Source organism: Tateyamaria sp. ANG-S1, from assembly GCF_000814025.1.
Lineage (GTDB): Bacteria > Pseudomonadota > Alphaproteobacteria > Rhodobacterales > Rhodobacteraceae > Tateyamaria.
Window position 1 is genome coordinate 55,939 of the sequence record NZ_JWLL01000001.1, and the last position, 108,576, is coordinate 164,514.

Below are 108,576 nucleotides of genomic sequence, written 5' to 3' on the forward strand. Positions count from 1 at the left end.
CGAATACATCTTCGACCACAACTGGGCGCACGCTTACGAACGGGCAGGCGGGCGGTACTACCCCAAACTGCAAATCGCCGTGCCGCACACGCCCGCCACCGGGCGGCGATTCCTGACACACCCCGACTTCCCCGAGCTGGGCATGCGTGGCCTCATCTCGGGTGCGGTGCAACTGGGCGAGAACAATAAACTCAGTTCAATGCACGTCACCTTCTGCACCGAAGCCGAACGCGACTTCGGCGCGGACCTAGGCCTCATGCCGCGCACCACCCAGCAATTTCACTGGCTGAACGACGGCTACAACACATTCGACGATTTCCTCGGCAGCCTCTCCAGCCGCAAGCGCAAGAACATCCGCAAGGAACGCGCGCGGGCGCAGGATTTCGGCGGCACCATCCATGTGCTGACAGGCGATGACCTGCGGCCCGAACACTGGGACGCCTTCTGGCGCTTCTACCAGGACACAGGCGCGCGCAAATGGGGTACGCCCTACCTCACCCGCCGCTTCTTTGACATCGCACACGAGACGCTGGCCGACGACATGGCGCTGGTGCTGGCGGAACGGGATGGGCATTTTGTTGCGGGTGCGCTGAACTTTATCGGCGCTCAGACGTTATACGGCCGCTACTGGGGCTGCACCGAACACCATCCCTGCCTACATTTCGAGTTGTGCTACTACCAAGCCATCGACATCGCGATCCAGCACGGGTTGCAACGGGTCGAGGCAGGCGCACAGGGCGAACACAAGCTGGCGCGGGGATACCTGCCGACACAGACCCACAGCCTGCACTGGGTGGGCGATCCGGGCTTTGCCGACGCTATCGCCCGCTACCTCCAAGCCGAACGTGAGGCGGTGGAAGAGGAGATCGAAATTCTCACGGATTACGGACCTTTCAGACAGGTCCAGATCGAGGAACAGGAATAATGGAAAAACTCAGCGAAGAGACGCGGGCCACCCTGCTGGATCCGCTGCTGGCGACCGGATGGGCCGTGACCGAAGGGCGAGACGCGATTCACAAGACCTTTGAGTTCAACGACTTCGTGGATGCCTTCGCCTGGATGACTCGCGCGGCCATCTGGGCCGAAAAGTGGGACCACCACCCCGAATGGTTCAACGTCTATAAACGGGTCGACGTTACGTTGACGACGCATGACGTGGGTGGACTGAGCACGCTTGATGTGAAATTGGCCCGCAAACTGGACAGCCTCGCAGACTAAAAGACTATGGAAAAATTGAACAGCTTCCTTGCCACCGAGATTTGGCAGGGCAAAACCGTGGGCGACTACCTGTCGCTTGAATTCCTCGCCTCTTTCTTCGGCTCGATCCTTGCCGCGATCACCATCCTGATCGTCGGTTGGATCGTGGCCGCGTGGCTCGGGCGCCGCGTCACCAACATCTCCAAGCGCAGCCGGCATCTGGACGACACGCTTTTCAACTTCCTCGGCTCCATCGTCCGCTACGTCCTGTTGGGGTTCACCTTCCTCATTGTCCTGAACACGTTCGGCGTGCGCACAACTTCCGTTGTCGCGGCGGTCGGTGCCGCCGGTCTTGCCATTGGTCTGGCCTTGCAGGGCACGCTGTCGAACGTGGCCGCAGGGGTCATGCTGATCCTGTTCCGTCCGCTCAAGATCGGAGACTTCGTCCAGATCGCGGACAAGATGGGCACGGTGAAGGACGTGACGCTCAACTTCACAGAGCTTGCAGATGTGAGCAACGCACAGGTGATCATCCCGAACTCGGAAGTGTGGGGCAACGTCATCACCAACTACTCCATTTACCCAACCCGCCGAGCAGAATGGACCTTTGGCGTGGGCTACGGCGTGAACCTCAAACAGGCCGAAGATGTCATCCGCGACACGATCATGGCCGATGAGCGGTCGAAGTCAGACCCGGCCCCCTTCATCCAGGTGAACAACCTGAACGCCAGCTCGGTCGATTTCCTGGTGCGCGTCTGGTGCGACGGCGCCGTCTATTTCCAGTACCAGGCCGACATGAAGCGGAAGGTCAAAGAAGCGCTGGACGACGCTGGGGTCAACATCCCCTTCCCAACCCGCACGATCATCCAGGCGGCGGAGTAAATCCAACCGTAATCCAAATGAAAAAGGCCCCCGATTGGGGGCCTTTTGCGTCATTCCTGATTTGGTGCTCAGATCAGAGCGCTTCCAGCAGCGCCTCACCGCCCGACACGTCGCAGACGCCGGGGTTCTCTTCCTCCTGAAGAACCGTCACCTTGCCGTCCTCGACGACCATCGCGTAGCGGGTGGAGCGGTCATAGAGGCCCACGGGCGGTGCTGTGAACGCCCGGCCCATCGCCTTGGTAAAGGACGCATCCGCATCGCCCAGCATCGTGATGCCCGCGGCCGTGGCCCCCGTCGCGTCGCCCCATGCGCCCATGACGAACGGATCGTTTACCGATACACACATCACCTCGTCCACGCCCTTGGCCTTGAACTGGTCGATGGTGCGGATGAAGCTGGGTACATGGGCCGTGCTGCACGTGCCGGTATAGGCGCCAGGCAGGGCAAAGATCACGACCTTGCGGCCTGCAGTCTTCTCGCTCAGCTTCACCTCGGCAGGCCCATCGGCCCCCAGATGAACAAGCGATGCGTCGGGCAGGGTGTCGCCTACGGAAATTGCCATGATGTGCGCCTTTCTTGGAATTGCGTCTGTGTTCCCCTGCGATATAGGCTCCACCTTGGCAAAGGGCGAGGACAAAGGTGCAGGACATGAACCATGTGATCGTGATCGGGGCAGGGCAGGCGGGGTCGTCCTGCGTGGCCAAGCTGCGCAATGGCGGGTTCGAGGGGGCGATCACGCTCATCGGGTCCGAACCTGCGCTGCCCTACCAGCGCCCGCCGCTGTCCAAGGCCTATCTGCTGGGCGACATGCCGCTCGAACGCATGTTCCTGCGCCCCGACAGCTTCTATGCCGACCACAACATCACCGTGCGTACGGGCGAGACGGTCAGCGCCATCGACACGGACGCCCAAACCGTCACCGTGGGCAACGACACGCTAGACTACACCGATCTGGTCCTGACCACCGGCTCCGCTCCTCGACGCCTTCCAGCGTCCATCGGCGGTGATCTGGAGGGGGGCTTCACCGTCCGCGACCTCGCAGATGTCGACAAGATGGCCCCATGGTGCCAATCCGGCAAAACGGCGTTGATCGTAGGCGGCGGCTACATTGGTCTCGAAGCGGCGGCGGTCTGCTGCAAGCTGGGCCTGAACGTCTTGCTGGTCGAAATGGCCGACCGCATCCTGCAGCGGGTCGCGGCAGCGGAAACAAGCGACTACTTCCGCGCACTTCACACATCCCACGGCGTCGATGTGCGCGAAGGCGCTGGGCTGACCCGCCTCACCGGCGAAGGCACCGTTTCTGGCGCAGAGCTGACGGACGGCACCACACTGGACGTCGACCTCGTGATCGTCGGCGTCGGCATCGCGCCTGAAACTGACCTTGCCGAAGCGGCTGGCATCAGCCTCGACAACGGCATCGCTACCGACGCACAGGGCCGCACTTCCGCCCCCCATGTCTGGGCCGCTGGCGATTGCGCCTCCTTCCCGTACAAAGGCGACCGCATCCGCCTCGAATCCGTGCCCAACGCAATTGATCAGGCCGAATGCGTGGCCGAGAACATCATGGGCGCGGCCAAGGACTATGTCGCCCGCCCATGGTTCTGGTCCGACCAGTTCGACGTCAAACTGCAAATCGCGGGCCTGAACACCGGCTACGACCGGGTCGTCACCCGTGACGGCGGCGGCGCCAAATCCTTCTGGTACTATGCGGGCGACACACTGCTGGCCGTGGACGCCGCCAATGACCCACGCGCCTACATGATCGGCAAACGGCTGATCGAAGCGGGCAAGTCGGCGGACCCAAGCGTGGTTGCCGACCCCGAGGGTGACCTGAAAGCCCTCCTGAAGTGAGGATCATCGCAGGCCAATGGCGTGGTGTGCCGCTTGCCACGGTCGGCAAAGGCGATCCGGGTGCGCACCTGCGTCCCACACCCGACCGGGTGCGGGAAAGCCTATTCTCCATGCTCACCCATCGTGGGGTGATTGACGGTGCGCATGTGCTGGACCTGTTCGCAGGCACCGGCGCGCTGGGGCTTGAGGCGCTGTCGCGTGGGGCGACAAGTGCGGTCTTTGTTGAAAATGGGCGCACCGGCCAAAGGTTGATTTCTGAGAATATCAAGAAGCTGAAGGCGCAGGATCAGGCCAAACTCTTGCGCACCGACGCCACCCGTTCACTTGCATGGGATGGCCCTGCCTTCGACCTCGTCTTCCTCGATCCACCCTACGGCAAAGGCATGGGGGAGAAGGCGCTGACCGTCATCCGCAACCACTGCGTTGAGGGTGCCCTCATCGTCTGGGAAGAAAACGCACCGCAAGTCCCGCCAGAAGGATACGCCCTACAGGACCAGCGCCGCTTCGGCAGCACCCATGTCACGCTGTTGGAAACCGGCTAGGGCGCATCAGGATGCGCCCTACCGTAAGGCGGATGCGTCATCCGCCATAGCCATCATCCATATGTGGGATGGAACGTCCCTGCGGGCGACAGGGTGAAAATCTCCACCCCGTCCTCGGTCACACCCACCGAATGCTCAAACTGCGCCGACAGCGACTTGTCGCGGGTCACAGCGGTCCAGTCATCCGCCAGCGTCTTGGTCTCGGGCCGCCCGAGATTCACCATCGGCTCGATGGTAAAAAACATCCCCGGCTCCAAAATAGCCCCCGTCCCGGGACGGCCATAGTGCAGGACATTCGGCGGCGCGTGGAACACCCGACCCAGCCCGTGACCGCAAAAATCGCGCACAACAGACATCCTGTGCGCTTCGACAAAACTCTGAATCGCATAGCCGATGTCGCCAAAGGTGTTGCCGGGCTTCACCGCCTCGATCCCGCGCATCAGGCTGTCATGGGTGACCTCGATCAGCCGCTCTGCCTTGCGGGGCAGCTTGCCCGCCACGAACATGCGGGATGTGTCGCCGAACCAGCCATCCACGATCACGGTCACGTCGATGTTCAGGATGTCGCCATCCTTCAGCACCTTGTCGCCCGGAATGCCGTGGCAGACCACATGGTTCACGCTGATGCAGCTTGCGTGCTGGTAGCCTTTGTAGCCGATGGTGGCCGAGGTTGCGCCTGCCTCCTCGACCATATCCGTGATGATCTTGTCGATGGCACCTGTCGTCTGACCCGGAAACACATGCGCTGACATCGCGTCCAGAATCTCGGCCGCAAGCCGCCCTGCCGCGTGCATCCCGGCAAAGTCCGAAGGGTCATAGATGCGTATGCCGTCCTTGGTCAGACGGCCACGGGTGTCACGGTCCAAAGCGCGCTCCATCAGCGTTCACCTGTCAAATATACTGCACTGCGGCAAAAAGGGCCAGTGGGTCATAGAGCCACGGCTATAGGCGCGCCGACGAGCACGCCCTTTGGTGTTATATGGGTGCCCAGGCACAGCGTTTCCACCCCTGCCGCGGTCGCAGCCGCATAGGCGGCGGCGTAGGTCGGGTCGATGTCTGCGGCGAGGGTGAAACGATCACAATCCGTGCGCTGTACCAGATACAGCATAACCGCCCGATGCCCGGCCTCTGCCATACGGGCCAATTCGCCGAGATGTTTCGCGCCGCGCGCGGTGACACTATCGGGGAATTCGGCACGTCCCGGCTGCCTCGCCAACGTGACGGACTTCACCTCAACATAAGCGTCCGCCAGCCCATCACCCTGCAAGAGAAAGTCGATCCGGCTCCCTTGGCCATATTTCTGCTCGGGCCGCACGGTGGAATACCCGTCAAACCCCGGCACGTCGCCTGCCTCGAATGCCGCGCGCAGCGCCTTGTTCGGGACTGCCGTATCCACACCGGTGAAATGCCCGCCAGCATGCTCCACCAGCCGCCAGCCAAACTTCAGCTTCTTCTTCGGATCGTCGTTGGGCTCCAACCAGATGCGCATCCCCGGCTCTGCCAAACCCATCATCGACCCGGGGTTCGCACAATGGGCCACCACCTCACGCCCATCCTCCAGCGTGCAATCGGCCAGAAACCGTTTGTAGCGTCGGATCAGCGTTGCGGGGACAAGTTCGGTTTGAAAGCGCATGGGCGCAGCCCTATACCGTCACTGGCCGTGCAACAAGGAGGCCATAATGCCCAACCCCACAGCCGCCATGCTGGTGATCGGAGACGAGATCCTCTCGGGCCGCACCCGCGACGCCAATATGCACTATCTGGCGGGCCAACTGACCGACCACGGTATCGACCTCAAGGAAGTGCGCGTGGTCAGCGACGACCCCGACGCGATCATCGCAGCGACAAAAGCGCTCAGCGCGGCATACGATAGTGTCTTCACCTCCGGCGGCATCGGCCCGACGCACGATGATATCACCGCCGACTGCATCGCGGCGGCGTTCGAAACGCATATCGACATCCGCGACGATGCCCGTGCAATCCTGGCCGAACACTACGCCAAATCCGGCACCGAACTGAACGCTGCACGGCTGCGCATGGCACGCATCCCCGACGGAGCCGCGCTGATCGAAAACCCGGTCTCCGCCGCCCCCGGCTTCACGATCAAGAACGTCCACGTCATGGCAGGCGTGCCCTCGGTCTTCCAAGCCATGGTCGCCTCTATCCTGCCCACGCTCACGGGCGGAGCGCCCCTGATCTCAAAGACGATGCGGATCGAGCGGGGCGAGGGGGACATCGCAGGTCCGCTGGGTGACATCGCCACGGCCCACCCAGACCTCAGCATCGGCTCCTACCCGTTCCAGAAGGATGGGCGCTATGGTGCCAACGTCGTCATCCGCGGCACCGACGGGGCGGAGGTGGATGCCGCCCTCACCAAACTCGCCGAACACTTCCCGGCATGACGACGCCCGCCGCCTTCTACGCGGCCATCGATGGCACCTGGCCTGCTGCGGCTGTCACGCGCGCAGGCCCCTGGACCATTCGGGACGGCCAAGGGGGTGGCAAGCGCGTGTCGGCGGCGACGGCGGATGAGCCAACCACAGACCTCGGCCATGCCGAACAAGCCATGCGTGCCGCAGACCAGACGCCCCTCTTCATGGTCCGGCAAGGCGAAGACGCCCTTGACCACCTGCTCGACCACGCAGGCTACACTGTCGTTGATCCTACAAACGGCTACATCGCTCCCGTCGACGCACTAACGGACATCCCCATCCCGCGCGTCACCGCCTTTACCCTCTGGGAGCCGCTGGCGATCATGGAGGACATCTGGGCCAAGGGCGGCATCGGCCCGGCGCGGGTCGCCATCATGCACCGCGCCAAGACAAAAACGGCGATCCTGGCACGGCACAAGGACAAACCGGCGGGTGCCGCCTTTGCGGCCATCCACGACGGCATCGCCATGGTCCACGCGGTCGAGGTACTGGCCCATCAAAGGCGCCAGGGCGTCGCCCAATGGATCATGCGGCAGGCGGCCTTCTGGGCAGCGGACAACGGCGCAAACCACATCGCGGTCCTGACGACAGCGGCAAACGGCCCTGCCAACGCGCTCTATCAGGGGTTGGGCTTCCAGCACCTCTGCGGCTATCATTACCGCACCGCGCCCAAGACATAGTGACGGACCCATGACAGACCAGCCGACCGCCCTCGACCTGCCCATGCTCGACCCGCTGCCCATGGCCACGCAGAAGTATTTCGACGTGTGCCAGGACAAGCTTGGCATGATCCCCAACGTCCTGAAAGCGCACGCTTTCGATGTCGGCAAACTCAACGCCTTCACCGCGCTCTACAATGACCTGATGCTGGCCGACAGCGGCCTGACCAAGCTTGAACGCGAGATGGTAGCGGTGGTCGTCAGTGCCACAAACCGGTGCTACTACTGCCTCACAGCCCACGGGGCTGCCGTCCGGGACCTGTCGGGCAACCCGATCCTTGGCGAACAACTCGTGATGAACTGGCGGGTGGCCGACGTCACACCACGCCAGCGGGCCATGCTGGTCTTTGCAGAAAAGGTCACGCTCGCTTCGGCTCAGATCGAGGAAGACGACCGGCAGGCTCTGCGCGACCACGACCTGAGCGACCGGGACATCTGGGACCTGATCAACGTGGCGGCGTTCTTCAACATGTCGAACCGGGTGGCGAGCGCGACAGCCATGCAGCCCAACCGCGATTATCACACACAGGCACGCTGATGCGGCGCGGCTGGCTCACAGCATTGGCGTGCCTATTGGCGGGCCCTGCGCTGTCCCTGCAATTGGAACTGCCCTCGAACGCCCGCGAAACAGCGGCGCGCGACAGCGTCTTCGACCGGGTGCAGATCGCGACCACGCCCTACGCCAACGGGACCGTCGGGGCGCAAAGCATCGACGGCCCGGTGCAGCGGCGCAGCTACCGCGTGACGTCACCGGGCCTGACCCCGCTGCAAATCCTCGCTCCCCTGCGGGATCAGTTGATCGACGCGGACTACGAAACGCTATTGGATTGCGACGCCAACGCATGCGGCGGGTTTGACTTCCGCTTTGCCATCGACGTGCTGCCTGCGCCGAACATGTATGTGAACATGCGCGCCTATCACTTCCTCAGCGCGCAGCACCCCGACACCGGGGATGCGGTCTGGCTGCTGGCCAGCACGGCCCCGGACGCGGGCTACCTGCAGGTGGTGCAGGTGGGGGCCCAGCAGGCAGCCGTTCCGACGGCAGAGCCGCCCGTTGCCGCCATCGCGCCGGGGGACCCGGCACAGGATCTGGGCCAGCGGCTTCTGGCCAAGGGGTCAATCGTCTTGCGCAGCCTCGACTTTGCCCTGGGCACAACCCGGCTGGGCGAAGGGCCGGCCCCCGAACTAGAACAGATCGCGCAACTGATGGCGAACCGCCCCGGCCTGCGGATCGCCGTGGTGGGCCACACCGACACAATCGGCGGGCTGGCGACCAACATCGAAGTCTCCCGCGCCCGCGCGGTTGCCGTGCGCGACCGGCTGATCAACCGCTACGACGTGCCCCCGGGCCGGATCGAGGCCGAAGGCATGGGCTATCTGGCACCGCTGGCCAGCAACCTGACGGCAGAGGGACGCGAGATGAACCGACGGGTCGAAGTGATTGTGGTGGGTGAGGACGGGTAAGACTGTTTTGCTGACATTGCAGACATCGCAGACATCGCCATGGTTATGGTACTGACCGTTTCTTCAGTCAGGCAGCAAATCAGCTTTCCAATCCACAGTCGTGGTGGCCTGCGTCCCCCTTTCCAGAAACGTCGACAATACGATGTAGCTTTTGGTCGTTTGGACGCCTGAGTTCTCATAAAGCTTTGCCAAGAATAACTCCAAGGCGTGTGCGTCACGTGTTCTGACTTTGACGATCAGGCCGCTGTCCCCTGCCACTGAGTGGATTTCCTCGACCTCGGGGAACTGGTTGATCTGCATAAGTCTTCTGGACTTCCCCCAACCAGCGAAATCAACAAATACGAAAGCCAGAAATGGTTTGCCAACAGCCACGGGGTCGATCTTGAGTGTTGAACGCTCAATCGTTCCGCTTTCGCGCAGTTTCTTAACCCGAGCATGTGCAGCGGGTGGCGAAAGACCGACTCGGTGTCCCAATGCTTCATAGGACATACCAGCATCTTCGATCAGAGCACTTAATATCTTTCTGTCAAAGATATCCACAGCTGGTCTCCCTCTGCCTTTAAGTGAACGTCATTCGTATTTTTAATCAAATTGCAAAACATAGTTCTCGCCGTTGCCAATCGTTCGTAACACCATATGGAGCAAAGCATAGGAGAAGACCGTGAGAACTCGCAAGATCACCGCCCCGGACAGCCACGACTTAAAGTCAAAATACTCCCAAGCCGTAGAGGTGACAGACGCCAAGCGGACCCTTTACGTCAGCGGTCAAATACCGGTCTCACCGGAGGATAAAGTACCGGAAGACTTCCTTGATCAGGCCCGACAAGCTTGGGCAAACGTGGAGGCGCAGCTTCGCGCTGCCGATATGGGATTGGACAATATCGTCAAGCACACAACCTTCCTTGCCGACCGAGCTTACCGTGCAGAAAATTCACGGGTCAGAAGAGAAATCTTGGGCGAGCGAGAACCCGCTTTGACTGTCATAGTTTGTGACATCTACGACGAAGAATGGCTTTTGGAGATTGAGGCAATCGCGGTCGCCTAGTCTCCTGAACTGACGTTCTGCCATATTGCAGCACTCCGTAAACTGGTGGGCTCATATCTGACATTCGCACAAACCGCTGTATCTGCTGCAAAGCGCGCCGTTGCCACGCCATCGACAAAAAAACCCCGGTGCTTAAGCGCCGGGGTCAGGTGTTTAACCGAGGGGAGGTTGGTTAACTCTTACCAGTCCGAGGGGCCCTTTTCGGCAAAGGCGTGGACCAGAAAATCAATGAAGGCGCGGACCTTGGGCTGTGTGAACCGTCCCGGCGGGTACACGGCATAGATGCCCTGGGTCTCCATCGGCAGATCGGGGATCGCATCCTCGACCAGCCCCTGCTCCATCGCGTCGGCGTACAGAAAGCTGGGCAGATAGGCGATGCCAAGGCCCGAGATGGCCGCATTCAGCAGCGACTGCCCGTCATTCACGCTCAGCCATCCGGCGGTGCGCACCTGACGCTTCTCACCCGACGGCGCGGTCAGTTTCCAGACATTGCCGGACGACTGGTTGGAATAGTGCAGCAGCTTGTGTTCGTTCAGATCGTCGATCTTTTCGGGGCGGCCATACTGTTCGAAATATGTGGGGCTCGCGATCATCCGCTTGGTGCTCTCGGTCAGCTTGCGGGCGCGCAGAGTGCTGTCTTCCAGCTCACCAATCCGGATCGCCATGTCGAACCCTTCCGAGATCAGCTCAACATAGCGGTTGTTCAGCACCATATTCACGGTGATGTCCGGAAAATCAGCCAGAAACTCCGACAGGCGCGGCGACAGATGGTTCACGCCAAAGTCGGTCGCAACCGAAATGCGCAGCAACCCCGACGGTGCCGACTGCATGGACGTCACAAGCGAATCCGCCTCGCCCGCGTCGTTCAACACGCGGCGCGCGCGATCGTAATAGGCCAGACCAATCTCGGTCGGGCTTACGCGACGGGTGGTGCGGTTGAGCAGGCGGGCACCCAGACGGGCCTCAAGCGACGACACGTGCTTCGAGACGGCGGATTTCGAAATCCCCATCTTCTTGGCCGCGTCGGTAAAGCCACCCTGGTCGACGACCGTGGCAAATGCTTCCATCTCGGTAAGGCGATCCATGCCTGCTGCCTCTCACATCACTCGTTGTTGAGGTGCAGGTATGCGGGCCAATAAGGGCAGGATCAGGGCAAGGGTTGGACAGTATCTGGGTCATTGCGCGGATCGTTCATGGCGCGGAAACGACCCGGATCCTGCTCAAATCGCGATATCCGCGCTCCAGGATTGGAAGGTCTCGGCCTCTTCGGCCAGTGGCGCGGCATCCGTTCCGCCAATCAGCAGAAAACCATAGCCGGGCGTGTTCCAACGTGCCAGATCCATACCTTCGGCAGCGCCCATGCTCACCGGGGCCGCATCGGGTCCTGCGGGAATAATGCACAGGGCCACCGGCGTCCCATCAGCACGGGCAAAGGCGATCTGCACCAGCGGCTTGTCATTGAACCCCAGCACCTGCGCCCGCTTGAAGGTGAGGCCCTGCGCCTCCGGCAGCCCTGTCAGATCAATGCCCAAAGCGTCTGACACGGCAGCAAGCTGAACTGCTGCCTCGGCTTGCGTCGGCTGGTCGATGGTGAGCGTCTCGGGCGTGTAAAGCGCCTGATAAGAGGCGACAAAAGACACCCAGCCGCGCGGCGCGGGTTCGGGCGTGCCAAAGCCGGTGAACATCGCAACGGCCAAACCAGCGGCCAGACCGGTGGCAAAGGTGCCCACACCCCATGTCCAGCGCCCGCGCACGGACGAAACAGCATCGGGTGCAACGCTGGGTGCCTCGGGCAAGACGGGCATCGGTGGCGCATCCCGCAACAGCGCCTCATAGGCCTCAGCAATCGGGGCCATCGGGATATCAAGCGTGGCGAGTTGATCAGCGACGGCCGGATCCGCCTCAAGTGCCGCATCAATCTCGGCGTGCAAGGCGTCATCCGCCTCCCCATCCAGGTAGGCGGTCAGCTCCTCATCTGAAAATGCGCGCACTTCTGTCATTGAACCTGTGCCTCGTCCTCCGCCATCTCGGTGTTCAGCCGTTTGCGGGCCGCCGCCAGCCTACTCATCACCGTACCAATGGGGATCTCCATAATCTCCGCCGCTTCCTTGTAAGCGTACCCCTCAACATAGACCAGAACCACGGCCTGTCGCTGGGCCTCGGGAAGTCCGTTCACCCTGTTCAACACGTCACGCGCCAGAATATTCGTTTCCGCACCAGGAGATTTATCGGGAAGGTCAATTTCTTCAACAGGCACCAGCCCACCGCCGGTGCGCACCTTGCGCGACCGCAGCTCGTTCAGCCAGATGCGCTGGGCCATGCGGAACATCCAGCGGTCCAGATGGGTGCCGGGTTCGAACTGGTCGGATTTGTCGAGCGCGCGGAGGCACGTGGTCTGCACCAGATCATCGGCCCAGTCGCGCCGCCCGGTCAGCGACACGGCATAGCGCCACAGGCGCGGATGCACCTCTGCCATGCCGTCGCGCACAGCGCGGTAAGAAATTTCTGCAGCGGTTTGAATAAATTCTGTCCCGACGTGTTACTCTGTTTCTAAGTTCAACATGTCCGGGAGGAAATGAAAAATGAAAAGGATTGTCAAAGCCGTGACTTTTGCAACATTGCTGGCCGCCCCTGCGCTTGCGCAAGACACACCGGCGCCTGACGATGCACGGGTGTACTTCGTGAACATCGCGGACGGGGACACCGTGTCTTCGCCGGTCACGGTCATCTTCGGGCTCGAAGGGATGGGTGTCGCCCCCGCCGGGACCGAGGCCGAGAATACAGGCCACCATCATATCCTGCTGAACCGCCCGCCTCTGGGTGAAGGACCCGAAGGCGCAGAGGAACTGCAATATGGCCTGCCTGCGGATGAAAACCACATCCATTTTGGCGGTGGTCAGACGCAGGTGACACTGGATTTGCCCGCGGGCGATCACACGATGCAGCTTGTCCTCGGTGATCTCAATCACATCCCCCATGCTGACCCGGTGGTCAGCGAGGTGATCACGATCACCGTGGAATAGGGCTTGTGCGCTGGCTCAGATCCATTTGAGCCGGCGCAGCACCCACACCGCCCCCGCGGTCATCACCACCAGCGACGCGCAGAGCGCGGCAAAGGCCCAAGGCGTCTCGATCCCCGGCATACCTGCGACATTCACCCCGAACAGTCCGGTGACAAAGCCCAAGGGCAGAAAGACGGCGGCCACGATCGACAGGACATAGCCATTGTGGCCCTGCATCAGTGCAGCCTGCGCTGTGTGATGGTCCTGCACAGCCGTCATCCGGGCGATCAGCCCCTCCAGTTCCTCAACATTCAGCTTGGCCAGGTTCGCCTGCTCACGCAGCAGGTCGCGCGTGCCTTGGGTCATCAGCGGACTATCGGTACCGACCAGCGCCACCAGCGCATCGCGTTGTGGCGCCAGATACCTACGTAAACGTATGGCCGTGCGCCGCTCCTCCGCCAGTTCCGTGGGCAGCGGGCTGTCATCGTCCTCAACGCTGTCTTCCATCGCGTCGACGCGCCCCGACAGGTCAAAGACCGTGTCCTGCACCTGCCCCATCAGCCGGGTGGCGAGGGCCGAGACAAACTGCATAGGCGTGCCGGGCGCATGACCGCCTTCGGCCTCCGTCCGCATCTCATCCAGGGCAAAGACCTTGCGCACGCGCACCGTCACCACAAGCTGCGCCGTCATCCACATGCGCACGGCCACCATCTGATCGGCGGGTCCGTCCGCGTTCATGTTCACGCCCCGCAAGTTCAGGATCAGCCCATCGTCATAGCGGTCGGCACGGGGCCGCGTCTCGGGCGCGGTCAGGGCAGCGGCAGGGATGGCAGGGACATTGGCGTGCAGAAAGCCGGGCAGGTCCTCGTCGGTCAGGTCGAAATGGACCCAGCGGTAGCCTTCGTCCAGTGGGGTCGCCTCAGTGGCCGCGGTTGCGCCCTGACGCGTGAAATCAAAGGAACAGATCGTCATGGCAGCACGCTATATCCACGTCTTGTGTGCGGCAACCGCCGGGCCGGGCGGACGACACGTCCGCCTTACGGTAAGGCGGATCCCGATCCGCCCTAGAGAGTTGCCGCCAGCCGCGTCCCTTGATCAATGGCGCGCTTGGCGTCCAGTTCCGCCGCCACGTCCGCGCCGCCGATCACGTGGCAAGCGATCCCTTCAGCCTCCAGCGCATCCGCAAGCGACCGCTCGGGGACCTGACCGGCGCAGAGGATGATGTCATCCGCCTCGATCACCGTCGGGTTCTCGCGCGCTTCGCCAAAGGACACATGCAGTCCCTGATCGTCGATGCGCTCGTAGTTCACGCCGCCCACGAACTCCACGTCCTTCATCTTGAGCGCCGCGCGATGGATCCAACCGGTTGTCTTGCCCAGCCGCTTGCCATGCTTCTCCGCCTTGCGCTGCAAGAGCGTCACCGCCCGCGCGGGCGCTTCGGGTTGCGGCCCTTTGGGGTCAAGGCCACCGCGATGCTCTTCGGTGTCGGCCACGCCCCATTCGGTCATCCATTCGGGCAGGTTCTCGGTCGGGCTCTCGCCTTCGTGGACGAGGTATTCCGACACGTCGAAGCCGATACCACCCGCGCCGATCACGGCGACCTTTTTGCCCGTCTCCGCCTTGTGGCGTAGGACGTCGATATAGGAATGCACGTTGTCGCCGTCCTGACCGGGGATGTCCGGATCACGGGGAAGGACGCCGGTGGCGATGATCACCTCGTCAAAGCCTTTGAGCGTGTCGACCGTTGCTTCGGTGTTCAGATGCACCGTGATGCCCGCGTCGGCGACCATGGTGCGATACCAGTCGACAAAGCCCCAGAACTCTTCCTTGCCGGGGATCTGCTTGGCCATATTGAGCTGGCCGCCAATTTCATCTGAACGGTCAAAGATCGTGACCGTGTGGCCCCGTTCTGCCGCCGTCAAAGCCGTCGAGAGACCGGCGGGACCGGCACCCACGATGGCGATGGATTTCTGTGTCTCCGCGGGGACAATTTGCAACTTGGTCTCGTAACACGCGCGCGGGTTGACGAGGCAGGAGCTGATCTTGCCCGAGAATGTATGGTCGAGACACGCCTGATTGCAGGCGATGCAGGGCGCGATGTGGGCGGCTTTGTCCTCCATCGCCTTCTTTACGAAATGCGGATCGGCGAGCATCGGGCGGGCCATCGACACCATGTCGGCGCAGCCTGTGGCCAGCACCTCTTCGGCGACTTCGGGGGTGTTGATGCGGTTGGAGGTGATGACGGGGATGCTCACCTTGCCCATCAGCTTTTTCGTGACCCACGCGAACGCCGCGCGCGGGACAGAGGTCGCGATGGTGGGGATGCGCGCCTCGTGCCAGCCGATGCCGGTGTTGATGATCGTGGCACCTGCCTTCTCGATTTCCTGGGCCAGTTGCACGACCTCGTCATAGGTCGAGCCGTTGGGCACAAGGTCGATCATCGACAGGCGGTAGATGATGATGAAGTCGGTGCCGACAGCCTCGCGCGTGCGGCGCACCACTTCGATGGGCAGGCGCATGCGGTTCTCGTAGGACCCGCCCCAGCGGTCGGTCCGTTTGTTGGTGTGGGTGACGAGGAACTGGTTGAGGAAGTAGCCCTCGGACCCCATGATCTCAACCCCGTCATAGCCTGCGTCCTTGGCGCGAGCCGCGGTGGCGACGATGTCGCTGATCTGCTTTTCGATGCCGTCCTCGTCCAGCTCCGCAGGGGGAAAGGGCGAGATGGGGGATTTCACGGGCGAGGGGGCGACGCACATCGGGCCGTAGGCGTAGCGGCCTGCGTGCAGGATCTGCATCGCGATTTTGCCGCCGTTTTCGTGGACGCGGTCCGTCACGATCTTGTGGTTGGCGACCTCTTCGGCGTTGGACAGCATCGCGGCGCCGGGCAGGACCGAGCCTTCGAGGTTGGGGCCGATGCCGCCGGTGACCATCAGGCCCACCTCACCGCGGGCGCGTTCGGCGTAGAATTCGGCGACGCGGTTCCAGTCCTTCGTCTCTTCCAGCCCGGTGTGCATGGACCCCATGAGCACGCGGTTTTTCAACGTGGTGAAGCCAAGATCTAGCGGCGCAAGCATGTGCGGATAGGCTGTCATGGTGTCCTCCCGAGCCAATGTTTCCTTGGTGTCAGACATAGGCGGCGGGATGTCACGTGCAACGCGGCGTCACCCGGTGGGGACAGGGTGTCCCCGCGGGGACAGATTTGTGTGGTATTTTATGCTTGCCCCATGGGGTAGCGGTGGGGCGCAGATGTGGGAACGGTTTTGGTCCTGTTCCTTGCCATGGGCCTAATGGAGCGGACGGCGGAGCGATGGATGAGGCAACGGAATTTGTGTTGCGCGACATGATTGCGGGCGAGGCCGATGCACTGGGCCGGGTGATGTTTCGGGCGATCCGGGAGGGGCCGAGTGCATATACCGAGGCGCAGCGGGCCGCGTGGTGTGCCGCGCCCTATGCCGGGGATGCTTGGGCGGGCAAACTGGCGGCGCAGATCGTTGCGGTGGCTGAGGCGCAGGGCGCGCCGGTCGGATTTGTCACGCGAGCGGGGGCCTATGTCGACCTCGCCTTTGTCCTGCCGGAGTGGCAGGGGCGGGGGGTGTTTTCCGCGCTTTGCGCGCGGACAGAGGACGATGCACGTGCGGCGGGGCTGCATCGTTTGTGGGTTCATGCTTCGCTGATGGCGCAGCCTGCATTTGCGGCGAAGGGTTTTGTCGTTGTGCAGCATGAACGTGACGAGCGGTTCGGAGAATATCTGGACCGGGCCGAGATGGAGAAAGTCCTGATCGCGTGTGACTAGAGGGATTTGGTCGTGATCCGCCTCGCCGCCGTTGCTTCAACGTTTTGACTGGACCGGCTTGCGCGGCGGGTTTCGGGACGCCGCCGACGTTTGCTGCCGCCCATGCAAATGAGCGCTTGAGGCCGTGCCTGCGGGATGCCGCGAACTGTCCGGATAGCCGCTATTCGGCTATCCCAGTCCGGTCATCCCAATCAATGTCCGGTTGCTGTCCGACAATACCGTGCGGGTTGTGATCGCCATCGTTGACGTAGTAGCCGTAGCGGATTTCCTGGAAATCCACTGTTTGCCGCACACCGGGCAGTTGAAAGATCCGGCGGGTGAAGCGCCATAGGTTCGGGTAGTCGACAAGCCGCCTGCGCGTGCAGCGAAAATGTGTGGCGTAGACCGTGTCAAACCGGACAAGCGTGGCGAAGAGCCTGATATCGGCGAGCGTCAGGTCATCCCCGAACAAGAAGGTCTGGGCGTTGAGCCTTGCCTCCAGCCCGTCCAGCGTCGAAAAAACGAGGTCGACCGCCTCATCATATTCATCCTGCCGTTGGGATTTTCCGGCGCGGTAGACTGCGTTCGACAGCCCGTCAAAGATATGCTGTGTCAGAGCGTCGATCTCATCCGCGAGGCTTTGGGGGCGCAACGCGATCCTTGGGCTGATCGCATCGAAGGCCAGGATGATGTCTGCTGACGAGTTCGACAGGATCTTGTTGTCTGCTGCGTCCCACAAGACAGGAACGGTGGAGCGCCCGGTATAGTCGGACATCGTCGCGGTATAGAACTGGTGGACGTGTTGGAATTCCGACCGCCTTGGCAGCGGACCGCCGGGCAACAGGCCGTAGCCTTCCTTGCGTGGACCACCGGCCCACTGGATGCCGACCATCCCGGCCAAATCTGTGAGCGTAAGCGCGATGACGGCGGCGTGTGACCAGGGACAGCTGGCCGATGCAATCAGAAAAAAACGGTTTTGCTGAGTGCCGATCTGTTCGAGCGTCTCACGGTCGATGGATGTCGGTATCGCGCTTTGTTCCCGACGGTACGTGCCCGAGATCATGGAGCGATCGGCGGTGTCGTCCCATACTCCATCAATCAACATGCCCATGCGTGCGATCACCTCTGAATTCTGTAGGAGGATAGGAACGTGCCGATCATATGGAAAGTGGCCGTTTGCGTATCCTTGGGCAAAGGCCCGCGATACCCGTGGTTTGCGTTCTCATTTGGGCGGTCTCTGACTTGCGCCGATACCGAAGCGGGCCAGTTCCCGATCCGCATCATGCGTGTCTGGTCGAAATGATCGTGCGGCGACGCGATGTTGAGCCCATCACAAAACGCCGGGTTGTGTCCGCCGCAGTTGAGGTGTCACACACCCAACTCTTCTTTGAGCCACGCGACAAGCTGATCTACTTTCGGATGTGGCTGGAGAGATGTGCCCCTGAACACCGATAGCTCTGTGGGGCGCTCGATCTTCTGGGTGCATGGTCTGACAAGCTTGCCTTCTGCAATCATCCCCTCGGTCGTTCTGCGCCATCCCAGTGCGATACCCTGACCTGCGACGGCGGCCTGCAGGGCGAGGGGATAGCTGTCGAACGAGACATAGTGTGGCGGGTGTTCCAACTTGATGCCCAGGGTTTCAAACCAATCATCCCAAACCATCCAGTCCTGACGTGTGACTGCATGGACAAGAAGTGGGAACGAGGCAATCTGGTGCGGTAGGATCGGAAGCGTTTCCTTGCGGACCAGCGACGGGGCACAGACCGGAAAGATGTCGTCGGCTGCGGTGAAGGCCAGACGGGCTGAACCTGATGCACGGCCGGATGTCTGCATCGCAACATCGAATGCTTCTGGTGTCTCCGTAAGCGGATTCAGGCTGCTGACGACGCGCAATCCGACGCCGGGATGTCGTTGGTGAAATCCCGATAGGCGCGGCATGAGCCAGTAGAACGCCTCGCAAAGTTGGCAATGGAGGATCAGTTCATCTGATCGGCGGAGACCTTGCAAAGCGGCCAGTTCGGCTGTGATGTCTGAAATGGCCCCACTGACAACCCGTCCCAACCGGCGCCCGGCATCCGTCAGGAAGACCGCTCGATTGCGCCGTTCAAACAGAGTGAAGCCCAGTTCCCGTTCGAGCGCGGCAATCTGTTTGCTTACGGCTGTCTGTGTCATCCCAAGCTCGGCTGCGGCCCGGGAAAAGCTTTCAAGGCGCGCGGCGGCCTCGAACGGTCTGAGACGATTTAACGGTAGCTGGGCCATCTGTCGGTTATCCATTCCATTGGCTCATGCAAATTGGTCAAGAATTCGTTTTTTATCCCATGAGATACATGATTTTTCTGCATCACCGAAGCCATCATCGGAGATCGCAGTGAGATCGCCAGCCCCAGCATATCAGTCTCAGATCGCCGTTCTCGCCATCATCACTTCGGTTGCGGCACTTTCGTTGGGTGACGCTGTGATCAAGGCAAAGGGATTGTCACTGCCGCTTTGGCAGATGTTCCTGCTTCGCTCGTCCATGGTTGTGCCCGTTCTGTGGTGGCTCGCGCGTCGCTATGGTCGGATTTCGTGGGGCAATATCGGTTGGGCGTTGCTGCGTAGCGCGCTGCTGTTTGTGATGTGGCTCAGCTATTACTCGGCACTGCCGCTCATGCCGTTGTCGTTCGCGGCGGCGGCATACTACACGGGCCCTTTGTTCATTGTGGCGCTCGCCGCTGCAGTTGGCCGGACATGGCCGTCTATCCGCGCGATCATCGCCATCGCGGCGGGTTTCGCAGGCGTGCTGTTTGTCATTCAGCCTGATGCGTCTGGTGTGGCACTTGGGGCGCTGCTTCCTGTCGCGGCTGCGTGTCTTTATGCCTGCGCGATGGTGCTCACCTCTGCCAAGTGTCGGCATGATGATCCGTTCGTACTCGCGCTGGTGTTGAACGCCACTTTCGTTCTTGGCGGGGCCGGGCTTGGTTTGTTTTCCGGGCAGGACGGCTCCTTTGTCTTTGGCCCTTGGCAAACGGTAGACCTTGGGGTGCTGGCGACGGTCGCGGCGCTGGCCATCCTGATCTGTATTGGGAGCGTCGGCGCTGCCATCGCTTATCAGAAGGGGCCACCCAACACGGTTGCCGCTTTCGATTACAGCTACCTGCTCTTTAGCCTGATCTGGGGCGGTTTGTTTTTCGCAGAGTGGCCGGACGTGGTCGGTTTGTTTGGCATTGCGATCATCGCGGCTGCCGGTTTTCTGGCGCTTCCGGCCAAGCGAGACCGGCAGGAATAGTCAGGCAAAGCCCGCTATCTGCGCGCTGTCGCAACGGTTGCAGGGTGCATAGCCAGCCATCCCGCGCCTGCGATCATCACCAGACCCAGCGCGCTTGCCATGCCCGGAACGACCTGAAAGACCAGAATGTCCCACGCCACCGCAAAGACCAGATAGCTGTATTCAAAGGTCGCAACAGTGGTGGGTTGGGCGGCCTTGTATGCGCCCGCGATGCTAAGCCCGATGGCGACCGTCAGAACGGCAAGAATGCACAGGATGCCCCAATCTTGCTGTGACACCGGCTGCCAGCGCCCAAGCAGATAGGGGTAGGCGGCGACAAGCGCCTGATCCGGCTGCCACAAGAGCACGCCCAGACTGGCCAGCAGCCCGCCTGCCATAATGGCCAGCTTGAGGGACAGGGCGAGCGTTACGGTGGACACGTCCCGGCATTTCAAGCGCGTGATCACATGCGCCATGGCATAGAACCCGGCCCCTACAACCGGTGGGAGCGCCCAGATCGAGAACGCCTCCGTCCCCGGTTGCAGAAGAAACAGCACACCGGCAAATCCGATGGCAACGGCGATCCATCCACGAAAGCCAACGGGCTCTGCGCTGAAATAGGCCGCCAGCAAGACAACGAAAATCGGTGCGGTATAGGCCCCGGCCCCCAGCACGGCGAGGCTTGCGAACGGGATCGAGCCGTAAAACGCCAGAAAAAACAGCGTCATGAGGGCGGATCGCAGCAGCACCCAACGCGACAGCGCCTGTGCCCACAGACCCCGCTGCACATGGTGCACCGCCGCGAGCACCATCAAAAGCAGGATGGCCAGCATCGCGCGCAGCACAAAGATCTGGCCAAGCGGCAGCGCGCTGCTGAACAACTTGAAAATCACGTCCTGCACCGATGTGATCAACATCGCGCCCACGATCATGATCAGCCCGCGCGACACGCCGGGTGACAGGGTTGCCGATGCGCTCAAACTCATGGTGGTCCCCCGACGGTTGCTGATGATGCCGGTGACTGAGGTAACGGCGCGGGAATTGATTGATAATTCCTTGGAAATTGACGTTAGAGTTTGGTAAAATTAAACAATGAAGCGCGCACCCATTCACGGAATCGAAGTCTTTCTGGCCATTGTGCGCGAGGGATCGTTGCGGGCTGCCGCCACATCGCTGGGCATCGGGGCCCCTGCGGTCAGCCTTCAACTCAAGGCGTTGGAAGACAGGATGGGCGTTGGCCTTCTGCACCGGTCAACACGGCGCATCGAGCTGACGGATGCGGGCCGCGTTCTGTTCGAAAACGCGGAACCCGCCTACCGCGATCTTCTTGAGGCCGCCGCCCGCACCCAAGAGGCTGGCGCCGCACCCCACGGGACGTTGAAGCTCAGTGTCTCGCGCGGGGCTTACATCGCAGCCCTTGAACCCCACATGGCCGGGTTCCTTGCCGAGCATCCCGGTATCAATCTCGACATCTCTTTTGATGAACGTCTGGTCGATGTCATCGGTGAAGGGGTTCATGCCGGGATCCGCCAGGGCGATATCCTCGCCCCCGACATGATTGCCGTGCGCCTGACGCCCCCGCTGACGCCCGCCTATTTCGCGGCGCCGTCCTACCTCAAGGTCCACGGCAGGCCGGAAACGCTGCGCGACCTGCTGACCCATCAGTGCATTCGCTACCGGTTTCCGACAACCGGGCGGCTGGACTATTGGCACATCATCGAAGAAGGGCGAGAGACGCGCATTGACCCGCCTGCGCGGCTTGTCTTTGATCAGGTCGATGGGGTCATCCGGGCGGCGCAGGGCGGTCACGGGATCGGCTGGGCCCTGCGCAGCAGCATTCAGGACCAGATCGACAGCGGCGCGCTGGAGACCGTGCTGGATGAACACGTCCGCGATCTGCCGCCCTACTATCTGTACTATCCGGAAAACAACAAAAGGATCGCGTGCCTGCGCCAGTTCATCGCGTTCCTGATGTCAGCGCGGTCCGTTTAGGCCCCTGCGCATGGGTCACATGCGATCTGACACGTCATTCTCTGCTGCGAAAATCCAGCAGTGGTTTCAATGCCCCCGGCTGCTCTACCTGTTGCAGCGCGTCCTGCCATTGCGTGACGGGAAAGACCGTCACCTCTGGCCAGTCCATTCCTGCAAGCAGGGGCCAGATGTCCTTGAACGCCTGTGCCATGCCGTCCGGGGCCACAGACCCCAGATGGTCCCGCAGGTGAAACCGTTTGTATGAGGCCCGAGGCGCGCCGGTGAATAACACAGGCTGCCCGGTCAACAGACCATAGCCCACGAATGTCGCACCCGACGGCATCAGGTCAAGAATGCGCGACGCCACCGTGCCACCCAAAGCGTCAAAGGTCAGGTCAGCCGCCTGCGCGATCTTGGCAATACGCGTGTTGTCTGCTTGGGCAACCGGCTCGATCCCAAGCGCCCGCAACCGCGGCACGCGGCAGTCAGAGCGGTAGAGACCAACGACCCGCGTCGCGCCCTGCACACGCGCCAGATGGCCCAGCATGTCGGCACAGCTTGATCCCGCCCCGCTGAGCACCACCGTCTTGCCGCGCACGGGCCACAGGCGCAGCATCGTGATGGCGGCAAGCGGATTGATGTAGGCGCGCGCCGCGATCACGTCGGGTACGTCCGGTGGCACCTCCACCGCGTCACCAGCGGGACAGTCCACATGCGTCTGCCACGTGCCTTCGCCGCGCAGGGGCAGGACACGCTTGCCCAGCATATGCGCATGATCGGGATGGGCGGCGACCACGCGCCCGACGCCCTCATATCCTGCCACCGCTGGCAGTACGATACGCTGTGCATAGGCACCGGTGATCGGGATCAGGTCGGAGGGGTTCACGGGTGCCAGCGTCATCGCGACCCTCACCTGTCCGGTGGGCAAAGGGGGCAGGTCGGTCTTAACCCATGCGAGGGCGGACGCAGGCGCGCCAAATGTGCGGTAGACAAAGGAGCGGCGATGCTGTGCCTGATTGCTTAACGACATCGAAGGTCCCTTTTCATCCGGTGCGCTTGGGGTGTAGCCGCGCCGGGTCAATGTCCCAATACCCCTCGGACACATCTGCATCAGGGGGGGGAGGGGCCGCGATCCCACAGCATGCGCTAAGGATCAGAGATTGAGGAACCGGGCGATCACCTCGATCGACGCCTCGTGGGCTGTGGTGCGATCCCATCCGTCGGGGTCGTCGCACATCGGGTCTTCCCCCTCTTCTATCAACATCTGCGCTGCGTTTTCCTTGCAGATGGCCAGGAACGAGTAGTGACGGGCATTCGGGATCACGTCGTGTTGGACGTTTGGCAACATCTCGACCAATCCGCTGCCCTCTGCGCGGACATCAGTGGTGAATCAGGGGAAACCATCGCCCAAAGTCACGAGTTGCACCGGTGCATCAACTTGAGCCGCACTGTCAGCAACCACGGCATATGTGTATCCGGGATCGACGGTGACGATACGTGTGAACCGTGGGTCTGACATATCCGACGAGAAGGCGGTTGGCAGACTGTCGAAATCGACGCCGCCACGCATCAGGAACAGACAATCCTGCGCGGCTTCGCCGAATTCCTCGCAATAGTCACGATAGGCGGCGGGATCGAGGCGGATACCGGCAATGCCCAGCACCGTGGACCCGCCGAGCGAAAAACCCAGTGCGGCGATCTGGTCCGTGTCAATACGGCTGGCGAAGTAGGGGTCCGCAAGGACATGGTCCAATGCGACGCTCAGATCAGCAGCGCGTTCTGAAAGACGGACGGTTTTGCGCGGAGAACTGTCGCCGGTTGTTGTGCCCGGATGGTTCATCACCAGCACATGGGCCCCCCGCTCTGCCAAATCCGCAGCCAGCCAGGCGGTGCCATCATTGCTGCTGCCGGACCCATGCGAGATGACGATCAGAGGCGGCTTTTCATCCGGCAGAGCGGCCCCGATATAGGCCTGGGTTGCCTCAAACACGAGGCTGGTCCCGATCTCTGCGACATAGGTTTTGCGCCCGATAGGGGACCAAAGACCCGCTGCAATCGGGCCTGATCCGTGAGCTGCATTCGTATCATGTGCTTTGCCGGGCCAGATTGCGATCTCGTTCCGGCCCAGACTGCGCGCCATGACCTGCGCGTGGACCTGTGTGGTCAGGGACACGTTCGGAAACCCGGCGGCGAAAGCGTCCATCCGGGGCATCGTCAATGATCGCGAGGCCCTCTTTCACTGTTGAATGGCAGCGCTTACCGTCCGGCGTGAGAGATACGCCGCGCGGCCCCGCACGAGCAGAACCAGGCCCAGTTCAATTTCGAGTTGCTTGATCCGCTGAGAGACCGCGCCCCGCGAAAGGTTCAGTTCCTCAGCCGGGCGTTGCAGGTTCCCATATGAGGCGACCACAGAGAACACCCGGAGTGCATTCAGGTTCACGTTCTTCATTCGATGCCTGCGAGGCGATCGTTTTTCTAAACGCTGATTGGATCAATCTGCTTTGTCAATTTGGTACAGGCGGTCGATAAAGGAGAGAAAACAGCACCCAGCAACAGCGACGAGAGACCGGAGATGACCCAGACAGTCCGCCGAGCGACACCAGACGACATGCCGCGATTGGTCGAGCTTCTCATGCTGGATGCGTTGGAACGCCATGCAGAGGACGCCATTCTCTGGAAGATTGCTGACGATGCGGCCGTCCAGATCGAAAAGGCGCTAGAGTTTGCGCTGACGGCCGATGCGCAACCCTTCCAACAGTTTTGGCACGTCGCGGAGGATGGGGGTAAGATCACGGGTGTCATTCATGCGATGATGTTGCCAGTGCCGCCTATCTATGCGGGCGCGTTCGGCGAGCCGGGGCTGATTTTGCCGGATTCTTTCGTTGTCGCTGATGCACCAGGTGGAACGGCTGAAGGCCTGTTGGCCGCAGCTGAGCGCGCCCTTGACGAAGCAGGTGCCCGGATCAAGCTGGCATCCTATGTTGCGGGTGACGTCTGGCGAACTGCGTTCGAGGCAAACGGGTATGAACCTCTTACGCTTTATCTGTCGCGCAGCGATCTTGGAGACCAGGGGATCCCCGATGGTATTCGGCAAGCCACGGAAGCCGATGTTCCAGGTATTGTTGCGCGCAGCGCCGAGAACCGTCAGGTTCTTTTTGGCATAGACCCGTTCTGGGAAATCCATCCCGAAGCTGATCCACGGTTTGCTGCCTGGATGATGCGGAGCCTGACACTTCGGGATCGCGACATGATGGTTATGGGTCCACCAGATGATCTTGCAGGTTACGTTATCGCGCAGCCGGCCTCGCGCCTGCACTTTCCAGCTGCCCATGACATTGCGGGGACAGGTGTGATTGACGATTACTATCATCCCGAGCTGGCGAACCCTGTGGCACTTGACCAAGGCAGTGAGGGGGCGAATGCGCTGTTGCGTGCGGCTGAGGCGGCGTTCGCCAACCGTGGAATGGGAGCCACCTTTGTCGTCTGTCCGGCGGGATGGACGTCGAAGGTCGCGTTGCTGGAGGCCGCTGGCTACCAAACCGCAATGGTCTGGTCGCGTAAGCGGTAGCTCCGCAAAGCTGCCATTGCGACCGTGTGCAGCATCTGTCCGTGCCGACCTTTTCATACGCTTTTTAATCTCGCCTCCTGTGCTTTGCGCCCTTCATCCAAGCGTAGTTTTGCGGCGCAGCCAGTGGTACCTTCATCTATATAGCCAACCTCGCGCCCACCACCGAAACCAAACATTCTCTTCACATCGTGGGGAGAATGGTGTTTTCCGACGGCGGAACTGCCGGAGATACCCAAGATGACCCCCGAAGAAATTGAAAAGCTGCCCTATCGCAAGAATGTGGGCGTGATGGTGATGAACGGGGATGGCCTTGTCTGGGTGGGTCAGCGCAAGGACCGGTTCAAGGATGCCTGGCAGATGCCGCAGGGGGGCGTCGACAAGGGCGAGGATGCGCAGGCGGCGGCCTTGCGCGAGTTGGAGGAGGAGACCTCCATTTCCCCGGCTTTGGTCGATGTGGTGGCTGAAACCGCCGATTGGCTGCCCTATGAGTTGCCCCATGACCTGATCCCGCAGCTTTGGAAGGGCAAGTATCGGGGGCAGAAGCAGAAGTGGTTTTTGCTGCGCTTCAACGGGTCGGACGCGCAGATTGATCTGGAGACGGCGCACCCGGAGTTTTCAGCGTGGAAGTGGATGAGCCCGGCGGAGTTGCCGGAGGCCATCGTGCCGTTCAAGCGCGATGTCTACGTGCGCGTGCTTGAGGAATTCGCGCCGCATCTGTGAGTGCTATTGCATAACGTGGGCGGCATTCGCAGGGTGAGGCCAACCGAAAGAGAGGGTCGCCTATGTTGCGCGTTCTGAGTTTTGTGCTGGCCTTTGCGCCGCTGCCTGCCTTTGCCCTGTCCTGCATGCCGTACGGTGTCACGGACGCCTATCAGGAGGCAGCGGCGGCAGAGGAGGGCTATGTGCCCGTGCTGGGGACGCTGGAGTTTGATGCGGATCTGGTGCCGGAGATGGATTTGTCCGGGCAGACGCCGACCGCAGCGGTGACCCTGATCCCGGCCACGTTCAAGGGTGATGCCCTGACCGTGCGTGGTGTGGATCCGGCGTTTGAGACGGAGGTTGTGCTGGAGGTGCAGTGCGCGGGCCCGTGGTGCCCGCAGCCGAAGCCCGGCGAGATGCTCGGGTTCCTGCGCCAGACCAGTCACAGCTATGTGCTGCACACCAATGCCTGCGGCGGGTTTCTGTTTGGCCGTCCAAGCGCCGAGCAGGTTGCGCAACTGCGCGACTGTCTGGCCGGACGGGATTGCGTGCCGCTGGGGCAGCGCTAGGGGTCGATGATCGGCACGTGGGGCGCGCTGTCGCGCGGGTAGCCGTGCGCGATGCGCGGGTCGTCTGCGATTTCGATGCGTTGGCCGATTGGGGTGAAACCGGAGCGTCGGTAGAACCCGAGCGCTTGCGGGCTGTCGATGGTGCAGGTGTGCAGATGGAACCGGGTGATGTCGCGGGCGAATGCGAACTCGATGGCCCGGTCCATCAGGTAGGCACCCGCACCGGTGCCGATGAGCGCGGAGGTCAGGCCGAAATAGTCCAGCTCGCACGCGCCCTTGACGCTGAAATCAAGTTCCAGCAGTGCTTCGGGCTGGCCGTCTTTTTCCAGCGTGTAGAGGCCGGTGTCGGGATCGACGAGGATGTCGTGCAGTTCCTGTTCCGGCATGATCGTGCGTCCGTACCAGAGCCAAGGGCCGCCGACGCGGCGGAACAGCTCTAGGTAGGGTCCGACCGCGCGCATCATGGGTTTGAGCGTGAGGCCGTCAGGGCAGGGCGCGCCGCGGTATTGCGGCGTGGTCATTTCGAGGTCGGTGACGACCATGGCCACCTTGCCCTTGGGCACGTCGTGATGTCCATCGGCGAGCATTGTGCGCTCCTTGGGGGCCAGCCCCCAAACCCCCGTCGTATTTTTAGTCAGAAGAAGCGGGGGCGTGGGGTCAAGGGGAAGCGGAGCTAGAGCAGGCCCGCGCTGGCGAATTGCTGTTTCATGTCGATCTTGGGGCGGGGGCCGATGTGGCTGATCACCTCTGCGGCACAGAGGTTGCCCATGCGGCCGCAGGTGGCGAGGGCTGTGCCAGTGGCCATGCCGTAGATGAACCCGGCGGCGAATTGGTCGCCTGCGCCGGTGGCGTCTACGGGTGTGACCGTTTCGACGGGGATATCGTGGCGTTCGCCGTTTCCGATGATCGTGACCCCGTCGCCGGATTTGGTGCAGACCAGGAGGTCGATCATGTCGGCTGTTTTGTTCAGGGCCATTTCCAGATCGTCGGTTTCAAAGAGTGACGTGATTTCGTGCTGGTTGCCGATCACGAAGTCCAACTCGTTTTCGATCATGTCGAGGAAGTCGGGGCGGTGGCGATCGACGCAGAAGGGATCGGAGATGGCGATGCCTGACTTGCCGCCTGCCGCGCGGGTGAGGCGGGAGGCCTGGCGAAAGGCGTCTTTGCCCTTGTCCTTGTCGAAAAGGTAGCCCTCGAGAAACATGATCTCGGCGTTTGAGGCAACGCTTTCGGGGACGTCGTCGGGGCCGAGTTCGGTGGAGATGCCCAGATAGGTGTTCATCGACCGTTCACCGTCGGGCGAGACGAAGATCATCGACCGCGAGGTGGGGAGTTCTCCGTCCGGGATGGGATCATTCACGAAATCGGTGCCACTGTCTTGCATGGATTTGGCGTAGAACCGCCCCAGTGCGTCGTCGTGGACCCGCCCGATGAAGGCCGTGGGCAAACCGAGAGCGCCGACGCCAGCGATGGTGTTCGCGACCGCGCCGCCGGGGGTTTGCAGCCGTTCGGTCATGGAGGCGTAGAGCACCTCGCCCCGGTCCTGTTCGATCAGCTGCATGATCCCCTTTTCGATCCCCATGAGGTCGAGAAAGCTGTCATCGGCATGGGTGATCACATCGACAACGGCGTTGCCGATGCCAGCGAGCGTGTATTTGGTCATTCGGTTTTGTCCTCAAACGGGCAGAGATCGCGGATGATGCAGGTGGGGCAGAGCGGCTTGCGCGCCTTGCAGTGGTAGCGCCCGTGCAGGATCATCCAGTGGTGGGCGTGTAGCTGGAAATCAGCCGGGATGTTGTCTTCGATGGCGCGTTCGACGGCGTCCACGGTCTTGCCGGGCGCGATGCCGGTGCGGTTGCCGAGCCGGAAGATGTGGGTGTCGACCGCTTGGGCCGGGTGGCTCCACCACATGTTCAGGACCACGTTCGCCGTCTTGCGCCCGACGCCCGGCAGCGATTGCAGCGCTGCGCGGCTGTTCGGAACCTCGCCGCCGTAGTCGTCCACGAGAATCTGCGAGAGCTTCATGACGTTCTTGGCTTTTTGGCGGTAGAGGCCGATGGTTTTGATGTGGTCGGTCAGGCCCTCAAGCCCGAGGTCGAGCATTTTCTGGGGCGTATCGGCGATCTGGAAAAGCGCCCTTGTCGCCTTGTTCACGCCTGCGTCCGTAGCCTGGGCTGAGAGCGCCACGGCCACCACGAGGGTGTAGACATTTACGTGCTCCAACTCGCCCTCGGGCGCGGGGTCAGCCGCGTGGAAACGGGTAAAGATCTGACGGATCGTGTGGTAGTCGAGCTGTTTGGCCATGGCGCGTGCTTATGGGGGAAGTTGTAGCAGCGGGCAAGTGGGGCCGTTGCGCGCAGGTTCAAGCACCTGAACTGCGACAACTTGTCCGATTCGTGTCAAAGTTGAACTGTCAAGATTGATTGACAGGGCTGCAATCACGACCTCGACCCAAAGTGGTGGGTGGCCACTGAGCCGGGAGGGATGATGTGCAGGGCGTGGGACAGCATGATGTGCAATTCGATGTGGATCTTTACGCCAAGTCGCAGGCCAATCTCAGGCGTCTGAAGTCGAGGCTGCCAACCGGGTCGGTCGAGGATCTGGCGCGCGAGGTGCTATCGCGGTTGAACCGGCCTGTTTTGCAGAAACTTGCCGAACATCCCGCCCCCGATCAGATCAATGCGTTTTGTCACGCGCTGCTGGCCGACGATGACCAGGCCGGGGCGAAGTTCATTCAAGAGGTGCGCCGGGCAGGCGCGTCGGTTGAGGTCATTTACCTCAAGTACCTCGCCGACGCGGCCTGCCAACTCGGCCGTTGGTGGGACGAGGACCGGGTGTCTTTCACCGATGTGACGCGCGGCACAAGCCGTCTGTATGCGATCATGCATGCCATGCGGCATCAGGTGCCGATCACTGCCCCGGTCACGACCAAGAGCGCGCATTTCGTGTCCGTGCCGGGCGAGACACATACGTTGGGTGTGCGCATGGCCGCCGATCTGTTTCGGCGCGAGGGGTGGGATGTCACCCTGCTGATCGGCAAGACCCATGACGAGTTGATGACAGAGATCGGTCAATCCCGATCCATCGTTATCGGTATGTCCGCCGCCGGGGGGCATGCGCTGGACGCGCTGTCAAAGCTGGTTGTGGCCCTGCGTCTGGAAAAGCCCGAGGCGGCGCTGTTTGTCAGCGGTCAGATCCTTGAAACCGATGCAGAGACCGTGGCCCTTATGGATATTGACGGGATGGCGCATGATTTCGAGACGGCACAAGCCCTGATCGAGTGCCATTGGGATCGAATTTCGAACCGGCGGAACTGAATGGCGCCGGTTCTGTTCCGCGTATCGGTCGCCATGCGTTCAATGTGCCAACACCGGAGTGACGGATTTCCGCCGACGCTCCGGTGTTTTGCGATGTTCGCTTGGAGAATCACGCACAGGTTGAATTCTGTCTGAAACGACTTTGACTTGGCTTGTGGGGTTGCCTTGGCTTCATTCACCTTCAATCTTCCGATTTATGCCTTTGATCAGTGGTCAGCCGACGCGGACACTAATTCGACGACAAGCTATCCGATTGGTGCCAGTTTTACCCTGAATCCGGGTGCCGAACTGACGGTCATTGAAATCGAGGACGACGACGGCAATCCGCTTGGGTCGGATGACAACCTGTTCAGCGACGGTTTTCTGGACACGCCCGGCGATGGATCGAGCCCATCGACCGCTAGCAATGATCAGGCATTGACCGAAGAGGTCGAGATCAACGATGCGGAATTCGGAGAAGGCTCTCAGGTCGAGCTTGAGTTCGCCTTTACCACCACCACGGGCGAGACGTTCTGGGTGATCCGCATTGACGGTCAGAATGTGGGCATCAGCGGCCCGAGCCTGCCGGTCCCCGGCACCACCTATGAGGTGGCCAGCAACAGCGACGGCCAGGAAACGCCCGTCAACGACATTCCCTGTTTCATCGATGGTGCCATGGTCGAGACGCCGGATGGCCCTGTGCCGATTGAGCATCTGGCCGCAGGCGATCTGGTGATTACGGTGGACAACGGGCCGCAACCGATTGTCTGGGTCGGCGCCCGCCCGGTCAGCGATCTTGAGGTCATGTTCTTTCCCGAACTGCACCCGATCGAGTTTGCCGCCGGGGCGATGGGGCCGGGGCAGCCAGCCCAGTCGCTGGTCCTGTCCCCCAACCACCGGGTTCTGTTTAACGGTGTGGCGGCTGACCTGTTCTTTGGCGAGAGCGAGGTGCTGGTGGCGGCAAAGCACATGCAGAACGGGACCACGATTGCCCCTGTGCGGAATGTGACGCCGATCTGCTACCGCCATATCCTGCTGGAACGGCACGAGATCCTGATCGTGAACGGGCTGCCCTGTGAAAGCCTGTGTCCGCGCATCGGCACCTACGATGTCGAGCAGCGGCTGGACTTTGAGCTGTTTGGACGGGCTGGTGTGGATGCGGACACCTTTGCCCGCCCCGTTCTGCGCAAATTCGAAGCAGCCCTGCTGACCTAAGACTGGGGCCGTTTCCCAGTGCCGTTCTTGATCGAGACCTGCCACCATTTGGGGCGACTGCCGCGGTAGGAATGTGTCGTTGGGATCAAGTCATGCGCGTCTGTTTCGTCGAAACTGCCGACCAAAAGGGCGATGACCGGATCATCGTCTATGGCCCCCAGCGTGCTGCCGCAGATGGGGCAAAAGGCGCGGCTGGAATAGTCTGATGATCTGTATGTTGCGGGCGCGCCTCCCGGGCCTGTCCATGTCACCGCGCTTGCCGGAAACTCGACCCATGCTGTCGTGAGTGCGCCGCTGTGGCGCTGGCACATCTTGCAGGAGCAGGTGTGCGGTTTGAGCGCGGAGCCGGTTGCGGCAAAGCGGATGTTGCCGCAAAGGCAGCCGCCGGTATGGGTGATGGGGTCTGGCATGGTGGTTTGTGGCCTTGGGGCGATGATGCGTCCTTGTGACTATGTGGTTGGTGGCGTTGGGCGTGCCAAGTGCAGTTCGGAAATGCACAGGAAACGGGTCGCGCGTGGGGGGGCGCTCGCCTAGGTTGGCTCACATGGAACAGAATGCACAGACCACTGCCGAGACCGGCTATCACTACGGCGTCATGCGCCGCGCCATCGACCTGATCGATCGGGCGGAGGCACCGTTGAGCCTGGATCGCCTTGCCGCCGAGATGGACATGAGCCCCGCGCATTTCCAGCGCATCTTTTCCCGCTGGGTTGGGGTGTCACCCAAGCGCTATCAGCAATATCTGGCGCTGGGCCATGCCAAGGCGTTGCTGAACGAGCGGTTTACGACCCTTGAGACCGCCCATGCCACGGGCCTGAGCGGGTCGGGGCGGTTGCATGACCTGTTCTTGCGCTGGGAATCCATGAGCCCCGGTGATTATGCCAAGGGCGGCGAGGGCCTAACCATATACTGGGGGTGGTTTGACAGCCCCTTTGGTCTGGCTTTGGTCATGGGGACCGACAAGGGCATTTGTGGTCTGGGTTTTGCTGCCGAGATGGGTGAGGACTGGGCCATGCACGACCTGACCCGGCGCTGGCCCAAGGCAGAGTATGTCGAGGACCCGATGCGGTTGCGTCCGTGGGTGCTGGCCGCCTTTGGCGCCGAGGATGCGGAGTTGAAGGAAGCGCCGTTGTACCTGATTGGCGCGCCCTTCCAGATCAAGGTGTGGGAGGCGCTGTTGCAGATCCCGTCGGGCCACGTCACCACCTATTCCGAGATTGCCGAGAGCATCGGCAACCCCCGCGCCGTCCGTGCTGTGGGCACCGCCGTGGGCCGCAACCCGGTGAGTTGGCTGATCCCCTGTCACCGCGCCTTGCGCAAGTCGGGGGGCCTTGGTGGTTATCACTGGGGGTTGCCCGTCAAACGGGCGCTTTTGGCCTTTGAATCTGCGCGTGCAGAGGCCTGACACGGCCCATCACAAGTGTGCGCGGGATGTTGCTGACCGCATTTTCCCCCTATTTCTGGGAACTTTTGCTGCCTATCTTGCGTCCATGATAAGGGTGCGTGCCCGAACACGCCCCCGCTTTGGAAGGCAGTAGGATACAGAGATATGCTTAAATCCCCAGTCGTTTTCGCCATCGGCACCATTGCCGCGCTGAGCGCGTGTACAGATCCCAATGCGTTGGGCACCACCGGGCCGAGCGGCGAACGCATCAATGACAATCGCAACCGCGGTGCAGCCATCGGGGCCGCGTCTGGCGCGGTTCTGGGTGCCGTGCTGGGTGACCGCGAGGCGGCCGTCGCCGGTGCCGTTGCCGGGGGGCTGATCGGTGGTGCCATCGGTTATGACCTCGACCAGCAGGAAGCCGAGTTGCGCCGCGAGCTGGCCAGCGGCGTGACCATCACCAACACGGGCGACCGGTTGATCGTGTCCTTCCCCGAGGCGATCCTGTTTGCCGTGAACAGCTTTACCGTTCGTCCGGGACTGAGTGCGGACATGGCGGCGCTGGCCCGCAGCCTTGAACGCTACCCGAATTCGACAGTGCAGATCATCGGGCACACGGACAGCGACGGCGATGCAGCGTTCAACCAGCAACTGTCCGAGCGCCGCGCGAATGCCGTCTCGGATGTGTTGATCAATCAGGGTGTGCCGTTCAACCGGATCCAGGCCTTTGGCCGGGGCGAGAGCCAGCCGATTGCCACCAACGCGACGGCGGCGGGCAAGCAGCAGAACCGCCGGGTGGAGATCGTGATCCTGCCGAACCCGGCATAAGGTGGATAACAGATGTCAGAGGCCCCGGTTCATCGCCGGGGCCTCTTGCTTTGTGGGGGGAACGCGCCATTCTGAAGGGCGGTTGAGAATGAAGGACGGATTATGACTGTGCCAATTTTGCTGGGGATTTCTGGGTCTTTGCGCAAGGACGCGACCAACACCAAACTGATGCGCGAGGCGGCCCGGCTGTTTGGCGAGTGTACGTTCAATGAGGCGGATCTGCGGATGCCGCTCTATGACGGTGATCTGGAGGCTGTCGAGGGCGTGCCCGAGCCCACGCAGGTGATGGCTAAGCAGATTGCGGAGGCCGATGCGGTCATTATTTCGACGCCAGAGTATAACAAAGCTCCTCCCGGTGTGCTGAAGAACGCCTTGGATTGGGTGAGCCGGGTTGAGGGTCGCCCTTGGACGGGCAAGCCTGTTGCCGTGATGTCTGCCGCTGCCGGTCGGGCCGGAGGCGAGCGGGCGCAGATGATCCTGCGCGCCTGCATGGTGCCGTTCCGGCCGCGGATTTTGCAGGGGCCGGAGATTCATTTGGCCGGGTCGAGCAAGGAATTTGACGAGAACGGGCGTTTAACCGGTGAGATCTACGTGCGTGAGCTGACCGCGTTGATGGAGGCGCTGCGGGCTGAGATTGGGCGCTAGGCCCGCGTGCTGATCTCGATCAGGTTGCCGTCGGGGTCGCGGATGTAGAGCGACAGGATCGGGAATTGCGCGCCCGAGCGGGGGACGGGGCCGTCTTCGATGTTTGTGTCTGTGCTTGCGAAATGCGCTTGCCAGTCAGTGAGCGGCGTGTCTGTCAGCAAGCAGAGATCTGCGCTGCCCTTGGTCGGGTGCGCTGCTTTGGGGTCGAAGGTGTTGTCGGCCTGGTGCAGGTTGATCTTGTGCTGGCCGAAGGCGAGCGCGTGCCGGGTGGAGCCGTCGGCCACCTGGAAGAGCATATGCGTCATGCCGAGAACGGTTGTGTAGAAGGTAATGGTCGCGTCGATGTCCTGCACCGTCAGGACAAGGTGATCGAGTGACGTGAGCGTCGGCTGTTCCAATTTGCATCCTCCTGCCCCATGGTCCGGCGTATGGACCATGACCCTGAACTTGAGCTTCGTCAAAGCGATGTGATGGACCCTGCGCGTGCGCAAGCGATGCAGGTTACGTTGGGCAGTGAGCCGAAACTGCAGGCGGGTGATGCGCTGCCGCCGTTTTTTCACCAGCTGTATTTCTGGTCGCCTGAACCACCTGAGGGTCTGGGCCGCGATGGGCACCCGAAAGTGGGCGGGGTGATCCCCGACATGGGTCTGCCGCGCCGGATGTGGGCCGGGGGGCGGTTGGCATTTCATGCACCTTTGCGGCTTGGAGCGCAGGCCGAGCGGGTGACTGTGTGTGAGAACGTCGTGCGCAAGGAGGGGCGGACGGGGCCGCTGGCCTTTGTCACCTTGCGCCATGAGATTTGGCAGGGTGGGACGCTGTGCGTGTCGGAGCGGCAGGATCTGGTTTATCGCGAGGATCCTGATCTGGGGGCGCCGCGTCCGGTGCCGCCCTTGGCTGCGGTGGATGAGGAGGATGCGGTGGAGCGGTCTTTTGATGCGACGCTGCTCTTTCGGTATTCGGCGCTGACCTTCAACGGGCACCGGATTCACTATGACCAGCCCTATGCCCGTGCGGTTGAGGGTTATGAAGGGTTGGTTGTGCATGGGCCGCTTTTGGCCCAGCATTTGATGTTGATGGCGGAGGCGGCTTTGGGGTCGCTGGAGCGCTTCCGGTTTCGGGCGACGTCGCCGTTGATGCACCATGAGGTAGGCACGTTTTGCCGGAAAGGGCGGGCGCTGTGGGTGCGTGGGCCGGATGGGCGGCTGTGTATGGAGGCGGAGGCCTAGAGGGAGGCGCCGACCTCGAACCCTTTCGGGATCGTGTCGCGACCGTCGAGGATCAGGTCGGCCATTGTGTGGGCGACTTTCGGGGCCATGCCGAAGCCGATCTTGAACCCGCCGTTGGCGATGAAGTGCCCGGGCCGGTCGGGCCATGGGCCGAGCATGGGTGCGCGGCTGCGGGAGCGGGGGCGGAGGCCTGCCCATCTGGCGATAACCTTGGCATCCTGAAGTGCAGGGACGGCCGCCCGAGCGCGGGCAATGATGTCATCGAGCTGCGCGTCTGTCGTGGTCGGGTCGTCATACTCCCGCTCAGTTGTGGAGCCGATGGCGGTTGTGCCGTCGGCGTGCGGGATGATGTGCAGCGTATCCGCGAAGAGTTGCGGCGCGTTGGGGGCCGCAAAGTCTAGGAGGGCAGCTTGGCCTTTGATCCCCGCACCGACCATGCGGGGGTTTTGGGCGTTGAGCGCGTCGAGGCCCGCGACGCCTGTGGCATGGATGGTGATGTCGGTGTCCGGGCCTTGGGTCTGGATGTCTACGCCGTGCGTCTTGAGGGCTGCGGCGAGCGCCTGACAGGCTTGGCGCGGGTGGGCGCGGGCGCTGAGCGTGTCGAAGATTTCCATGCTGGTGGGGCTGTTTGCGGCCCATTTGGGGTTCGCGATGGGGCGGACCGTCCATGTCGCCGCGTCGCCCCATAGGTCTTTGGCCGTTTCGCTGCGCCTGTTTGCGAGGGCGAGCGCCGCGTCATCCGCGATGGGTTGGCAACGGCCTGTGCGTGTGTAGCCGGGGGACCTCCCGCCTGCGGCCTCGACCTCGGTCCAGAAGGCTTCGGCCATAAGGAGGCTTTCCAGTTGGAACTGCTTTTTCGGGTTCCAGTTTTCCGGGACATGGGGGGCGAGGGCGCCGACGATGCCGCCTGATGCCCCTGAGCCGAGGCCATGCGGGTCGATCACCTGCAACTTGGCGCCACGGCGCGCGAGCACCCATGCGATGGACAGGCCAAAGATACCTGCGCCGCGGACGGTGATGTCTGCCGTTGCCATTCCAGATGCCTTTCGCCAAGGTCGCCGCGACATCCTTTACAGGGGCGGATGATGCAGGACCAGCGGGCAGAGCTTGAGTGGCGCGAGGGGCGCGTGCCGGTGTCGGTGCGCTTTGACGATCCGTATTTTTCGCTTGAGGACGGACTGGCCGAGACGCGGCATGTGTTTTTGGCAGGCAATGACCTGCCTGCGCGGTTTGTGGATGGATTTCATATTGCGGAGCTGGGGTTTGGGACGGGCCTGAACTTTCTGACGGCTTGGGCGGCGTGGCGGGATGCTGGGGTGCCGGGGCGGTTCAGGTTCACCAGTTTCGAGGCGTTTCCGATGGATGTGTCGGAGATGGAGAAGGCTCTGGCGGCGTTTCCTGAGGTGGCGGATTTGGCTGAGCAATTGATCGCTGCTGGCGGCGGGTCGGCGGAGTTTGACGAGGCAGCGTTGACCGTGATTGAGGGCGATGCGCGGGAGACCCTCGCGGCTTGGGACGGCAAGGCGGATGCGTGGTTTCTGGATGGGTTTTCGCCTGCGAAGAACCCGGAGCTTTGGGGCGCGGACCTTATGGCTGAGGTCGCGCGGCATAGCGCGCCGGGCGGTACGGTGGCGACCTACACTGCCGCAGGCTTTGTGCGGCGGGGGCTGGAGGAAGCAGGGTTCGCTGTCACCCGTGTGCCCGGCTTTGGTCGCAAGCGGCATATGACGCGGGGCGTTTTGGGGTGAGCCAGGGCAACAACACCCAACAAGGCATTGCACTCATGGTCACCGTGTCGTTGGTGTTTGCGGCACAGGATGGCATCTCGCGCCATTTGGCTGCCGAATACAACGTCTTCATGGTGGTGATGATCCGGTACTGGTTCTTTGCCGCCTTTGTCATCAGCGTGGCCGCGCGCAAGGCAGGGGGCTTACGTGCGGCGGCGCAGACGCAGCAACCGGTGGTGCAGGGGCTGCGGGGGCTGCTGCTGGCTGCTGAGATTTGCGTGATGGTGACCGCCTTTACCATTTTGGGCTTGGTCGAGAGCCACGCCGTCTTTGCCGCCTATCCGCTGCTTGTTGCGGCGCTCTCCGGACCGATCCTGGGCGAGCGTGTGGGTTGGCGGCGGTGGGCTGCGATTGGTGTGGGCTTTATCGGTGTTCTGATCATTTTGCGGCCCGGTTTGGGCGTGTTTGATCCCGCCGTTGTCATTCCGCTGGCCTCGGCCATCATGTTTGCCATTTACGGCCTTCTGACACGATACGTGGCGCGAGAGGACAGCACGGCGACCAGCTTTTTCTGGACGGGGACCGTGGGTGCCGTTGGGATGACTTGCGTCGGTATCTGGTTTTGGGAGCCGATGACGGGGATCGACTGGGTTTTGATGTGGGCGCTGTGTCTGACGGGGGTGTTGGGGCACTGGCTGCTGATCCGCACCTATGAGGTGGCGGAAGCGAGTGCTGTGCAGCCCTTTGCCTATTTCCAGATGGTCTTTGCTGCGTTGGTTGGCATCAGCGTCTTTGGCGAGGTGTTGGAGTTCAACGTCATCATCGGCGCGAGCATTATCGTGGCGGCGGGGCTATTCACCTTGTGGCGCGAACGACAGAAGGGTTGAGCCGACGAGTTCTTCTGAGAACGGGATCGGCAACGGGTCCTGGCCCAGACGGGCGCGGTAGATGGGCAGGCTTTCGGTGACGCGCATGACGTAGTTGCGCGTCTCGCGGAAGGGGATGTGTTCGATCCAGTCGATGACGTCGAAATCTTCTGTCCCGCGGCGCGGATCGCCGAGGCGTAGCATCCATTGATCGGGGCGGGAGGGGCCAGCGTTGTAGGCTGCGGACATCAGGACCAAGTTGCCGTTGAAGCGGCGCGCGAGCTGGCTGAGATAGGTCGCCCCGAGCCGCGCGTTGTAGGCCGGGTCGGAGATGAGGCGTGCCGTCGTATGATCGGCGGACAGCCCCAGGTCAGAGGCCACGTCCCGGCCCGTCCCCGGCATCACCTGCATCAGCCCAAGCGCGCCTGCGCCGGATTGGACAACGGGGTCGAACTCGCTTTCGCGTCGGGCGATGGCGAGGTTCATTTCCGGCGCCATCGGTAGATCTGCATCTGCCAGCGGGTGCAGCGGATAGTATGGCGCGTGCAGGGTGATGCCGCGCTGTGCCACCCGTTTGCCGATCATCACGGCCAGATGGGGTTGACCCGCGGCGATCGCCACATGGCCGAGGTAGCCCGCCGCATTGCGGTCAAGGCGTTCGGCGAGGTGCGTCCAGAAGCGTTCAGCGAGGCTGACCTCGCCCGAGGCTTGCAGGAGCAGGCCCGCTTCGTAGAGGTCAATTTCCGTGAGCCGGGTGTCTTGGCCGGGGGAGAAGGTTTCTGATCCGTCGAGCAGGGGGTCGATGGGCAGTGCGCCACGTTCCGCAGCCAGAAGCCCATAGAACGAGGTCTGGTATTGCGCGCCCTCTGCATAGGCGGCGCTGGCCTGTTCGCTGTTTCCCATCGCCTCGTGCGCGCGGCCGATCCAGTAGCCTGCGCGCCCGCGCGAGATTGGCGAGCGGGTGGCGTCACGGTGGTTCTGGAAGTGATCGAGGGCAACCTCCGGGTCCTGAAGTTTGCGCAGCGCGATATATCCCGACAGCCATTCGAGATCGGCATAGGCTGACCCTTCGCTCAGGAAGTGCCGGGCGGCGAGTTGATAGGCGCGGGCTGCATCGCCATCGCGCATTTCATCGCGGGCGAGCGCGCGGCGGCGGTTGGCCCAGTCCTCGGGCTGGCCGAGGGCTTCGACGGAGCGAGAGCGGTCCATGAGCAGCGCTTTGGCGTCGTCCCAGCGGCCCTTGCGCACGCGCCATTCAAAGCGGTCGCGGGCGAGCCCCGGATCGTTTTGCAGAGCGTCGGGCACAGCACCGATCAGCGCGTCCACGTTGTCGGCAAGGGCGCGCAGCCCGATACGCGCCTCGGCCAGCGCGACGCGGTCCTCACCCACCAGGCGGAACATGCGCCGGGCGCTGGTCAGGTCACGTGACCACAAGAGCGCGTCGAGGCGGGCATTGTGATGTGGTTTCAGAAGATCGCCATAGGTGGCGATGAATCGGCCTTGGGTGTCGCTGTCCATGGGCATGGTGCGCCATGCGAGGACGATGTTGGCCTCGGCCTCTCCGGTGCGGCCTGCGCGTGTGAGAGCGGCGGCATGGGCCAGAACCCCTTCAGGTGTTTGTGGCCCGACCTTTGCAAAGAATGACAGGCGGGTTGCGTCCGGTGCGCTTGCCACTGCCTTTTCCGAGCGCTGACGCAACAGCGCTTCACCCGGCCAGTCGGGGCGGCGGTCAAGGAAATCGATGACCTCTTGATAGGTGCCGCGCCCGGCGCGCAGGCGGTGCCATTCGATGATGTCGGCGGCCACGTCGCCGTCGCGGGCGGCGATCTTTGCCGCGTTGTCCCAACTGCCGCTTCGCATTGCGTCCAGCGCCCAGCCAAGGGGACGGGGCCGTTCTGCCGTCGCAGCCACAACCGACACAAAAAGCAGGACAAAGGCGAGGGCAATCCGGCTCATCTCTTGCAATTCCTTGCGGCGCGTGGCTAGAGCCTCTGAGCATATGTACGGTGTGCGGGGTTTCAACTCACGTTTCCGGACATATGCAAAATTCATCCCAGGCCCTCTGCCTGCCACACGTAAAAAAGGAGCGTGAGAATGTTCAAAGGTTCTATGCCTGCCCTCGTCACGCCGTTTCGTAACGGCGCTTTGGATCTGGAAACACTCAAGAAACTGGTTGAGTGGCATGTGGGCGAAGGATCGCACGGGCTGGTGCCCGTGGGCACCACCGGCGAAAGCCCGACGTTGACCCATGATGAACACGAGACCGTCATCGAGACGGTGGTGAAGGCCGCCGCTGGCCGCATTCCGGTGATTGCCGGGGCCGGGTCGAACAACACGGTCGAGGCCATTCGGTTCGTCGAGTACGCCGCCAAGATCGGTGCCGACGCGGCGCTGGTCGTGACGCCCTACTACAACAAGCCGACGCAGCGCGGTCTGATCGCCCATTTCACGGCGCTGCATGATTGCGCCGACATTCCGATCATCATCTACAATATTCCCGGCCGGTCTGTCATCGACATGACGCCCGACACGATGGCGGAGCTTGCCAAACTGCCCCGTATCGTCGGGGTAAAGGACGCGACCGGTGATCTGGCCCGTGTGTGTGATCAGCGCATGGCCTGTGGTCCCGATTTCATCCAGCTGTCGGGAGAGGATGCGACGGCACACGGATTCAACGCACAGGGTGGCGTCGGCTGTATCTCGGTCACCGCCAACGCGGCGCCAAGGCTGCTGAGTCAGATGCAGGAGGCCTGTCTGGCCGGTGACTATGCCAAGGCGCTAGAGATCCAGGACAAGGTGATGCCGCTGCACAAGGCGATCTTTACCGAGCCGGGGCTGGTGGGCGCGAAGTATGCTATGTCCCGTCTGGGCCTATGTTCGGATGAGGTGCGTTTGCCTTTGACCTGCCTTGCGGACGACACCAAGGCGAAGGTGGATGCCGCCCTTGAGCACGCCGGTTTGATCTAAGGACCGCTGCGCGTAGTGCGCGCTCTCCGCAAATTCACTCTGGGGTAGAAAGTGACGGGTCTGTGCGTGTTACGTACGGACCCGTCGTCATTTTTCCGCAACATGGAAACGATCTGTTTCCATGAATTATGTCAAAAATGTGGTCGTGCGCGTTGTTTCGTTTGGCGCACGTGGTACCGTCCCGACCGGTACAAACCTGGGGGTTACAATGCTGTTTTTACTATCACTCGTCGGCCTTGCCGGCGTGGCAACCTTTGTTGCGACTGACGACGACGACACCATCATCGGAACTGCTGACGACGACACAATCGACGGAGGCGCCGGCAACGACACAATCACCGGCCAACGCGGCGACGATCTTTTGTTCGGTGGCGAAGGCGATGATGACATTCAAGGCTCGCAAGACAACGACACGATCTTTGGCGGAACCGGTGACGATGACCTGCGCGGCGCGCAAAACGACGACGACATCTTTGGCGAGGCCGGCAATGATCTTGTGTTCGGTGATCTGGGGCAGGATTCTCTGGACGGCGGCCTTGGGTTCGACACGCTGAACGGCGGACCCGGCGCCGATACTTTAAGCGGTGGCCCGGATGCGGACACGGTCAGGGGCGGGTCCGGCAATGACCTGATCATGGAATCGGACGATGGTGCGCCAGGTGTGAACACCGATTTGCTGTTCGGTCAGAACGGGCACGATACGATCAGCGGTTCATCGCTTGACATCATCAGTGGCGGCCAAGGCAACGACGTGCTGACCGTGGACAACGTGTCGGATGAAACACCTGCGCTTGAGATTTCCGGCGACGGGGGCGACGACGTGATCGTCGGGCCAGCGCTGAGTGTCGAGGGCGGGTCTGGCGACGATCTGATTGCTGGTGGCGTCAACCAGGCATCTGGCGATGACGGCAACGATACCATCGTCGGCGGGCCGAACGCGGACGTTCTTGGTGGTGAAGGCGAAGACGAGTTCATCGTGGATGAACGCGAGCGCGGTGGACCGGTCAACATTCTGGACTACGACGCCAGCGAAGACACGATCGTGATTGCAGCCAGCGAGTTGGGTCCGAATGCGCCGGAAGACATCGTTCAGCGCTTTAGCCCGGACACCAACAGCATCGAATTGATCGTTGAAGATGAACTGGGTCCGCGCAACATCGCGTCCGTGTTTGGCATCGAAGATGAGACCACTGTGCTGGAACTCACCGTGATTGATGCGACCACACTGGACGAGATGTTGGCGCAGGCGGTCGCCTAGACCGCGCTACCTTTTGCCATAGTAGAGGCCGACCACGTGCTCGGCCTCTGCAAAGAACAGCCAGCGCGAGGCGAGTGTGCCTGCGACGTAGCTGACCACGGCCACAAGCGCGATCCAGTGCGAGAAGGGCAGCGCCAGTAGCAGGACCGGCAGCACCACCATCAGCACGAACGAGATCGCACGCAGCTTGACGCTGTGCTTGCGCCCCACGACATAGGCGAATTCCTTGAGCAGATAGTTAGTGCCGGTGTGCGGTGGCTCGAACGCGCGGACGCTACCGTTCGTGCCAAGGCCCGTGGCGGTTGCCAGCGTGGTGCCTGAGCCCTTGAGCGCGCCGTCGCCCTGCATCCACAGCACCACCTGAATGACGCCAGATATGGCGATGAGGGCCATGGCCCATGTGACCTGACCCGCAAGCAGCGCGCCACCTGCAAGCGAAAAGCTGAGGAACATGGCAGGCGTTAGGGGTGAGTTCCAGCGCGGGATGGTTTTGAGCTGGGCGTAGATCATGGAGGTCGTGAAGACCGTCATGAGTGAGAAGAACGACCCGATGACGCCCAACAGCCCCCAGCGCTGGCCGAAGAATACCAGCCCCGCGCCATAGAGCGCCATGAGGATCAGGGCGACGACCGCACAGATGCCCTCGCGGCTGAGCCAGGACGATTGCCATTGAGTGAAGGCTTTGAGTGCGCGTTCCGGGTGGCCCAAGTGGAAGGTGGACGAGATCAGCCCGCCGACCGCGCAAAGATAGGCGATCACGAAGAAGGCGAAGGCAGACCAACCGGTGACCGCCGGGTAGCCGAGGCCGAGGAAGGTCAGGAGACCAAAGCCGATGCCGGAAAAGACCGTGAAGAAAATAACGGAGGGTGCGGGATGCATCAGAGTTTCTCCAACGTCTTGTCGAGCCAGCCAAGGAAGCCTGCGGCTTCCTGTGCGACGGGTTCGAGGTAGGGGGCAAGGATGTCGATGTCGCCCGCGCCCTCGGACAGCGTGTCCTTGGGCCGGGGCGGCAGGTACTTGTTGACGGGCTTGGTGCCCTGTTCGGGCATCAGGTCCATGCCGCCGCGTTCGGCGGTGAGCTTCGATACGTTGCTTTCGGGGTCCGCGAAGTCACCGAAGTGGCGTGCGCCTGCGGGGCAGGTCCGCACGCAGGCCGGTTCGCGGTCTTCCTCGGGCAGGTTTTCGTTGTAGATGCGGTCCACGCAGAGGGTGCATTTTTTCATCACCTTTTCCACTGCGTCCATCTCGCGCGCACCATAGGGGCAGGCCCAGGCGCAGAGGCCGCAGCCGATGCAGTCCGACTCATTCACCAGCACGATGCCGTCTTCTGTGCGCTTGTAGCTGGCGCCTGTCGGGCAGACCGTGACGCAGGGTGCGTCCTCGCAATGCAGGCAGGATTTGGGAAAGTGGATGAGTTGCGCTTCGCCTTGGGCCGGTTGCACCTCGAAACTGTGCACGCGGTTTAGGAAGGTGCCGGAGGGGTCACTCCCATATGCATCCGTGTCAGCGAGCGGCGCACCGTAGTTTTCGGTGTTCCAGCCTTTGCACGAGATCACGCAGGCATGGCAGCCCACGCAAGTATCGAGGTCAATGACGAGGCCGAGTTTACGTTCGGTGGATTGGGGGAGCTGGGTCATGCGGGATGTCCTGGCTGAGCGGTTGGACTGGGGCTCTTCCCCAGACCCCGGGATTTTTTTGAAACAGGGAAGGGGGATGTGCTGTCCATTGATCCGATCGGTTCGGCTTTGGAAGCGTCCCAGTTTGCGATGAAATAGATGAATGTGCCCACTGCGATGGCGACCAAAGCCGCGATGGCGAGCAGGGTGCGCTGGATGGGGGTCATTTGCCGACCTTCCATGCCAGTTGCATTGGACCTTTGCCCACCGGGGATTTGATCGGCTCCATCGCGGGTTGGCTTTCGCTGGGCGCGTCGGCCTTTTCGATGCGCACCTTGAGGTCGAACCACGCCGCCTGTCCTGTGATCGGGTCGGAGTTGGCCCAGCGGAGGCCGTCACCCTTGGGTGGCAGCAACTCGTGGATCAGGTGGTTCAGCAGGAAACCTTTGGTCGCTTCGGGTGCGTTTTCGTCGAGCGCCCAGGCGCCTTTGCGCTTGCCGATTGCGTTCCAGGTCCAGACCGTGTTTTCGTTGAGGGCTGCCATTTCGAGGACCGGTACGGTGATCTCACCATGGGGAGACGTGACCTTGGCCCAGTCGCCGTCGCTCAGGTTGTTGTCGCGCATCAGCTTGGTCGGCAAGTAGAGTGGGTTGTGGCCGTGGAGTTGGCGCAGCCAGGCGTTCTGGCTGCCCCAGGAGTGGTACATGGCCATGGGGCGCTGGGTCAGCGCGGTGATCGGGTAGTCATCACCGTGGTTGTCGGGCGACGGGTCGTACCAGATCGGCAGCGGGTCCATTGTCGCCTTGATCCGCTCGCGCAGGTGATCCGGGGGCTGGCGGTCGCCATGCCCTTCGGCTGCGAGTTGGAAGCGGCGCATTGGCTCGACGTAGAGCGTGAAGAGATAGGGTTGCGGGCTGTCGAAAAGGCCCATGCCTACGGCCCAGTCCTGGTACGCGCTGTTCCAAGGTTTGTAGTAGAGTGCTTCGTCCGGGATGTGGCCAACCCAGAAGCCGCCATTGTCGATATAGTTGTCGAGCTGGCTTTCGTTGATGCCGCCGCGACCGTTGGTCAGCCCGTCTTCACCCATGCGCCAGCCGGCGAGGGGGCCGATGCCCGGCTTGCGTTCGTGGTTGACGATATAGTCGCCGTAGTCGGCGTATTTCTGGCTGCCGTCGTCATTGGTGAAGCCGGGCAGGCCGAGTTTGGCGCCGAGTTCACACAGCACCGACTGGAAGCCGCGCACGTCGCGGTCGGGCTCGATCACCGGCCAGCGGATGGCGTCTGCTGCAGCGTCTGCCTCGCAAATCGGGCGGTCGAGGAGTGAGATGCAGTCGTGTCGTTCAAGGTATGTGGTGTCGGGCAGGATCAGGTCTGCATAGGCGACCATTTCCGAGCTATACGCATCCGAGTAGATGATGCGGGGGATAACGTAATCGCCGTTCTCGTCCTTGTCCGTCAGCATGTCGATCACGCCGCGGGTGTTCATGGACGAGTTCCACGACATGTTCGCCATGTACATGAACAGCGTGTCGATCTTGTAGGGATCGCCTGCGTAGGCGTTCGAGATCACCATGTGCATCAGCCCGTGTGCAGACATGGGGTTTTCCCATGAAAATGCCTTGTCGATGCGGGCAGGGGTGCCGTCCTCTTTCAAGGCCAGATCGTCGGGGCCGTGAACGAAGCCCAGATGCGGGCCGTCGAGAGGCTTGTCTGGGGACACGCCGCAGTGGGGTTTGGGGTGAGCGGTTGCTGGTTTGGGGTAGGGCGGTTTGAAGCGGAAGCCGCCGGGAACCTCGACCGTGCCCAGCAGGATTTGCAGCACGTGCAGGGCGCGGCAGGTCTGGAAGCCATTGGCGTGGGCAGAGATGCCGCGCATCGAGTGGAAGGAGACGGGGCGACCTTGCATTGTCTTGTGCGTTTCGCCGCGGAAGTCCGTCCATTCCTGTTGCAGCTCAAACGCTTCATCAAAGGCGACGCGGGCGATTTCCGCCGCCAGCGTGCGGATGCGCTTGGCGGAGATGCCGACGCGGTCTGCGACGGCCTCGGGTGCGTATTCGTCCGACAGGTAGCGTTCGGCCATGTGCTGCATGACCGTGCGGTGGCTGATGCCTGCATGGCGGTGGGTCGCGGTCAGGTCGGGTTTGACGCCTTTCTGGTCGAAGGGGGTCAGCTTGCCTGTGGCGCGGTCGATCACAAGTTCCTTGCCGTTGTCGTCGCGTAGCAGCAGGCCAAATTCGGGGGACTTCTCATCGCCGTTGATCAGGCAGGGCGCGTTGGTGAACTGCGCCAGATAGTTTACGTCGATCTTGCCTGCTTTCATCAGGCAGTGGACGAGGGACAGGATGAATAGGCCGTCGGTGCCGGGCGTGATGCCCACCCAATCGTCGGCCACGGCGTTGTAGCCGGTGCGGATCGGGTTCACGCCGATAACGCGCGCGCCGCGTGCCTTGATCTTGCCGATGCCCATCTTGATCGGGTTGCTGTCGTGGTCTTCCGCCACGCCGAACAGCATGAAGAGCTTGGTGTGGTCCCAGTCGGGTTGGCCAAACTCCCAGAACGCGCCACCCATCGTGTAGATGCCAGCGGCGGCCATGTTGACGGAGCAGAAGCCGCCATGGGCTGCGTAGTTGGGGGTGCCGAAGTTTTGCGCCCAGAAGGACGTGAAGGATTGGGATTGGTCGCGGCCTGTGAAGAAGGCGAGTTTGGAGGGGTCATCCTTGCGGATGGGGGCCAGCCAGTCGGTGGCGATTTGCAGCGCCTCGTCCCATTCGATCTCCTGGAACTCGCCGGAGCCTCGCTCGCCGACGCGCTTCAATGGCTTGCGCAGGCGGGACGGCGCGTTGACCTGCATGATGCCAGCCGAGCCCTTGGCGCAGAGCACACCCTGGTTCACCGGGTGGTCGCGGTTGCCCTCGATATAGGCGACCTTGCCGTCCTTCATATGCACGTTGATCCCGCAGCGGCAGGCGCACATGTAGCAGGTGGTTTTGCGCACTTCGTCCGAAACATGGGGTGAAGTGTTGATCTTAGGTTGCTGGAATGTCATCTGGCCTCCCGTCTGCCTGTTTGTCAGGCTAAATAGTAAATCCCTGCAAGTATAAGTGCTGCGATGAACAGGGTTTCGGTGACAAGCAGCGCAATGGCGGCCCCTCCGACCGCGAGCACTCGCTTGAGGTTTGTTTTCATGCCGACAGCCGCGATCGCGATCAGGAGCATCCAGCGCGAGGCCTGGCTCATCAGATCGGCGACCTGGGTCGGGATCAGGTTGAAGGAATTGAGCGTGGCAAGCGCCAGGAAACCGATCACGAAGAACGGCAGAAGCGGGGGGCGCGTGCCGTCCTCGGGCGCTTCGGCGAAGGAGCGGATGAGAACGGCGGCGATCAGGACCACGGGGGCCAGCATCGACACCCGGATCAGTTTGACAAGGGTCGCGGTGTCGCCCGCCTCTTCCGAGATGGAGAAGCCCGCGCCGACCACTTGGGCGACGTCGTGGATGGTGGCCCCGAGGAAAATACCCCCGGACACGTCGTCCATGCCAAGCTGTGTCACGAGGATCGGATAGGCGATCATGGCGATGGTCGACAGGACGGTGACGCCCAAAACCGTGAAGATCAGCCTCTGTTCAGAGCGGTCGTCTTTGGGCAGGATGGCACTAATTGCGAGTGCAGCCGAGGCGCCGCAGATGGCGACAGAACCCGCCGTCAGAAAAGCAAACCGCCAGCCGTGACTGAAGAAGCGCGCGATCAGAAGGCCGAAGGCGATGGTGGCGGCGACGCCGCCGATGACCAGCAGGACAAGCTCAACTCCAAGCCCGGCCATGAGTTCGAACGAGATACGAACGCCGAGAAAAGCGATGCCGAGGCGTAGGATGGTGCGGGCAGAAAAGGCGATGCCTTCCACCGTTTTGCCCTCGTCCCCGAGGAAGGCGACTGCGATGCCCAAAAGCAGCGCCATCAGCATGGCGGGGGTGTCGTAGTGGTCGGCGAGGAACTGCGCCGTGATGGCGACGATGATGGCGACCAGCACGCCGGGGAAAAGCACGCGCACGCGATCAGGGAGCTCTTTGAAAAACGAGTTGGGGCTGCCGGTCGCGGTCATTCTGTAAGGCATTCCTGTTTATAGCCCTGGCAGCAGACTGGAGCGGTGTTGGCGTTTGCGGATTTCATGGCGCGGCCTCTGTCATCAGGGCGCGCGCATCCGTAGCGATCTGGCGTTCTTCGTCGGCTTTGACGACGTGGATTGGAACATCGCCAAAAAGGGACAGGTGTTCCATGATACGGGCGCGGATGGGTTCTGCGTTCTCGCCAACGCCACCGGTGAAGGCGACAGCATCGAGCCCGCCCATGGCGACAATGGCAGACCCGGCATGGCGCGCGGCCCAATAACAGAAATGCTCGACGGCCAGCTTGGCGCGGTCGGTGTCTGCGGCCAGCAGCAGGCGCATATCGTTGCTGCCGCCCAGACCCTTCAGGCCGCTTTCGTGGTTGAGCATGTGGGCGGCTTCGTCCGCGCCATAGATCTCGGCCAGCCGCAGGACGGCCATGCCGTCGATAGCGCCGGAGCGGGTGCCCATGGTCAGCCCGTCGAGGGGGGAGTATCCCATAGAGGTGGTAACTGAGATGCCTTTGTGGATCGCACAAAGCGATGCGCCGGATCCGAGGTGGAAGGCCAACAGGCGTTCCGGCAACGCATCACCGAACTGCGTGACAATCCAGGCGTAGCTGAGGCCGTGGAAGCCGTAGCGGCGGATGCCCATGCTGCGCGGTTCGCGTGGCAGAGCGTAAGTCGTCGCAACCTCTGGCTGGTTCGCATGGAACGCTGTGCCGAAGCTGGCAAATTGCGGCAGTCCGGGGGCGAGAGTTTGCAGCGCGCGAATGCCTGCAAGGTTGTTGGGGTTGTGCAGCGGGGCGAGGGGTGTGGCGGCCTCGATCCCGGCTATGACAGTGTCGTCCACAGCCACTGGGTCTACCAGCGATGTGCCGCCATGGACCACGCGGTGGGCGGCGGCGGTCAGCTTGTCGGGTGTAATCCCCTGCCGTGCGAGGCTGTCGAGGATGGTGGTCAGCGCCGCGTCATGGTCGGGCGCTGTGACGTTTTGATCTTCTGCACCCAGCTTAAGATGGGCCAATGCGCCGCCAATGCCGCTCACTTGTCCTGCCATCACTTCTGTCAGGTCGGGCTGGAACAGCGCGACCTTGATGGAGGAGGAGCCTGCGTTGACGACGAGGATCATGCGGCAGCCATGATGGCCCCAAGAGCCACGGAAGACAGGCGCGCCGCAGGTGGATCGGCGCGCGAGGTCAGAAGGATCGGGACCTTGGCCCCCATGACAATGCCGCCTGCGCAGCCACCGGCGAGGTAAACAAAAGATTTGAAGAGCGCGTTGCCCGCTACGATGTCGGGCACGATGATCGCGTCGGCTTTGCCCGCGACCGGATCGTCAGTTATCTTCTTCGTCGCCACGGATTTGGGCGAGATGATGAGGTCAAGGGCGAGGGGCCCGGAGAAATCGGCATCCACGATGTTCTCGACGGCCCAATCGCGCAGCGCCCGCCCGTCCATGGAGGAGGGGACACTTTCAATGGCGGATTCGGTTGCGGACAGGAAGGCAACCTTGGGCCGGGCGTTGCCCAGCTTGTGCAACAGTTTGACCACCTCGGCCGTTGCGTCCTGGCGCGTTGCCATGTCGGGGGTCACGTTCACGGCAGCGTCCGAGATCGTGATCGACCCGGTGCCGTCCGGTGTGGTGATGTGGAAGATGTGGACAAAGCGGCGGCCCGTGCGAAGACCCGCATCACGGGACACGGCGGCGCGCATGAACGCATCCGTATGGAGCTGCCCTTTCATCAGGACATCGGCGCGGCCTTCACCGCAGGCCAGTGCGGCGGCGGCACCCGAGGCTGCTTCGCCTTCGGCCTCGATCAACTCGAAGCCTGAGATGTCCCAATTTAGCTTTTCGGCTTCTGCCTCGATCATGTGACGCTCACCGGTGAAGACCGGGATCATCATGTTCGCTTCGGTCGCTTCCTTGGCCGCCAGCATGGGCAGGGGCGCACCGGCGCGGGCGATGGCCACGCGGGGGCTTGCCGCCTTTTGCGCCATTTCGATGATGTGCGCAGGCGCGATGGCATTGGCGTCAGAGAGGAAGGACTGGGGCACGAAACCGCCTTTCATAAATGAAAAAGAGGGGACGGGCGCGTGCCCATCCCCTCGGGTCTTAGCAGGTTACGCAGAAACTTGCGGAACCATATCGTCTTTGGAGATGCCGGCCACTTCGACAGGCTTCTTCATCGCGTCGCGGCGGAACGGGTCGCCCAGTTCCTGGTTGATCATCGCTTCGATCAGGGTCGTGATACCGTTTTCCATCTGATCCTTGATCGCCTGGTTCAGGGCGGCAGTCAGCTCTTCCTGCGTGCGGGCAACGACGCCCTTCAGGCCACAGGCATTTGCGATACCGGCATAGGACACTTGTTCGTCCAGCTCGGTGCCGACGAAGTTGTCGTCGAACCACAGGGTCGAGTTCCGCTTTTCCGCGCCCCACTGGTAGTTGCGGAAGACGATCTGCGTGATGGCAGGCCATTCGCCGCGACCAATGGCGGTCAATTCGTTCACCGCGATGCCGAAGGCACCGTCACCAGCAAAGCCGACAACTGGGACCTCGGGCTGGCCGATTTTCGCGCCCACGATGGCGGGCAGGCCGTAGCCGCAGGGACCGAACAGGCCAGGTGCGAGATACTTCCGGCCTTCCTCGAAGGAGGGATAGGCGTTGCCGATGGCGCAGTTGTTGCCAATGTCGGAGGAGATGATGGCCTCGACCGGCAGTGCGGCTTGGATCGCGCGCCATGCCATGCGGGGGGACATCCAGTCTGGTTTCGCGGCGCGTGCACGCTCGTTCCAGTTGGTTCCGGGATCGTCCTGTTCTTCGTTCATGGATGTCAGTTCCTGAGCCCATGCCGATTTTGTCTGTGCGATCTTGTCTTTGCGTGCCTCGCGGCCTGCGTCACCCGCGTCGTCGGCCAGTTGGCTGATGATGCCGTTCGCCACTTTGGCCGCGTCACCCACGATGCCCACGGTGACCTTCTTGGTCAGGCCGATGCGGTCGGGGTTGATGTCGACCTGAATGATCTTGGCGTCTGTCGGCCAGTAGTCGATGCCGTAGCCGGGCAGGGTCGAGAACGGGTTAAGGCGTGTGCCGAGGCACAGAACAACGTCCGCTTCCGAGATCAACTGCATACCAGCCTTGGAGCCGTTGTAGCCCAGCGGACCTGCGAACAGCGGGTGGTTACCGGGGAAGGCGTCGTTGTGCTGGTAGCCCACGCAGACCGGGGCGGTCAGACGCTCGGCCAGTTCTTGCGAAGCTGCCAGGCCACCTTGGGACAGGACCACGCCCGCGCCGTTGAGGATGACGGGGTTTTTCGCTTCCGACAGGATCTTCGCTGCTTCGGCCACCGAGTTCTGGCCACCGGGGGAGGCTTCGAATTCGATCGGCTCGGGGATTTCGATGTCGATGACTTGCGTCCAGAAGTCACGCGGAATGTTCAGCTGGGCAGGGCCCGACAGACGCTTGGCTTGGCTGATCACGCGCGTTAGAACCTCGGCCACGCGGGACGGGTCACGGACCTCTTCTTGGTAGGCGACCATATCTTCGAACAATTTCATCTGTTCGACTTCCTGGAAGCCACCTTGACCAATCGTTTTGTTGGCGGCCTGTGGGGTAACCAAAAGCAAAGGAGTGTGGTTCCAGTATGCCGTCTTGACCGCAGTCACGAAATTGGTGATGCCCGGGCCGTTCTGCGCAATCATCATCGACATCTTGCCGGTGGCGCGCGTGAAGCCGTCGGCCATCATGCCGGCGGAACCTTCGTGGGCGCAGTCCCAGAACTGGATACCGGCATCTGGGAAGATGTCGGAAATCGGCATCATGGCCGAGCCGATAATGCCAAATGCGTGCTCAATGCCATGCCGCTGCAGGCATTTCACAAAGGCTTCTTCGGTGGTCATTTTCATGGGGCAGTCTCCAATAGAGGCGGGGGCGTCGAATCGCCCAGGAAATGTTGGATTTGACGTTACTGGGGCTGGCGGGTCTCCGTTAGGGCCAGTTGAGATGTCCATTTAAGTCCAGGCTATGCCTGAAGGTGGTTCGCGATCAGTCCAATTCCGTCCCGGATGCGGTCGGGCTGGATGGATGAATAGCCGAGCCGGTAGAACCCGCGCGGCTGGTCATCGCCGGAAAAGAAGGCGTGGCCCGGTTCGATCAGCACGCCAACCTCTTGCAATTGCTGCGCAAGCGCGCGGGTGTCGACGCCCTGGGGCGCGCGCATCCAGTAGGACGAGCCGCCAAATGCGCCCTGGCCCGCGATGTCGAGGCCATATGTTTCGATGGCATCCTGCATCACGTCGCGGCGAGTGTGCAAAGCGGCGCTCATCTTTCGGATTTGCGCATCATAATGCCCCATCGACAGGAAATAGGCTGCGGTGCGCTGGATATGCCCCGGCGGATGCCGCAGGACGGAGGTGCGCAGGGCGCGGGCCTCACGCACGAAGGGTTCGGAGCCGACGAGGTAGCCGAGTCGCAACCCCGGAAAGAGTGACTTGGAGAAGCTGCCCACATAGATCACGCGCCCGTCCGTATCCATCGACTTGAGCGCGGGCGAGGGCGGGTTGAGGAAGGACATCTCGAACTCGTAGTCATCCTCGACAATCAGCGCATCAAGCTCGCGCGCGCGGTCGAGCAGGGCCTGCCGTCGCGCCATGGGCATGGTCGAGGTGGTGGGGCACTGGTGGCTGGGGGTCGAGAAAATAACGTCCGTGTCGGGCGGAATGCCGTCGGGCGGCAGGCCGTCCCGGTCCACGCGCACAGGGGCCAGATGGCAGCGGGACTGGTTCAGCACCTCGCGCAGGGCGGGGTAACATGGGTCCTCGAACGCGGCGGTGCGGCGCTGGGTCAGCAGGATCTGCGCGGCAAGCCAGAGGGCGTTTTGCGCGCCCAGGGTGATCAGAATTTGATCCGCATTCGCCGAAATACCGCGCCGGGGCAGGGTGTTGCGCTGTATGAACTCGATCAGTTGCGGGTCGTCCTGATCAAAGTAATCTGAGGTAAGCGCGGCAAAATCCCTTTGACCAAGGGCTTGTAGGGCGCATTGACGCCAGTTGGTATGATCAAAGAGCTGCGGGTCGGTCTGGCCGTAGATGAAGGGGTACTTGAACCGCGCCCAGTCCTGCGGCTTGCTGAGCATGTGGCCGCCGGAAAAGCGCTGGCCGATGGCGCGGGTCCAGTCCACCGCATCACCCGAGACGGGTTGCGGCTGGTAGCTGGGCGGAACGGGCGCGTTGTCGGACACATAATAGCCCGAACGGCCCCGCGCAGTCAGGTAATCGGAGGCCACTAGCTCGGTATAGGCGAGCGTCACTGTGATGCGGCTGATGCCGAGGTGCGAGGCGAGTTTGCGGGTTGAGGGCAGCTTTTCCCCGGAGCCGAAACGCCCGGACAGGATGCCGTGGGCGATCATCTGCTGCACCTGGCTTTGCAGGGTGCCCTGATGACCGGGCTGCAGAAAGAATGTTTCGACAGGGAGCGCCATGGCCGCAGGATAAACTGGACTTATATGGAAATCAATCTGGCATTATTTCGAAGTGAAACCCACGCCATCTACCCTTCATATCGCACAGTGCTGCGCAAAAATCAATATAAAGCGAGACAAAAAATCTCAATTGATGAGACGTTTTGCGCCGTGCGCTGCGTTAACCGGGTGATTTGAGGTTTGTTTGATGCGCGGAATCGCGTCTGTAGGGGCGAAACTGCACAGTTTGATCCCGAAACTGCGCGTTTTGGACAGAGCATTCCGGCCCAGAAACGGGCCCGATTCTCAAAACTGCACAATTTTGCCGGGAAACTGCGCGTTTTGAAAATTCGGGCGCGGGGCACGCGAAAAAATGGTTAATCCGCGCGGATGGGTCGCATCCCACGTCCTGTATCCGCGCAGGAACGCGCGCCGATGCGACGCGACAGTCGTCGGCTTGCCTGTGAACCACACCTTGGTCGGAGGGCCGTGTTGGGGGCATTGCTGCCCGCGGCTGGGCCGACGTCAGGCGTTTGTCACGGAATGTTCGTGCGACAGGCCGCGAAGATGTGATGCCAGTCCTCGATGTTCAAATGACCGGCCCCCTTGGCCCAGTGGAAATCAACGTTCGGAATCGTTGCCTCCATGTGCTGCCCCATTGCCCGGGTCACGAAAATGTCTTCGTCCCCCAGCCAGATGTGGACGGGCACGCGGACCGATGCGATGTCGAAGCCCCAGTCGGAATAGGCGAGATGCGCCTCGTGCCCCGCACCCCGGCTGCCGTGTCGGAACGCTTCGTGCTGCATCGCCCGGAACCTGCGCGACAGGTTTTCATCCTCAAGTGCGCGTCGGTCGGCTTCGGAGACGGATCGTTTCAGGATGTTCAGGAAAAGGCGGGGCGCATGGCGGGCGGCCCATCCCATCGGTGCAAACCCTGCGCGCATGAGCCATGGCAGGTGGTGGGCGAGCCGGGCAAAGGCCCTGTCCAACCAATTGAGGTTTGATCGGATGTCGGCGGTGGCTATCGGTCCCCATGGTCCAAGCGCGCCAATGAATTTCAGGCGGGCCGGGTCCACCTTGGCACCGCATGCGAAAAGATGCGGTCCTGCACCGGAATGTCCGGCAAGTCCAAATGCATTGATGTTCAGGTGATCGGCCAACGCGGCGATGTCGTGTGGCCAGTCGAGGAACCGCCGTCCCGGTTGAAAGTCTGAGCGGCCAAACCCCGGCCTGTCTGTGGCAATCAGGCGGAAGCCCATCTTGCGGGCGGCGTCGTCGGCGAAGCCGGCTTCCAACCGGCAACTTGGTGTGCCGTGACAGTAAAAGACCGGGAAGCCGTCCGGGCATCCATAGTCTTGATATGCCAAGCGACGCCCGCTTGGGAGGTACATGAGGGTATAGTCAGCCTCGGACGAGGGAGTTTTAGGTGCCTCTGCCGTCATGGACTGCGACCTAAGAGGCGGTTGATGCCGTTCAAGTCGGGTGGGTGGATGTAAAAAAGGCGGGGGACACCCCCGCCTTACGATTATTCATGTGCGCCAAGTAAGGCGCATCCTGATGCGCCTTAGCCGAACACTCGGGTCAGCGCGCCGTCGACGGCGGCGCAGATCTGGTCGATGTCGTCCTTGGTCGCGATCAGCGCGGGCGAGAAGCAGAGCGTGTTGTTCTTGCCCGGCAGGGACCGGTTGGTCGCGCCGATGACCACGGCCTGCCGCATGCAGTCGCCGACCACAGCCTGCACCATCTTTTCGTCGGCAGGATCGCGGCTGTCGCGGTCCTTGACCAGCTCCGCCCCGACAAACAGGCCCTTGCCCCGGACGTCGCCGATGACCTCGTGCTTGTCCTTCAGCTCGGCTAGTTTATCGAGCATGTAGTCGCCCATGGCCGTCGTGTTTTCGAGCAGGTTCTCATCCTCGATGATCCGCATGTTTTCGAGCGCTGCCGCCGGGCCTGCCGTGCAGCCGCCGAAGGTCGAGATGTCGCGGAAGTAGTTGAGGTGGTCCGACGTGTCGTCCTTGAACATGTCGAAGACTTCGTTGGTCGTCGCGAGGCACGAGATGGCGGCATAGCCGGAGGCGACCCCTTTGGCCATTGTCACCATGTCGGGCTGGATGCCGTAGTGCTGGTAGCCGAACCATGTGCCGGTGCGGCCCACGCCGCAGACGACCTCGTCAATGTGCAGGAGGATGTCGTATTTCTTGCAGATCTCCTGCACCCGTTCCCAGTAGCCTTCCGGGGGCACGATCACGCCGCCGCCTGCGGTGACGGGTTCGAGGCAGAGGGCGCCGACAGTGTCGGGGCCTTCGCGCAGGATGACCTCTTCGATCTGGTTGGCGGCCCATTCGCCATAGTTTGCGTCAGGTGCGCCGTCCTGTTCGTGCTTGCGGTATTCGAGGCAGTGGGGCACGCGGACAAAGCCCGGTGTGAAGGGGCCGTATTGCGCGTTGCGCTCGTCCTGGCCGCCCGCTGACAGGCACGCGATGGTGGTGCCGTGGTAGTCGCGGTCGCGGTAGAGGATCTTGTGCTTTTTGCCGCCGTAGCGCTTGTGCGCGATCTGGCGGACGATCTTGAACGCTTTCTCGTTCGCCTCAGACCCGGAGTTGGCGTAGTAGACGCGGTCGAGGCCTGGCATCTTGGTCAGCAGCTTTTCGGCAAAGAGCGCGCCGGGGATGGAACCCACCGTGCCGCCGAAGAAGTTCATTTTCACGATGGCGTCGCGCACGGCGTCGCCCATGGATTCGCGGCCGTAGCCCACGTTGACCGTCCAGACACCGCCAGAGACGGCATCGATATGTTCGATCCCTTTCTGGTCCCAGACGCGCAGGCCCTTGCCCTCGATGATGATCTTGGGGTCGGCGCCGGTGAAAAACGGCTGGTGCTGCATCAAGTGGTGCCAAACATTTGCGCGGTCGGCTTCGATCACGCGGCTCATATCGTTTTCGTTGAACGTTCCGTCCATGGGATCAACCTTTCTGAAAGTGGGGGCGGCCCATGAAACAAAGGGCCGAACAGGCATGCTGACGCGGACAATCGCTGAGAATCTGGTCACAACAGTAGGGCCAGTTTATACCTACAAGTAAAGCCAGTTGCGGGCCTGCATGTGCCGCGCGCCCTTGTATGCTTGGTGAAATCCCCTTGTTTTCATGGCTCTGCGGGAAATTTGGGAATCTCAAAGGGTGAATTCACCTGCACAAATTTGCGCCATGTGCCCCGATTTTACGTTGATCCGGGCCGGATTATCGTTTCGGATCACGCCAGCGCCGCGACATGTCGCGTGCGGCCAGAGGCGAACCACCGCCCGAAACGATCCAAACGCGGGTACCACTGCCTGCGTAAAACACGGGAGTAATGACATGACATTCAAGACCAAGCTGATGGGTGCTGTTGCGGCCACCGCCATGCTGGCGGGCGCGCAGGGTGCCGTTGCCGCGGGCCATGGCGGTGAGATCACCGTTGCGTACTTCCTGGAATGGCCGATGCCCTTCCAGTTCGCCAAAGCGACCGGCATGTATGAAGAGGCCATGGGCGGCACCAAGATCAATTGGGTGAGCTTTGACACCGGCACCGCGATGTCCGCGGCCATGGCGTCGGGCGACGTGCAGATTTCCGTGTCCCAAGGCGTGCCGCCCTTCGTGGTCGCAGCATCCGCCGGGCAGGATATCCAGATCGTGGACGTGGCCGTGAGCTATTCCGAGAATGACAACTGTGTTGTCGCCTCGGGTCTGGAGATCGACAAAGACTCCGCCGCTGAACTGGCAGGCAAGAAGGTTGCTGTGCCGCTTGGGACAGCCGCTCACTATGGTTTCCTGAGCCAGATGGAGCACTTTGGTGTGGAGCTGGCGTCGCTGTCCGTTGTTGACATGGCCCCTGCCGAGGGCGCTGCTGCGCTGGCACAGGGCTCGGTCGATATGGCCTGCGGCTGGGGTGGTGCCCTGCGTCGCATGAAGGAAAGCGGCAACGTGCTGCTGACCGGTGCAGAAAAGGAAGAGCTGGGCATTCTGGTGTTTGACGCCACAACAGCCCCCGCCAGCTTCATCGCCGAGGAAGGCGAGCTGCTGAGCCAGTTCCTGGCCGTCACAGCCGAAGCCAACGCCATGTGGGCGGACGAGGCGAACCACGCCAAAATGCTGCCCGTCATCGCGCAGGATGCCGGTATGGACGAAGCGGATGCTGCGGCAACGCTGGCCACCTTTGCCTTCCCGACCGTCGAAGAGCAGTTGAGCGAAGCCTGGCTGGGCGGCACGGCCCCGAGCTTTATGAAAGGTGTGGCGGACGTGTTTGTCGGCGCGGGTTCGATCGACGCGGCCCTCGACAGCTACGAGGGCTCGGTCAACACCGGCCCACTGGCTGCCACCCAATAAGCCAACCGGCCCGCGCGACCCTCGCGCGGGCCTTTTTCAAACCGGAGGTGGGGTGCGCCCTGCCCGACAGGTTGCCTTAAGCATCCAATCCACAGGTGGGAACCTTATGTCCGGATTATCCATCCAGAATCTCTCTATGCGTTTTGACCTGCCCAATGGTGGGCATGTTCAGGCGCTTCAGGACGTGTCGCTTGACCTCAAGGCGGGCGAGTTGTTGTCCGTGCTGGGCCCGTCGGGCTGCGGCAAGACCACGTTGCTTAACATCGTTGCGGGGTTTCTTGCCCCGACCTCTGGCGTGCTTGAGCTGAACGGCCACCGGGTCGAAGGCCCTGATGCCGAACGCGGCATGGTGTTCCAGCAGGGCGCGCTGTTCGAGTGGATGAGCGTGCGCGAAAACGTGGGCTTTGGCCCGTCGATGAAGGGCATGCCCAAGGCTGAGAAGGACGAGACCGTCAATCACCTGCTCGACGTGGTCGGTTTGCAGGACTTCAAGGAAAAGGCCGTGTACGAACTGTCGGGCGGGATGCAGCAGCGTGTGGCCCTGGCCCGTTGCCTTGCCAACGACCCGGACGTCATCCTGATGGACGAACCGTTGGGCGCGCTGGATGCGCTGACCCGCGAGAAGATGCAGTCGCTGGTTCTGAAGCTTTGGAAAGAGACGGGCAAGACCATCATCCTGATCACCCACTCGGTGGAAGAGGCGCTGCTGTTGGGTGAGCGCCTGTTGGTCATGGCGCCCCGTCCTGGTCGCATTCACACCGAATACCGCCTGCCCTTTGCCGAGTTGGGCGTGGGTCAGGACCTGCGGGAAGTGAAGAAACACCCCGAATTCGCCGTCAAGCGCGAGGAGATCCTGGGCATGATCTGGGACATGGAAGAAGAGATTATGGGTCGGACCGAAGGAGCAGACGCATGATCCCGTTTTTGATTTATCTGGCGATCTTTGTGGTCGCGTTCTTTGTCGTCAAGGCAATCGCCCAGCGGACCGCAATTGCGGACTACGGCTCGCTCAAGACCGTGACGTTTGGTGACGAAAGTGCTGTCACGCCCAACCGGGCGGCCAGCATCATTTCGGTTCTGACCATCTTCCTGCTGTGGGGCATGTTTACCGGTTCGGCCCTGTTGCCGAAGTTCCTGCACGCGCCCGGCCCGTTCATGGGTACAGGCACGTTTGAATACACCGTGTCCGATGGCACCCAGAGCGATACGGCCACGGTCACTGTTCTGGTGCATCCCATTGGTGAGGATCCGGGCGCGCCCGAGGTTGCGCCGGGTGACGGGTTTGCAAAGGATGACAGCATTGCCATCGGTGTCTGGCGCTCTGGCCTGTTGCGCGTGGACAGCAATGATGAGCTGGGCCGTGACGAAGGCATGGCCGTGACGGAGATCAATGGCACGGCTGTGCAGCCGGGCGACAGCGTGGATGTCGGGTTTGGTGCCGTGACCATTTCCGACAGGGGCACGCCCAACATCATCCCGGCCAAGGGTTGGCAGATGGAGCCCATCTGGCTGCCTGCGCCCGAGGCCGTCGTGCAGCGTATCGGCGAGATTGCGAGTGCCGGTTTCCGCGGCTCCACCCTGTGGGAGCATTTGGGCTATTCGCTGTTCCGCGTGATCGTTGGCTTCTTCTTTGGTGCGCTTGTGGGCATTCCGCTGGGCTATGCCATGGGTCTGTCGAACTGGTTCCGCGGCTGGTTTGATCCCATCGTGGAATTCATGCGCCCGGTGCCGCCCTTGGCCCTGATCCCGCTGGTCATCATCTGGGCGGGCATTGGAGAGGCCGGGAAGATCATTCTGCTGTTCCTTGCGGCCCTATGGATCATGGCCATTGCCGCTAGGTCCGGTGTGAGTGGTGTGAAGATTTCCAAGGTGCATGCGGCGTATAGTTTGGGTGCGTCGAAGGCGCAGATCATGCGCTATGTCATCGTGCCGAACTCGTTACCGGAGATATTTACCGGTGCGCGTGTGGCCATGGGGGTCTGCTGGGGGACTGTTGTGGCGGCTGAACTGGTCGCCGCCGAGCAGGGTGCTGGCATGATGATCATGGTGGCGTCGAAGTTCCAGAACACCGACATCGTGATCATGGGCATCATCCTGATCGGTATCATCGGGTTCGGGATTGATATGTTGATGCGCTATGCCGAGAAGTTGCTGGTGCCCTGGAAAGGCAAGGGCTGATCCGGGCCACCCAGCGTCTGGGCAAAGACCTGTGAAACGTATCAAGCGGCGCCCTGCGGGGCGCCGTTTTTACGTCATGTGCTGGGACAGGTAGCTTTCCATCGCAGCTAGCAGGTTTGCCCGAATGTCCGGGCGGTGGTGGTTGGCGGTGAAGAGCCGGTAGAGGTGATAGCCGACAAAGAAGGGAAGCGTCGTGTTGTGCTCATTGTCTGGCAGCACGTTCGAGCTGAGAAATGCGCTCAGGTCTTCGCTGCGTATTCCGTGCCTGCGTTCTGCTGGTCGGGTGGGGTCGTGCATTTGCAACCAGACCAAAAAGAGTGCTGCCTCGCGTGCAATGGCCAGCCAACATTCGCCCTGGATGTCGACGCCGTAGATGGTGCCCCGATGGTAGAGCGCGTTCATGCCGACGAAGTCACCGTGCGTTGCGGCCTGGACCACTGGGCAGCCTTTGAGCCGGTCAGTTTGGCTCTGGAGTGCTGCGATCATCCGGTCGAGCGTGGCGCGGTCGGATGTTGAAATGCCGCTGTGATCGCGGGCGCGTAGCTGTTTGATCCAGTACCCTGGCCCGAAGGTGGCGTCCCGCCGTCGTGTGGCGGTGTATGTGGCCAACCAGCGCCCGCTATGTGCCAGAAGCTTGGCGCGGCTCTGCCCTTTGCTGCGTGCGATTTTGAGGTCCAGCCGTGTGCCGGGGGCGAAGGACAGAACGGCGATGCCATCCTCGGGCCATGTGGCGAGGCACTTGTTGGCCTGGCAGTCGCTGTCGCCAAAGAGGTGTTCCAGCCTGTCCAACTCACCCTTTAGATTGCGGACGGTGCGTGCGTGATCTTCGGTAAAGAACCGTTTGATCACCACCTTTTCTCCGTTGAGTTTGGCGGAGAAGATCCAGCTGTGGGGCGCAAATTTCAGCGCCTCCAGCACACGTACTTTGCGGGTGTTCAATCGGTGCCGCAGAAAGCGCGTCAGATCCTGGCTGGCTTCGCGTGCTGTTGGCGCGGGGGCAAACACCCAAGGCCCATCTGTGTCTTCGGGCACTGCGTTCTGCGCGTCACTGTCAGAAGGGGCGGGCTGCGTCATGTGGCGACTGTATCTGAGAATGGGACGGGTGCGAAGCGATTGGCGGTTTGGTGCGATACGTAGCGCCATACATGCCGAGCTTTGCGGTGGTGTCGTGTGGCGGGACGCTACTGCTGAAGTCGGTGCTCGCAGATACATCAATCTGGATGGTCGATATGTGACTTGCGAGAGTGGGATGGTGGAGCATAGCGGGACCCTACCGCTGTACTCAGAGTGGCTGCGTAGCAGACGCGCGTAAGTCAGTGCCTACAGATATCAACCGGCGCGCCAGTATGAGTGTGGAATGATAGAAGGGATGGTGGAGCATAGCGGGATCGAACCGCTGACCTCCTGCATGCCATGCAGGCGCTCTCCCAGCTGAGCTAATGCCCCATCCTTTGTGGCCATCTCTGGACGTGCGCCGCTGATTAGGCGCTTTGCCGGGCGGGATCAAGCGAAAAAGATCCCGCCAGACAGGCGTTTTACGACTCGTCTTCTTCGGCGGCCACGTCGGCCAATTCGTCGAGCGAGACGTTGTCATCATCGTCGTCGTCATCGTCCAGCAGATCGTCGTCCAGCTCGACGTCGACATCGTCGTCGTCCAGCACTTGATCCTCGTCATCCGCCACTGTTTTGGCCTTGTTCTTGGCCGATGCGGCATCCTCGGCATCTGCGGCAATCATGCGGGTCTTGGAGCTGTCGACCTCGACCACGTCACCCGTGTACGGGCTGACAATTGGCGTGCGGTTCATGTCGTAGAACCGTTTGCCGGTCGTCGGACAAAGCCGTTTGGTGCCCCATTCTTCCTTTGGCATGTGTCATCCTCTTGTCTGCGCGTGGCCCGGATCAGGCGCGGTGAGCGCGTGTGCGGGCGTGCCTCGTGTTGCGGCGATTCTGGGCAAGTGCCATAAGGTCGGGACGGAGTCAAAGCCTTATGGTTTGGCGAGAGCCCGAGATGGGGAGATGGGATGGCCGAACGTGTCCTTCAAGGGCAGCCCGATATTGTTCTGACGCTGCGCCGGTCGGCGCGGGCGCGGCGGATTACCTTGCGCATCTCGTCGCTGGATGGGCGTGTGACTCTGACCCTGCCCAGGCATGTGGCCGAACGCGAGGCGCTGGAGTTTGCACGCCAGAAGGAGCCGTGGATTCGCAAGCATCTGGACGCGCGGGTCGAGGATGTGTGCGTGGCGCGCGGCACTGTTTTGCCGGTGGAAGGGCAAGGTCGCACCGTTGTCGAAGGGGCGGGGCGGTCTGTTCGTCTGGGGGATGAGACCCTTGCCGTTCCGGGGGCGCCGGATGTCGTCGCACGCCGTGTGCAGGGGTTTTTGAAGGCCCGCGCCCGGGATGTGCTGGCGGCCGCCTGTGATGACTATGCCGCCCGTTTGGGCCGGACCTATTCCGGGTTGAGCCTGCGCGATACGCGCTCGCGCTGGGGGTCGTGTTCGTCGGCGGGGCGGCTGATGTTTTCGTGGCGCCTGATCCTCGCGCCGCCTGAGGTGCTGCGCTATGTCGCCGCGCACGAGGTGGCGCATCTGGCGCAGATGAACCACTCGCCCGCCTTCTGGGCCGAGGTGACACGCATCCACGGCCCCTATGATGCACAGCGCCGGTGGCTGCGGACCGACGGCAACGCCCTGCACCGCTTTCGCTTTGGCGATTGACCGCAGCACCAGCTTGTGATCACAAAAGGGCATGAGCCAGGCCCCCCGCATCCGTGACACCGCCTCTGCCGCCCATGACCGGGTCTATCGCCGGTTGCGGACGCGGATCATGCATGGCGACATTTCGCCCGGCCAAGCGCTGACCCTGCGGGGGATTGGCAAGCAGTATGACGTGTCGATGACCCCCGCGCGCGAGGCAGTGCGGCGGCTGGTGGCGGAGGGCGCGCTGACCTTGTCGCAATCGGGCCGTGTGTCCACGCCGGAACTGTCCAACGAACGGATCGAAGAGTTGGCGGCCTTGCGCGCGCTGATCGAGGTGGAGCTGGCGACGCGCGCCTTGCCGCGCGCGCACCTTGCCCTGATCGAACGGCTGCAATCCATCAACAGTGCCGTGGCCGAGGCCGTCGCGCACCGCGATGCGGTTAGTTACATCCGGACGAATCTGGAGTTTCACCGCACGCTCTACCTGCGGGCACAGGCCCCGGCGATGCTGGCGATGGCAGAAACGGTCTGGTTGCAGATGGGACCGACCATGCGCGCGCTGTATGGCAGGCTGCGCCGGACGGAACCGCCGCGCTACCACCGGCTGATCATCGCGGCCCTGCGCGCGGGGGACGAGCCGAGCTTGCGTTTGGCGGTCAGGTCGGATGTCACCCAAGGCCTGCGGATGTTGGCGAGCTGACCTTAAGCGTTTGGTAGCGCCCGCCTGTTAGATAGTCGTGACTGTCAACGACCCTGTGGTGCGAGACCTTTGGACTACTCGATTTACGATTTTGTGGACGCGCCCGTGTTCGTTTTGGTCGCTGACCGGGATGATCGCCCGGTTTTCGACTTCATGAATATGGCTGGCTGTCGTCTGCTGGGCGTTGAGCTGTCAGATGTTGTTGGCAAGGCCGTGCATGAGATGCTGGACGGCCGCGCGGCCTTTGCCGTGTATCGCCAGCAGTTGAAGGCGTGGAAAAGCGGCCAGAATGCCGAGTTTGAGACGGCTCTGCCGATGGGTGACGCGATGATGTGGTTTCGCACAAGCCTGGTCGCGTCACATGCGGAAGACGGATCGCTTTTGCGGATGGTGGGGACGTCGCATGACATTTCGTCCGAACGTGCGCTTGAGCAGCAGGAGGCGATGACGGCGGCGGCCACCCGTGAAATCGAAGATCTGGTGTGCCTTGCGGCACATGATCTGCGCAGTCCGATCAGCAATCTGAAGTCGCTGGCCTATCTGATGCGGACCGATTTCGTGGACCATGGCGATGGCAAGCTGGAGTTGATCAACATGATCGATGATTTGGCCGACAAATCGCTCTCTATCATTGCCGAGACGATGTCGCATGTCATGGCAAAGTCTGCGCCGCCATCCTTTGACACTGTTGATCTGGGACCGGTGTGCGATGACATCGTTGTGCTGCTTGATCCCTTGCGTCAGCATTCAGTGACCTATCCACGCATCACTGTCGAGGCGGATTTGACTGCGGTTCAGATCATATTGCGCAACCTGCTAGACAACGCTTTCAAGCATGCGGGCGACGGGGCGATACGTGTCGATGTCGCGGTATCGCAGGTCAATGCGCGGCGGCTGTGCCTGTCGGTGCGTGATCATGGCCGGGGGTTCGAGGCGGTCCCGTCAGATGATGCTGAGGCGCACAGTTCTGATCATGGGTATGGGTTGGTTGGCGTGACGCGGCTGGTCAAGGCGCGGGGGGGCACCATTCGCTTGGGCAACCCTGCAGATGGCACCGGGACCGACATTCGCGTCGAGTTGCCGGGCCGCATTCTGCATGCGGACCAGGCGCTGGTGCATGTCGGCTGATCAGGCGGCGAGGCCGGAGCTGCCCAGGTCCAGGAATTTGCGGCGGCGGTCTGCTACGAGATCCGCGCGCGTTTTGTTGTCCAGTTCCGACAGCATCGCGTCGATGGCCTTGCCTACGGATGTGAGGGTTGCGTCGCGGTGGCGGTGGGCCCCGCCCACGGTTTCGGGAATGATCCGGTCGGTGACGCCCAGTTGCTTGAGGTCCTGTGCGGTCAGGCGCAGCGCCTCTGCCGCTTCGCGCATCTTTTCGGCGTCTTTCCAGAGGATGGAGGCGCAGCCTTCGGGGCTGATGACCGAATAGACCGAGTGTTCGAGCATCGCGACCCGGTTCGCCGTGGCAAAGGCGACCGCGCCGCCCGAGCCGCCCTCGCCGATCACGACGGAGATCAGGGGCACGCCGATTTGCAGGCATTTTTCGGTGGACCGCGCGATCGCCTCGGACTGGCCGCGTTCTTCGGCGCCTTTGCCGGGGTAGGCCCCGGGGGTGTCGACCAGTGTGATGACAGGCAGGTTGAAGCGGTCGGCCATGTCCATCAGGCGGATGGCCTTGCGGTACCCTTCGGGTCGGGCCATGCCGAAATTGCGTTCGATCCGCGACTTGGTGTCGTTGCCCTTTTCGTGGCCGATGACGATGACGGGGCGGTCGTTGAACCGCGCAAGCCCGCCCATGACCGCGTGGTCATCGGCAAAGTTCCTGTCGCCGGCGAGTGGGGTGTATTCGGTAAAGAGCGCGTTGATGTAGTCGGTGCAATGGGGCCGGTCGGGGTGCCGGGCCACCTGGCATTTCCGCCAGGGCGTGAGGTCGGCGTAGAGGTCTTGGAGAAGTTGCGTGGCCTTGGCATCAAGCGCTGCGGCCTCGTCCGTGACGTCCATATCCTCGTTCTGGCGCGCGAGGGCGCGCAGTTCTTCTGCCTTGCCTTCGATCTCGGCCAGGGGTTTTTCGAATTCCAGATATTGCGTCACGCCTGCGTTCCCGATGCGGTTTTGCCGCTATATGGCCGCAGGATGCAGCATTTGCAACGTTAGGGAAAGAGGACAGGATAGAGCGATGCCACCAGCAGGGCGGCCATGGTCCAGTTGAACGCGGTCAGCCGCGCCGGATTGGTCAGGATGCGCGCCATTTGCTGGCCCAGCAATGTCCATGAGCTGACGGAGGGCAGGTTGATCGCGCCAAAGACGAGCGCGACGATTGCGATTGCCCAGAGCGTTGTGTCGGGGGCGTAGACCGTGACCGCCGTCAGGGCCATCGTCCATGCCTTGGGGTTGACCCATTGGAAGGCGGCGGCGTGCAGGAAGGTCATTGGCGTGCCTGTATCTGCGTTGTCGCGCGCGGGCGCGGCGGTTGCGATCTTGTAGGCGAGAAACAGCAGGTAGCCGACGGACGCGACTTTGAGGATCGTGTGGCTGATGGGATAGGCGTCGAAGACCTGCACCAGCCCGGCGCCGACCAGCAGCACCATGAAGACAAAGCCGAGCCCTACCCCCAGCATATGCGGGATCGTGCGCCGAAAGCCGAAATTCGCGCCCGAGGCCATGAGCATCAGGTTGTTCGGCCCCGGTGTGATGGAGCTGACGAAGGCGAAGGCGGCAAGCGCTGGGATCAGGTCGAGTGTCATGCGCAATAGATGTGATAGTTTGCGCCGCATTGAATTGCGGAAACGTGTCCATTTGGTTAGATTTCGCAATAAATGACGAAACTGGATCGTATAAACGAGCAAATATTGCATGAGCTTGGCCGGAACGGTCGGATCAGCAATCTGGAGCTTGCCGACCGGGTGGGCCTGTCCCCGTCGGCGTGTTTGCGGCGGGTGCAGGAGCTTGAACGCTCTGGCGTGATCGCGGGGTATCGCGCGGTTGTGGACCGGACCCGGTTGGGTGTGGGCTTTGTCGCCTATATCGCCGTGGGGCTGAACGATCATTCCAAGGCCAGCCAGGAAGCGTTTGAGCGTGCCATTTCGCGTGCGCCCGAGGTGCGGGAGTGCCACAACACTGCCGGTAGCATCGAGTATCTGCTGCGCATCGAATGCGTTGATCTGATCGCCTACAAGGCGTTTCATACGGACATGCTGGGGGCCTTGCCGCAAGTGAATGCCATCACGACCTATGTCGTGCTGGGCTCCCCCAAGGACGAGCGCGCCTAGGCCCGCTTGAGCGCGCGGCGCATCTGCGCGTCGGTTTCATCAAACAGACGGTGATATGTCGCCTTGCTCACCCCGTTTGGCACCGGGCCGTCCGATCTATGCGACCGGTTTGAACCTTTGGCCGCAACACGTGCGGTGGACGGCGCGCGGGAGGTTGTTGCGCGATGGACCTCGCGGGCGGTTTCTGCCGGTTGGGCGGGATGCTGCAGCGCGTAGGTTTCCATCACCACGGCGAGCGGAACGTTGACCCGGTCGTCGAGCGTCATGGGGGTGTCGGATGCGCAGCGGCGCAGAGCGGTGCGCAGCGGGCGCAGGTCGTTCATCTCGGACGCGGTGACGGGGATCAGGATGCGTTCCTTGCGGTCGATCCCGAGCGGCCGTTGATCGCGCAGTACGTCGCCAATCCGCAGCCGCAAGACGCCGAGCGCCTGTTCAACCGTGCGGTCGCCCCATGTCCGCGTCAGCCAGCGGGTGGATTTCAGCGTCACTGCGATCACGCCCGTGACGCTTCTGTCGCTGTCGGAGCCGTGAAAATGCGCAACCTCTTGCGAGAAGGCGCTGACCGAAAGGAGCCGCGTCACCGGATCGACGCCGGATGCCTCAGATCCCCGCGCGACCAGCTTCTGTTCGCGCAGCAGCAGCCATCCGGTGGCAGGCACGCAGAGCAGGTTGAGCAGGAAGACCGTCGGGGCGGCTTCGGCAAAGTACCAGCGCATAATGTCCGGCGGGGCGGCGAAGGCGGAGGTCATATGCAGGTTCATTGCAAGCCCGAGCATGAATAGTTTGCCGCCGTCGCCAAGTGGTAGCCTGTCCTGCACTGCAGCCCATGTGTACCCGACGACCCCGGCCAGCAACATGCCCAGAACACCCGCGGGCATACCGACCCCGCCGATCCCCACCCGCATGGCAATGGCGAGACACAGGCAGACGACAAGGCCCCGAAGCCCGAGAAACGCGCCCGCGAGCGCAATCGGTACGTTGCGCATGTCCACAATCACGCCGCCCGTCGGGCTGAGTGGCATCGACATTTGCAGACCCACGACAAGTGCAAAGAACACTCCAAGGCAGGGTGCCACGTACCATCCATGACGCAGGGCGGGTGCCAGCGCGCTGAAACACAACACGAGAAGCCCAAGGACCGCGAGCGAGCTTACGAAATCCAGAAGGACCGTTGCATCGACGAATGCCATACCATTTCCCTTCACACACCGGGCTATCTATCGCCCAAGTGTTGAAGAAAGCCCGAAGGCCTGGATCTGGATTCGTCCTAAATCATTACAATTTATAGATTATTGTGTCGCCTCGTCTGCGATGGCGGCAAAGATGGTGTCGAGTTCCCCCGCCAGAGTGGCGAGGTTCGCACCGGCCTCTGGCACGTAGGGGGCGAAGACGGTGGACGGCAGCTTGTAGCTGAGCGTCGCGGTTCCGTCCGTGTTTTCCGTCACATAGACCCGCACGGGTGCCTCGATCATCGCGGCGGTCGAGAGGTTCAGGATGTCCACCGCGTAGGCGTTGTTGAACAGGCCGATGACCCGGTTGCCGGGGATGGTGATGCCACGCGCCTTGGCGGCACCTGTGGGACCGGCTTGGGTCACGACGCCCATTTTGTTGGCCTTGGCCGCTGTTTTGACGTCGGCGATCAGTTGATCATAGCTTTTGTCGGTTGGTGTCACGGACCAGCCGTCGCGGGGGGCCATTTCGGCCTGTGCCGCTGCTGTGGTCACGATCAGGGCAAGCGTGGCGAGGGGCAGGCGCATGGGTGGTCTCCGGTATTGAATACCGGCGCAGGGAAGCATGTGGGCGGAGCCTTGCCCAATCACGTCTGTGTGCGTGGATTTTGCCCGGACGGACGGGTAGGGAAAAGGCCATGAAACGCTTGCTTGTGATTGTGATGCTGGTCGCAGTGGCGGCCTGTTCATCGCCCGAACCCGAGGCGCCGCCTGTGTCGGCCGTGCCGCTTTATCCCAACGAGACGCCCGAGCTGCGTGCCCAGATCGAGGCGGCGGCGGCCGAGAACGACATACCCGTCGCCTTGGTGCAGCGGGTGGTCATTCGCGAAAGCACCCACCGCCCATGGGCGCGGAACGGGCCCTATTATGGCTTGATGCAGATCTTGCCCGCAACCGCCCGCAGCATGGGGTTTCGGGGGCAACCCAATGATCTGCTCGATGCGGAGACCAACCTGAAATACGCGACGCGCTATTTGCGGGGCGCGTGGCTTGTGTCAGGTGGCGATATAGATGAGGCGGTCATGTGGTATGCGCGTGGCTATTACTTTGAGGCCAAGCGGTTGGGGTTGATCGCGGAAACTGGCGTGGACGGTCGTAAGGTCTGGCCGGATTAGGGATGTTTGGGTGACGTGCTTTGGCTGGAGCCAAAGACACCCCACCTCAGCCGCCGCACCGCGGCGCGTCACCCGACAGAGACAGCTTGCTGTCGGAGTCGGGAGCCATCCCCTTGGGCTTTGCGCTATGGGTTGGACTTTCCGTCATAGCAGGCGAAGGCGAGTTTGTTGCCGTCCAAGTCCCGAACGTAGGCCACGTAGAACGTGTCGCCATAGGCTTCGGGCCGGAAGCCCGGTTTGCCTTCGTCCGTCCCACCGCCATCAATTGCGAGCGTGTAGAGCGTGTCGACGTCGGATGCTGTTTTGACCCGGAACGCTGTCATTGAGCCGTTGCCCACCGTGGCGGGCTGATCGTCGAACGGATAGCAGACGAAGAAGCGGGCGACTGTCTCGTCGGTCTTGTCCCCCCATGAGGCGACCTGCGCGTCCTCGAAACACAGGGGCAGGTTCATGTGGGTGAAGAGGGGATCGTAGAAGGCCTTGGCCTTGGCCAGATCCTGTGTGCCGACAATCGTGTAGCCGATCATTTTGTGCGCCTCCGGATGCCATATGTGTTAGCAATACGGCTTTTGGGTGTGGGGCGCTACGGTATGTCAGGGATTGAAGATGCGCGCGCCAATTTCGGCGCGCGCGTGGTAAATCAGGTGCTTGCGATCATCTCGGACTGCCGCACGATCACTTCGGCCTGCTTGATCGAGGCGATGTCGACGAGGCGCCCTTTGTAGACTGTTGCCCCTTCGCCCTTTGCCTTGGCCTCTTCCATGGCGGCGAGGATTTCGCGGGCTTCGGTGACGGCTTCCTCGGACGGGGTGAAGACGTCGTTGGCGAGTGCCACCTGCTTGGGGTGGATCGCCCATTTGCCGACCATACCGAGTGTGGCCGAGCGCAGGGCCTGGGCGCGGAAGCCTTCGTCATCGGAGAAGTCGCCGAAGGGGCCGTCGACCGGCAGGACGCCGTGGGTGCGGCAGGCGGCAACGATGGCTGCTTGCGCCCAGTGCCAGGGATCGGACCAGTGTTTTTGCCCCTCGTGCAGCATGTAGTAGTTGGCTTGCGTGCCGCCGATGCCGGTGGTTGCCATGCCCATGGAGGCAGCGAAGTCCGCAGCGCCCAGCGACATGGCGGCAAGGCGGGGGGAGGCGGCGGCGATCTCTTCGACATGGGCAATGCCAGCAGCGGATTCGATGATCACCTCGAAGGTGATTTTCTTGCTGCGCCCCTTGGCGGCCTCAATGGCGGTGACGAGTGCGTCAACGGCGTAGATGTCTGCGGCGCAGCCGACCTTGGGGATCATGATCTGGTCGAGACGGTCGCTGGCTTGCTCCAGCAGGTCCACCACGTCGCGGTACCAGTAGGGCGTGTCGAGACCGTTGATCCGGACACTGAGTGTCTTGGTGCCCCAGTCGATGTTGCCGATGGCCTCGATCACGTTGGCGCGGGCGCTGTCCTTGTCGGAGGGGGCGACGCTGTCTTCGAGGTCGAGGTTGATGACGTCCGCGGCTGAGCCCGCCATTTTTTCGAAGATCGCGGGGCGCGAGCCCGGACCGAAGAGCTGGCAGCGGTTGGGGCGGGCAGGGGGCGTCGGTTGTAGGCGGAATGACATGGCGCGACCTTTGGTAAGATAATTTCGTTTTGGCTGTCTTGGCTGGTATTAAATTGCGCTAGCGGCTGCAAGGGTCATTTTGCAGGTGCAGCATGGGGTGAAGATTCTGTGGTGGTGTCATCCTCGTGTGCGAAAAATTCGACAAATACTGAATTGGCGCACAAATCTTCGAAGATTGGGTGAATTCGGAAGTGTTTCGCGATGTGCTTGCGCCGCACTTGCGTAGACTGCCCTGCAAGGACCAAGGGGATGTCAGATGATTCAAACACCGTATCTTTTGTTTTTGGGTGACGCGCCGGACCAACTGGCGGCCAAGGTGGCGCAGGGGATCAAGGATTGGCGTCCCGAGAATGCTGTCGGCCAGATTCGGCTGGAGGGTTGCGGTGCCGATATGGGCCTGACCGACATGACCCTTGAGGAAGGGCTTGCTGCTGGGGCCAAGACGCTGGTGATCGGTGTTGCAAACCGGGGCGGTGTGATCTCGGACGCCTGGAAGGTGGTTTTAGTTGAGGCGCTGAAGCTGGGCTACGATCTTGCCGCCGGGCTGCACAACCTGCTGCGCGACGAGGACGAGTTGCAGGCGGCGGCCAAGGTGAATGGGCGGACGCTGCATGATGTGCGGGTGCCGACCATCGCCTATCCCATCGCCAACGGGAAGAAGCGCAGCGGCAAGCGGGTGCTGGCCATTGGCACCGATTGTTCCTGTGGCAAGATGTATACGGCCATGTCGATGGATGCGGAGATGCGCGCGCGGGGCATGAATTCGGATTTCCGGGCGACCGGGCAGACGGGCATTCTGATCACGGGCAAGGGCGTGCCGCTGGATGCGGTGATTGCGGACTTCATGGCGGGGGCTGTCGAGTATCTGACGCCCGACAATGATGACGATCACTGGGATCATATCGAGGGGCAGGGGAGCCTGTACCACGTGTCCTATTCCGGTGTGACCATGGCGCTGATCCACGGCGGCCAGCCGGATGCGCTGGTTCTGTGTCACGAGCCGACCCGGACACACATGCGCGGGTTGCCGCATTACGGGTTGCCGACGCTGGAGCAGTTGCGCGACACGGCCCTGCCGATTGCGCAGGTCGCGAACCCGGGCTGCTTTGTGGCAGGTGTGTCGGTCAACACCAAGGCGTTGGATGAAGATGCCGCGCGGGCGTGTTTGGCGGAGATCGAGGACCGTATGGGTCTGCCCACCACCGACCCGTTCCGTTTTGGGGCTGGCAAGCTGGTGGATGCGCTGACATCCTGACCTTCGGCCCCGTGGCTGGTCGGCCCTTCGGGGAGGATTTTTTGAAACAGGGAAGGGTGGACCGATGCGCATTGAAGTGACGCAGGACGTGTTTCGGCTGGAGCAGGCCTTTACCATTTCGCGCGGGTCGCGGACCGAGGCGCATGTGTTGACTGTGCGCGTGTCCGATGGCGTGCATAGCGGGTGGGGGGAATGTGTACCCTATGCCCGGTATGACGAAACCTTGGATAGCGTGACGGCAGAGATCGAAGCGCTGTCTGGGGAGCTGACGCGCGAGGGGCTGTACGACCTGCTGCCTGCTGGTGCGGCCCGCAATGCTGTCGATTGTGCGTTGTGGGATCTGGAAGCGAAGCAAGCGGGTAAGCGGGCCTGGGAGTTGGCCGGTTTGGCGGCACCCGGGCCGGAGATCACGGCCTATACCCTGTCGTTGGACACGCCCGAGGCCATGCAGGCGCAGGCGGCGGAGCATGCGCATCGGCCACTGCTCAAGATCAAGCTGGGCACGCCGGATGATATGCCACGGCTGGAGGCGGTGCGCGCCGGGGCGCCCAAGTCCCGCATCATTGTTGATGCCAACGAGGGTTGGTCTGCCGAAGTTTATGCCGATCTGGCGCCGCATCTGGTGCGTCTGGGGGTGCAGATGGTGGAGCAGCCGCTTCCTGCGGGTGATGATGAGGCCCTGATTGGGATCGAGCGGCCTGTGCCTGTGTGTGCCGACGAGTCTTGCCATGACCGTTCGGACCTGCCTGCGCTGAAGGGCAAGTATGACATGGTGAATATTAAAGTCGACAAGACCGGTGGGCTGACCGAAGCGCTTGCCCTGCGTGATGCGGCGCGGGCCGAGGGATATGACATCATGGTAGGTTGCATGGTTGGGTCGTCCCTTGCCATGGCGCCTGCGACGCTGGTGGCGCAAGGCGTGGCTGTGACGGATCTGGATGGACCTTTGCTGTTGGCCGAGGATCGGCAGGCGCCGCTCATCTTTGATGAGGCCGGGGTGCATCCGCCCACGGCGGCCTTGTGGGGATGATCCCGCTTGGGTGCGACAGTGCGCCTGCGCCCCTTGCACCCGTTGAAATCGTAACATAACGCCACGCGCACGAGACCTGCCTGAAGGAGCCAAGCCCATGACCCGGACCGTATATGTAAACGGAGAGTACCTGCCCGAGACCGAGGCCAAGGTGTCGATCTTTGACCGGGGGTTCCTGATGGCCGACGGGGTTTATGAGGTGACATCGGTGCTGGACGGCAAGCTGATCGACTTTGATGGCCATGCCGTGCGCTTGCAGCGTTCGCTGGACGAGTTGGAGATGCAGTCGCCGATCTCGAAAGAAGATCTGCTGGAGGTGCATCGGGAGTTGGTGCGTCTGAACGGGATCGAAGAGGGCATGATCTATCTTCAGATCACGCGGGGCGCGCCCGATGATCGCGACTTTGTCTTCCCTGATCCGGAGACGACCGAACCTACCATTGTGCTGTTTACTCAGAACAAGCCGGGGCTCGCCGACAATCCGGCGGCCAAGAAGGGGATGAAGGTCATCAGCATCGACGACATCCGCTGGGGTCGGCGCGACATCAAGACAGTGCAGCTGCTGTATCCATCCATGGGCAAGATGATGGCCAAGAAGGCGGGGGCCGATGACGCCTGGATGATCCAGGACGGGTTCGTGACCGAAGGCACGTCGAACAACGCCTATATCGTGAAGGGCAACAAGATCATCACGCGCGCCCGGTCGAACGACATTCTGCACGGGATCACTCGTGCTGCGGTTCTGCGGTTCGCGAAGGAAGCGCAGATGGAAGTGGAAGAGCGCAATTTCACCATCGAAGAGGCGCGTGAGGCGGATGAGGCGTTCATCACCTCGGCCTCGACTTTCGTGATGCCGGTGGTCGAGATTGACGGCGAGAAACTGGGTGAAGGCGTGCCCGGTCGCGTGGCCCCGCGCCTGCGCGAAATCTATCTGGATGAGAGCCGCAAGGCCGCCATCTAACTCCCCGGTTTCAGGCCCGCTTTTCGATTATCCCTTGAAAAGCGGGCTTTTTATTCCCATTTGAGAATGTGAACTATATTAACATCGAGGGATAAATTAAATGAATGAAGAGATCATCCTGAGCCTTTTGAGCGAGAATCTGATCCTGATTCTGGCTGCGATTTTCCTGCTGGTCTGTCTGTTTCTGGGCGTGCGGATCGTGCCGCAGGCGGACAAGTTCGTGGTCGAACGCTTTGGCCGCCTGCATTCGGTTCTTGGCCCGGGCATCAACTTCATCGTGCCGTTTCTGGACGTGGTGCGCCACAAGGTGTCGGTGCTGGAGCGGCAGTTGCCCAATGCGAACCAGGACGCGATCACGTCGGACAACGTGCTGGTGCAGGTGGAAACCAGCATCTTTTACCGCGTGACCGAGCCTGAGCGGACGGTGTATCGTATCCGCGACGTGGATGGCGCCGTGCAGACCACGGTCGCCGGTATTGTGCGGGCCGAGATCGGTAAGATGGAACTGGACGAGGTGCAGTCGAACCGGTCGCAGTTGATCGACCAGATCAAGCACCTGGTGGAAGAGGCTGTGAACGACTGGGGCATTGAGGTGACGCGGGCCGAGATCCTGGACGTGAACCTCGACAAGGCGACGCGCGATGCGATGTTGCAGCAGTTGAATGCGGAACGTGCGCGCCGTGCTGCCGTGACCGAGGCCGAAGGCAACAAGCGCGCCATGGAGCTGAATGCGGATGCGGAGTTGTATGCCGCTGAGCAAGCGGCGAAGGCGCGCCGGGTTGAGGCGGAGGCCGAAGCCTATGCAACCCAAGTGGTGGCTGAGGCGATTGCATCCCACGGGATTGAGGCCGCGCAGTATCAGGTGGCGCTCAAGCAGGTTGATGCCGTGTCGACCATTGCATCCGGTGCCGGGCAGCAGACGATCGTTCTGCCGTCGAGTGCGATGGATGCCTTTGGTGAGGCCTTTGGCATGTTGAAAGGGAGGAAATCGTAATGACAGCCTTGTGGAGCATCTGGTGGGCGTGGATCGTGGCCGCCCTGATCTTTGCCTTCATTGAAGTGTTCGTACCTGCCTTTGTCTTTCTGGGCATGGCGGTCGGGGCGGTTGTGGTTGGCGTCGCGCTGGGCTTTGGCGCGCTGGGCTGGATCGGGGCCGGGTTGCCTGCGCTACTGTTGCTCTTTGCCGTATCATCCGTGGCCGCCGCTGTTGGATTGCGCAGCGTGATCGGTGTGCGCCGGGGGCAGGTGCGCATTGTCGAGCGTGACATCAATGAGTGAGGGTTAGGGCGGAGGACACCTCCGCCTTACGATTTCAGGCCCCGTTGCCTGCGTGGCTGAGCAGTTCATCCCCGTTATGCACCAGCCGCGTGGTCCATGGGATCGGGTTGCGCAGGGCGAAGTGGGCCATGCAGGCGCCCTCGGCCTCGGCCAGCAGCGCCTCGATCCGGTCGCGCGGTTCGGGGCTTTCGATCAGCACATGGGTTTCGACCAGTTCGGTTTTGCCATCCGTCGTATGGCCGAAGTCGCGCATGTGGCCGAGGTTCGTAGCAAAGCGCACCCGTTGTTCCAGCTTCAGCGACGTGATCTCGATCTTGCGGGCGGTGTAAATGTCGGTGAGGTGGGTCATCAGGCAGAACCCGATGCCCGCGCAGAAATAGGCGAGCGGCGGTGGGGCCTGATCCTCGCCCACGGGCGGCTGTTCATCGCAATAGAGCGTGAGGGGCGAGAAGCCGGGGATGTTGACCGACACCGAGCCGGTCTTGTGCTGTTTGGTGCCCGCTTCGGCGACGAGGTTGACCTCGAATTGCAACGGATCGGGCGCCTTGGCCCGTTTGAACGGGTCTGGGGTGAAGGCCGTTGGGGTCGGAGCGTCTGTTGCGCGGGCACCGACGCGGTAGCTCATCCCTTGTCTCCGACATTTTGGGCGAAGGCGTCCTTGAACTCGGCCTTTTGCGCGTCGGAGGCCTCGGTCTGGTAGTTGGCTTTCCACTCGGCCATCGTCATGCCGTAAAAGGTTTCGCGGGCGTCGTCCTTGGAGATTTCTATCCCCTTTTCGGCTGCAGCTTCCTGATACCAGCGGGACAGGCAGTTTCGGCAGAAGCCCGTCAGGTTCATCATGTCGATGTTCTGGACGTCTGTGCGGTCTTCCATCAGGTGCTGGCGGAGGCGGCGGAAGGCGGCGGCTTCCAGTTCGATGCGGGTTTGGTCGTCCATATGTGTGGTCCTTTTTGTTGGGGTTGGACCGGGGCGCTGCCCCGGACCCCGTGGTATTTTTGGTCAGAAGAAGATGCGGTTAGAGATTGGCCTGTTCGCGGGCGGCTTCAAGGTGGTGGGCCAGGAGGTTGGCCCAGAGGCGTTGGTCTTCAGCCTTGGCGATCAGGTCCTGGCGGATTTCCAGGATGACATTGGGGCGGCCTGGGATATGGGCGTGCTGGCTCATCGCGTCGCCGGGGAAGAAGCCCGCATAGGGGGCGTTGTCGCCGACGGGTGAGGTGAGCGCGCCCGAAAGGCTGGCGATCAGCGGGTCGGCGATGCGCCGGTCGCGCGCCGAAAGCACGCCGATTTCCCAGGGGCGGCGGGGGCGGCCCACGAGTTGTGGTGTGAAGCTGTGAACCGCGAGGAAGGTGATGTCGCGGGTGCCCGACGTGCGCGCGATAGCGTCGTGGTAGGGGTCGTAAAGCGTGTCGATGCGGCGCTGGCGCTCGACCCCGGTGAGGGGACGGTTGCCGGGGATGATCGTGCCGTCATAAAGCTGTGGCACCAACGTTGGATCATCGGCCCCTCGGTTGGGGTCGATGACGAGGCGCGAGAAGTTGGCGCTGACCACGGGCGCGTTCAATGCCTCGCCCAATGCGCGGGCCACGCCGAGTGCGCCAATGTCGATGGCGATGTGGCGCTGCATCTCTGCCTCGGGCAGGCCGAGGGTACCGCCGTTCACGTGATTTGGCACGATATTGGTGGCGTGATCACAGGTGATGACCCATGCCCCGCCGCGTTCTGCACCATCAATGGAAAACGGTGTCTGTGTCATTTGATCGTCACGCATTGTATTGCAGGTTTAGGTCAGTTGCCTCGGGATGTGAATTGGGCAATAAGAGCGCTGTTAGCGGTATCAGAGGAAAGGCAAGACCATGCGACGCCTGCGCAATGTAAAGATCGTGGCCACTTTGGGGCCTGCCTCGGACACCTACGACACCATCCGCGCGCTGCACGAGGCGGGCGCGGATGTGTTCCGGCTGAACATGTCCCATGGCAGCCACGAGGAGATCGCCGAAAAGCACGCGATCATCCGCAAGGTCGAGGAAGACACCGGATCTGCCATTGCCATTCTGGCCGACCTGCAGGGGCCGAAGCTGCGTGTGGGTGTCTTTGCGGGCGACAGCGAGGTGCTGGACGAGGGGGCGAAGTTCCGTCTGGACCTGAACGAGAAAGAGGGCGACAGCAGCCGTGTCTGCCTGCCGCATCCCGAGATTTTCCAGGCGCTGGAAGTGGGCAAGACGCTGCTGGTCAACGATGGCAAGATCCGCCTGAAGGTCGAGGCCTGCGGTCCCGATTTTGCCGATTGCATTGTCATTGCGGGTGGCGTGATTTCCAACCGCAAGGGCGTGAATGTGCCGGATGTCGAGCTGCCCTTGGCTGCGCTGTCGGAAAAGGACAAGTCGGACCTGACCTTCGTGGCAGAGTTGGGCGTGGATTGGATCGCGCTGAGCTTTGTGCAGCGTGCGGCTGATGTGGAAGAGGCCAAGGCCATGATCAAGGGCCGCGCCGCTGTGCTGTCCAAGATTGAAAAGCCAAATTCGGTGGAACGCTTTGATCACATCCTGCAGGTCAGTGATGGGATCATGGTGGCCCGTGGCGATCTGGGCGTCGAGCTGCCGGTGCAGAACGTGCCGCCGATCCAGAAACGTTTGGTGCGCAAGTGCCGCCACGCTGGCAAGCCCGTGATCGTGGCGACCCAGATGCTGGAAAGCATGATCGAAAGCCCGATGCCAACCCGCGCCGAAGTGAGCGATGTGGCCACAGCCATCTACGAAGGCGCCGATGCCGTGATGTTGAGCGCCGAGAGCGCCGCGGGCAGCTATCCGATCGAAGCTGTCACGACCATGGACCGTGTCGCCGCCGAGGTCGAACAGGACCCGACCTATACTCAGATCATCGAATCCAGCCGGAGCGCGAACCGCGCCTCTGTCGCCGACGGTATTGTGGCCGCTGCGCGCGAGATTGCGGAGACAACCGACATCAAGGCGATCTGCTGCTTTACCCAAAGCGGGACGACGGCCCTGCTGGTTGCGCGCGAGCGGCCGCGTGTGCCGATCATCGCGCTCACCCCGTTGGCGCGCACGGCGCGGCGCATGGCGCTGAGCTGGGGGTGCAATTGCTATATCACCCCGACGATGGAACGGTTCAAAGAAGCTGTGGTCGGTGCCGCCCGTACGGCACGTGATGGCGGCTTCGCCGGAGCGGAAGACCAGATCGTGGTGACAGCCGGCGTGCCCTTCAACGTCACGGGCACCACCAACATCCTGCGCGTGGCCCCTTGCGATGAACGTTTGATTTACGCAACCGATCCGGAGTAGCCTGCCTTTACGACAGGCAAGGTTACGACATGAGCCCCGACTACTATCTGGTTCTTGGCATTCTGATCGCCGGATTCTCAATCCCGTCCGTGCTGTCCGCGATTTCGGACCGCCGGGCACCGCGGGCATCTGCCATCACCGTTTTGATTGCGGGTGGGCTGATTGTCTTGGCCCTTCAGACGCAGCCCGGTGGGTATACCCTGCAGGAAATCCCGGACGTTTTTGTCCGGGTGATTGCCAGCTTTATCTGATGGTATGAAGGCCGCCCGGACCGGGCGGAATTCCACTTGCCATATGTCCCGTCTGCTCGTATACGCCAGCTTCGTTCCGCGCGTCCGGCCCAAGTGGCATGCCGAGTCGCGCATCTACCGCACTCAAACGATGGAGACGGAAATGCCCAAGATGAAGACGAAATCGAGCGCCAAGAAGCGCTTCAAGGTGACCGCCACCGGCAAGGTGATGGCAGGTCAGGCCGGTAAGCGCCACGGCATGATCAAGCGCACCCGCAAGTTCATTCGTGACGCCCGTGGCACCACGACCCTGTCTGCCCCCGACGCGAAAATCGTCAAGGGCTACATGCCCTACGACCGCTAAGAAGAAGGAGCAGAGAGATGTCCCGCACCAAAGGTGGAACCGTCACCCACGCCCGTCACAAGAAGGTCATCAAGGCCGCCAAAGGTTACTATGGCCGCCGCAAAAGCACCTTTAAAGTCGCACGCCAGGCCGTCGACAAGGCCAACCAGTACGCAACCCGTGACCGTCATAACCGCAAGCGCAACTTCCGCGCCCTGTGGATCCAGCGTATCAACGCAGCTGTCCGCGCCCATGACGAAGCGCTGACCTACAGCCGCTTCATCAACGGTCTGAACCTGGCCGGCATCGAAGTGGACCGCAAGGTTCTGGCCGACCTGGCTGTGAACGAGCCGGAGGCATTTGCCGCGATCGTGGACCAGGCCAAGGCGAAACTGAACGCCTGATACCTACCCCAAGTTGACGAAAAAGCCGCCCCATACGGAGGCGGCTTTTTTATTGCCTTTTTACCCATCAATCCCCCTTGTTTTTGCTTGATCCTGTGGTGAGGGCGGTTCACCATACTAAATGTAGGATTGATGAGGTAACGGTATGAATTTGACTCGGCTGGTGTATTACTCCCAAAGAAACCCATCAGAGAGCCTCGATTCACAGGACCTGATTGAAACCTGTCAGCGCAATAACAAGCGTATGAACCTGACCGGGATGCTGCACTACAATGGTGACCATTTCCTGCAGGTGATCGAAGGCGGGCGGGTCGAGGTATCGGCGCTCTATCACCGAATTTCACGCGATCCGCGCCACAGCAATATCATCCTGTTGTCGTGTGCTGACGCCCGCGAGCGTATCTTCCCCACCTGGTCCATGGGTCTGCATCAGGGCATGGATGACAGGGCGCAAAGCATCTACTTGCGCTACTTCTCAACGGACGAGATCAACCCCGAGACAGTGAACGTCGATAGCCTGCTTGATGTGCTGCAGGATCTGTCGGTGGAACTCTCCCCGCGGTTTTCCGTCGACCGAAGCTAGGGGATCAGCGCCGGGCTTTCCGGCGCTCGCGCACCAGTGCGTTTTCGGCACTGCGAGCACGATCCTCGGCTGCATTGGCGCGGCGGCGCCACTTGGCCGTTTCTCCCGACAGCATTGCAATATGCGCCGCACTTTCGTTCCGATACTTTTGGCGAGACAGCAAATACCCGATCACTGCGGCTACAGCCATGAGGGCAAATGCGACCCCAAATTGAAGCGCAATGGTCGCCATCATTCAGTTTCCCCTTTCGACACACGCAATTCAACGCGCCGGTTGATACCGTCGTCGCCATCGCTGCCTTGCTGAAGCGGTGCCCGCGACCCGAACCCAACCGTTTCGAACTGCCTCGTGTCGATGCCCAAGGCAGACAGCACATCGACCGTGTTTTCCGCGCGGGTCCAGCTGAGCTGAAGGTTGGCAAGGTCCGATCCCGAACTGTCAGAGTGCCCTGCAACCAAAACGCGCGCTTGCGGGCAGGCATTGACCTGTGTGCCGATCTTGAACAGGTGATCATAGCTTGGCGGTGGCACTTGCGCGCTGCCCGCATCGAACTGCATGAGCACGCCCGAGACATCGGCCGCCAGCTGCACCACACAGTCCTGTTCGATCTCGACCGGGGCCGCAACCACGTCCACCGGTGCTGGTGTGTCTTCCAGCGCGGTCAACCACGGCAGGTCTGTCGCGCTGTCCGTTGAGGTGGTCGCGACCACATCCAATGCTGCGACGTCTGTTGCGTCGGCAGTGTCTTCGACCGGTTCGTCAGCCGCAACGACCATCGGTGCAGCCGTGAGTTCAGAGCCAACCGTGTCCGTCTCGGGTGCGGGAAGGTTCATGCTCAGGACGCCAACGCCCGCCAGAACGACAATGCCCAGCCCGCCCAGAACAGACAGTGCCAGCGTTGAGCCGCCGCGCGTTTGCGTCAGACGCTCAGCCCCAGCTAGGGTGAGCCCAGCCGCCCGTAACGCGCGCATTTCGCGTTGTCTTGCCTTGCCCCGCATCTCGTCCGTCCCCCAGATAACACACTACTTGTAGAAAGTGACCGACAGTCCCGCCTCATTGCGTTCGAAATGAACCTGCAGCCCCAAAAGCTGAGCCGTCTCGCGTATCATCGCTTCGTTTTCCGCCAGGTCGAGTTCGGTGCGCCCGTCATCCAGAACCAGGGTCAAACCCAGTTCCCGAACAGTGTGCTGCAGCACCGATTTCAAACGATGCGAATACATGATTGGTTTCATTCGTGGCGACCGTCACTTCACTAACACACGATTCCTGTGACCATACCACATCCTGTGCAATACGCTATCGAATATCCTAAATATTGCGGCTGGTGATGAAGCGGCTGTGCTTTCGTGGAATGCGGGAAAATGACTATCCTGAATTGTAATTGGTGATTGTAATTTGCTGCACTGCACACCGGTTTCCTGTGCAATTCGGGGCTCATCTCGAATGCAGCTCCGTGATTGTGAAACGGACATTGGCTGCTCTGGCGCAGATCAGGGAATGTCCCCAATCAACACTCTCTGCACAATGACGGGATCGCGGACCCTCTGCATGTCGCCTGATCTTGCCATCCTGCCGCGTTGTGGTAGCAGGGCAGCGAATGAAGGAGCACGTCATGGACGATCTCAAATCCAAGTACCTGACCCAGATCGCCGATGCTGCGGATGAAGCGGTGCTGGAAGACATCCGCATTGCGGCTGTGGGCAAAAAGGGTGAAGTCGCACTGAAGATGCGCGAGCTGGGCAAGATGACGGCCGAAGAGCGTCAGGTGGCTGGTCCGGCGCTTAACGCGCTCAAGTCCGAGATCAACAGCGCGCTCGCCGCGAAGAAAGCGGCGCTCGCAGACGCGGCGCTTGATGAGCGGCTGCGGTCGGAATGGCTGGATGTGACCCTGCCGACCCGAACGCAGCGCCGCGGCACGATCCACCCGATCAGTCAGGTCAGCGAAGAGGTCACGGCCATCTTCGCCGAAATGGGCTTTTCCGTCGCCGAAGGGCCGCGGATCGACACCGACTGGTACAACTTCGATGCGTTAAACATCCCCGGCCACCACCCCGCACGGGCCGAGATGGACACGTTCTACATGCACCGGGCGGAAGGCGACAATCGCCCGCCGCACGTGCTGCGCACCCATACCTCTCCGGTGCAGATCCGGTCGATGGAGGCGACAGGCGCCCCCACCCGCATCATTTGCCCCGGCGGTGTCTACCGCGCCGATTACGACCAGACGCACACGCCCATGTTCCACCAAGTCGAGGGCCTCGCCATCGACAAGGACATCTCGATGGCGAACCTGAAGTGGGTGCTGGAAGAGTTCGTGAAATCCTATTTCGAGGTGGACGGCGTTGACCTGCGCTTCCGCGCATCCCACTTCCCCTTCACCGAACCCTCGGCGGAGGTCGACATACGCTGTTCCTGGGAAGGCGGTACGCTGAAAGTGGGCGAGGGCGACGACTGGCTCGAAATCCTCGGCTCCGGCATGGTGCACCCCAAGGTGCTGGAAGCGGGCGGGATCGACCCCGCCGAATGGCAGGGCTTTGCCTTCGGAATGGGCATCGACCGCATCGCGATGCTGAAATACGGCGTGCCCGACCTGCGCGCCTTCTTCGACAGCGACCTGCGCTGGCTGCGGCACTACGGCTTTGCAGCGCTGGACGTGCCGACATTGCATGGCGGGTTGAGCCGGTAAGCACCGGCCCAATCCTTCCCTGTTTTAAAAAATCCCCCCCCGGAGGGTCGCTCGGCCAACAACGCCGACCGCTTGCCCTATTGTGCGGTCCAACTATCTCTGCCGCATGCGCAAATGGCTCGTCCTCACCCTCGTCACCCTGATTGTGATCGCCCACATTTTCCTGTGGCGCTCAGACATGCCGACGCATCTCAAACTCACCTTCACCATTATCAATGCGACAGGCTGGACCATCGTACTGGCGCCCATCCTGCTGATCGACCGCTGGCTGGAGGCGATCCAGCGGCGCAATGGAGACGACCACGACAATGTGACGTGACATGCGGATCTGAATGGCTAGCGTGCGTCTGATGACACGACCTCTTGCTATTGCCGCGCTGCTCAGCGCATTGCCCGCCCTCACCACCGCCCAAACCCAACGCGAGACCTGCCATATCGGCGTGCCCTGCGCGCTGGGCGACCGGTCCTACCATGTGCGTGAGCCCGACGGTTGGGACGGCACCAGCCCGATGCCCCTTCTCATCCACTTCCACGGCTGGCAGCGCACCGGGGCGCTGCCGGTCCAGCACCAGCGCATTTCCGACGCCACCCAAAGACGCGGGGTGCTGCTGATTGCGCCCAATGGCCTGCGCAAGACGTGGAACATGTGGTCGGCAGAGACCGAGGATGTGCAATTCGCGGCAGACGTGCTGAAAGACGTCGCCGCGCGCTATCCTATCGACGCCGACAATATCTTTCTGTCGGGCTATTCCTATGGCTCGATCATGGCGTGGCGGGTGGCCTGCGACCGCGGCACGGACCTGAACATCCGCGCGCTTCTGGGTATCTCTGGCACCATCAACCTGTCGGAAGATTGCGCCCAAGCCCCGCGCGAGGCGCGACATGTGCATGGGCTCAAGGACAACGTGCTCGACTATCCCTATGGCCCTGATGGCGACACGACCTACCCCGTGTCCCTCTGGCGCGACCGGCTGGACTGCTCCGACACGCAAACCGACCTTGGCGACTGGTCACAGGTCGATTTCCTGACCCTCACGCGCACCGAATGGCAGGACTGTGCGGGCGGGGTCAAGGTCACGCTCGACACCCATCCTGGCGGGCATTTCATCCCCCATGGCTGGATCGCGCGGCAACTGGATGAACTTCTGGGCCGCGCGCCCGCCTATCCCTGACCGAACAGGGCGGACGACACGTCCGCCTTACGCGCCACACCCCGTAAGGCGGAGGTGCCCTCCGCCCCTCCCACGCTTGCACCTTGGCCGGAACTTTGCCATTGCAGGCCCGGTACTGGAATGCAGGGGACGACCCGATGAAATTCACGCTCAGCTGGCTCAAGCAGCACCTCGACACCACGGCTTCGGTGGACGAGATCACCTATGCGCTGACCGACCTTGGCCTTGAGGTCGAAGGGGTTGAGGACCGCGGGGCGAAGCTGGCCGACTTTACCATCGGCAAGGTGCTGAGCGCCGAAAAGCATCCCGACGCCGACCGCCTGCGCGTGTGCCAGGTGGCGACGGATGAGGGCGAGAAACAGATTATCTGCGGCGCCCCCAATGCGCGCGAAGGCATCACCGTCGTCGTGGCCAAGCCCGGCGTCTATGTCCCCGGCATCGACACCACCATCGGCGTGGGCAAGATCCGGGGCATCGAAAGCTTCGGCATGATGGCCTCCGAACGCGAGATGGAGCTGTCGGACGAACATGACGGTATCATCGAACTGCCCTCGGGCGAGGTTGGTGATCGGTTCGTGGATTGGTTGGCCGAAAACGACCCGGCCAAGGTCGACCCAGTGATCGAGATCGCCATCACCCCCAACCGCCCCGATGCGCTGGGCGTGCGCGGTATTGCGCGCGATCTGGCAGCCCGTGGTTTGGGCACCATGCGCCCCAACCCTGTGCCGGAGGTCGAGGGGGCCTTTGTCTCCGACATCACGGTCAGCATTGATGACGACACGCGCGATGGCTGCCCTGTCTTCTTTGGCCGCCTGATCCGGGGGGTGCAGAACGGACCAAGCCCCGCATGGTTGCAGGACCGCCTGCGCGCCATCGGGTTGCGCCCGATCTCGTTCCTCGTCGATGTGACCAATTACTTCACCTACGACTTGAACCGCCCCCTGCACGTCTTTGACGCGGACAAGGTCGCGGGCAATCTGCGCGTGCACCGTGCCAAGGGCGGCGAGGAAATCGCGGCGCTGGACGAGAAAACCTACACCTTTCAGCCCGGTCAGATGATCATCTCGGACGACAATGGCCCGGAAAGCATTGCCGGTGTCATGGGCGGCGCCGAAACCGGCTGCACCGAAGAGACGGTGAACGTCTTTGTCGAAAGCGCTTACTGGGACCCGATCCAGATCGCCTACACAGGCCGCGCGCTCAAGATCAACTCGGACGCGCGCTACCGCTTTGAACGGGGCGTCGATCCGGCCTTCACCCCCGTGGGGCTCGACCATGCCTGCGCGATGATCCTCGACCATGCAGGCGGCACGGCCTCCAGCATGATCAGCGCGGGTGCCATCCCCGACACCAGCCGCGCCTACCGTCTGAACGCGGCCCGGGTGCAAAGCCTCGTAGGCATGGAGATCCACGAAAGCGAACAGCGCCAGACGCTGACCGCGTTGGGCTTCAAGCTCGAAGGGGACATGGCCCAGGTGCCAAGCTGGCGCCCGGACGTGATGGGCGAGGCCGATCTGGTCGAGGAAGTGGCGCGTGTCGCCTCCCTCACCAAGCTGAAGGGCAAACCCTTGCCCCGCCTCACCGCAGGCGTGCCGAAACCCGTGATGACCGTCAAGCAACGCCGCGAACAGATCGCGCGCCGGACTGCGGCTGCGCTCGGATACAACGAATGCGTGACCTACAGCTTCATCGATCAGGCCTCGGCCAAGCTGTTCGGCGGCGGCGATGATGCAACGATGCTGGAGAACCCGATCTCCAGCGACATGAGCCACATGCGCCCTGCGCTGTTGCCCGGTCTCTTGCAGGCCGCGGCCCGCAATCAGGCACGCGGCTTTGCCGACCTCGCGCTGTTCGAGGTTGGCCCAGCATTCCAAGGTGGGGAGCCAGGCGAACAGCACTTGCAAGTCTCGGGCCTGCTTGTCGGTCGCACCGGACCCAAGGACGTGCACGGCGCCTCGCGGCCCGTTGATGTCTATGACGTCAAGGCCGATGCCGAAGCGATCCTGTCCGCTATCGGCGCACCCGCCAAGGTGCAGATCATGCGCGGTGCGGATGCGTGGTGGCACCCGGGTCGCCACGGCAAGATCTGCCTTGGCCCCAAGAAGGTGCTGGGTATCTTTGGTGAGTTGCACCCCCGCGTGCTTGAGGCGATGGATGTCAAGGGACCGGCCATGGCCTTCACCCTCTGGCCTGCCGAGGTGCCACTGCCCCGCAAGGCCGGTGCCAACAAGGGCGCGCTGGAGATCAGCGACCTGCAAGCGGTCGAGCGCGACTTTGCCTTTGTCGTTGATACCGAGGTCGAGGCGCTGACCCTCGTGAACGCCGCCATGGGCGCAGACAAGGCGCTGATCGAAGATGTGCGCATTTTCGACGAGTTCATCGGCGGCTCCTTGGGCGAAGGCAAGAAATCCCTCGCCCTGACCGTGCGCTTGCAGCCGAAGGGCGCGACCCTCAAGGACGCGGATATCGAGGCCGTGGCGCAGAAGGTGGTCGAGAAGGTCACCAAGGCCACGGGCGGCACGCTGCGCGGCTAGTTTCGGTAGCCCGGGGGGCCAGCCCCCCGGACCCCCCGGAGTTTATCTGGCAAGATGAAGGGCTGGATCAGTTCTCTGCCAGCATGTCTGCAAGCAGGTCAAACACCAGCCTGATGCGTTTGCTCGTGTGTAGGTCGCGATGCGTGACGAGCCAGACGGGGAAGGTCAGGTCGGTTACGCCATCCAGCAGCCGCACGGCGTCGTCGAATTGCGCAGCGATGTGGTCTGACATCGGAAACAGGCCAAATCCCTTGCGCATCATCTCCCACGTGGTGATCCCGCTGGTCGAGCCGGTGCGCAGGTTCTCCCGCGTGACCGGGATGCCCCGGTCTGCCATGGCCGCGATGAACCGATCATCGTCGGCCATGCTGATGAAGTCATGCTCCTTCAGCGCCTCGACGGATGCGGGCATACCCCGCTGTGCAACATAGCCCTTTGACGCATAAAGATGCGCCGAGGCGTCGTTGATCTTGCGCGCGATCAGGTCGGGTTCGGTCGGGCGCACGTGACGGATGGCGATATCGGCCTCGCGCTTGAGGATGTCGCGGATGTCGTTGGCTGCGATTACATCGACCCGCAGGCGTGGGGCGAGGCTGCGCAGCTTCAGCAGGGTATCGGGCAGCACATAGGCGCTCATCATATCGGATGCGGTGACGCGGATTGTGCCGTCGAGCCCCTGGGTCCGCCCCTGCGCGATGACGCCGATGCGCTGGGCTGCGTCCCCCATCTTGCGCGCCTCGACCAACAGGTCGCGCCCGGCATCCGTCAGGGTCATGGACCGGGCGGTGCGTTCGAAAAGGGCCAGCCGCAATTCCTCCTCCAGCGCCGCCACCTGTCGCCCGACCGTGGGTTGCGTCAGCCCCAGCTGCCGCGCGGCCGCAGAGAGCGATCCGCTTTCCGCCGTGGCGAGGAATGCGCGCAGATGTGTCCAGTCGAAACCCTTGTCCATGCAAATTTGTATATATGCCCTGCGTATAAGGTCAATTTTGCAATGGTATCACTTGCCGTATATGCATGTGCGAAGGAGATAGACATGCAAACCAAAGCGCAGTTCTGGGACGGTATCGCGGTCAAATACGCCGCGCAGCCGATAAGTGACCCCGACGCCTATGCCCAGACACTCGAACGGGTGTCGTCATACCTGAAGCCAACGGACCGTGTTCTGGAACTCGGATGCGGCACCGGCAGCACGGCCCTGACGCTCGCAGAACATGCGGGGTCGATCCTCGCCACCGACTATTCCGAAGGCATGATCGCGCAGGCCACGGCGAAGATGGGGGTGGACAATGTCCGGTTCCTGCAAGCCGACGTTTTCAGTCCGGATTTGCAGGACGGCGCATATGACGTTGTGATGGCCTTCAACCTGTTTCACTTGGTGGTGGATGTCGACGCGGCGCTGGCGCGGGTCCATGACCTGCTGACCCCGGGCGGGCTCTTCATCACCAAATCGCCCTGCATTGGCGAGCGGTCGCTTGGGTTCAAGTTCGGCCTGTTGAAGCGCCTCATTCCTCTGATGCAGCTGGTGGGCAAGGCACCCTATGTGCGCTTTGACACCATCGCCGATGTGGATGCGCGGATCGCCCGAGCAGGCTTTGAAATCATTGAAACGGGCAACTATCCCATGCGCCCGCCCAATCATTTCGTGGTGGCGCGTACGGCCTGAGCCTTGTTTTCGCGCGCCCAAAGCGCAGGTTAGGTGGAACGACGGCAAGAGGGAAAGACGTTATGCTCAATGTGTATTTGTCCGGTGAAATCCACACCGATTGGCGCGAACAGATCATAGCGGGCGCGCAGGGGCTCGACGTCACCTTTTCCGCGCCCGTGACGGACCATGCGGCGAGCGACGATTGTGGTGTGGCGATCCTGGGGGCCGAGGACAAGAAATACTGGCATGACCACAAGGGCGCGATGGTGAATGCGATCCGCACGCGCAAGGGGATTGCAGATGCCGATGTGGTCGTGGTGCGCTTTGGGGAGCAGTATAAGCAGTGGAATGCCGCCTTTGACGCAGGCTATGCCGCGGCGCTTGGCAAGTCACTGATCATCCTGCATGGGCCGGATCATGCGCACGCGCTGAAAGAGGTCGATGCCGCCGCACTGGCCGTCGCCGAAGAGCCGGGGCAGGTGGTTGAAATCTTGCGTTATGTGTTGACCGGAGCCTTGCCCGGATAGGTCGGTCGTGTGGCACTGTTCCGGGCCTGTGGCCCGAAATGCGCCCACCCGCCGACCCAGGGTCACGCTTGTGGTGTGCTCGGTGCGCGCCTAGCCTTCCTAGAAAGGGGAGGCGCATATGAAATTCGACTACGTGATTGTGGGCGGAGGCTCTGCAGGTTGCGTAATGGCCTCACGGTTGAGCGAAGACGCGTCCGTGTCCGTCTGCCTGATCGAAGCGGGTGGGGCTGGGCGCGACATCTTTGTGCGTGCGCCAGCGCTGGTGGCGGGCATGATCTCGGGCCGACCCAAGATCAACAACTGGGCTTTTCACACCGAGCCACAGGCGGAGTTGAACGGGCGGCGGGGTTTTCAGCCGCGCGGGCGGACGCTGGGTGGCTCCAGCGCGATCAACGCCATGCTCTATGTTCGAGGCCACCGGAAGGACTATGACGAATGGGCCGATCTGGGGGCCGAGGGGTGGGATTGGGACAGTGTGCTGCCTTATTTCAAGCTGTCAGAGGGGAACGCGCGTGGAGCGGATGATCTGCATGGGGCGGAGGGACCCTTGCAGGTGGCCGAACAATCTGAACCACGTCCGATTGCCCATGCCTTTGTCGAGGCTGCGGCCCAGCAGCAGGTGCGCGTGACGGACGATTTCAACGGGCCGCGACAGGAAGGTGTCGGGCTGTATCAGGTGACACAGCATCATACCGGTCCTGCCCGTGGCGAACGGTGTTCGGCGGCAGCGGCATACCTGCCCGCCCCAGTGCAGGCGCGCAGCAATCTGACGATCCTGACCCGTGCCATGGCGCAGAAGGTCGAGATGGATGGAACCCGGGCCATCGGCGTGCGGATCAAGCATCAGGGTAAGGTCAAGCTTGTGCAGGCCGCGCGCGAGGTGATCCTGTCCGGCGGTGCGTTCGGGTCGCCGCAGCTGCTCATGTTGTCGGGCATAGGGCCGCGGGATGAGTTGGCGCAGCACGGTATCGACGTGGTGCATGACCTGCCCGGTGTGGGGCAGAACCTGCAAGATCACCTGGACTACATCCTCAGCTATCATTCGAAACGGGACGATGTGGTCGGGTTGAACCCCTCCGGCCTGATGGCGCTGGCCAAGGCCGGGTTGCAGTGGCGCAAGGATGGGACGGGGCTGTTTGCCTCACCCTTTGCCGAAGGCGGTGCATTCCTGCGCTCTGATCCGTCCGTGGATCGGCCCGATCTACAATTGCATTTCGTCGTGGGCATCGTCGATCAGCATATGCGCAAGATCCACACGAAGTTCGGCTATTCTTGCCACGTTTGCGTCCTTCGCCCGTACAGCCGGGGGCATGTCGGCTTGCAATCCTCCGATCCGGCCGCACCTCCGCGGATTGATCCCGGGTATCTCACCGACCGGCGTGATCTGGAGTTGATGATGAAAGGCGCGCGGCAGATGGAGGCGATCCTGACCGCGCCGCCGCTCGATCCGTGGCGGGGCAAACAGCTTTATGCCCATGATGGCAGCGATGCGGCCCTTGAGGCGGATATCCGGGCGCGGGCGGATACCATCTATCACCCCGTTGGCACCTGTCGCATGGGACAGGACGACATGGCTGTGACGGACCCGGCGGGTCGCGTGCACGGGACCGAGGGTCTGCGAGTGGTGGATGCGTCGCTGATGCCGCGGCTTTTGGGTGGGAACACCAATGCCCCCACCATCATGATGGCTGAAAAGATCAGTGCCGGGATGCGCGCCGCCTGATCCAAAGGCCGCCTGCGGCGACGCCATTGTTTGATTGGGGCTCTGCCCCAAACCCCGAGGTATTTTCAGCCAGAAGAAGGGATCAGGGGCGGGGTGGGATGTTCTTGGCTTTGTCCACCGCGGGGCGGGCGTAGAAACGGTCGAGATAGGCGATCAGGTTTTTGTGGTTGTCCCAGCCGACCAGGTCCCTCGTGCCATAGAAGTTCAGGGCGTTCAGCCACGGGGCGATGGCGATGTCGGCGATGGAATACTGGCCGGTGATCCAGTCCTTGCCGTCCAATTCCCTTTCCAGCACGGCGAGCAGGCGCTTGCCCTCGTCCACGTAGCGTTGCTGTGGGCGCTTGTCCTCCCACTGGCTGCCTGCGAATTTCACGAAGAAGCCCAGTTGCCCCAGCATCGGGCCAAGGCCGCCCATCTGGAACATCAGCCATTGGATCACCTTGGCCTTGTCCGTTGCCGTGTCGCCCATCAGCTTGCCGGACTTTTCAGCCAGGTAGATCAGGATCGCGCCGCTTTCGAACAGGCTCACGGGGGTGCCGTCGGGGCCGTTCGGGTCGATGATCGCGGGGATCTTGTTGTTAGGGTTCAGCGACAGGAATTCGGGGCTTTTGACGTCCGCATCCGCCAGCGTGACCAGATGCGCCTCGTAGGGGATCTGCATCTCTTCCAGCGCGATGGACACCTTCACACCGTTGGGCGTCGGAAAGGAAAAGAGTTGCAGAACGGACGGATCCTTGGGGCTCCATTTCTGCGTGATCGGAAAAGCGCTGAGGTCAGCCATAGGTCGTCTCCTTGAAGCAATGGGTCGGACATAGGCGAAATTCCCCCTCAAAATAGTCTTTGCCCTGTGAGGAGATGTGTTAACCAATGTTCGCGCACGCACCAAAGAACAACATAAAGCGTGTGAGAGCCAACAAGGGACTAGATATGCTAAACGAGTTCAAAGACTTCATCGCCAAGGGCAATGTCATGGACATGGCCGTCGGGATCATCATCGGCGCGGCCTTTACCGCCATCGTCACATCGCTGGTGGGGGATCTGATCAACCCGATCATCGGGTTGTTCACTGGTGGTCTGGATTTCACCAACAACTATGCCGTTCTGGCCGGGGACGTGGCCGCGGGGGCGTCGCTGGAAGCCGCGCGCGAAGCCGGGGCGGCTGTCTTTGCCTATGGCGCGTTTCTGATGGCGGTCATCAACTTCCTGATCATCGCCTTCGTGGTGTTCATGCTGGTGCGCTACGTCAACAAGGTCAAAGCAATGGCGGAACAGCCGAAAGAGGAAGCGCCCGCCGAAGATCCGGGTCCGAGCGAGTTGGACATCCTGATCGAGATCCGCGATCAGCTTGCCAAGCAGGCGTGAGCCAACCCATAAAAGTACCGCCGCCCACATCCCATGGGCGGCGGTGTTACGTTTACTGTTTCAGCGCAAGGCCGGGTGCGATCACGTCGATCCCCAGCGCCTTGCCCACCGCGAAATAGGTCAGCTTGCCCGCGTGCACGTTGAGGCCCGCCATCAAGTGCGGGTCATCGGCACAGGCCTCCCGCCACCCCTTGTCGGCCAGTGCCAGCATGAACGGCATCGTGGCGTTGCCCAATGCGATGGTCGATGTGCGCGCCACGGCGCCCGGCATGTTGGCCACGCAGTAGTGCATGATCCCGTCCACGTCGTAGATCGGATCGTCATGGGTTGTCGCGCGCGACGTCTCAAAGCAGCCGCCCTGGTCGATGGCCACGTCGACAATGGCCGCACCGGGCTTCATGGTCGACAGTTGCGCGCGGGTCACCAGTTTGGGGGCTGCGGCACCGGGGATCAGTACCGCGCCAACGACCATGTCCGCCTCGGCCACCAGTTCGGCGGTGTTGCCCGCGCTGGCAAAGCTGGTCTTGAACAGGCCGGAGAACGTGTCGTCCAAGTATCGCATCCGGGGCAGGGACCGGTCCAGCACCGTCACATCCGCGCCCATGCCAGCGGCCACCCGTGCCGCATGGGTGCCCACAACGCCGCCGCCAATGACGACCACGCGGGCCGGGCCCACACCGGGCACACCGCCCATCAACACGCCACGCCCGCCATTGGCCTTTTGCAGCGTCCACGCGCCCACCTGCGGGGCGAGCCGCCCTGCCACCTCGGACATCGGGGCGAGCAGGGGCAAACCACCAGAGGCATCCGTCACCGTCTCGTATGCAATGGCCGTGCAGCCCGAGGCCAGCAGGTCATGTGTCTGCTCTGGGTCCGGGGCCAGATGCAGATAGGTGAACAGCAACTGCCCCTCGCGCAACATCTTGCGCTCAACGGCCTGCGGCTCCTTCACCTTCACGATCATGTCGGCGGTGGCAAAAACCTCCTCCGCCGTGTCCAGAATGCGCGCGCCTGCCGCGACATAATCCGCATCCTCGAACCCGGCGCCGCGGCCCGCATCCGCCTGAATGCTGACGGTGTGACCATGGGCCACCGCCTCGCGCGCGGCATTGGGCGTCAGGCCGACGCGGTATTCCTGGGCCTTGATTTCTGTGGGGCATCCGATGTGCATGGCGTCCTCCTTGGCTGCTGGTGGCAGGGTCGCGCAATTCGCTTGCAATTCGGCACCGGAAATGGATCGTGTTCGGGTACAAAGATCGAAGAAATGTGCGCCATCTGGCGCATTTGTCGAAGGACTTCGCACACATGTCCCTGGATCCAACAGATCGGCGCATCCTGTCGGCCCTGCAAAAGCAGGGGCGGATGTCGAATTCCGACCTCAGCGAAAAGGTCCACCTGTCGCCGTCGGCCTGCCATCGCCGCGTTCAGCGGTTGGAACAGGCAGGCTATATCCGGGACTATGTGGCATTGCTCGACGCCCGCAAGATGGGCGTGCCCACAACCGTCTTTGTGGAAATCACGCTACAGGGACAAGCGGACGAGGTGCTGGAGGCGTTTGAGAAGGCGGTGGCACGCATTCCCGATGTGCTCGAATGCCACCTGATGGCGGGCACCGCGGACTACATCCTCAAGGTCGTGGCCGAAGATACCGAAGACTTCGCCCGCATCCACCGCCAATACCTTGCCCGTCTGCCGGGGGTGGCGCAGATGCAGTCCAGCTTTGCGCTCAGAACCGTTTTCAAGACTACGGCCTTGCCCGTTTGACCCGCATCGGATCGTTACGCATTTGTAATCCAATCGTCACATAGCGGTGATGTTCATAAGGCACCCACACGCGGGGCGTGACCCACACGCAGGGCGTGATCGCCAAATTCCAAACAATCGGGAGTTCAAGATGAAAGACGCAGATATTCAGGATCTGTCCTTTGACGATTGGGACGAACTGAAATTTCCACGCAAAACGACGCAGGACTTTGACGAAGTAGTCGAGCGCGCCATCTCGCGCCGCGGCTTTCTGGGCAGCGTGCTGGCCTTTGGCTCGGGTGCTGCGGTGATGGGTACCGGCATGCTCAAGGGCACGACCGCCATGGCGGGTCAGACATCCCGCTTTGCCTTTGAACAGCTTCCCCCGCAAACCGATGGCACAGTTCACGTGCCCGACGGGTACAACTGGAACACGCTGGTCCGCTGGGGCGATCCGCTCTTTTCCGACGCGCCCGAATTCGACGCCGCCACAGGCATCCCAACCGAAGGGTCCGACCGTGTCTTCGGCGAAAACACCGACGGGATGGAGCTGTTCCATATCGGCGGCACCGAGCTGCTCGTTGTGAACAGCGAATACCCCAACCCCAAGATCAACCTCGCCGTGGAGCAGGAAGGCGCCTCCATGTCCGCCGACGATGTCGTGCGTTTGCAGAACTTCCAGGGCGTCAGCGTCATGGAAGTCACCGAAGGTGAAAACGGCTGGGAAGTCGTGGTCGACAGCCCCTACAACCGCCGCATCCACCACCGGACGCCCATGGTCATCGACGGTCCTGCCGCAGGCCACGACCTGCTGAAAACCGACGACGATCCGACCGGCGCCGCCTCGCTTGGCACGTTCAACAATTGCGGCTCAGGCCGCACGCCGTGGGGCACCTACCTGACGTGCGAAGAGAACTTTAACGGCTATTTCGGCACCACCGAAGAGCTGTCACTGGACGAGGTGCACGCCGTCAGCTTCAAACGCTACGGGGTGAGTACGGACGTGGAGCCGGGCCGCTACAACTACCACAGCTTCGATCCGCGTTTCGACATCTCGAAAAACCCGAACGAGCCGCACCGCGCGGGCTACATCGTTGAAATCGACCCGTGGAACCCGGACAGCACGCCGGTCAAGCACACCGCGCTGGGCCGCTTCAAGCACGAGAATGCCGCCTATGCACTGGCACCTGATGGCCGCGTGGTCGTCTATATGGGTGACGATGAACGTGGCGAATACATGTACAAGTGGGTCAGCCGCGACATCTACGTCCCCGGCGGTGACACCTCGACTTTGCTGAGCGAGGGTCAGTTGCATGTGGCCAAGTTCAACGACGACGGCACCGGCATCTGGCTGGCCCTGACGCCCGAAGACACCGGCATGACCGAGGCGGAAATCTCCGTCTTTACCCGCATGGCCGGCACAGCAGTGTCCGCGACCACCATGGACCGCCCCGAATGGATCGCGGTCAACCCCACGGCGGTCGAGGCGTACTGCTGCCTAACCAACAACTCGCGCCGGGGCGCTTTGGACGATGATGGCAACATCCGCACCAACGCGGCGGGCGAACCCATGGTCCCCAACGCCCCCAACCCGCGAGAGGTCAACCGCTATGGTCAGATCGTGCGCTGGCGTCCGCACAATGACGACCACGGCGCCTCGACCTTCGATTGGGATCTGTACGTCATGGCGGGCAACCCCACCGTGCATACCGAAGGGCCCTATGCCGGGTCGGCCAACATCAACGCGGGCAACCTCTTCAACTCGCCCGACGGGATGCAGATCGACACCACCGGTCTCATCTGGATCCAGACCGACGGCGACGACGACAACGAAGGCGAGTTCGCGGGCATGGGCAACAACCAGATGCTGGCGGGCGACCCGGTCACGGGCGAAATCCGCCGCTTCCTGACGGGCCCCAACGGCTGCGAAGTCACAGGTCTGACGTGGTCTGCGGATCGTCGCACCATGTTCGTGGGCATCCAGCACCCCGGCGCGCCGTTCCCGGATGGGGAAGGGTCGCTGCCCCGGTCCTCCATCGTGGCGGTCAAGCGGGACGACAACGCTCTGGTCGGCTAAGGCATAGCTGAAACTGTATGGCGCGCTTTTCTTAAGGCGCGCCATCTGCGTTTAGGCAATTGTTCAGAGGTTTGGGAGTAAGCAACGCCTGTCGAACTTGGATGATGGGCGATGCGTGTTTTTTTAATGATGGCCATGCTGGGATTTGCTGCCCCGCTGGCGGCTTTGTTACTTCAGTCCGGGCAGCAATCCGATCTGCGTTTGGTCATTCTGGCACCGTGGCACGATGCCGAGGCGCTGGCGCAATCCGCAGGTGGCACTTTGGTGGGCCCACAACGGGCACCCTTTGCGGCACTTGTGCAAACAGACAATCCTGCACGCTTTGATGATCTCGCGCGCGACTTCGGGTCATTTGGGGTTCGGGATGGGGCTGCCATCGCTGCCTTGTGCGGGGTGGTGCTATGATGGTGGATGTCCAGAAATCCCTGGAACAGTCACGCCGCCTGGCCGCGTACTGGATCCTGATGGGCTGTGCGGTGCTTGGTGTTCTGATCGGCATCGCGGGGTTCGTGTTGCCAATGTCCTCTGCGCTGCCCGCAACGATCTGCCTGGGCTCTGTTGCGTTCGGTTTCTGGTCATTCAAACGGCGTCACAAGCACTACCGCATTATCGTCGGGCAGGCCGCGATTGCGCAATCCATCGGGCTTGTGGCCGCGCTCAGCGGAACGGGGTGGCAAGTCGACGGACATATGCTGTTCTTTGCCACGCTCGCCGCCCTGGTCGGGCTTGTTCACGTGCCGACGATCATGTGCGCTGCTGCCACAACGGTGCTGCACCACCTGTCGCTGGGCCTTGTCCTGCCGCACCTCGTCTTTCCCAGTGTCAGCTTGCTCGAAAACATCGAGCGGGCCCTGTTTCACGGTGTCATCGTCGGGATCGAGGTGTTTGTGCTGACCATGATCGTCCGAAAACGGCTGGAACTGACGCGCGAGACGCACAGCGCCTTGAACGACGCAGACACCGCCTTTGCCGCGGCGGAAACGGCGAAACAGATAGCGGAAGCGGCCCAGCAGCGTGCCGAGGCCGAGGCCAGTCGCGCCCATGCGGCCCAAACCGAAGCAGAGGACCTTGTCCGCGCCCTGAAAGAGGAAAAGGACGCGCGCGAGCAAGCCATCGCCGCCAGCCACGCGGCCGACTTGCGAACGGCCGAGGTGCAGAAGTCGATCTACGACGCCCAGAGCATTGTTGTGACATCCTTGCGCCGCGGGCTCGAACATGTGGCCCAGGGTGATCTGTCCTACCGGATCGATGTGGATTTTCCACAGGAATACGAAGCGCTGCGCAGCGACTTCAACCGGGCGATCTCCACACTTGGCGGCGTGATCGGCGAGGTGATGCGCAGCACATCCGACCTTATGGATCTCGTTGGCGCGGTGGAACAATCTGCCCATGATCTGGCCCGCCGGACCGAAGCGCAGGTCGCGTCGCTTGAGGTGACCAGCCACGCCATTGACACGCTGCACGGGGTGGTGCGCGCCTCCACAGGCAATGCGCAAGCGACGGCCTCCACAGCGGCAAAGATGCGCAATGATGCGGTTGAGGGGGGTGAAATCGTGCGCCGGGCCGTGACGGCCATGGACGGCATCGAAACCGCATCCCGTGAAATCGCCAAGATCAACGCGGTGATGGACGGCATCGCGTTTCAGACCAACCTGCTTGCCCTGAACGCAGGTGTCGAAGCCGCGCGAGCAGGCGAGGCGGGCCGCGGCTTCTCCGTGGTCGCCTCCGAAGTGCGGGCCTTGTCGCAACGCGCGACCGAAGCGGCGCGGGGCATTTCCGACCTGACCGAAGCAAGCAGCGGCCAGGTGCAGGCGGGCGTGGCCCTTGTGTCCCAGGCCGGCGATGCGCTTCAGGACATCGTGGAATCCGTCGCGGGTATGACCGGCTCGGTTCAAAAGATCGCTGACGCCACCCAGGCGCAATCGGATCAGCTAAGCGAGGTCAACGTGTCCGTGGCAGAGATCGACAAGGTGGCCCAGGGCAATGCGACTATGTTCGAAAGCACTAATGCCGCCTGCGCCTCCCTGACCGCAGGGATGGACCAGATGATGCGCCGCCTTGCGCAATTCAAACTCTCGCAGATGGACGGCCAACAGGACGACCACGCCCCCTACGACAGCAAGCGCATGGCTGGCTGACGCCCGATGCCTCACGTTCTCAGATTAAACAAACAAAAACCCCGCGGCCTGTGAGCCACGGGGTCCTTGAATTCGTCGGCATCACGTAAGGCTTAAAGCAGCCCTTCGCGTTGCGCTTTTTTCCGAGCCAGCTTACGGGCCCGGCGGATCGCTTCAGCTTTCTCGCGCGCTTTTTTCTCGGACGGCTTCTCGAAATGTTGCTTCAGCTTCATTTCACGGAACACGCCTTCGCGCTGCAGCTTTTTCTTCAGGGCACGAAGCGCCTGATCGACATTGTTGTCGCGAACACTAACCTGCATGTGGTTGTCACCACCTTTCTAGATAAGAGTTGCAAGGATTTGCAGGAGCGCGCCGTATAACAAGCCGCCCCTGCTTTGTCCAGTGCTGCGAACAGGGCCCGACAGCCGGGCTAGAACAGAAAATCGCTGCTCTGAATATCGCCGCTGTCCGCGCCCAAAAGGATCATCATGTTGCCGTCAAGGTCGTCGATGACGGTATGTCCACCGAATTGCGACAGATGCCCGCCCTCCATCAAATCCTGAAATGACGAGATGCTGTCAACATCTCGCAAATCGACGACATCGTCTTTTCCGAAATCAAACGCGATGTCCATTCCTTCGGAGAATACGAACACGTCCTTACCGTTTCCGCCGAACAGGATATCATTTCCGCTTCCGCCATTCAGCCGGTCCGATCCATCGTCGCCGGTTAGCCTATCATTGCCGCTGTTCCCGTTCAGTGCATTTGGCTTATTGTCATCCGACATGGTGTCCGCACCATCGCGTCCATCCGGTGCGTCATTCGCTGCGCTGCCGTCGACTTGATCGTTATCAGCTTCAGCGACCGGAGCATCATCTTGGTTGCCCGGCTCCGGTGCCGTATCAGGCGGCGAAGAAGCCCCGGTATCCAGCTCGACGGGCGCCGATGTGCTGGCAAATTTTTGTGTGACATAAACGGCGTCAAAGCCCTGATTATCACCGGTCTCGAGACCGATCCCAATATGATCGAAATCCGGATTCAGAATGTTGGCCCGGTGACCGGGGCTGTTCATAAGCGATGTGTGCAAGTCACGCACATCATCCGAAATCCCGGGCGCACCGCGTTCGGACTGATAGGCAATGTTCTCGCCCCAGGTCCAATTGCCGGAAAAGACAAAACCGGCGTCTTCCATACGATCACCTGCGCTGGATCCGCCCTCACCCGTGTGACTGAAAGCGCCAGTGGTTTCCATCCAGCTACTGTGATCCTCGCTTGCGTCGTTCAGGCGTAGCTCCAGCGTCAGCGGGTCGATGCCGCGGGATGTGCGTTCTTCATTGATCAGATCAAGCATCTCGCGTTCGAATTGATTGGCGACCGACATGTAAGCACCTCATTTGTTTGCATTGCGCCCCGTGTGTGAAAGCGTGCAGAACAGCCGACAAGCCCGGTCTGGACGACGCAAATTTCCAGCAAACACATGCATATTTAACGGGTCGCATCCGGCGGCATTCCGCGGCAATACGGATGCGAAGCAGGTGTCGGCTGCGCTCCGCTTGCAAGAGAAATGAAAATCAGCAGCAGACAGCCGGGCCGCGCGGCGAAGGGACGCGCAATGGCTCTCTCACTTGCCGTCAGCTGTTTGCCGCCCTACCGTTGCCCTATGGAAAACACGCCCGATCAGATTAAAGATCAGTTGCTGGATGCAGCACTGATGCACGTGCCCTTCGACGGCTGGTCCGAAACGACACTCAAGGCCGCTGCAGCGGATGCTGGCGTTGACATGGCGATGGTGCGCGCGGTTTGCCCGCGCGGTGCGGTCGATCTTGCAAGGGCCTATCACGACAGGGGGGACGCCGCGATGGTCGAGCGTCTCGAGACCGAAACACTGCCAGACCGTTTCCGGGACAAGATTGCGACGGCCGTGCGGTTCCGGATCGAGGCTGTGACGGACAAGGAAGCGGTGCGCCGCGGCACGACACTCTTTGCCCTGCCGATGTATGCCGGTGACGGGGCCAAGGCGATCTGGGGCACTGCCGACAGGATCTGGACCGCCCTTGGCGACACATCAGAAGACGTGAACTGGTACACCAAACGCGCCACGCTCTCCGGCGTGTATTCGGCGACAGTGCTCTATTGGCTGGGTGATGACAGCACGGACAACCAGGCGACCTGGGCTTTCCTTGATCGGCGCATCGACGATGTCATGCAGATTGAAAAGGCCAAGGCACAAGTGCGCGACAGCAAGGTCCTGTCGACACTCTTTGCCGGACCCAACTGGGTGCTGGACAAGATCAAGGCACCCGCGTCCAGCCCGCGCAGCGACATGCCCGGCTCCTGGTCATCCCCGCGCAACTGACCACGCGACAATCGCTCCGATCTGCACCGCAACGACCAACAGGTTTGTTGCGACAACCGGGCTTGAGAGGCCGACCAAAAGGGCTGTCGCCGCCTTGTAAGTGATCTGTACGCTAAACAAAGCCAACGTCATGGGAACGGCCCAGCGATGGCCGATCACATGAAGTCCGATCAGTCCAAGGCTGACCGCCGCGATAGCAATGTAAACACATGTCAGGATCCGCCGCGCGTCCGTATCGGGACCAAAAGCGGCATCCATCCCGCCCGAAAGCAGCCCAAGGATCACCGGTCCCAGGATCACGATGTTCAAACACAGCGCGGCAACCAGCATACGGGTTCCTTTCCCCCTGATGACCAAGGTACGGTGCGCAAAAGGAAAGGGATCAGAATGGGTCAGGACATGCGCGCCATCGAAATCAATGCCCCGGGCGGGCCGGAGGTCTTGCAGCCGGTCACCCGCCCGCGCCCGCAGGCCGGGCACGGCCAGGTGGTGATCGAAGTGGCCTGGGCGGGCGTGAACCGCCCCGACGCGCTGCAACGCGCCGGGCTCTACAACCCGCCGCCAGGGGCAAGCGACCTGCCGGGGCTTGAGGCGTCGGGCACCGTGGTCGAGGTCGGCCCGGGGGTCAGCGATCTGGCCGTGGGCGATCAGGTCTGCGCCCTTCTGCCCGGCGGCGGTTACGCCGAATATGTCGCAACACCTGCCGCGCATTGCCTGCCCGTGCCGGATGGGATGGGGCTCAAAGAAGCGGCGTGTTTGCCCGAGACGTTCTTCACCGTCTGGTCCAACGTGTTCATGCGCGGTGGGTTGAAAGGCGGGGAGCGTTTCCTGGTCCACGGCGGCTCTTCCGGCATTGGCACGACAGCCATCCAGCTCGCCCATCACTTCGGTGCACGGGTCTTTGCCACCGCCGGATCGGACGAAAAATGCGCCGCCTGCCGCGATCTGGGGGCAGAGGTCGCCATCAATTACCGCGACGCTGATTTCGTAGAGGTGCTGAAAGAGCAGGGCGGCGCCAACCTCATCCTCTGCATGGTCGGCGGTCCCTATATTCGCCGCAACCTATCGGCTTTGGCCGATGACGGGCGACTGGTCCAAATCGCGTTCCTGCAGGGACCCAAGGCCGAAGTGAACTTCGCCCCGCTGATGATGCGCCGCCTGACCATGACCGGCAGCACCCTGCGCCCACAAAGCGATCTGGCCAAGGCGCAGATTGCCCGCGACCTGCGCGAAGCGGTCTGGCCGCTCTTGTCTGCGGGGCGCATCGGACCGGTTATGGATTCGGAGTTTCCCCTGAATGACGCTGCAGCGGCCCATGCCCGCATGGAAAGCTCGGGCCATATCGGCAAGATCGTCCTGGAGGTCGCGGGTGGCTAAGCCCTGATCCCAAGGCCGCTTGGCAGCGACGACATGATTAGGGGGCGCTGCCCCCATCGCTGACGCGATTCCCCCGTGGTACTTTCAGTCAGAAGAAACGGAATATTAAGGTTAACGCGCTTTTCTGATGAGACGGTACAGGCTGTGGAGCCGATGGCCGTGTCAGGAGAAGCGATTGCTTCCCTCCTTCGCCCGCGGTGCTCACGTTGGATGAGTGGCGCGGGCGTTTTCGTTTCTTCTGACCAAAAATACCACCGCCGGAGGCTCCGACATCAGCAAAAGGCGCAACGCAGACCGTTTTGCGCGCCCTTCCCAATTCGCACCCTTGAATCGCCAAACGAATCGAGACATTAGTGTCTCATGCGAGACACTAATGTATCAACCGAAACCCATATCCTCGAAGCCGCCTTTGCGGTGTTCAGCCAGAACCCCGGCGCTTCCCTGGCCGATGTGGCCAAGCACGCAGGCGTCGGCAGGGCGACATTGCATCGCCACTTCTCGGGTCGCGATGACCTGATCGTGGCGCTGACCCTGACGGCAGCGCGCGAACTGGATGAAGCTGTCGAAGAAGCAACAAAAGACTGCCAGACCTACACGCATGCGCTTGAGGTGGCGCTCGGTGCCATCCTCCCCCTCGCGGCCCGCCACATGTTCCTCGCCACCGAACCCGCCGCAAACGATCCGCGCGTGGCCGAAGTCTACGCCAACCAAACCCGCGACCTGGCCCATGACATCGACATGGCCAAGGCCGAGGGCGCGTTCGATCCGCACATCCCAACCGAATGGATCGTGCAGGCCTACGACAACCTGATCTACGCGGGCTGGGCCATGGTGACCGCGGGCGACGCGACCCCCAAACAGGCCGCCGCACTGGCCTGGCGTACCCTCACACAAGGAACCGCAAAATGACGCTCGAACAGCTCGAACTTCTGGGCTCCCGCATCGACGAGGTTTTCCTCCTGATCGGCGCTGCCATCCTGCTCATCGAACTGGCCGAAGTGCTGTTCAAGGGCAGCCACAAGGGCCGCACCATTGCGGAAATGCTGGTCAGCGCCAGCACGCAGATCCCCTCGATCGCGGTGCAGGTCTTCATCCTGACCGGCGCTTACATCATCTACTACATCCTGGCTGAGGTCGCCCAACCCTGGCAGATCCCGCTCACATGGTGGGGCATCGCGCTGGCCATCATAGCCGCCGATTTCACCTACTACTGGGAACACCGCATCGCCCACCAGGTGCGCCTGCTCTGGACGCAACACGCCGTCCACCACTCCTCGCGCGACTACAACATCATCACCGGCATCCGCTTCGGCCCGCTTGAAGGGGCGTGGAGCCTGATCATACACATCCCTCTGGTCTTCCTTGGCTTTTCGCCCGAAATGATCTTTTTCGGCATCATCGTCGTGCTGGCCTACCAGACCTGGATCCACACAGAGGTGATCGGCAAGCTGGGCTGGTTCGACAAGGTCATGAACAGCCCCGCCAACCACCGCGTCCACCACGGCTGCGACGACAAGTATATCGACATGAACTACGGTGGGATCACTGTGATCTGGGACCAACTCTTCGGCACTTATCAGGCCGAAGAAGAGACCCCTCGCTACGGCCTGAAACGCGATTTCGACAGCCGCAACCCGATCAAGGTGTGGTTCTCGGAACTCCCCGGCCTCTGGCACGACGTGACGCGCGCCCGCTCTTGGGGTGAGGCATGGCGCTACATGATGCGTCCGCCGGGTTGGAAACCGTCAGCGGACCGGGGTGAATAGCGCGTCCTTCGCCGTACAGTCTCGCACCACGTCCTGCCCGCAGGGCACCGGGTCGAGGTCGCGGGACAGGCATATCCGGGCCTCCTGGATATGCCCCTGCCGACAGGTGATCGTCACGCCGTCGGGCTCCAGCCTGGGATTGGCTTGCAGGAATGCCTCTTCCACCACTGACGCGGGCAGTTTCACCGTCTTGTCCAGCTTGCGAAACACCTCTGGCCGGACCACGCGGCCATAGGCTTCCCGTGAAAGCGCGTAATAGGCGGGCGCAGACAGACCGGAACAAACCCCGTGTTTCTTCCACTGATGCCAAGCGAGGCCAGACGTTCCCATGATGTCAGCCATGTCCCGCGTCATCGCGCGAGAGGGTGGGCGCTCAGCCGTCTGGCAATACTCCGGCCACCCGCGATGATATTGCGGCCACAACCCATGCAGGATCCAACCGTGGTCATGCCGCGCATCGCACTGGTCCGATCCGCGCGCGTCGCCTTCATAGGCGCACCAGTTCGGCGACCAGCTCAGCGACAGAACGTAATAGTCGAAGACGCCGCTTCTGTCTGATTGCGCCCAGACCGGCGACCAGATCAAAAGCAGGAAAAGGGCAAATACACCGCGCACAATGTCACTCCTTCGCAGGGGGTTCCAGACCGGTATTTCGATAGAGCTGGTCTATGCTCTCAGCCAGCTCCTGTGCTGACATCTTTCCCGCATCAACACGCGGTTGAAATATCTCCCGCAACATCGCCGCACTCTCATCAACTTCGCGGCGACGTTCAATCCGCACCACGCGGGTTTCCAGGTCAAGCAAGGTCTCGAATAGGTTGATCGACGTCGCCACTTCACTCTGCATCTCAGCAAATCCGTTCGTACAGGTCTCCAGCCATTGGCTGCGTGCGCGCTCCATGGTCGGGTCTGCACCAGCCGCCGTCAGCAGTGCTATAATCTCGGGATAAGGCGCGCGAGATGCGTAGTATGGTTGCGTCACGAGATAGGGAACAAGGGCAAACGGGTTGTCGATCTGCGGATGACAGGCGCGCAACGTCTGCTTGATGCCAAGCCGTGCGTGGTCCAGCGCGGTCAACCCGTTTTCGTCGACCTCGTCTATTTGAGCGACAATTCCTGGATGAGCCAGTAACGGCTCCATGAGAAATGCGTAGCCGTTCTTTGCAACCGCCATGAGGGCCGGCGCGCCCTCTGCTAAAATGGCATCTGCGTCCGTTTCGATAAGGCTCAGAAGCCGGGCAGTGGCCTTCTCTTCGATCGCCGTCCACTCTCGGTCACTGCCACCTGTGCGCTCTGCGAGCCTGTAGATCTGGTTGGCGATATCGTTGGTCAGTTCAGACACCGAGGCTGGAGCATTCTCCTGCGCCCAGGCCCCTGTCACCATCACCAGCCACATCAAAACAACACGCATCAGGCTTTCCTTTTCCGTTCCGCCCGACTATATCGGCGTGAAGTTCCCCGACAACGGAAACCCGCCCCGACCTCCAGGGCAGCCTATTTCAGGCGACGGGACAGTTATGCATAGGAGCATGTGACAATGGCAAAACCGATCATGGCCAAGGCAACCGCCGTCTGGCTGGTGGACAACACGACGATCAGCTTCAAGCAGATCGCCGACTTTGTTGGCATGCACGAGCTGGAAGTGCAGGGCATCGCTGATGGCGACGTGGCCGCAGGGGTCAAGGGCTTTGATCCCATTGCAAACAACCAACTCACGCAGGAAGAGATCGACAGCGCCGAAGCAAGCCCGCTGCACAAGCTGAAGCTCAAGTTCAACGCCGCCGCCGTGGGCGAGGAAAAGCGCCGCGGCCCCCGCTACACGCCTCTGTCGAAGCGTCAGGACCGCCCCGCCGCGATCTACTGGCTGGTGAAATTCCACCCCGAGCTGACCGACGGTCAGATATCGAAACTGGTGGGCACAACCAAGCCAACGATCCAGTCGATTCGCGAACGCACCCACTGGAACATCGCCAACATCCAACCCGTCGATCCGGTCGCGCTGGGCCTGACCAAGCAGTCCGAACTGGACGCCGCCGTGCAAAAGGCTGCTTCGAAGAAAGCCGCCGAAGGCTCCGTCATGTCCGACGACGAACGCCGCAAGCTGGTCAGCACCGAACAGTCGCTTGGCATGGAAGCCGAACCCAAGATCCCGACGGCCATCGAAGGGCTGGAGACCTTCTCGCTCGCTGATGATGACGAGGACGACAAGGAAGATGAAAGCACCCTCGTGGACGCTGACAGCTTCTTCAACCTGCCCAAGGGCGGTGGCGACGACGAAGACGAACAACCATAAAGTCGGGAACCTTTTCCCCTCTTGCCGCGTTGCAGCGTCATGGACGCTACAAACATGAACATCCCCAAATTGCCGCCTTGCACAAAGGCGGCAATTTTTTTGGACTTCGACGGGACACTAGTGGACATCGCGCCCACGCCCGACGGCATCCATATCCCCGACACGCTGCCCGCGCTGCTGAACGACCTGTGGGACCGGGCAGGTGGCGCGCTGGTCCTCATATCCGGTCGCGCAGCGGGCGACCTGTCCGCATGGCTGCCCGACTACACGGGCCTCATCGTCGGTGGGCACGGGGCAGAGTGGCGGCGCGATGGACAGGTCACGCCCCGCGTGGACCTCTCGCCAGACAGCCTCGACACGCTGCGCGACGCCGCCAGCGCCTTCGCAGGCACACACCCGCCCGTCCTGCTCGAAGAAAAACCAACCGGCCTCGTCCTGCACTACCGCGCCCAGCCCGACCTGCAAGACACGGTCGAAACCTTCACCGCTCATCTCGCCCAGACCCACACCGACTTCGAAGCGCACCCCGCCAAGATGGCGATCGAGATGCGGCCGCAGGGCGTGGGCAAGGACCTCGCCATGGCCGACATCATGGGGTTCGACCTCTTCTCCGGCCGCACGCCGGTGATGATCGGCGACGACACTACCGACGAACCGGCCATGGAATGGGCCCAAAAACAAGGCGGGCTCGGGATCAAGGTCGGCCCGGGCGAGACGAAAGCCCACCATCGCTTGCCTGACACGCAAGCCGTGCATACCCTGCTCAAACACTGGGCCTGAGGCCCAAGGAGATCCCGTAGTGACTGCCCGCCTCATCGTCGTATCCAACCGCATCCCGACCGAGGCGGAACCATCCGGCGGGCTGGTCGTCGCCCTTCACGACTGTCTCACGGCGCAGGGCGGCGTATGGATCGGCACCAGCGGCACGCCTGTGAAAACACCCGAACCCGAACTGCGCCAGATCGCCGAAGGCGCCTACACCCGCATGGTCTTCGACATCTCCGAGGACGAGCACGAAGGCTACTACCTCGGCTACGCCAACTCGGTCCTCTGGCCGCTCTTCCACCGGCGCGCCGACCTCATGCACGTGCAGCCCGAATACGCGGACCACTACATGGCCGTGAACACCCGGCTCGCCGACATGCTGGCCGACTTCGCGCAGCCCGATGACCTCCTCTGGATCCACGACTACCACTTCCTGCCGCTGGCGGCGCTGCTGCAAGAGCGTGGCGTGACCTGCCGCATCGGCTTCTTCCTGCACATCCCGTTCCCCGTGGTCTCCGACATCCTCGCCCTGCCGCAGGCCAACGACCTCAAGGATTGGGTCGCCGCCTACGACGTCTTCGGCGTCCAGACCGAAGGCGACGTCGCCCGCGTCATGGCCCACTACCGCGACGACCCTGACGCGACCTTTGACACCCAAGGGCGGATGGTTGCCCTCGAAGATGGCGTCGCCCCGCGCCACTTCCCCATCGGGATCGACGCACAGGATTTCGCCGCCCTCGCTCTGGCCCAGGCCGACGCGGTGCCGCTCGCCATGACACTCGGCCAGAAACTCGTGCTGGGGGTCGACCGGCTCGACTACTCCAAGGGGCTCGTGCACCGGTTCGACGGCTTCGCCGCCTATCTCGAGGCGCGCGCACCCGACACGCCCAAGGCCACGTTGCTGCAAATTGCACCCCCCTCGCGCGAGGATGTGGACGCCTACAAGGACATCCGCACCGAGCTGGAACAGGCGGCGGGCATGATCAACGGCGCACACGCCGAACTCGACTGGACCCCGATCCGCTACATCCGCCGCAATGTCGAGCGTGACACGCTCGCCAGCGTCTACCGCCGGGCGGACGTGGCCATGGTCACGCCGCTCGCGGACGGCATGAACCTGGTGGCCAAGGAATTCGTCGCGGCACAGGACCCCGACGACCCCGGCGTCCTGATCCTATCCCATTTCGCGGGTGCCGCCGAACAACTCACCGACGCACTGATGGTGAACCCCTATGACGCGGCAGAGGTGGGAGAGGCCGTGCAAACCGCCCTCACTATGCCGCTGGCCGAACGCAAGGCGCGGCACGCGCGCCTGCTCGAAAACGTGATGACCGAAAACATCGCATGGTGGACCCGCAGCTATCTGGGTGCCCTGCGCGGCACGGGCTGAAGACGGCCTTCCCCTCGGCCCACGCCAGCCGTAGGGTGGCCGTGATCCAAGCTGAGGGCCCGTTCGATGAACCAATACGCTGCCATGTCCACCACCCCGACCGCCCCCATCATCTGCGACCTGCGCAGCGATACGGTCACACGGCCCGATGCCGTCATGCGCAAGGCGATGGCCGACGCCGAAGTGGGCGATGACGTCTTTGGCGACGACCCCACGGTCCACCGGCTTGAGGCGACGCTCGCCGAACGGCTAGGTAAAGAAGCGGGCCTGTTCCTCGCCTCCGGAACACAAAGCAATTTCGTGGGCCTTCTGACGCATTGCAGCCGGGGGGAGGAGATCATTACCGGCCGCCCTTACCACATCCACAGATACGAGGCCAAAGGCGCCTCTGTCCTCGGCGGCATCGCCTTCGAACCGCTCGATCCAGCCCCTGACGGCGCGCTTGACGCGGGTGCGATCTCGGCAGCAGTCAAGGAGGACGACCCCCACATGCCCGTAACCCGGCTCCTGGGCCTCGAAAACACGCACAATGGCATCGCCATCCCGCTGACCCGTCTGGGCGAAGCGGTGCAGGCGGGCCGCGACGCGCGTCTCGCCGTCCACCTCGACGGCGCACGCTACTTCAACGCCATCGCGGCGCTGAATTGCCCCGAACAGGCGCTGGCAGACATGTTCGACAGCGTCTCGATCTGCCTGTCCAAAGGGCTCGGCGCCCCCATCGGCTCCGTCCTCCTCGGCCCTGCGGACCTCGTCGCCCGCGCCCGGCGCTGGCGCAAGATGCTGGGCGGCGGGATGCGGCAGGCGGGCGTGCTGGCCGCCGCAGGCCTGCACGCGCTCGACCACAACACCGCGCGCCTCAGCGAAGACCACGCCCGCGCAGCAACCCTTGCCGATGCCCTGCGCCCCTTCGGCGACGTGCAGCACGCCACCAACATGATCTTCTTCACCCCGCCCGGCGGCGTGACC

General features: G+C 62.1%; 121 protein-coding genes and 1 tRNA gene (2 of these 122 cut by a window edge). 66 read left to right on the plus strand and 56 right to left on the minus strand.

Going from position 1 to position 108,576, the window contains the following annotated elements:
- The 3 genes in view from RA29_RS00290 to RA29_RS00300 are tightly spaced (at most 6 nt apart) and all read left to right on the plus strand, a layout consistent with a single transcriptional unit that may run on beyond the window.
- Positions 1 to 925 carry the 3' portion of a GNAT family N-acetyltransferase gene (locus RA29_RS00290; RefSeq protein WP_039681815.1) on the plus strand. 263 nt of this gene lie to the left of the window's left edge, so the window shows 925 of its 1,188 coding nt (coding positions 264–1,188); the start codon falls outside the window, past its left edge; the stop codon is at positions 923 to 925.
- Positions 922 to 1,218, plus strand: coding sequence for a 4a-hydroxytetrahydrobiopterin dehydratase (locus RA29_RS00295; protein WP_039681820.1), 297 nt, complete (start codon positions 922 to 924; stop codon positions 1,216 to 1,218). The genes RA29_RS00290 and RA29_RS00295 overlap by 4 nt, the downstream gene beginning before the upstream one ends.
- A 6-nt stretch (positions 1,219 to 1,224) precedes the next feature.
- A complete protein-coding gene (locus tag RA29_RS00300) occupies positions 1,225 to 2,079 on the plus strand; it encodes a mechanosensitive ion channel domain-containing protein (RefSeq protein ID WP_039681824.1) in 855 nt (284 codons plus the stop codon).
- 73 nt (positions 2,080 to 2,152) lie between these two features.
- On the opposite strand, the gene RA29_RS00305 is transcribed toward RA29_RS00300, so the two are convergent.
- On the minus strand, positions 2,153 to 2,641 hold the full coding sequence (locus tag RA29_RS00305) for a peroxiredoxin (RefSeq protein ID WP_039681826.1): 489 nt from the start codon (positions 2,639 to 2,641) through the stop codon (positions 2,153 to 2,155).
- Positions 2,642 to 2,727: 86 nt separating this feature from the next.
- Between RA29_RS00305 and RA29_RS00310 the strand changes: the two genes are divergently transcribed.
- Together RA29_RS00310 and rsmD are read left to right on the plus strand one after the other, a co-directional pair.
- Positions 2,728 to 3,930, plus strand: a complete 1,203-nt coding sequence (locus RA29_RS00310; protein WP_039681828.1) for an FAD-dependent oxidoreductase — start codon at positions 2,728 to 2,730, stop codon at positions 3,928 to 3,930.
- Complete coding sequence (rsmD, locus tag RA29_RS00315) at positions 3,927 to 4,472, plus strand: 16S rRNA (guanine(966)-N(2))-methyltransferase RsmD (protein WP_039681830.1); 546 nt, start codon at positions 3,927 to 3,929, stop codon at positions 4,470 to 4,472. The genes RA29_RS00310 and rsmD overlap by 4 nt, the downstream gene beginning before the upstream one ends.
- Before the next feature lie 53 nt (positions 4,473 to 4,525).
- Here the strand turns inward: rsmD and map are convergent, their stop codons facing one another.
- Together map and sfsA are read right to left on the minus strand one after the other, a co-directional pair.
- Positions 4,526 to 5,350 carry a type I methionyl aminopeptidase gene (map, locus tag RA29_RS00320; RefSeq protein WP_039681831.1) on the minus strand — a complete coding sequence of 275 codons (825 nt, stop codon included), beginning with the start codon at positions 5,348 to 5,350 and terminating at the stop codon, positions 4,526 to 4,528.
- Positions 5,351 to 5,400: 50 nt separating this feature from the next.
- Entirely contained in the window at positions 5,401 to 6,105 is a 705-nt protein-coding gene (gene sfsA / locus RA29_RS00325) for a DNA/RNA nuclease SfsA (RefSeq protein ID WP_039681836.1), read from the minus strand.
- 46 nt (positions 6,106 to 6,151) lie between these two features.
- Between sfsA and RA29_RS00330 the strand changes: the two genes are divergently transcribed.
- From RA29_RS00330 to RA29_RS00345, 4 genes are read left to right on the plus strand one after another with little or no spacing between them, the layout of a single operon-like run.
- Complete coding sequence (locus tag RA29_RS00330) at positions 6,152 to 6,874, plus strand: molybdopterin-binding protein (RefSeq protein ID WP_039682319.1); 723 nt, start codon at positions 6,152 to 6,154, stop codon at positions 6,872 to 6,874.
- Positions 6,871 to 7,584 carry a GNAT family N-acetyltransferase gene (locus RA29_RS00335; RefSeq protein ID WP_039681838.1) on the plus strand — a complete coding sequence of 238 codons (714 nt, stop codon included), beginning with the start codon at positions 6,871 to 6,873 and terminating at the stop codon, positions 7,582 to 7,584. The genes RA29_RS00330 and RA29_RS00335 overlap by 4 nt, the downstream gene beginning before the upstream one ends.
- A 10-nt stretch (positions 7,585 to 7,594) precedes the next feature.
- Positions 7,595 to 8,161 (plus strand): peroxidase-related enzyme, encoded by a 567-nt coding sequence (locus tag RA29_RS00340; protein WP_039681840.1) that lies wholly within the window; start codon positions 7,595 to 7,597, stop codon positions 8,159 to 8,161.
- Complete coding sequence (locus tag RA29_RS00345) at positions 8,161 to 9,087, plus strand: OmpA family protein (RefSeq protein WP_039681842.1); 927 nt, start codon at positions 8,161 to 8,163, stop codon at positions 9,085 to 9,087. The genes RA29_RS00340 and RA29_RS00345 overlap by 1 nt, the downstream gene beginning before the upstream one ends.
- 63 nt (positions 9,088 to 9,150) lie before the next feature.
- On the opposite strand, the gene RA29_RS00350 is transcribed toward RA29_RS00345, so the two are convergent.
- Positions 9,151 to 9,627 carry an Lrp/AsnC family transcriptional regulator gene (locus RA29_RS00350; RefSeq protein ID WP_206540128.1) on the minus strand — a complete coding sequence of 159 codons (477 nt, stop codon included), beginning with the start codon at positions 9,625 to 9,627 and terminating at the stop codon, positions 9,151 to 9,153.
- Between the two features lie 121 nt (positions 9,628 to 9,748).
- Between RA29_RS00350 and RA29_RS00355 the strand changes: the two genes are divergently transcribed.
- A complete protein-coding gene (locus RA29_RS00355) occupies positions 9,749 to 10,132 on the plus strand; it encodes a RidA family protein (RefSeq protein WP_039681845.1) in 384 nt (127 codons plus the stop codon).
- A gap of 179 nt (positions 10,133 to 10,311) precedes the next feature.
- On the opposite strand, the gene RA29_RS00360 is transcribed toward RA29_RS00355, so the two are convergent.
- From RA29_RS00360 to RA29_RS00370, 3 genes are all read right to left on the minus strand, one after another.
- Positions 10,312 to 11,217 carry a LysR family transcriptional regulator gene (locus RA29_RS00360; RefSeq protein WP_039681847.1) on the minus strand — a complete coding sequence of 302 codons (906 nt, stop codon included), beginning with the start codon at positions 11,215 to 11,217 and terminating at the stop codon, positions 10,312 to 10,314.
- A gap of 135 nt (positions 11,218 to 11,352) precedes the next feature.
- Positions 11,353 to 12,132: a hypothetical protein gene (locus tag RA29_RS00365; RefSeq protein WP_039681849.1), complete on the minus strand. Its 780-nt coding sequence runs from the start codon at positions 12,130 to 12,132 to the stop codon at positions 11,353 to 11,355.
- Positions 12,129 to 12,608 (minus strand): RNA polymerase sigma factor, encoded by a 480-nt coding sequence (locus tag RA29_RS00370; protein ID WP_039681851.1) that lies wholly within the window; start codon positions 12,606 to 12,608, stop codon positions 12,129 to 12,131. The genes RA29_RS00365 and RA29_RS00370 overlap by 4 nt, the downstream gene beginning before the upstream one ends.
- Positions 12,609 to 12,714: 106 nt before the next feature.
- On the opposite strand from RA29_RS00370, the gene RA29_RS00375 reads away from it, so the two are divergent.
- Positions 12,715 to 13,155, plus strand: a complete 441-nt coding sequence (locus RA29_RS00375; protein WP_039681853.1) for a DUF4399 domain-containing protein — start codon at positions 12,715 to 12,717, stop codon at positions 13,153 to 13,155.
- 15 nt (positions 13,156 to 13,170) lie between these two features.
- On the opposite strand, the gene RA29_RS00380 is transcribed toward RA29_RS00375, so the two are convergent.
- Positions 13,171 to 14,106 carry a zinc transporter ZntB gene (locus RA29_RS00380; protein ID WP_039681856.1) on the minus strand — a complete coding sequence of 312 codons (936 nt, stop codon included), beginning with the start codon at positions 14,104 to 14,106 and terminating at the stop codon, positions 13,171 to 13,173.
- Positions 14,107 to 14,198: 92 nt separating this feature from the next.
- Positions 14,199 to 16,226: an NADPH-dependent 2,4-dienoyl-CoA reductase gene (locus RA29_RS00385; protein ID WP_039681858.1), complete on the minus strand. Its 2,028-nt coding sequence runs from the start codon at positions 16,224 to 16,226 to the stop codon at positions 14,199 to 14,201.
- A gap of 215 nt (positions 16,227 to 16,441) precedes the next feature.
- Between RA29_RS00385 and RA29_RS00390 the strand changes: the two genes are divergently transcribed.
- A complete protein-coding gene (locus RA29_RS00390) occupies positions 16,442 to 16,927 on the plus strand; it encodes a GNAT family N-acetyltransferase (protein ID WP_039681860.1) in 486 nt (161 codons plus the stop codon).
- A 160-nt stretch (positions 16,928 to 17,087) separates the two neighbouring features.
- Here the strand turns inward: RA29_RS00390 and RA29_RS00395 are convergent, their stop codons facing one another.
- Positions 17,088 to 18,017: a glutathione S-transferase C-terminal domain-containing protein gene (locus RA29_RS00395; protein ID WP_039682320.1), complete on the minus strand. Its 930-nt coding sequence runs from the start codon at positions 18,015 to 18,017 to the stop codon at positions 17,088 to 17,090.
- Positions 18,018 to 18,274: 257 nt separating this feature from the next.
- Positions 18,275 to 19,180 (minus strand): LysR family transcriptional regulator, encoded by a 906-nt coding sequence (locus RA29_RS00400; RefSeq protein ID WP_039681862.1) that lies wholly within the window; start codon positions 19,178 to 19,180, stop codon positions 18,275 to 18,277.
- A gap of 94 nt (positions 19,181 to 19,274) precedes the next feature.
- Here RA29_RS00400 and RA29_RS00405 point away from each other — a divergent pair, with 94 nt between their 5' ends.
- The gene (locus RA29_RS00405) at positions 19,275 to 20,171 is read left to right on the plus strand and encodes a DMT family transporter (protein ID WP_039681864.1); all 897 of its coding nucleotides are present in this window, start codon (positions 19,275 to 19,277) and stop codon (positions 20,169 to 20,171) included.
- Between the two features lie 14 nt (positions 20,172 to 20,185).
- Here RA29_RS00405 and RA29_RS00410 read toward each other — a convergent pair whose 3' ends face one another.
- Positions 20,186 to 21,136 carry a DMT family transporter gene (locus RA29_RS00410; RefSeq protein ID WP_082029386.1) on the minus strand — a complete coding sequence of 317 codons (951 nt, stop codon included), beginning with the start codon at positions 21,134 to 21,136 and terminating at the stop codon, positions 20,186 to 20,188.
- Positions 21,137 to 21,242: 106 nt separating this feature from the next.
- Between RA29_RS00410 and RA29_RS00415 the strand changes: the two genes are divergently transcribed.
- Positions 21,243 to 22,142: a LysR family transcriptional regulator gene (locus RA29_RS00415; RefSeq protein WP_039681868.1), complete on the plus strand. Its 900-nt coding sequence runs from the start codon at positions 21,243 to 21,245 to the stop codon at positions 22,140 to 22,142.
- A 34-nt stretch (positions 22,143 to 22,176) separates the two neighbouring features.
- On the opposite strand, the gene RA29_RS00420 is transcribed toward RA29_RS00415, so the two are convergent.
- The 4 genes from RA29_RS00420 to RA29_RS00430 all read right to left on the minus strand — a co-directional run bounded on the left by RA29_RS00420 (position 22,177) and on the right by RA29_RS00430 (position 24,570).
- Positions 22,177 to 23,151, minus strand: a complete 975-nt coding sequence (locus RA29_RS00420; protein WP_052249407.1) for a zinc-dependent alcohol dehydrogenase family protein — start codon at positions 23,149 to 23,151, stop codon at positions 22,177 to 22,179.
- 123 nt (positions 23,152 to 23,274) lie between these two features.
- Positions 23,275 to 23,469 carry a hypothetical protein gene (locus tag RA29_RS21680; RefSeq protein WP_052249379.1) on the minus strand — a complete coding sequence of 65 codons (195 nt, stop codon included), beginning with the start codon at positions 23,467 to 23,469 and terminating at the stop codon, positions 23,275 to 23,277.
- A gap of 42 nt (positions 23,470 to 23,511) precedes the next feature.
- Positions 23,512 to 24,324, minus strand: a complete 813-nt coding sequence (locus tag RA29_RS00425; RefSeq protein ID WP_152612879.1) for a hypothetical protein — start codon at positions 24,322 to 24,324, stop codon at positions 23,512 to 23,514.
- Positions 24,325 to 24,357: 33 nt separating this feature from the next.
- Positions 24,358 to 24,570: a LysR family transcriptional regulator gene (locus RA29_RS00430; protein WP_039681872.1), complete on the minus strand. Its 213-nt coding sequence runs from the start codon at positions 24,568 to 24,570 to the stop codon at positions 24,358 to 24,360.
- Positions 24,571 to 24,693: 123 nt separating this feature from the next.
- Between RA29_RS00430 and RA29_RS00435 the strand changes: the two genes are divergently transcribed.
- The 3 genes from RA29_RS00435 (at position 24,694) to RA29_RS00445 (ending at position 26,957) form a co-directional block, all read left to right on the plus strand.
- Complete coding sequence (locus RA29_RS00435) at positions 24,694 to 25,689, plus strand: hypothetical protein (RefSeq protein ID WP_152612880.1); 996 nt, start codon at positions 24,694 to 24,696, stop codon at positions 25,687 to 25,689.
- Positions 25,690 to 25,926: 237 nt separating this feature from the next.
- Complete coding sequence (locus tag RA29_RS00440) at positions 25,927 to 26,409, plus strand: RNA pyrophosphohydrolase (protein ID WP_039681876.1); 483 nt, start codon at positions 25,927 to 25,929, stop codon at positions 26,407 to 26,409.
- 62 nt (positions 26,410 to 26,471) lie between these two features.
- A complete protein-coding gene (locus RA29_RS00445) occupies positions 26,472 to 26,957 on the plus strand; it encodes a hypothetical protein (protein WP_052249381.1) in 486 nt (161 codons plus the stop codon).
- Here the strand turns inward: RA29_RS00445 and RA29_RS00450 are convergent.
- The 3 genes from RA29_RS00450 to nth form a co-directional block, all read right to left on the minus strand.
- Positions 26,954 to 27,544, minus strand: coding sequence for a GNAT family N-acetyltransferase (locus RA29_RS00450; RefSeq protein WP_039681878.1), 591 nt, complete (start codon positions 27,542 to 27,544; stop codon positions 26,954 to 26,956). The two genes, RA29_RS00445 and RA29_RS00450, sit on opposite strands and share 4 nt — an antisense overlap.
- An 86-nt stretch (positions 27,545 to 27,630) precedes the next feature.
- On the minus strand, positions 27,631 to 28,620 hold the full coding sequence (locus tag RA29_RS00455) for an adenosine kinase (RefSeq protein WP_039681880.1): 990 nt from the start codon (positions 28,618 to 28,620) through the stop codon (positions 27,631 to 27,633).
- Positions 28,617 to 29,261, minus strand: a complete 645-nt coding sequence (gene nth / locus RA29_RS00460; RefSeq protein ID WP_039681881.1) for an endonuclease III — start codon at positions 29,259 to 29,261, stop codon at positions 28,617 to 28,619. Before nth ends, RA29_RS00455 begins: the two co-directional genes overlap by 4 nt.
- 185 nt (positions 29,262 to 29,446) lie before the next feature.
- Here nth and RA29_RS00465 point away from each other — a divergent pair, with 185 nt between their 5' ends.
- Both RA29_RS00465 and RA29_RS21685 read left to right on the plus strand, forming a co-directional pair.
- The gene (locus RA29_RS00465) at positions 29,447 to 30,274 is read left to right on the plus strand and encodes a cobalamin-dependent protein (RefSeq protein WP_193743428.1); all 828 of its coding nucleotides are present in this window, start codon (positions 29,447 to 29,449) and stop codon (positions 30,272 to 30,274) included.
- Positions 30,275 to 30,439: 165 nt separating this feature from the next.
- Positions 30,440 to 31,468 (plus strand): Hint domain-containing protein, encoded by a 1,029-nt coding sequence (locus RA29_RS21685; RefSeq protein WP_052249383.1) that lies wholly within the window; start codon positions 30,440 to 30,442, stop codon positions 31,466 to 31,468.
- On the opposite strand, the gene RA29_RS00475 is transcribed toward RA29_RS21685, so the two are convergent.
- A complete protein-coding gene (locus tag RA29_RS00475; RefSeq protein ID WP_039681882.1) occupies positions 31,465 to 31,878 on the minus strand; it encodes a GFA family protein in 414 nt (137 codons plus the stop codon). The genes RA29_RS21685 and RA29_RS00475 overlap by 4 nt on opposite strands.
- 134 nt (positions 31,879 to 32,012) lie before the next feature.
- Here RA29_RS00475 and RA29_RS00480 point away from each other — a divergent pair, with 134 nt between their 5' ends.
- The 3 genes from RA29_RS00480 to RA29_RS00490 all read left to right on the plus strand — a co-directional run bounded on the left by RA29_RS00480 (position 32,013) and on the right by RA29_RS00490 (position 34,325).
- Entirely contained in the window at positions 32,013 to 32,873 is an 861-nt protein-coding gene (locus RA29_RS00480; RefSeq protein ID WP_039681883.1) for a bifunctional helix-turn-helix domain-containing protein/methylated-DNA--[protein]-cysteine S-methyltransferase, read from the plus strand.
- A gap of 144 nt (positions 32,874 to 33,017) precedes the next feature.
- Complete coding sequence (locus RA29_RS00485; protein ID WP_039681885.1) at positions 33,018 to 33,680, plus strand: OmpA family protein; 663 nt, start codon at positions 33,018 to 33,020, stop codon at positions 33,678 to 33,680.
- A 102-nt stretch (positions 33,681 to 33,782) separates the two neighbouring features.
- Positions 33,783 to 34,325: an NADPH-dependent FMN reductase gene (locus RA29_RS00490; protein ID WP_039681888.1), complete on the plus strand. Its 543-nt coding sequence runs from the start codon at positions 33,783 to 33,785 to the stop codon at positions 34,323 to 34,325.
- On the opposite strand, the gene RA29_RS00495 is transcribed toward RA29_RS00490, so the two are convergent.
- Positions 34,322 to 34,723 (minus strand): VOC family protein, encoded by a 402-nt coding sequence (locus RA29_RS00495; RefSeq protein WP_039681890.1) that lies wholly within the window; start codon positions 34,721 to 34,723, stop codon positions 34,322 to 34,324. The two genes, RA29_RS00490 and RA29_RS00495, sit on opposite strands and share 4 nt — an antisense overlap.
- Before the next feature lie 30 nt (positions 34,724 to 34,753).
- Between RA29_RS00495 and RA29_RS00500 the strand changes: the two genes are divergently transcribed.
- The gene (locus tag RA29_RS00500) at positions 34,754 to 35,551 is read left to right on the plus strand and encodes a MaoC family dehydratase N-terminal domain-containing protein (RefSeq protein ID WP_039681892.1); all 798 of its coding nucleotides are present in this window, start codon (positions 34,754 to 34,756) and stop codon (positions 35,549 to 35,551) included.
- Here the strand turns inward: RA29_RS00500 and RA29_RS00505 are convergent.
- Entirely contained in the window at positions 35,548 to 36,585 is a 1,038-nt protein-coding gene (locus RA29_RS00505; protein ID WP_039681894.1) for an FAD-binding oxidoreductase, read from the minus strand. The two genes, RA29_RS00500 and RA29_RS00505, sit on opposite strands and share 4 nt — an antisense overlap.
- A gap of 51 nt (positions 36,586 to 36,636) precedes the next feature.
- On the opposite strand from RA29_RS00505, the gene mnmD reads away from it, so the two are divergent.
- Both mnmD and RA29_RS00515 read left to right on the plus strand, forming a co-directional pair.
- Positions 36,637 to 37,299 carry a tRNA (5-methylaminomethyl-2-thiouridine)(34)-methyltransferase MnmD gene (gene mnmD, locus RA29_RS00510; RefSeq protein WP_039682328.1) on the plus strand — a complete coding sequence of 221 codons (663 nt, stop codon included), beginning with the start codon at positions 36,637 to 36,639 and terminating at the stop codon, positions 37,297 to 37,299.
- 35 nt (positions 37,300 to 37,334) lie between these two features.
- On the plus strand, positions 37,335 to 38,165 hold the full coding sequence (locus RA29_RS00515) for a DMT family transporter (protein WP_082029397.1): 831 nt from the start codon (positions 37,335 to 37,337) through the stop codon (positions 38,163 to 38,165).
- Here the strand turns inward: RA29_RS00515 and RA29_RS00520 are convergent.
- Complete coding sequence (locus RA29_RS00520; RefSeq protein ID WP_039682330.1) at positions 38,130 to 40,100, minus strand: lytic transglycosylase domain-containing protein; 1,971 nt, start codon at positions 40,098 to 40,100, stop codon at positions 38,130 to 38,132. The two genes, RA29_RS00515 and RA29_RS00520, sit on opposite strands and share 36 nt — an antisense overlap.
- Before the next feature lie 138 nt (positions 40,101 to 40,238).
- On the opposite strand from RA29_RS00520, the gene dapA reads away from it, so the two are divergent.
- Positions 40,239 to 41,111 carry a 4-hydroxy-tetrahydrodipicolinate synthase gene (gene dapA, locus RA29_RS00525; RefSeq protein WP_039681898.1) on the plus strand — a complete coding sequence of 291 codons (873 nt, stop codon included), beginning with the start codon at positions 40,239 to 40,241 and terminating at the stop codon, positions 41,109 to 41,111.
- Positions 41,112 to 41,232: 121 nt separating this feature from the next.
- Positions 41,233 to 42,369, plus strand: coding sequence for a calcium-binding protein (locus RA29_RS21690; protein ID WP_052249384.1), 1,137 nt, complete (start codon positions 41,233 to 41,235; stop codon positions 42,367 to 42,369).
- Between the two features lie 6 nt (positions 42,370 to 42,375).
- Here the strand turns inward: RA29_RS21690 and RA29_RS00535 are convergent, their stop codons facing one another.
- The 8 genes from RA29_RS00535 to RA29_RS00575 form a co-directional block, all read right to left on the minus strand.
- Positions 42,376 to 43,248, minus strand: coding sequence for a DmsC/YnfH family molybdoenzyme membrane anchor subunit (locus tag RA29_RS00535; protein WP_039681899.1), 873 nt, complete (start codon positions 43,246 to 43,248; stop codon positions 42,376 to 42,378).
- On the minus strand, positions 43,248 to 44,006 hold the full coding sequence (locus RA29_RS00540; RefSeq protein ID WP_039681901.1) for a 4Fe-4S dicluster domain-containing protein: 759 nt from the start codon (positions 44,004 to 44,006) through the stop codon (positions 43,248 to 43,250). Before RA29_RS00540 ends, RA29_RS00535 begins: the two co-directional genes overlap by 1 nt.
- A 202-nt stretch (positions 44,007 to 44,208) precedes the next feature.
- Entirely contained in the window at positions 44,209 to 47,031 is a 2,823-nt protein-coding gene (locus RA29_RS00550; protein WP_039681905.1) for a molybdopterin oxidoreductase family protein, read from the minus strand.
- 23 nt (positions 47,032 to 47,054) lie between these two features.
- A complete protein-coding gene (locus tag RA29_RS00555) occupies positions 47,055 to 48,083 on the minus strand; it encodes a putative sulfate exporter family transporter (protein ID WP_052249386.1) in 1,029 nt (342 codons plus the stop codon).
- Between the two features lie 64 nt (positions 48,084 to 48,147).
- Positions 48,148 to 49,218: an acetate kinase gene (locus RA29_RS00560; protein ID WP_039681909.1), complete on the minus strand. Its 1,071-nt coding sequence runs from the start codon at positions 49,216 to 49,218 to the stop codon at positions 48,148 to 48,150.
- On the minus strand, positions 49,215 to 50,144 hold the full coding sequence (locus RA29_RS00565; RefSeq protein WP_241462521.1) for a phosphate acyltransferase: 930 nt from the start codon (positions 50,142 to 50,144) through the stop codon (positions 49,215 to 49,217). Before RA29_RS00565 ends, RA29_RS00560 begins: the two co-directional genes overlap by 4 nt.
- Before the next feature lie 66 nt (positions 50,145 to 50,210).
- The gene (xsc, locus tag RA29_RS00570) at positions 50,211 to 51,992 is read right to left on the minus strand and encodes a sulfoacetaldehyde acetyltransferase (protein ID WP_039681913.1); all 1,782 of its coding nucleotides are present in this window, start codon (positions 51,990 to 51,992) and stop codon (positions 50,211 to 50,213) included.
- Positions 51,993 to 52,108: 116 nt separating this feature from the next.
- Positions 52,109 to 53,566, minus strand: a complete 1,458-nt coding sequence (locus RA29_RS00575) for a PLP-dependent aminotransferase family protein (RefSeq protein WP_039681915.1) — start codon at positions 53,564 to 53,566, stop codon at positions 52,109 to 52,111.
- On the opposite strand from RA29_RS00575, the gene RA29_RS23090 reads away from it, so the two are divergent.
- Complete coding sequence (locus tag RA29_RS23090; protein WP_193743438.1) at positions 53,483 to 53,743, plus strand: hypothetical protein; 261 nt, start codon at positions 53,483 to 53,485, stop codon at positions 53,741 to 53,743. The two genes, RA29_RS00575 and RA29_RS23090, sit on opposite strands and share 84 nt — an antisense overlap.
- Positions 53,744 to 54,081: 338 nt before the next feature.
- Here RA29_RS23090 and RA29_RS00580 read toward each other — a convergent pair whose 3' ends face one another.
- Positions 54,082 to 54,912 (minus strand): alpha/beta hydrolase, encoded by an 831-nt coding sequence (locus tag RA29_RS00580; protein WP_241462522.1) that lies wholly within the window; start codon positions 54,910 to 54,912, stop codon positions 54,082 to 54,084.
- Between the two features lie 197 nt (positions 54,913 to 55,109).
- Positions 55,110 to 56,504 (minus strand): aminotransferase class III-fold pyridoxal phosphate-dependent enzyme, encoded by a 1,395-nt coding sequence (locus RA29_RS00585; RefSeq protein WP_039681918.1) that lies wholly within the window; start codon positions 56,502 to 56,504, stop codon positions 55,110 to 55,112.
- Between the two features lie 394 nt (positions 56,505 to 56,898).
- Between RA29_RS00585 and RA29_RS00590 the strand changes: the two genes are divergently transcribed.
- From RA29_RS00590 to RA29_RS00600, 3 genes are all read left to right on the plus strand, one after another.
- Positions 56,899 to 57,906: an ABC transporter substrate-binding protein gene (locus tag RA29_RS00590; protein WP_039681920.1), complete on the plus strand. Its 1,008-nt coding sequence runs from the start codon at positions 56,899 to 56,901 to the stop codon at positions 57,904 to 57,906.
- A 106-nt stretch (positions 57,907 to 58,012) separates the two neighbouring features.
- The gene (locus tag RA29_RS00595; protein WP_039681922.1) at positions 58,013 to 58,822 is read left to right on the plus strand and encodes an ABC transporter ATP-binding protein; all 810 of its coding nucleotides are present in this window, start codon (positions 58,013 to 58,015) and stop codon (positions 58,820 to 58,822) included.
- Positions 58,819 to 60,084 (plus strand): ABC transporter permease subunit, encoded by a 1,266-nt coding sequence (locus tag RA29_RS00600; protein WP_039681924.1) that lies wholly within the window; start codon positions 58,819 to 58,821, stop codon positions 60,082 to 60,084. Before RA29_RS00595 ends, RA29_RS00600 begins: the two co-directional genes overlap by 4 nt.
- A gap of 69 nt (positions 60,085 to 60,153) precedes the next feature.
- Here the strand turns inward: RA29_RS00600 and RA29_RS00605 are convergent, their stop codons facing one another.
- The 3 genes from RA29_RS00605 to RA29_RS00615 form a co-directional block, all read right to left on the minus strand.
- Positions 60,154 to 61,158: a hypothetical protein gene (locus RA29_RS00605; RefSeq protein ID WP_039681926.1), complete on the minus strand. Its 1,005-nt coding sequence runs from the start codon at positions 61,156 to 61,158 to the stop codon at positions 60,154 to 60,156.
- A gap of 296 nt (positions 61,159 to 61,454) precedes the next feature.
- A tRNA-Ala gene (locus RA29_RS00610) sits at positions 61,455 to 61,530 on the minus strand.
- 89 nt (positions 61,531 to 61,619) lie between these two features.
- The gene (locus RA29_RS00615) at positions 61,620 to 61,952 is read right to left on the minus strand and encodes a TIGR02300 family protein (protein WP_039681928.1); all 333 of its coding nucleotides are present in this window, start codon (positions 61,950 to 61,952) and stop codon (positions 61,620 to 61,622) included.
- Positions 61,953 to 62,105: 153 nt separating this feature from the next.
- On the opposite strand from RA29_RS00615, the gene RA29_RS00620 reads away from it, so the two are divergent.
- The 3 genes from RA29_RS00620 to RA29_RS00630 all read left to right on the plus strand — a co-directional run bounded on the left by RA29_RS00620 (position 62,106) and on the right by RA29_RS00630 (position 64,608).
- Positions 62,106 to 62,798 carry a SprT family zinc-dependent metalloprotease gene (locus tag RA29_RS00620; protein WP_039681930.1) on the plus strand — a complete coding sequence of 231 codons (693 nt, stop codon included), beginning with the start codon at positions 62,106 to 62,108 and terminating at the stop codon, positions 62,796 to 62,798.
- Positions 62,799 to 62,829: 31 nt separating this feature from the next.
- Entirely contained in the window at positions 62,830 to 63,480 is a 651-nt protein-coding gene (locus tag RA29_RS00625; RefSeq protein WP_039681932.1) for a GntR family transcriptional regulator, read from the plus strand.
- 69 nt (positions 63,481 to 63,549) lie between these two features.
- A complete protein-coding gene (locus tag RA29_RS00630) occupies positions 63,550 to 64,608 on the plus strand; it encodes a PAS domain-containing sensor histidine kinase (protein WP_039681934.1) in 1,059 nt (352 codons plus the stop codon).
- Here RA29_RS00630 and RA29_RS00635 read toward each other — a convergent pair whose 3' ends face one another.
- Positions 64,609 to 65,571, minus strand: a complete 963-nt coding sequence (locus RA29_RS00635; RefSeq protein WP_039681936.1) for an acetyl-CoA carboxylase carboxyltransferase subunit alpha — start codon at positions 65,569 to 65,571, stop codon at positions 64,609 to 64,611.
- A gap of 59 nt (positions 65,572 to 65,630) precedes the next feature.
- Positions 65,631 to 66,224, minus strand: coding sequence for a LysE family translocator (locus RA29_RS00640; protein ID WP_039681938.1), 594 nt, complete (start codon positions 66,222 to 66,224; stop codon positions 65,631 to 65,633).
- 72 nt (positions 66,225 to 66,296) lie between these two features.
- Here RA29_RS00640 and RA29_RS00645 point away from each other — a divergent pair, with 72 nt between their 5' ends.
- Positions 66,297 to 66,749: an Lrp/AsnC family transcriptional regulator gene (locus tag RA29_RS00645; RefSeq protein WP_039681940.1), complete on the plus strand. Its 453-nt coding sequence runs from the start codon at positions 66,297 to 66,299 to the stop codon at positions 66,747 to 66,749.
- Here RA29_RS00645 and RA29_RS00650 read toward each other — a convergent pair.
- Both RA29_RS00650 and RA29_RS00655 read right to left on the minus strand, forming a co-directional pair.
- Complete coding sequence (locus RA29_RS00650; RefSeq protein ID WP_039681942.1) at positions 66,746 to 67,939, minus strand: LytS/YhcK type 5TM receptor domain-containing protein; 1,194 nt, start codon at positions 67,937 to 67,939, stop codon at positions 66,746 to 66,748. The genes RA29_RS00645 and RA29_RS00650 overlap by 4 nt on opposite strands.
- A gap of 99 nt (positions 67,940 to 68,038) precedes the next feature.
- Positions 68,039 to 68,506: a DUF302 domain-containing protein gene (locus tag RA29_RS00655; RefSeq protein WP_039681944.1), complete on the minus strand. Its 468-nt coding sequence runs from the start codon at positions 68,504 to 68,506 to the stop codon at positions 68,039 to 68,041.
- 110 nt (positions 68,507 to 68,616) lie between these two features.
- Here RA29_RS00655 and RA29_RS00660 point away from each other — a divergent pair, with 110 nt between their 5' ends.
- On the plus strand, positions 68,617 to 69,093 hold the full coding sequence (locus RA29_RS00660) for a lytic transglycosylase domain-containing protein (RefSeq protein WP_039681946.1): 477 nt from the start codon (positions 68,617 to 68,619) through the stop codon (positions 69,091 to 69,093).
- Between the two features lie 125 nt (positions 69,094 to 69,218).
- Here the strand turns inward: RA29_RS00660 and RA29_RS00665 are convergent, their stop codons facing one another.
- Together RA29_RS00665 and RA29_RS00670 are read right to left on the minus strand one after the other, a co-directional pair.
- On the minus strand, positions 69,219 to 69,620 hold the full coding sequence (locus RA29_RS00665; RefSeq protein WP_039681948.1) for a VOC family protein: 402 nt from the start codon (positions 69,618 to 69,620) through the stop codon (positions 69,219 to 69,221).
- Positions 69,621 to 69,733: 113 nt separating this feature from the next.
- Entirely contained in the window at positions 69,734 to 70,693 is a 960-nt protein-coding gene (locus tag RA29_RS00670) for an L-malyl-CoA/beta-methylmalyl-CoA lyase (protein ID WP_039681950.1), read from the minus strand.
- 256 nt (positions 70,694 to 70,949) lie between these two features.
- On the opposite strand from RA29_RS00670, the gene dgcN reads away from it, so the two are divergent.
- From dgcN to RA29_RS00695, 5 genes are all read left to right on the plus strand, one after another.
- A complete protein-coding gene (dgcN, locus tag RA29_RS00675) occupies positions 70,950 to 71,948 on the plus strand; it encodes an N-acetyltransferase DgcN (protein ID WP_039681952.1) in 999 nt (332 codons plus the stop codon).
- Between the two features lie 64 nt (positions 71,949 to 72,012).
- Complete coding sequence (gene dgcA, locus RA29_RS00680; RefSeq protein WP_039681954.1) at positions 72,013 to 72,978, plus strand: N-acetyl-D-Glu racemase DgcA; 966 nt, start codon at positions 72,013 to 72,015, stop codon at positions 72,976 to 72,978.
- Positions 72,979 to 73,075: 97 nt separating this feature from the next.
- Positions 73,076 to 73,939: a D-amino-acid transaminase gene (locus RA29_RS00685; protein WP_039681956.1), complete on the plus strand. Its 864-nt coding sequence runs from the start codon at positions 73,076 to 73,078 to the stop codon at positions 73,937 to 73,939.
- A gap of 100 nt (positions 73,940 to 74,039) precedes the next feature.
- The gene (locus RA29_RS00690) at positions 74,040 to 74,933 is read left to right on the plus strand and encodes an SPFH domain-containing protein (protein ID WP_039681958.1); all 894 of its coding nucleotides are present in this window, start codon (positions 74,040 to 74,042) and stop codon (positions 74,931 to 74,933) included.
- Positions 74,933 to 75,217 (plus strand): hypothetical protein, encoded by a 285-nt coding sequence (locus tag RA29_RS00695; protein WP_039681960.1) that lies wholly within the window; start codon positions 74,933 to 74,935, stop codon positions 75,215 to 75,217. The genes RA29_RS00690 and RA29_RS00695 overlap by 1 nt, the downstream gene beginning before the upstream one ends.
- A gap of 34 nt (positions 75,218 to 75,251) precedes the next feature.
- Here RA29_RS00695 and RA29_RS00700 read toward each other — a convergent pair whose 3' ends face one another.
- From RA29_RS00700 to RA29_RS00710, 3 genes are all read right to left on the minus strand, one after another.
- A complete protein-coding gene (locus RA29_RS00700) occupies positions 75,252 to 75,842 on the minus strand; it encodes an OsmC family protein (protein WP_039681963.1) in 591 nt (196 codons plus the stop codon).
- Positions 75,839 to 76,153 carry a DUF1244 domain-containing protein gene (locus tag RA29_RS00705; RefSeq protein WP_039681964.1) on the minus strand — a complete coding sequence of 105 codons (315 nt, stop codon included), beginning with the start codon at positions 76,151 to 76,153 and terminating at the stop codon, positions 75,839 to 75,841. Before RA29_RS00705 ends, RA29_RS00700 begins: the two co-directional genes overlap by 4 nt.
- Before the next feature lie 79 nt (positions 76,154 to 76,232).
- Positions 76,233 to 76,970: an N-formylglutamate amidohydrolase gene (locus tag RA29_RS00710; protein WP_039682334.1), complete on the minus strand. Its 738-nt coding sequence runs from the start codon at positions 76,968 to 76,970 to the stop codon at positions 76,233 to 76,235.
- 100 nt (positions 76,971 to 77,070) lie between these two features.
- On the opposite strand from RA29_RS00710, the gene pyk reads away from it, so the two are divergent.
- The 5 genes from pyk to RA29_RS00735 all read left to right on the plus strand — a co-directional run bounded on the left by pyk (position 77,071) and on the right by RA29_RS00735 (position 80,076).
- Positions 77,071 to 78,516, plus strand: coding sequence for a pyruvate kinase (pyk, locus tag RA29_RS00715; protein ID WP_039681966.1), 1,446 nt, complete (start codon positions 77,071 to 77,073; stop codon positions 78,514 to 78,516).
- A gap of 29 nt (positions 78,517 to 78,545) precedes the next feature.
- Positions 78,546 to 78,767, plus strand: coding sequence for a hypothetical protein (locus RA29_RS00720; protein ID WP_039681968.1), 222 nt, complete (start codon positions 78,546 to 78,548; stop codon positions 78,765 to 78,767).
- Between the two features lie 142 nt (positions 78,768 to 78,909).
- Positions 78,910 to 79,110 (plus strand): 50S ribosomal protein L35, encoded by a 201-nt coding sequence (rpmI, locus tag RA29_RS00725; protein ID WP_039682336.1) that lies wholly within the window; start codon positions 78,910 to 78,912, stop codon positions 79,108 to 79,110.
- Between the two features lie 17 nt (positions 79,111 to 79,127).
- Entirely contained in the window at positions 79,128 to 79,493 is a 366-nt protein-coding gene (gene rplT, locus RA29_RS00730) for a 50S ribosomal protein L20 (protein ID WP_039681970.1), read from the plus strand.
- Between the two features lie 145 nt (positions 79,494 to 79,638).
- On the plus strand, positions 79,639 to 80,076 hold the full coding sequence (locus RA29_RS00735) for a BLUF domain-containing protein (protein WP_082029387.1): 438 nt from the start codon (positions 79,639 to 79,641) through the stop codon (positions 80,074 to 80,076).
- Positions 80,077 to 80,080: 4 nt separating this feature from the next.
- Here RA29_RS00735 and RA29_RS00740 read toward each other — a convergent pair whose 3' ends face one another.
- The 3 genes from RA29_RS00740 to RA29_RS00750 are packed head-to-tail and all read right to left on the minus strand — an operon-like array spanning position 80,081 to position 81,309.
- Positions 80,081 to 80,311 (minus strand): hypothetical protein, encoded by a 231-nt coding sequence (locus RA29_RS00740; protein ID WP_039681972.1) that lies wholly within the window; start codon positions 80,309 to 80,311, stop codon positions 80,081 to 80,083.
- Positions 80,308 to 81,048, minus strand: a complete 741-nt coding sequence (locus tag RA29_RS21695; protein WP_193743431.1) for an OmpA family protein — start codon at positions 81,046 to 81,048, stop codon at positions 80,308 to 80,310. Before RA29_RS21695 ends, RA29_RS00740 begins: the two co-directional genes overlap by 4 nt.
- A gap of 51 nt (positions 81,049 to 81,099) precedes the next feature.
- Positions 81,100 to 81,309: a hypothetical protein gene (locus RA29_RS00750; RefSeq protein ID WP_152612881.1), complete on the minus strand. Its 210-nt coding sequence runs from the start codon at positions 81,307 to 81,309 to the stop codon at positions 81,100 to 81,102.
- A gap of 380 nt (positions 81,310 to 81,689) precedes the next feature.
- Here RA29_RS00750 and pheS point away from each other — a divergent pair, with 380 nt between their 5' ends.
- The 4 genes from pheS (at position 81,690) to pheT (ending at position 86,469) form a co-directional block, all read left to right on the plus strand.
- Positions 81,690 to 82,763: a phenylalanine--tRNA ligase subunit alpha gene (pheS, locus tag RA29_RS00755; protein ID WP_039682341.1), complete on the plus strand. Its 1,074-nt coding sequence runs from the start codon at positions 81,690 to 81,692 to the stop codon at positions 82,761 to 82,763.
- A 106-nt stretch (positions 82,764 to 82,869) separates the two neighbouring features.
- Positions 82,870 to 83,082, plus strand: a complete 213-nt coding sequence (locus RA29_RS00760; protein ID WP_039681976.1) for a hypothetical protein — start codon at positions 82,870 to 82,872, stop codon at positions 83,080 to 83,082.
- A gap of 31 nt (positions 83,083 to 83,113) precedes the next feature.
- The gene (locus tag RA29_RS00765) at positions 83,114 to 83,935 is read left to right on the plus strand and encodes a polyhydroxybutyrate depolymerase (protein ID WP_039682344.1); all 822 of its coding nucleotides are present in this window, start codon (positions 83,114 to 83,116) and stop codon (positions 83,933 to 83,935) included.
- 137 nt (positions 83,936 to 84,072) lie between these two features.
- Complete coding sequence (gene pheT / locus RA29_RS00770) at positions 84,073 to 86,469, plus strand: phenylalanine--tRNA ligase subunit beta (RefSeq protein WP_039681978.1); 2,397 nt, start codon at positions 84,073 to 84,075, stop codon at positions 86,467 to 86,469.
- 67 nt (positions 86,470 to 86,536) lie between these two features.
- On the opposite strand, the gene RA29_RS00775 is transcribed toward pheT, so the two are convergent.
- A complete protein-coding gene (locus RA29_RS00775) occupies positions 86,537 to 87,418 on the minus strand; it encodes a LysR family transcriptional regulator (protein WP_039681980.1) in 882 nt (293 codons plus the stop codon).
- Between the two features lie 84 nt (positions 87,419 to 87,502).
- Here RA29_RS00775 and RA29_RS00780 point away from each other — a divergent pair, with 84 nt between their 5' ends.
- The 3 genes from RA29_RS00780 to RA29_RS00790 all read left to right on the plus strand — a co-directional run bounded on the left by RA29_RS00780 (position 87,503) and on the right by RA29_RS00790 (position 90,364).
- Positions 87,503 to 88,132: a class I SAM-dependent methyltransferase gene (locus RA29_RS00780; RefSeq protein ID WP_039682346.1), complete on the plus strand. Its 630-nt coding sequence runs from the start codon at positions 87,503 to 87,505 to the stop codon at positions 88,130 to 88,132.
- A 62-nt stretch (positions 88,133 to 88,194) separates the two neighbouring features.
- Positions 88,195 to 88,641, plus strand: a complete 447-nt coding sequence (locus tag RA29_RS00785) for a YtoQ family protein (protein WP_039681982.1) — start codon at positions 88,195 to 88,197, stop codon at positions 88,639 to 88,641.
- 118 nt (positions 88,642 to 88,759) lie between these two features.
- A complete protein-coding gene (locus tag RA29_RS00790; protein WP_039681984.1) occupies positions 88,760 to 90,364 on the plus strand; it encodes a GMC family oxidoreductase N-terminal domain-containing protein in 1,605 nt (534 codons plus the stop codon).
- Positions 90,365 to 90,446: 82 nt separating this feature from the next.
- Here RA29_RS00790 and RA29_RS00795 read toward each other — a convergent pair whose 3' ends face one another.
- Positions 90,447 to 91,145 (minus strand): glutathione S-transferase N-terminal domain-containing protein, encoded by a 699-nt coding sequence (locus RA29_RS00795; RefSeq protein WP_039681986.1) that lies wholly within the window; start codon positions 91,143 to 91,145, stop codon positions 90,447 to 90,449.
- A 146-nt stretch (positions 91,146 to 91,291) separates the two neighbouring features.
- On the opposite strand from RA29_RS00795, the gene mscL reads away from it, so the two are divergent.
- Complete coding sequence (gene mscL / locus RA29_RS00800) at positions 91,292 to 91,726, plus strand: large conductance mechanosensitive channel protein MscL (protein WP_039682348.1); 435 nt, start codon at positions 91,292 to 91,294, stop codon at positions 91,724 to 91,726.
- 52 nt (positions 91,727 to 91,778) lie between these two features.
- Here mscL and ald read toward each other — a convergent pair whose 3' ends face one another.
- Positions 91,779 to 92,897 (minus strand): alanine dehydrogenase, encoded by a 1,119-nt coding sequence (ald, locus tag RA29_RS00805; RefSeq protein WP_039682350.1) that lies wholly within the window; start codon positions 92,895 to 92,897, stop codon positions 91,779 to 91,781.
- A 134-nt stretch (positions 92,898 to 93,031) separates the two neighbouring features.
- On the opposite strand from ald, the gene RA29_RS00810 reads away from it, so the two are divergent.
- From RA29_RS00810 to RA29_RS00825, 4 genes are all read left to right on the plus strand, one after another.
- Positions 93,032 to 93,490: an Lrp/AsnC family transcriptional regulator gene (locus tag RA29_RS00810; RefSeq protein WP_039681988.1), complete on the plus strand. Its 459-nt coding sequence runs from the start codon at positions 93,032 to 93,034 to the stop codon at positions 93,488 to 93,490.
- Positions 93,491 to 93,620: 130 nt separating this feature from the next.
- Entirely contained in the window at positions 93,621 to 95,546 is a 1,926-nt protein-coding gene (locus RA29_RS00815; RefSeq protein ID WP_039681990.1) for a PhoX family phosphatase, read from the plus strand.
- Positions 95,547 to 95,657: 111 nt separating this feature from the next.
- Complete coding sequence (locus RA29_RS00820) at positions 95,658 to 95,951, plus strand: hypothetical protein (protein ID WP_152612882.1); 294 nt, start codon at positions 95,658 to 95,660, stop codon at positions 95,949 to 95,951.
- Positions 95,948 to 97,684 (plus strand): methyl-accepting chemotaxis protein, encoded by a 1,737-nt coding sequence (locus tag RA29_RS00825; protein WP_052249390.1) that lies wholly within the window; start codon positions 95,948 to 95,950, stop codon positions 97,682 to 97,684. The genes RA29_RS00820 and RA29_RS00825 overlap by 4 nt, the downstream gene beginning before the upstream one ends.
- A gap of 92 nt (positions 97,685 to 97,776) precedes the next feature.
- On the opposite strand, the gene rpsU is transcribed toward RA29_RS00825, so the two are convergent.
- Complete coding sequence (rpsU, locus tag RA29_RS00830) at positions 97,777 to 97,983, minus strand: 30S ribosomal protein S21 (RefSeq protein ID WP_005614280.1); 207 nt, start codon at positions 97,981 to 97,983, stop codon at positions 97,777 to 97,779.
- A 110-nt stretch (positions 97,984 to 98,093) separates the two neighbouring features.
- Positions 98,094 to 99,044: a CAP domain-containing protein gene (locus RA29_RS23740; RefSeq protein WP_039681999.1), complete on the minus strand. Its 951-nt coding sequence runs from the start codon at positions 99,042 to 99,044 to the stop codon at positions 98,094 to 98,096.
- A gap of 279 nt (positions 99,045 to 99,323) precedes the next feature.
- Here RA29_RS23740 and RA29_RS00840 point away from each other — a divergent pair, with 279 nt between their 5' ends.
- Positions 99,324 to 100,019: a COQ9 family protein gene (locus tag RA29_RS00840; protein ID WP_039682001.1), complete on the plus strand. Its 696-nt coding sequence runs from the start codon at positions 99,324 to 99,326 to the stop codon at positions 100,017 to 100,019.
- Here RA29_RS00840 and RA29_RS00845 read toward each other — a convergent pair.
- The gene (locus RA29_RS00845) at positions 100,002 to 100,349 is read right to left on the minus strand and encodes a hypothetical protein (RefSeq protein WP_039682003.1); all 348 of its coding nucleotides are present in this window, start codon (positions 100,347 to 100,349) and stop codon (positions 100,002 to 100,004) included. The genes RA29_RS00840 and RA29_RS00845 overlap by 18 nt on opposite strands.
- A 57-nt stretch (positions 100,350 to 100,406) precedes the next feature.
- Here RA29_RS00845 and RA29_RS00850 point away from each other — a divergent pair, with 57 nt between their 5' ends.
- The 3 genes from RA29_RS00850 to RA29_RS00860 all read left to right on the plus strand — a co-directional run bounded on the left by RA29_RS00850 (position 100,407) and on the right by RA29_RS00860 (position 103,162).
- On the plus strand, positions 100,407 to 101,396 hold the full coding sequence (locus RA29_RS00850) for an NAD(P)H-quinone oxidoreductase (RefSeq protein WP_039682004.1): 990 nt from the start codon (positions 100,407 to 100,409) through the stop codon (positions 101,394 to 101,396).
- Between the two features lie 360 nt (positions 101,397 to 101,756).
- Positions 101,757 to 102,305: a TetR/AcrR family transcriptional regulator gene (locus RA29_RS00855; protein WP_039682007.1), complete on the plus strand. Its 549-nt coding sequence runs from the start codon at positions 101,757 to 101,759 to the stop codon at positions 102,303 to 102,305.
- Entirely contained in the window at positions 102,302 to 103,162 is an 861-nt protein-coding gene (locus RA29_RS00860) for a sterol desaturase family protein (protein ID WP_052249391.1), read from the plus strand. Before RA29_RS00855 ends, RA29_RS00860 begins: the two co-directional genes overlap by 4 nt.
- Here RA29_RS00860 and RA29_RS00865 read toward each other — a convergent pair.
- Positions 103,142 to 103,777, minus strand: a complete 636-nt coding sequence (locus tag RA29_RS00865; RefSeq protein ID WP_052249392.1) for a ribonuclease T2 — start codon at positions 103,775 to 103,777, stop codon at positions 103,142 to 103,144. The genes RA29_RS00860 and RA29_RS00865 overlap by 21 nt on opposite strands.
- 4 nt (positions 103,778 to 103,781) lie before the next feature.
- The gene (locus RA29_RS00870) at positions 103,782 to 104,573 is read right to left on the minus strand and encodes an ankyrin repeat domain-containing protein (protein ID WP_152612883.1); all 792 of its coding nucleotides are present in this window, start codon (positions 104,571 to 104,573) and stop codon (positions 103,782 to 103,784) included.
- A 126-nt stretch (positions 104,574 to 104,699) separates the two neighbouring features.
- On the opposite strand from RA29_RS00870, the gene RA29_RS00875 reads away from it, so the two are divergent.
- The 4 genes from RA29_RS00875 to ltaE form a co-directional block, all read left to right on the plus strand.
- The gene (locus RA29_RS00875) at positions 104,700 to 105,455 is read left to right on the plus strand and encodes a DUF1013 domain-containing protein (protein ID WP_039682013.1); all 756 of its coding nucleotides are present in this window, start codon (positions 104,700 to 104,702) and stop codon (positions 105,453 to 105,455) included.
- Positions 105,456 to 105,509: 54 nt separating this feature from the next.
- On the plus strand, positions 105,510 to 106,235 hold the full coding sequence (gene otsB / locus RA29_RS00880; RefSeq protein ID WP_052249408.1) for a trehalose-phosphatase: 726 nt from the start codon (positions 105,510 to 105,512) through the stop codon (positions 106,233 to 106,235).
- A 19-nt stretch (positions 106,236 to 106,254) separates the two neighbouring features.
- Positions 106,255 to 107,610: a trehalose-6-phosphate synthase gene (locus tag RA29_RS00885; RefSeq protein WP_039682014.1), complete on the plus strand. Its 1,356-nt coding sequence runs from the start codon at positions 106,255 to 106,257 to the stop codon at positions 107,608 to 107,610.
- Between the two features lie 66 nt (positions 107,611 to 107,676).
- Positions 107,677 to 108,576, plus strand: partial view of a low-specificity L-threonine aldolase gene (ltaE, locus tag RA29_RS00890; RefSeq protein ID WP_082029389.1) — the 5' portion only. 144 nt of this gene lie beyond the right edge of the window; the window shows 900 of its 1,044 coding nt (coding positions 1–900); it begins with the start codon at positions 107,677 to 107,679; its stop codon lies beyond the right edge, outside the window.

Excerpts from the sequence above, each read along its gene's own strand:
- RA29_RS00300 (WP_039681824.1), top strand. The coding sequence starts at position 1,225 with ATGGAAAAATTGAACAGCTTCCTTGCCACCGAGATTTGGCAGGGCAAA.
- RA29_RS00305 (WP_039681826.1), bottom strand. The coding sequence starts at position 2,641 with ATGGCAATTTCCGTAGGCGACACCCTGCCCGACGCATCGCTTGTTCAT.
- RA29_RS00310 (WP_039681828.1), top strand. The coding sequence starts at position 2,728 with ATGAACCATGTGATCGTGATCGGGGCAGGGCAGGCGGGGTCGTCCTGC.
- map (WP_039681831.1), bottom strand. The coding sequence starts at position 5,350 with ATGGAGCGCGCTTTGGACCGTGACACCCGTGGCCGTCTGACCAAGGAC.
- sfsA (WP_039681836.1), bottom strand. The coding sequence starts at position 6,105 with ATGCGCTTTCAAACCGAACTTGTCCCCGCAACGCTGATCCGACGCTAC.
- RA29_RS00330 (WP_039682319.1), top strand. The coding sequence starts at position 6,152 with ATGCCCAACCCCACAGCCGCCATGCTGGTGATCGGAGACGAGATCCTC.
- RA29_RS00335 (WP_039681838.1), top strand. The coding sequence starts at position 6,871 with ATGACGACGCCCGCCGCCTTCTACGCGGCCATCGATGGCACCTGGCCT.
- RA29_RS00340 (WP_039681840.1), top strand. The coding sequence starts at position 7,595 with ATGACAGACCAGCCGACCGCCCTCGACCTGCCCATGCTCGACCCGCTG.
- RA29_RS00345 (WP_039681842.1), top strand. The coding sequence starts at position 8,161 with ATGCGGCGCGGCTGGCTCACAGCATTGGCGTGCCTATTGGCGGGCCCT.
- RA29_RS00360 (WP_039681847.1), bottom strand. The coding sequence starts at position 11,217 with ATGGATCGCCTTACCGAGATGGAAGCATTTGCCACGGTCGTCGACCAG.
- RA29_RS00365 (WP_039681849.1), bottom strand. The coding sequence starts at position 12,132 with ATGACAGAAGTGCGCGCATTTTCAGATGAGGAGCTGACCGCCTACCTG.
- RA29_RS00370 (WP_039681851.1), bottom strand. The coding sequence starts at position 12,608 with ATGGCAGAGGTGCATCCGCGCCTGTGGCGCTATGCCGTGTCGCTGACC.
- RA29_RS00375 (WP_039681853.1), top strand. The coding sequence starts at position 12,715 with ATGAAAAGGATTGTCAAAGCCGTGACTTTTGCAACATTGCTGGCCGCC.
- RA29_RS00380 (WP_039681856.1), bottom strand. The coding sequence starts at position 14,106 with ATGACGATCTGTTCCTTTGATTTCACGCGTCAGGGCGCAACCGCGGCC.
- RA29_RS00385 (WP_039681858.1), bottom strand. The coding sequence starts at position 16,226 with ATGACAGCCTATCCGCACATGCTTGCGCCGCTAGATCTTGGCTTCACC.
- RA29_RS00390 (WP_039681860.1), top strand. The coding sequence starts at position 16,442 with ATGGATGAGGCAACGGAATTTGTGTTGCGCGACATGATTGCGGGCGAG.
- RA29_RS00395 (WP_039682320.1), bottom strand. The coding sequence starts at position 18,017 with ATGGGCATGTTGATTGATGGAGTATGGGACGACACCGCCGATCGCTCC.
- RA29_RS00400 (WP_039681862.1), bottom strand. The coding sequence starts at position 19,180 with ATGGATAACCGACAGATGGCCCAGCTACCGTTAAATCGTCTCAGACCG.
- RA29_RS00410 (WP_082029386.1), bottom strand. The coding sequence starts at position 21,136 with ATGAGTTTGAGCGCATCGGCAACCCTGTCACCCGGCGTGTCGCGCGGG.
- RA29_RS00415 (WP_039681868.1), top strand. The coding sequence starts at position 21,243 with ATGAAGCGCGCACCCATTCACGGAATCGAAGTCTTTCTGGCCATTGTG.
- RA29_RS00420 (WP_052249407.1), bottom strand. The coding sequence starts at position 23,151 with ATGTCGTTAAGCAATCAGGCACAGCATCGCCGCTCCTTTGTCTACCGC.
- RA29_RS21680 (WP_052249379.1), bottom strand. The coding sequence starts at position 23,469 with ATGTTGCCAAACGTCCAACACGACGTGATCCCGAATGCCCGTCACTAC.
- RA29_RS00425 (WP_152612879.1), bottom strand. The coding sequence starts at position 24,324 with ATGGACGCTTTCGCCGCCGGGTTTCCGAACGTGTCCCTGACCACACAG.
- RA29_RS00430 (WP_039681872.1), bottom strand. The coding sequence starts at position 24,570 with ATGAAGAACGTGAACCTGAATGCACTCCGGGTGTTCTCTGTGGTCGCC.
- RA29_RS00435 (WP_152612880.1), top strand. The coding sequence starts at position 24,694 with ATGACCCAGACAGTCCGCCGAGCGACACCAGACGACATGCCGCGATTG.
- RA29_RS00440 (WP_039681876.1), top strand. The coding sequence starts at position 25,927 with ATGACCCCCGAAGAAATTGAAAAGCTGCCCTATCGCAAGAATGTGGGC.
- RA29_RS00445 (WP_052249381.1), top strand. The coding sequence starts at position 26,472 with ATGTTGCGCGTTCTGAGTTTTGTGCTGGCCTTTGCGCCGCTGCCTGCC.
- RA29_RS00450 (WP_039681878.1), bottom strand. The coding sequence starts at position 27,544 with ATGCTCGCCGATGGACATCACGACGTGCCCAAGGGCAAGGTGGCCATG.
- RA29_RS00455 (WP_039681880.1), bottom strand. The coding sequence starts at position 28,620 with ATGACCAAATACACGCTCGCTGGCATCGGCAACGCCGTTGTCGATGTG.
- nth (WP_039681881.1), bottom strand. The coding sequence starts at position 29,261 with ATGGCCAAACAGCTCGACTACCACACGATCCGTCAGATCTTTACCCGT.
- RA29_RS00475 (WP_039681882.1), bottom strand. The coding sequence starts at position 31,878 with ATGCCAGACCCCATCACCCATACCGGCGGCTGCCTTTGCGGCAACATC.
- RA29_RS00480 (WP_039681883.1), top strand. The coding sequence starts at position 32,013 with ATGGAACAGAATGCACAGACCACTGCCGAGACCGGCTATCACTACGGC.
- RA29_RS00485 (WP_039681885.1), top strand. The coding sequence starts at position 33,018 with ATGCTTAAATCCCCAGTCGTTTTCGCCATCGGCACCATTGCCGCGCTG.
- RA29_RS00490 (WP_039681888.1), top strand. The coding sequence starts at position 33,783 with ATGACTGTGCCAATTTTGCTGGGGATTTCTGGGTCTTTGCGCAAGGAC.
- RA29_RS00500 (WP_039681892.1), top strand. The coding sequence starts at position 34,754 with ATGGACCATGACCCTGAACTTGAGCTTCGTCAAAGCGATGTGATGGAC.
- RA29_RS00505 (WP_039681894.1), bottom strand. The coding sequence starts at position 36,585 with ATGGCAACGGCAGACATCACCGTCCGCGGCGCAGGTATCTTTGGCCTG.
- mnmD (WP_039682328.1), top strand. The coding sequence starts at position 36,637 with ATGCAGGACCAGCGGGCAGAGCTTGAGTGGCGCGAGGGGCGCGTGCCG.
- RA29_RS00515 (WP_082029397.1), top strand. The coding sequence starts at position 37,335 with ATGGTCACCGTGTCGTTGGTGTTTGCGGCACAGGATGGCATCTCGCGC.
- RA29_RS00520 (WP_039682330.1), bottom strand. The coding sequence starts at position 40,100 with ATGAGCCGGATTGCCCTCGCCTTTGTCCTGCTTTTTGTGTCGGTTGTG.
- dapA (WP_039681898.1), top strand. The coding sequence starts at position 40,239 with ATGTTCAAAGGTTCTATGCCTGCCCTCGTCACGCCGTTTCGTAACGGC.
- RA29_RS21690 (WP_052249384.1), top strand. The coding sequence starts at position 41,233 with ATGAATTATGTCAAAAATGTGGTCGTGCGCGTTGTTTCGTTTGGCGCA.
- RA29_RS00535 (WP_039681899.1), bottom strand. The coding sequence starts at position 43,248 with ATGCATCCCGCACCCTCCGTTATTTTCTTCACGGTCTTTTCCGGCATC.
- RA29_RS00540 (WP_039681901.1), bottom strand. The coding sequence starts at position 44,006 with ATGACCCAGCTCCCCCAATCCACCGAACGTAAACTCGGCCTCGTCATT.
- RA29_RS00550 (WP_039681905.1), bottom strand. The coding sequence starts at position 47,031 with ATGACATTCCAGCAACCTAAGATCAACACTTCACCCCATGTTTCGGAC.
- RA29_RS00555 (WP_052249386.1), bottom strand. The coding sequence starts at position 48,083 with ATGACCGCGACCGGCAGCCCCAACTCGTTTTTCAAAGAGCTCCCTGAT.
- RA29_RS00560 (WP_039681909.1), bottom strand. The coding sequence starts at position 49,218 with ATGATCCTCGTCGTCAACGCAGGCTCCTCCTCCATCAAGGTCGCGCTG.
- xsc (WP_039681913.1), bottom strand. The coding sequence starts at position 51,992 with ATGAAAATGACCACCGAAGAAGCCTTTGTGAAATGCCTGCAGCGGCAT.
- RA29_RS00575 (WP_039681915.1), bottom strand. The coding sequence starts at position 53,566 with ATGGCGCTCCCTGTCGAAACATTCTTTCTGCAGCCCGGTCATCAGGGC.
- RA29_RS00585 (WP_039681918.1), bottom strand. The coding sequence starts at position 56,504 with ATGGACGGAACGTTCAACGAAAACGATATGAGCCGCGTGATCGAAGCC.
- RA29_RS00590 (WP_039681920.1), top strand. The coding sequence starts at position 56,899 with ATGACATTCAAGACCAAGCTGATGGGTGCTGTTGCGGCCACCGCCATG.
- RA29_RS00595 (WP_039681922.1), top strand. The coding sequence starts at position 58,013 with ATGTCCGGATTATCCATCCAGAATCTCTCTATGCGTTTTGACCTGCCC.
- RA29_RS00600 (WP_039681924.1), top strand. The coding sequence starts at position 58,819 with ATGATCCCGTTTTTGATTTATCTGGCGATCTTTGTGGTCGCGTTCTTT.
- RA29_RS00605 (WP_039681926.1), bottom strand. The coding sequence starts at position 61,158 with ATGACGCAGCCCGCCCCTTCTGACAGTGACGCGCAGAACGCAGTGCCC.
- RA29_RS00615 (WP_039681928.1), bottom strand. The coding sequence starts at position 61,952 with ATGCCAAAGGAAGAATGGGGCACCAAACGGCTTTGTCCGACGACCGGC.
- RA29_RS00620 (WP_039681930.1), top strand. The coding sequence starts at position 62,106 with ATGGCCGAACGTGTCCTTCAAGGGCAGCCCGATATTGTTCTGACGCTG.
- RA29_RS00625 (WP_039681932.1), top strand. The coding sequence starts at position 62,830 with ATGAGCCAGGCCCCCCGCATCCGTGACACCGCCTCTGCCGCCCATGAC.
- RA29_RS00640 (WP_039681938.1), bottom strand. The coding sequence starts at position 66,224 with ATGACACTCGACCTGATCCCAGCGCTTGCCGCCTTCGCCTTCGTCAGC.
- RA29_RS00645 (WP_039681940.1), top strand. The coding sequence starts at position 66,297 with ATGACGAAACTGGATCGTATAAACGAGCAAATATTGCATGAGCTTGGC.
- RA29_RS00650 (WP_039681942.1), bottom strand. The coding sequence starts at position 67,939 with ATGGCATTCGTCGATGCAACGGTCCTTCTGGATTTCGTAAGCTCGCTC.
- RA29_RS00655 (WP_039681944.1), bottom strand. The coding sequence starts at position 68,506 with ATGCGCCTGCCCCTCGCCACGCTTGCCCTGATCGTGACCACAGCAGCG.
- RA29_RS00660 (WP_039681946.1), top strand. The coding sequence starts at position 68,617 with ATGAAACGCTTGCTTGTGATTGTGATGCTGGTCGCAGTGGCGGCCTGT.
- RA29_RS00665 (WP_039681948.1), bottom strand. The coding sequence starts at position 69,620 with ATGATCGGCTACACGATTGTCGGCACACAGGATCTGGCCAAGGCCAAG.
- RA29_RS00670 (WP_039681950.1), bottom strand. The coding sequence starts at position 70,693 with ATGTCATTCCGCCTACAACCGACGCCCCCTGCCCGCCCCAACCGCTGC.
- dgcN (WP_039681952.1), top strand. The coding sequence starts at position 70,950 with ATGATTCAAACACCGTATCTTTTGTTTTTGGGTGACGCGCCGGACCAA.
- dgcA (WP_039681954.1), top strand. The coding sequence starts at position 72,013 with ATGCGCATTGAAGTGACGCAGGACGTGTTTCGGCTGGAGCAGGCCTTT.
- RA29_RS00685 (WP_039681956.1), top strand. The coding sequence starts at position 73,076 with ATGACCCGGACCGTATATGTAAACGGAGAGTACCTGCCCGAGACCGAG.
- RA29_RS00690 (WP_039681958.1), top strand. The coding sequence starts at position 74,040 with ATGAATGAAGAGATCATCCTGAGCCTTTTGAGCGAGAATCTGATCCTG.
- RA29_RS00695 (WP_039681960.1), top strand. The coding sequence starts at position 74,933 with ATGACAGCCTTGTGGAGCATCTGGTGGGCGTGGATCGTGGCCGCCCTG.
- RA29_RS00700 (WP_039681963.1), bottom strand. The coding sequence starts at position 75,842 with ATGAGCTACCGCGTCGGTGCCCGCGCAACAGACGCTCCGACCCCAACG.
- RA29_RS00705 (WP_039681964.1), bottom strand. The coding sequence starts at position 76,153 with ATGGACGACCAAACCCGCATCGAACTGGAAGCCGCCGCCTTCCGCCGC.
- RA29_RS00710 (WP_039682334.1), bottom strand. The coding sequence starts at position 76,970 with ATGACACAGACACCGTTTTCCATTGATGGTGCAGAACGCGGCGGGGCA.
- pyk (WP_039681966.1), top strand. The coding sequence starts at position 77,071 with ATGCGACGCCTGCGCAATGTAAAGATCGTGGCCACTTTGGGGCCTGCC.
- RA29_RS00720 (WP_039681968.1), top strand. The coding sequence starts at position 78,546 with ATGAGCCCCGACTACTATCTGGTTCTTGGCATTCTGATCGCCGGATTC.
- rpmI (WP_039682336.1), top strand. The coding sequence starts at position 78,910 with ATGCCCAAGATGAAGACGAAATCGAGCGCCAAGAAGCGCTTCAAGGTG.
- rplT (WP_039681970.1), top strand. The coding sequence starts at position 79,128 with ATGTCCCGCACCAAAGGTGGAACCGTCACCCACGCCCGTCACAAGAAG.
- RA29_RS00735 (WP_082029387.1), top strand. The coding sequence starts at position 79,639 with ATGAATTTGACTCGGCTGGTGTATTACTCCCAAAGAAACCCATCAGAG.
- RA29_RS00740 (WP_039681972.1), bottom strand. The coding sequence starts at position 80,311 with ATGATGGCGACCATTGCGCTTCAATTTGGGGTCGCATTTGCCCTCATG.
- RA29_RS21695 (WP_193743431.1), bottom strand. The coding sequence starts at position 81,048 with ATGCGCGCGTTACGGGCGGCTGGGCTCACCCTAGCTGGGGCTGAGCGT.
- RA29_RS00750 (WP_152612881.1), bottom strand. The coding sequence starts at position 81,309 with ATGAAACCAATCATGTATTCGCATCGTTTGAAATCGGTGCTGCAGCAC.
- pheS (WP_039682341.1), top strand. The coding sequence starts at position 81,690 with ATGGACGATCTCAAATCCAAGTACCTGACCCAGATCGCCGATGCTGCG.
- RA29_RS00760 (WP_039681976.1), top strand. The coding sequence starts at position 82,870 with ATGCGCAAATGGCTCGTCCTCACCCTCGTCACCCTGATTGTGATCGCC.
- RA29_RS00765 (WP_039682344.1), top strand. The coding sequence starts at position 83,114 with ATGACACGACCTCTTGCTATTGCCGCGCTGCTCAGCGCATTGCCCGCC.
- pheT (WP_039681978.1), top strand. The coding sequence starts at position 84,073 with ATGAAATTCACGCTCAGCTGGCTCAAGCAGCACCTCGACACCACGGCT.
- RA29_RS00775 (WP_039681980.1), bottom strand. The coding sequence starts at position 87,418 with ATGGACAAGGGTTTCGACTGGACACATCTGCGCGCATTCCTCGCCACG.
- RA29_RS00780 (WP_039682346.1), top strand. The coding sequence starts at position 87,503 with ATGCAAACCAAAGCGCAGTTCTGGGACGGTATCGCGGTCAAATACGCC.
- RA29_RS00785 (WP_039681982.1), top strand. The coding sequence starts at position 88,195 with ATGCTCAATGTGTATTTGTCCGGTGAAATCCACACCGATTGGCGCGAA.
- RA29_RS00790 (WP_039681984.1), top strand. The coding sequence starts at position 88,760 with ATGAAATTCGACTACGTGATTGTGGGCGGAGGCTCTGCAGGTTGCGTA.
- RA29_RS00795 (WP_039681986.1), bottom strand. The coding sequence starts at position 91,145 with ATGGCTGACCTCAGCGCTTTTCCGATCACGCAGAAATGGAGCCCCAAG.
- mscL (WP_039682348.1), top strand. The coding sequence starts at position 91,292 with ATGCTAAACGAGTTCAAAGACTTCATCGCCAAGGGCAATGTCATGGAC.
- ald (WP_039682350.1), bottom strand. The coding sequence starts at position 92,897 with ATGCACATCGGATGCCCCACAGAAATCAAGGCCCAGGAATACCGCGTC.
- RA29_RS00810 (WP_039681988.1), top strand. The coding sequence starts at position 93,032 with ATGTCCCTGGATCCAACAGATCGGCGCATCCTGTCGGCCCTGCAAAAG.
- RA29_RS00815 (WP_039681990.1), top strand. The coding sequence starts at position 93,621 with ATGAAAGACGCAGATATTCAGGATCTGTCCTTTGACGATTGGGACGAA.
- RA29_RS00820 (WP_152612882.1), top strand. The coding sequence starts at position 95,658 with ATGCGTGTTTTTTTAATGATGGCCATGCTGGGATTTGCTGCCCCGCTG.
- RA29_RS00825 (WP_052249390.1), top strand. The coding sequence starts at position 95,948 with ATGATGGTGGATGTCCAGAAATCCCTGGAACAGTCACGCCGCCTGGCC.
- rpsU (WP_005614280.1), bottom strand. The coding sequence starts at position 97,983 with ATGCAGGTTAGTGTTCGCGACAACAATGTCGATCAGGCGCTTCGTGCC.
- RA29_RS23740 (WP_039681999.1), bottom strand. The coding sequence starts at position 99,044 with ATGTCGGTCGCCAATCAATTCGAACGCGAGATGCTTGATCTGATCAAT.
- RA29_RS00840 (WP_039682001.1), top strand. The coding sequence starts at position 99,324 with ATGGAAAACACGCCCGATCAGATTAAAGATCAGTTGCTGGATGCAGCA.
- RA29_RS00845 (WP_039682003.1), bottom strand. The coding sequence starts at position 100,349 with ATGCTGGTTGCCGCGCTGTGTTTGAACATCGTGATCCTGGGACCGGTG.
- RA29_RS00850 (WP_039682004.1), top strand. The coding sequence starts at position 100,407 with ATGGGTCAGGACATGCGCGCCATCGAAATCAATGCCCCGGGCGGGCCG.
- RA29_RS00855 (WP_039682007.1), top strand. The coding sequence starts at position 101,757 with ATGCGAGACACTAATGTATCAACCGAAACCCATATCCTCGAAGCCGCC.
- RA29_RS00860 (WP_052249391.1), top strand. The coding sequence starts at position 102,302 with ATGACGCTCGAACAGCTCGAACTTCTGGGCTCCCGCATCGACGAGGTT.
- RA29_RS00870 (WP_152612883.1), bottom strand. The coding sequence starts at position 104,573 with ATGCGTGTTGTTTTGATGTGGCTGGTGATGGTGACAGGGGCCTGGGCG.
- RA29_RS00875 (WP_039682013.1), top strand. The coding sequence starts at position 104,700 with ATGGCAAAACCGATCATGGCCAAGGCAACCGCCGTCTGGCTGGTGGAC.
- otsB (WP_052249408.1), top strand. The coding sequence starts at position 105,510 with ATGAACATCCCCAAATTGCCGCCTTGCACAAAGGCGGCAATTTTTTTG.